Here is a 114417-nt window from a genome sequence, read left to right as displayed (position 1 = left end):
CCGGCCGCTTGTAAATGGCCTTGCGGGGGCAGGCCGCCAAGCACCCCGGATAGGTGCAGTGATTGCAAATCCGCTGGAGATAGAAGAAGAAGGTCTCGTGCTCCGGCAAGCTGCTCCCGGTCATTTTCCACGGCTCATCCCGCGAGAAGCCGGTCTTGTCGATGCCTTCGACCAACGCTCGCATCGAGGTGGCCGTGTCTTCGTAGATGTTGACGAACCGCCACTCCTGGTCCGTCGGAATGTAGCCGATGGCGGCCTGGCCCACTTTGGCCCCGGCATCAAAAATGGTCATCCCTTCAAAGACGCCGTAGGGCGCATGGTGTTTCCGCCCCACCCGAACGTTCCAGACTTGCCCCCCCGGATTCACCTGCTCGATCAACTGCGTGATCTTGACGTCGTAGAACTGGGGATACCCGCCATAGGGCTTGGTTTCCACGTTGTTCCACCACATGTATTCCTGCCCTTTGGAAAAGAGCCAGGTCGACTTATCCGCCATGCTGCAGGTCTGACAGGCTAAACAGCGATTGATGTTGAAGACAAAGGCAAACTGCCACTTCGGATGCCGTTCCTCGTAGGGATACAACATCTTGCGGCCCAGCTGCCAATTATAGACTTCCGGCATCGTGTGCTCCTTTCAGTCGCAACCGTTATTCGTTACGCGTGAATCGTGAACCGTTGGAGACCCACTCCTGCGCTTCACGGTTCACGCCTCACGGTTCACGTCTTCCTCAGACTTTAATCTTGATATGTTCGCCCTTGAGCCACTTGATCATGAACTCGTTTTCTTGCCCCGGCGTGAACCCCGTCCGGACCGGTTCCCACGGCCCACGGGCCCCGATGCCGCCGTCTTCCGCCTTGGTGATCCGGATGAGACATTCCTTCGGCACCGTATTGACCGCGTGGTGATCGATTTCAAACCCCCACTTAAACTTCAGCCCGTTTGCAGATTTACCGGGGAGCGAGTCGGTTTGATGCATCGGCATCAGCCAGCTGCGCGTAAAGGACTGCTGCGCGCCATACCGGAAGTTCGACTGATACCCGGTGTCGATCGCGATCGCGCGCCCATCCGGCCGGGTTTCATGGCCCTTGACGGACTTCGCGGTCGACACATAGGGCGCATGCTTGGCCATCGTGACGTGGTACGGATAGGCCGGATTGTACTTCGCGCGAATCATCAACCGCGCGACCTTGTAGTAGGGATCGCTGGGTTTCCACCCGCGGTAAGGCCGGTCCACCGGATTCCCGTCGATGTAGACATAGTCCCCGTCGTTGATCCCACGATCTTTGGCCGCTTGAGGATTGATATGCACCTGATGTTCGCCGACCCCCGGCGTTCGCTTGTCCATCCGGTACGGATCGCCGAAGTTGGACTCGTAAATCTGCACCCAGTCGTTCACCGACCACTGACTGTGCACGCGATGGCGCGTTTTCGGGGTCACGCAGTAGAACTGGTACCCCTTCTCCCACAAGGGATTGCTGTGGCGTTTGATTTCCTGCCACGCAAGCTTGATGTTCCTAATCATTTTGTCGTCGTGATGTTGGGCCGCAATCGGAATGCCATAGTCGTCCGGCCGAACGTAGGGGTTCGTCGTGAAGATCGCGTTCGGCAAGTAGGGCGTCGCCTCCGGACCTTCCCGATGGGAGATAAAGTTTTCGCCGTACTCGATGGCTTCCGGTTCGATACGATAGCTCTCGATGCGCCCTGATCTGGTCCACATCGGCTTCGACTCGTTGGTCTCCTCCCAGAGTGGATGTCGCGGATAGGTCCTGACCATCACCATCCAGCCCTTTTCCGACTTCAAGAGCACATCGGCACTGTAGCCGTAAAACGTGCTGGATGCGTCAAGGAGGCGTTGTGCATACACGTCCACGCGATTCTCATAGACAAAGTGGAAGACGTCTCTCATTCGTTTCTCGCCCGTGATCTCGGCGAGTTTTGCCGCCACCCCCGCAAACGTATCTGCATCGTTCCGCGTGTCGTACAGCGGCCTGATCCCACCCTTCCAAATCTGCACCCACGGATTCGACACGGTGGCCGTCATTTCCGGATAGGTGAATTCCATCCAGGAGTTCACGGCAAAGGCGATGTCGGCGTGGTTGACGTCGGACGTCATTTCGATGTCCTGGGTGATGAGACATTCGATGTTGGGGTCGACGTTCCGCACCATATCGTAATGGTGCTTGGCGTTGTTCAACAGGTTGACGTTGACGACCCAACGGAACTTGCTCGGCGTCGGCATGTGGGTCTTGCCGGTGAAGACCTTGCGTCCATACTTCGGCGTATTGACAATCAACGCGGTATCCCCGTGATTCCAGTACGCAGGCTCTTCGCCGTAATAGTAGTTCCTGTACTTGATTTCTTTCCCATGGGCATTGGCGTCCAAATTGATGTGCCAGGGATCTTCCGATAAGTGTACGCCGCCACCGACGCCAGACCAGGGCGTCGCATTCCAAATTCCCACCTTGTAATTGCCGGACCAGGTATGGCAACCGGAGCCGAACTTGCCGATATTGCCGGTCAAGGTCAGGACAAGGGCAGCCGCCCGCCCGTTCGCCGTCATATGGAAATAGTGACAGACTCCTTCGCCGTTGTGGATCGCGGCTGGTTTAATGGTGCCCGAGTCGCGCGCCCAGCGGACCAGGAGATCCTTGGGAGAGCGGGTGATCTGATGCGTGGTATCGAGATCGTAGTCTTGGAGGTGGATCAGGTACAGCTGGTAGATGGGCAGCGCGTCGATTTCGCGTCCGTTCAGCAGCTTGACTCGATAGGTACCCGTCAAGGCCGGCTCAATCCCGCTCTTATCGAAATGCCAGCCGACCTGCTCACGATGAAGCGGGACGGCCTGCTTCTTGGCCATGTCCCACACCATGAAACCGCCTAGCCGTTCGATGTATTCCGGCTTCAACGCTTGGATCCGGCCGGAATAACTGTGTGAGAAATCAGGGAATTTATAATCCTGGATCACATCCCGTGGGTCCAGATACTGGAGAGTATCCGTGCGGACCAACAGGGGCATATCCGTGAACTGCTTGAGATAGTCGATGTCCTGCATGTTCTCATCGAGAATGATTTTGCAGGCCCCGAGGAACAACGCCCCGTCCGATTGCGGGCGAAGGGGAATCCAGTAGTCGGCTCGCTGGGCCGTCGGATTGTACTCCGGAGTGATCACCGCGATGCGCGCGCCGCGCTCGATCGATTCGAGCTTCCAGTGCGCTTCCGGCATCTTGTTCTCGACGAAATTCTTGCCCCAGCTCGTGTTGAACTTCGTGAAGCGCATATCGCTCAAGTCAACGTCGCAGTTTTGCGTGCCGTTCCAAAACGGCTGTGAGGGATCTTGGTCCCCATGCCAGGTGTAATTGTTCCAATACCGACCGCCTTGCGCTTGGTCCGGCCCGACCTTGCGTATCCATGTATCCAGCAACGGCAGGACGCTGTTGTTGAAACGGGTGTTGGAGTGTTTGCCGATGAACCCGAGAATGGGCATGCCTGCCCGGTGCTTGAAGCAGCGCACTCCAGCGCCCTTCATCATTTCAATCATCTCCGGCGCATAACCCTGCTCGCGAAGGCGTCGCGCGCCGGCCTCGCCACTATACCGCGTGGCAATCACAATCATGGCCTTGGCGGCATAGGTAAAGGCCGTATCCCAGGAAACGCGAAGCATATCGTCTAAAAAACGACTGTCAAACTTATATTTGCGCTTGGCTTCGGGGGTTAACTCCGGGGATCCGTCGTCGGCCCATTGTTTCCACCCCTTCCGCATCAAAGGCCCCTTCAATCGGTAGGGCCCGTACACTCGCCGGTGGAAGGTGAATCCTTTCAGACACATACGCGGGTTGTGAGCGAACGTGCCCCGGTTTCCATACAGATCTTCATAGGTCTGGTGGTCGTAGTTCTGCTCGACCCGCATGACCACGCCGTTCCGAACGAAGGCTCGAATGCGACAGGCGTGCGTGTCATTCGGGGAGCAGACCCATGTAAAAGACGAATCGTACCGATATTGGTCGTGATACACCCGCTCCCAGGATCGGTCGGGATACTCCCCTAAGGGGTTGCCGACCTCGATGACCGGCTGGAGCGCCGTCAATGCCAAGACTTTATCCGCCACGGCTGCGGCGGCGATGGTCCCCGCAGTGGCTTTCATGAATTGTCTACGCGAGACAAGCATATGGTGAACCTCCCTGTTTCAGTATAGAGATCTGAATTCTCTTCCTTCCTAGACCTAGGCTCATGTCAGTTCCCGTGTGACAGCGGAGACAACTGCCGTGCATTCACGCCGGCAGCCGCTGTCTATATCGCTCAAAGATTTTGGGTTGTCGGGTCGGCTTTTCCCCACGCCATCAAGGCAGAGCGTACGACATATCGACGTGCGGGCATGCATCGGGGACGCATAATAGCGAAGTCAGCATCGGAAGAGAGCGCGGAAGACTACCGGCTGGACCTGTGAAAACTACGTGGTTTTTGCGGAACGGCTACCGTATAGTTCCCAAAGCCGTCATGGTGACGTGACAAGGCCTTGGGCCAAGGCATATTTGACAAGGTCGATGGTCGTGTGGAGATGGAGTTGCTCCATGATCTTGGCTTTGTGAAATTCGACGGTTCGATGTGAAATCTTCAACTGGTGAGCGATTTCTTTCGCGGAGAACCCCTCGGCAACCAGTTGTAGAATTTCGCGCTGCCTGGTCGTCAAGTCGTCCATCGTGGCTGAACGGGATTGCTCCGGTTTAAGGAAGGACGTGACGACATCTCGCGTAATGAGCGGGGTCACGTAAAAATCGCCGTTCATTACCGACTGAACCGCCTGCGCCAATTCCGTGGCGGCCGATTGTTTCAACAAATAGCCTGAGGCCCCTGCTCTGAAGGCCTCGTTGACATACACCGTTTCTGCGTGCATTGTGACGAAGATCAGTTTCACTTCGGGCGACTGCTTCTTGAGCTTCTTCGCCGCCTCGATGCCGTTCAGCCGAGGCATCGAAATGTCCAATATGACGATCTGTGGCTGGAGCTCTACAGCGGCGGCGATGAGGGCGCGACCGTCCTCGACGGCCCCCACCAATTCACAATGTCCTTCCAGCAACTTCTTGAATCCTTCAAGGACGAAGGTATGGTCATCGGCCAAAAGAACTCGCGGCTTCTTCATGTGGCGCTCCTGAGAGTGGAATCTGCACAGTAATATGTGTGCCTTGGCCCGGCTCCGACTGAATGTCGAATCGGCCTCGCACGGATCTGACTCTCTCCTGCATGTTCACAAGACCCAACCCGGGATGACGAGCCTGAATCTCCTTGAGATCGAATCCGACACCGGTATCGTAGATCGACAGCGTAATCTCTTGCTCGTCGCAGGTCAATTCGAGCTCGACACGACTCGCGTGGGCATGTTTCATGACGTTGGCAAGACTTTCCTGTGTCACCCGATAGAGGCAAGAGGCAATGTCGCGTGACAAGGAATCATCAACTATCTCTTGCTGCACGAGCACCATTTTGATTCCCGTCTTGGCCGACCATTCAGTTGCCATGTGTTTGAGCGCCGCGGGCAGACCGAGGTCGTCGAGGATGGAGGAATGAAATTGGTAGGCCATGCGACGGACATCGTCGGAGATTCTCGCCAGCCGTCGAGCCATCGCTTGGATGGCTTCGCTGGTCATCGTCGACGGGTCGGACAACATGGTCCCGATTTCAATGACCGCCAAGGCCAGCCGTTGATTGATGTCGTCGTGGAGCTCCCGGGCGATGCGCCGACGTTCTTCTTCTTGCGCCATCATCAATTGTGCGGTCAACGATTGAAGTTGCTGCTCTTTCCTCAGGCGCTCCGTGATGTCTCGGACGATTACGGTAAAAGTGGATCGCTCGCCCACGCTCAGCCGTGAAATGCTCGCCTCGGCGGGGAACTCACTTCCATCCCGCTTCATGCCGAAGACTTCATGCCGTTGCGCCATGTGAGGAGCGGAATCAAGCACTTGGGCGAGCATATTAATCTGGTCTGTATGATCGATCTGAAATCGTTTGGGAAGCAGCAGGTCGATCGGTTTCCCCAGCACCTCGCCCGGATCATAACCGAACAGTTTCACCGCCCCTTGGTTGAAGAGCGTGATCGAGCGGTCATGTTCGGTGACGATGATGGCGTCCTCGGCGATGTCAAGGATGCCGGCCAGCCGACCTTGTGATAGGCGCAGCGCTTGTTCGGTCTGAATGTGTTCTGTGATCTCCATGACCAAGGTTTGATTGAGGGTGGCGAGTTCCTGGGTTCTCGCCGCGACCTTGCGTTCGAGATCATCGTTTGCCTTCTGCAGGGCCGTCTCGGCCTGTCGCCGTTTCCAGGCAAACCACACGAGAACCCATAAGATGACGATCGTAATCGATCTGTTTCCCATCTGAATCCACGGCGGCAAGTAGGCAAACCATGGAGTCCCCAGCCCTCCCACCAAGGTGAGGATCGTGCCTGCTCCAGCGGCTATGGCCGGCATCCATGAAAAACGCGAGGCCGTAGCGACCAACACGACGATGACATAAAACTCATGGTCGGCGAAGGCGGTGGGCGAATAAATGTCGAAAGAAAAGAGTCCGGCCAGGAGCAGGGCCATGAAGCTGAGCAGGATGTATTCTCTCAATTGAGCATTCATGCGCATGCTGATCGCCGATCAGCCCTTGAACGGTTACCTAAAACGGGGTGTGATCGTGTCTATTGTAAGCGAGAATGGTCGGCTTGCGTCAAATGGGTCTTATCGACAAACGGACAGGTGCGGAGCGGGATGCAGCTGAAGAGTGGAGGCCAGGTCAGTTCCCAAAATGGCGTTGCGATGCCTCGCAATCATGCGCGCGCGGCCGAATGTCGGCTGTGAGTAGTCGGCTTGATTGAGGCGATAAGGTGTGAACCTGTATCAATTCCTCCGCATGCCGTCGCATCAGTTGAAAGGATGTCTCCACCGCAGACCCGGAAACCGCGCGTAGTCGCGGTCTGTCGTAATCCACTCCGCACCGGTCTCAATGGCGAGAGCGGCCAAGTACGCATCGGCGACGAGGTTGCCCTTCGCATTCGCCTCACGACATAAGCGTTGGAAGATTTCCCAATGTCGCTCGCCGGGCGTCAATGTCACCGCGTTGGGATGCTCACGTACCGACACGGCAAATTCCATAGCGACGTTAAGAGGAGTCGGATCGCCGAAGATTCGCGGATGGGTCACAATTCGGAGGAACCCGCTCAGTACCAGATCCGAAATCCCGAAAGCCGCATCCGATCTGAGAATCTGGTTCAGCCAACCTCGGTAATCTGAATGGCGCGCCGAATCGTGCCGGTGGGCATATACGAGAACATTAACGTCGGGCAGTATCAACAGATGACTCCATCACATCGAGCAGGGAGGCGGTATCGTCGATATCCACCCCAGGAAGCGGTCCTTTCTTCCCATATGTCGGCAAAGTTACTCGTCCTGAACGCCGCGAGCGACGGCGCCTTGCCAAGCTCTCACGCAGAGTATCTTCAATGAGACCGGTCACCGTGGAGCGGGATGCCGCCGCCAGTTTCTTGATCTGCGTCATAAGGTCGTCGGGTAGATTAATTGTCGTCCTCATGCATCAAAGCATATCCATTGGTCATATAGATGTCAACGCCCAGTTTCTCCCATGGATAGTCACCGAGTTGCCTCGTCGCTGTGCTGGCTAATCCCCGCAAGAGAGGGCGTTCGCGCAGCGCCGAACAGGACGGGAAAGAAGACTTCGAACAGTCTTGTCCGGCGCTTACATGGGTAGCCGCGGCGCCGCCTAAATGGCCCGTCAACAGGACGGCACCGAGAACCGCAGTCCGTGGAATCAGATAGAGAATGGTATCTGTCAACAGAGCGATTCCCAGAGGGACAATCACGGACTCGGCGTATCTAGCTCCATGGACGCCTTGATAACGATCTCCGGTTTCACCAATGTCATCGCGCCATCCACGAGCAGCCGGAGCGTTAGGTGCTGATACGAAAACTGTACCCGTGACGCTCGAAGCCCAGTGACTCATAGAAAGCGTGCGCGCGCTCACGCTTTAGGTTGGAGGAAAGCGCGGCCCTATAGCAACCCTTTTGGCGTGCCACTTCGAGTGCATAGCGGATCATCATGTTTCCAACGCCGCGATTCTGCCAAGCCGGATCGACCGCCACGTCATCGATGACAGCCGACGGCGTCCCTAAATGGCCCAAATTGTCCATGCTAAGCAGAGCGAACGTGCCCACGATTTGGTCGTCGCAAACCGCTACATAGATCGTGTAGTCGGGGTAGCGCGCCATGCGTTCGAAGATGCGCTCGGCCTCGGATAGAGAAAGCACCTTCCCATCATCTAAATCAGGCTGCGCATAGAGACGAAGTATTTCGGGAAGATCGGCCTTTGACGCTGCACGGCAAGAAATTAAACTGTTCATGTGGCTATTTCTTCCTCGCGAACAATCTATAGAGGACATGGCGCCGAAGCGGATGCCCATCCGGCAGCAACGGGTGGTCAAAATCGTCCGACGCCTTGTGGGCCATCCCGATCCGTTCCATCACGCGACGCGAGCGCACATTTTCCGGCACCGTGAACGATACGACCTCCGTAAGCCCGAGGACCTCGAAGCCGAACGCAAGCACGGCTCGAGCTCCCTCCGTAGCGTACCCCTGCCCCCAATGCTCCGTGCCGAAGCGCCATCCAATCTCCACACAGGGGGTGAAGTGGGATTGGAAATGCGGCACCAAGAGACCGATGAACCCCGCGAAGGATGCGGTCCGACGAATTTCCACGGCCCAAAGACCGAAGCCATGCTCGTCGAAATGGGCCTCTATGCGCGCAACAAAGGCGTCGCTTTCCGCTTGTGAGAGTGGTTTCGGCAGATATTCGGTGACCCTCGGATCGGCATTGAGGGCCGCGAACGGCGCCAGGTCGGCCGGAATCCAGCGACGAAGCCGCAGTCGATCAGTTTTGATTTCACGCGGCATAGTCATAGTGAAGGCAGTTCCGACCTTTGGGGACCTGAGTGCTTGCGTCGCAATCCAACTCTGTGAAGCGCCGGCTATTTTTTACTCGGCGCGGGATGAATGTGGTAATCAAACGGCCGTGAATAGCGCAAGTAAAAGACACATGGCTCCTTGCCGCACTTCACAGCGTGCGGCACACCCCCAGGAAGACTAATGAAAGTCTGTCCACTGAGATCCGCCGCCGTGCCGTCTTCAGCGATATAGGTGAAGTCGCCCTTGATCCAAACAATGAGTTCGTCGCTGATATGACTGTGGTTGGGAAACGTATAGTTGGCCGGCAGTCGCACGACCACTTCCCCGCCTCCGGCTGCCAGACTCCCACGCAACGTTCCGATCTCAGGACCAGGCGGGATGCCCTCGCCCGTGAGCGGTTCCCAGACCACCTTATTGAGATCGATGATGGTTTGATCCTTCCCAAATGACAGGGGTTGCTTGTTGGTAGCCACTTTGTCCTCGGCGCTCCCGTTTACAACGCCGGCAAAAACAAGAAAGAGCACGATGAGTAATACCCGGAAACCTTGTGGGAAAGCTCGACCGTCTTGATCTGAGTAGGACGAGTTGGTTTGCATCTTTCCTCCTTGCTGACTTGACTTCACATCATCTAGGAACTTTTCCAAGTTTTTGCCCTGTACTGAGACAGACGTCCATGCTAGCGAACCTCACAGAGGGAGAGAAGCGGTTCTGTTGGACCGGCATCGAGGAATGACTGCTGGTCGAGTCGTCTCCTAGGACTTTTCTGGAAAATTCAATTGCCAGGACACGCCAAACCGGTCACTGCACCAGCTGAAGCGCCGACTGAAGCCGTAGTTGTCCGGCGGCATGAAGACCTTCCCCCCATCGGCGAGTTTGGCGAACGTCGAATCCAGTTCCTCGGCAGATGTGAAGTCGACGAACAGCGAGATCGACGGCGTGAACGTGAACTCGTGCTTCACGTAGCTGTCGCTGAAGACCAGTCGATGACCGTTCAGGTCGAAATGCGCCACCTTCACGGTGCCTTCAGTGCCCGGCTCCCCCGGCCCGTACCGTTCAATCCGTTCGATGCGCGCGCTTGGAAAAACGGATTCGTAGAGGGCCATCGCTTCCTGCGCGTTGCCTTCTTGGAACATGAGAAACGTCGAGACAGTAGCTGCGGGCTTCTGTTGAGTAAGCGGCATAGTCCGACTCCACTGATGTATGAAGTGAGCTGCAAGGGGACATAGGGGTAGTCCCTTGTCTCTTTTCGAACCTAAGCCATGGACACTATCGTCAGTGAGAGGTCCCGTGTCAAATACCACGTCGAGAACCATGCCCTCCCAAGCCTTGGTTTCATATTGGAGAAAGTCACCCAGAGCAATGCAAACCCATGAACGAAGCCAGCCTTGTGTTCCAAGGCAGGGACTTAGGATCGGCTCTGCATCGCCAACACACACCTGCAGAACGATGCACAGCTCCGTCAGGCGCCGGCCGTGGCTGGGACTAACTCGAGGCGCGCCCTTCCAACGCCAGAAGGGCGCGCTTTTTCGACAAGCCCCCGGCGTAGCCGGTAAGCGAACCGTTCGAGCCGACGATGCGGTGGCAGGGCACAATGATACCGATCGGGTTGCGGCCGGTGGCTGCGCCGGCCGCTCGCGCGCTACCGGGATAACCTGCGCGCTGTGCCAGTTCGGCATACGCGATGGTGTGACCGAACCGGACACCCACAATCGCCTTCCAGACCGCGCGCTGAAATGGTGTGCCTTGCGGCGCGAGTTTGACCGTAAACCGCGTCCGCTTGCCGTCGAAATATTCCGACAGTTCGTGCTTGGCCTGGCGGAGCGGTGCATGCTGATCGGTTCGTTTCCATGTCTCGTCGATGCGGGGGTGATACTTCTGCCCGGTAAAATAGACGCCCGTCAACGCGTGGTCATCCGCAACCAGCAATATGCGTCCACGGGGGCTTTGATAGTAGTCGTAGTACAACATGATCACTCCTTGGTCAGTGAATGCCAGAGCTGCATCACGGCATACGCGCGCCACGGCCGCCAGGCTTCACCGACTTCGAGCACGCGACGTGCATCGTTCTCCTTCAGCGCCTTCATGACGCCGAGATCGGTATGGGGAAATGCATCCGGCCATGCAAGCGCCCGCATGGCGATATACTGCGCCGTCCACTCCCCTACTCCGGGCAGCAAGCGCAGCCGCTCTAATGTCGCATCGAGATCCGTGTGAGGCGTCAGGATCAGGTCGCCGTCCGCTACGGCGCGCGCAAGCGCGACCACCGTGCGTGCGCGCGCCGCCGGCATGCCCAGTCGCGCGATGAGGTCGACCGCCACTCCGGCCACGCGCGCCGCGGAGGGAAATACCGTCGTCAGAGCCTCAAACGGCGTCTCGATCGGATCCCCCAACGCGGCAGCGAAGCGACCCGCAATGGTCCGTGCCCCAGCTACTGTGACTTGTTGCCCAATAATCGCGCGTACCGCGACTTCGAATCCGTCGAACGCGCCGGGAACACGCATGCCGGGACGACGCTGCGCCAACTCGCCCAACACCTTCGCTACCTCGATCGGATTGCAAGAGAGATCCATAAGCGTCTTGATACGTCCAAGCAGAGGAGGTAGAACCAGCGCGAGCGGTGAAGAGGCAACGACATGGAGCGCCTGTTTTGTCGGCGACAATCCGATCTCGATCCATCCCAGATGGTCCTTGCCCTCCGATGTCACACGCACCGTGCGGCGGTAACAAAAGCGATCGAACATCTCGACACCGGCTATCGCCCGCGCGCTGAGAAACGCCCTCATCGCCGGCCAATCGTAGGGCGGACGGAAACTGAGATCGAAGCGCAGGGCATCGGCGACCGGCATCGCCTTATCATTCGCGCGCCGGCGCAACTGTCCAGGCTGCAAGCGATAGCGTTGCCTGAAGAGCGTGTTGAAGCGTCGCAGACTTCCAAAACCGCTCGCAAACGCGACTTCGGTGACCGGCAAATTGGTATCGGTGAGCAGGCGTTTGGCGAGCAGCAGGCGCTGCGTCTGAGCGAACTCGACGGGCGAGACACCGAACTCGGCGGCGAATGTCCGGCGCAAATGTCGGTCGGTGATGCCCAGGCTCGATGCAACGCTTCCCAATCCATCACAATCGAGCGCGCGATCTTCGATCAGGCCCGCGGCGGCCTGTGCCAAGCGCGTGGTCGCATCCACACTCGCATTGCCCGGCGCGAGCTCGGGACGGCAACGCAGACAAGGCCGGTAGCCGGCGACTTCGGCCGCAGCGGCGCTCGGATAGAAACGGCAGTTCTCAAGCCTGGGCGGTTTCACTGTGCAGACCGGGCGGCAATAGATGCGTGTCGACGAGACCGCGACAAAGAAGCGTCCGTCGAAGCGAGCATCGCGCGATCGAAGCGCGCGATAGCAAGTGGTGGGATCGAGCGTCATGGGAAGATTATAACTATCGCCTTCGAGGGCCTGCTCGCCGTTTTCGGACATGACGACCCGAGTCGAAACCTAGGTCTGAACCACACAGATGAGGTTGCCATCGGGGTCTGCTGACACCACGAAATCGTCACCTGGACGATATCGCCATGAACACCGAGTCGCTCCGATCTTGATCAACGGCTCCACTATCATACTCCCGGTCGTTCGTATAGAGATCGAGATGCAATCGACTTCGTTTGCCCGTCAGCTTTTCTGCCACCCAAGCCGATGACACATCTTCCCGAAATTCCCGATTTACCCACTCTTGGTTAATGCCGCTTTCAGCACCTTGAAAATTCGCTCGTCGTCCGACTGGGCTACATTGAAACGTACGAAGCCGTTGGCCGTTCGAGAGAGGCTGAATGCGTTGCCGGGAGCCAAAACAACGCCAGCCGTTAAGGCGCTGCGGGCAATATCCGCCGCATCGACGCCCTTCGGGAGGCTGCACCAGAGAAACATGCCTGCCTGCTGCTCTATCCATGGCGTGATGCCGATCGCCTTCAGGCGGGCGATGGTTTTGCTCATGGCGCGTGAAAGCCGCGCGCGAACCGCATCCATGTGCTTCCGATAGCTGCCGTCCTTCAGAAGCGCCAGCACCAGCTCGGCTGAACACCGTCCGCTGCCGAAGGACGTGGCGATCTTGAGGTCCGTCAATCCTTCGATCCAATCGCGCGGAGCCGCGATGAAGCCGCAACGCACCGACGCCGAAAGCGATTTGGAAAAACTCCCGATATGGACGACCCGCTTGAGACCGTCAAAGGCAGCCAACCTTGGGGCAGGCCTGTGTTCAAAATCGGTAAAAATGTCGTCCTCGATAATGGTCAATCCAGATTGATCTGCGATCTTCAGCAATCGGTGCGCGACGACGGGGGAGAGGATCGCGCCGGTCGGATTGTGAAGGGCGGAATTCGTGATGTACAGGCGCGGCCGATGTTCGGCTAACGCCTGCGCAAAGAGATCGATGTCCGGTCCGGACGGTGTATAGGGGACGCCGATAACCTTGGCCCTATGAACGCGCAGCAACGCATGAAAGTTGAAGTAGCAGGGATCGTCCACCAGCACCGTATCGCCAGGTTGGAGCAGAAAGCGGCACAAAAGATCGATCGCCTGTGTGCCGGATTCCGTCAGCATGATGTGTTCGGGGGACACTTCTATGCCGTGCTCACCCATACGTCGGGCGAGGAGCCGGCGCAGGGGCGGCAATCCGAGCGGCGTTCCATAATCGGTGAGTGTGGCGCCATCCGAACGCGCCAACGTCCGGAGCGCACGGCGCAAGGCTGTCTCAGGCATCCATGATGCCGGCAGCCACCCACAACCGGGTTTCAGAATGTTATGGCCGGCTTCCAACGACTGGCGCGAGATCCAGAGCGGGTCGACCGCGCGGTCGAGTTGAGGGCCGATCTCCGCCAACGACAGTGGAGCGAGCGGCGCCACGACATAGAACCCCGAGCCCGGACGGGAGCGGATCACGCCTTCCGCCGCAAGACGCTCATAGGCTTCGACGATCGTGGATTTCGAAACCTGCATGGTCTTGGCGAAGGCGCGGACTGACGGCAACTGTGCTCCAGGTGTCAAGGTGCGCCGGGCTATTCTCTGCCTGATGATCGCCATGACGTGGCCGATCAACGTGACGCCATCCTCATTCCTTATCGTTTGACTCTCCATCCGTACTGCTCCGATCGCCATGACAGTTTTGCGGAATTGTATCCGACCGTCTCTGGAACCGCCATGCCTTCGGTCCTATACAACACGAACACGAACGGGGGCCATGGATGGACAAAACGGTGAGCGGCTGGGTCAACGGGTTTCTTGGCGTATTGATTTTCAGCGGTTCGCTACCGGCCACGCGGGTAGCGGTGATGGATTTCGATCCTGTCTTCCTGACCGTCGCGCGGGCGGCCATCGCCGGGCTGTTGGGAATTGCGCTCCTGATGACGTTCCGCGAAAAGCGTCCTGCGCGCAGCGACCTGCGCTCGCTGGGCATCGTGGCGTTCGGTGTCGTGGTGGGCTTTCCTCTGCTGTCGGCGCTGGCGCTCACACATATCACCTCCGCTCATTCCATTGTCTTCATCGGTCTCTTGCCGCTCGCAACGGCGATCTTCGGTGTGCTGCGCGGTGGTGAGCGTCCACGCCCGGCCTTTTGGCTGTTCTCGTGCCTGGGCAGCGCACTTGTAGCCGGCTTCATGATGACGCAAGACTTTTCAGCCTCGCCGGTCGGAGATTCCCTAATGCTGACAGCGATTGTCGTCTGCGGGCTGGGCTACGCGGAAGGGGCCAGACTGTCTCGCAAACTTGGGGGCTGGCAGGTGATCTCCTGGGCGCTCGTGTTGTCGTTGCCGATCATGCTGGTGTCGGCGATCATCACCGCGCCGCCTACTTTTATGGAAATAGGCTGGCCCGCGTGGATCGGCCTCGTCTATGTCTCGCTGTTCAGCATGCTGATCGGGTTTGTGTTCTGGTATCGCGGGCTGGCGCAAGGCGGCATCGCCGCCGTAGGACAATTACAACTCTTCCAACCGTTCTTCGGCTTCGGATTGGCGGCTACGCTGCTGCATGAGCAGGTCAGTCCCGTTATGATCGCTGTGACGACCGCTGTCGTCTTGTGCGTCGTCGGCGCGAAGAAATTTGCGAAATAGAAGATAGAAACAAATCGATACTAGCTATTTTCGCAGCGGGCTTGGACCTGCCGTCAAATTCTGGGCATCTTGTCGTCAACGTCCCAGGCACCAGATCTGAGCAGTCCGAAGAGTTTTCTAAACTCTATTTTGCTTCCTTCATATCAACCTTGCCTTCGTTGTCCCAGAGGAGGCGATAAAAGGAGATTCGCTCCTCGTCGCGCTCCATTCACGAAAAAGAGTCCTGTTGTTTCATGAACGCTTCCGCACGTTTCGCCATCTCGTCGGAAGGTACGTCCTCCACATGCGTGGCGAAGTGCCAGTGATGTCCGAAGGGATCTTCCAAGCTGCAGGAACGATCGCCGTAGAACTTGTTCTCAACCGGAGTGATCACCTTCGCGCCGGCCGCGACGGCCTGTTTCACAAACGCGTCTACGTCCTGCACGTACACCATGATGCTTACGGGCGAGCCCCCGAACGATTGAGGGCTCTTGCAATTCATCTCAGGGAATTCATCCGCCAGCATGATGAGCGCCTGTCCGATCTTGATTTCCGCATGGCCCACGGATCCATTGGGACCTGCGATGCGCATGACTTCCATCGCGCCGAACGCCTTCTGATAAAACTCCAGCGCGCGGGCGGCATCCTTGATGATGAGATATGGCGTCGCGCCTTCGTAGCCCGCTGGAATTGCCTTTACCTTACCTGCCATAAATAACCTCCTTATTGAGAGAACGGAACCGCTCCGCGCTGCTGTATCTTCTTCCGAACGTGAACTCGAAAGTCGACCGACTTCAATCACAATGCCCAGCGTGGCAGCCTGGTTGTGTGCGTGATGGATGCCTCTCGATCTCGCCCATCGGCGCACGTCTTCTGCGTCTGGTTGTGCGGCGTTACTCCCCAATGGGACCCGGTTTCGGTGGTCGTTCAGCATACTGCGGTGCATGACCGCCAATTTCATGCCACGGAGCCTTCGACCCGACAAAGATGTGCATGGTGATCCGAACGCCAGGATCTCCATCTACACTACCCAGAGTCACCCCATGGAGCTTCCCATTATAGAGTCCACAGAGCGTCGAGCCACACACTCGACAGAACCCTAGGCCCCACCCTTCAACTGAACGATAATGAGTCACATCGTGTTCGCCGAGTTTCCATGAAAACGAGTCTGCATCCACTTCGGCATATGCAGACGACGCGCTACTAAAGGCCTTACGACAGTCGGGACAGTGACAACATCGTGCGTTTCGTAGCGAGCCGTCAATCTCGTAACGAACCGCCCCGCAACGACATCCCCCTCGAATTGTCATGGGGCTCCTTTCGCTCACACAGGAGTTACAGCAATTGCCCAATTTGACCGAACCCAAACGCGCCGATCACAGCGTCTCTATCGAGTAAACGATTAGCGTCCTGTGCCCGATGTTGCCAAGAGCGATACGCCGATCCCGGATGTTCTGTTGCGCCTTCATAGCCCTTCGGAATCGCATCCACTTTGCGAGACATAGATCATCTCCTTTTTGAGAGAACGGACTTGAGGGAACCCTCTCGGACCGATTCGTTTTAGATCACCAACATTTTAAGACGGTTTCAAGATGAACCTCCGACTGGAGGACCGACGTTTTAGAGCCCATAGATAGAACCTATTGTCCATGGCACGTTTCCCCATAATAAGGCACCAAACACGTTACGGCATCTAAACTTAAGGCCCCACGGACTCATCACCCGAACGTCGTGACCTTGCCACTGTGTAAGTCATAGACAGCGCCGACGACCTTCAGCGTTCCCTTCTTTACCGAACCGGCCAGGATCGGCTCCAGACGCGTGAGCCGCTCCACACCCCGCTCAACGTTGGCTTTGATGGCGTTATCGAGTATGTTGCCCTGCTTATTCTTCACCGATGCCACGGCCGGCCTGATCAGATCGACAAGACCGCCGATGGAACCAGGCAGGGTGTCTTTGGCGTCAATGTGCTTGATGGCAGCCTTGACCGCGCCGCACTGGCTATGACCCAGCACCAGGATCAGCCGTACGTCGAGTTCCGCAACCGCATACTCGATGCTTCCCTTCACGGAATCGCCTGCGCCGGTGATGACGTTTCCGGCCACACGAACCACGAAAAGGTCTCCTATGCCTTGATCGAAGATCAGTTCAGGCGCAACCCGCGAGTCCGCGCAGCAAACGATAACGGTGATGGGAGCCTGACCCTCCGCCAGTGGCACGAAATCCTCCGGCTTCCGGCGCGGATGAGCGAGATCCCCCTCCATGAACCGCTTGTTGCCCTCGAACAATTGAGCCAGCACCGTATCCGCATCCCGTCCGCCCGTCGGTAGATCGGCTGCCCGTCCCATCGTCGAAAGGGCGAGACCGGTCGCGCCGGCCGCTAGTCCGGAAAGCCGCATAAACTCACGCCGAGACACCGGTTTCGGAACTTGCATGACATGCCTCCTTCAAAATCAACAGTCAGGTTCAACACCCTTCTCCTTTGACAGCACCAAGCATTCCGTTTTCCGGGAAAGAACCGATCTCTTTTCCATGGCAAAGCTCACAAACGTTCGCAAATAAGGATTTTCGTTTTCTCCTTTCCAAAAGACTCGTACGGGCAAGAACATGTCCCTAATCGGAACAAATCGAGTGTGATGCGAGGCAATGTTTTGAGATCCAGCGATGGTTAATGCAACCCCTCTTCCTGTCGCCACTAGAATTGGGCAACATTCTCCATCGCCTTTCACGTAAATCTTAGGCCTCCTGCTCATCCCTTTGATCAGACGGGCGACTCTGTCATGCCATTCCTCGACCTCTCCTCGGTGATGAAGAATGATCGTGTCATCCTTCAGGTCGGAAAGCTGAATTTCCTTTCGTGTTGATAGCGGATGTTTTTTGTGAAGAAGAACACCCAAATTTTCTGAATCGACCTCATGGCTTTCGATCTCGGGGTCGGAGATCACTCCTTCCACAAAGCCCACATCAAGACACCCATTCTTTACGAGCTTGACGATTTCTTTACTCGTTTTCTCTCGAAGATCCAGCGTGATTTTTGGGAAACGAACTTGAAACTCGTCAATAACCGCAGGGAAGCGAGCCATAAATGCCGCCCTCGAAAATCCAATCTTAAGGACGCCGGTCGTCTTTTTCCCGACGGCACGGACATCCGATTCAATCCTTGAAATAGCCGACGCAATCTCCCGTGCTTCTCTCAGAAGCAGAACGCCCGCTCCGGTCAACCGAACGCGTCTCGTAGTTCTTTCAAACAACTTGGTGTCCAGTTCATGTTCCAACGAAGCAATAAGTCTCGTAAGTGGCGGCTGAGACATCCCGAGAATCTCGGCACTTCTTCTAAAGTTTAGTTCCTCGGCAACAACGATGAATGCCTTCAACTTGCCAACGTCCATGCTGCATTATTACCTTTTCAGTATCAATAGATCAATGAATGAGGAACGATCGAAGTCAGCGTCCATGCTACTATCGCGACGCGGTAACAATTCGAAGGGATTACATGATGGAACTTCGGGAGGAGCGTGGAACGCCGAGTTTTACGAGATGGGGAAATGTCACAAGAGAACAAAATGGCGAGGGATTTTTTTGATAAACAGGCTTCGGAGACCTATGATCAACGTATCAAACCGATCGCCCCGAGCATCGATAACCTGCATTTCTTGATACGCTTGATCCTGAAAGACCTCCCCTCCGACGCACACATTCTCTGCGTCGGAGTCGGAACCGGAACGGAGATCTTGGAATTAGCGCACACGTTTCCTTCTTGGCGGTTTACCGGGATCGATCCCTCCGCATCGATGCTCGATGTCTGCCGGAAGCGCCTGCAGCAGAGCGGGCTTCTGACTCGTTGTGAGTTGCGTCATGGATATCTGTCGGACCTGCCGATGATCGAACAGTTTGACGCCATTCTCTGTCTGCTCGTGGCTCATTTCATCAAAGATAGCCAAGAACGACAGGCCCTCTTCAATGGAATGGCGGCACGGTTGAAGGTGGCTGGGTATGTGATCCATGCAGAAATTAGCTACGATCTGTCGGGAGATGAATTTCCGGACATCGGTGAAAAATGGAAAGCCCTCCACAGGGCGGCAGGCGCATCGGAAGAACGGGTGGCGAATATTCTAAAAACATTACAAGAGGACGTCGCAGTGTTGCCGCCCGCCTCGACGGAACATCTGTTCCGGAGTAGCGGATTGCCGATGCCGATCCCGTTCTTCCAGTCACTGCTCATCCGGGCTTGGTACGCCCAAAAAATGCAGAACCGTTGATGGCGCTTTTTGCCCTGAGGCAGTCGCAGAATCAACCTGTCGATTTTCAGTTCATCTTATTATGTCACCGGAGGGAGGTTACTCATGAAATATCTATTGCTGGTCCACCACAACGAAGACATGTTTAACAAGATCCCAGAAACCGAACGGAAGGACATGCTCGCGGAATCAATCCGGCTCTGCCACCAGCTCGACGGGAAAGGGCAATACGTTCATGCCTCCCCGCTGCGATCTGAGGCGACAGGAATCGTCGTTCGGGTGCGCAACGGAAAGGCGACGGTCACCGATGGGCCATTCGCCGAGACGAAAGAGCAGCTCGCCGGCTACTTTCTCATCGAAGCCCAGGATCAGGATGACGCCGTTCGTATCGCCAAGCTGGTGCCGGGCGCTCGGATCGGGACAGTCGAAGTGAGGCCACTAAGAGAGATCACCGGTCTGCCGGGCGAAGAGAAGCAACCATGACTTCATGATATCCGGTGCAGTCATCGCCTTTTGATTCTCTCACCAAGCCAACGGCAAGCCCACCGAACAGAGGCCTCCGCAAGCCGGTGGAATGCCCCCTATTGAGCCGCGACAATCCGATGCGTCATACTACGCGGAAACTATGGATCCCACTTTTGCATCGCCGGATGGCGCGCTGACCGAGCGGCACCAGGCGCTCTTGGAGGTCGCGGAAGCGATCTCGGCGCACCGCGATCTACACGAACTTTTTCGAGATCTCGTTCAGCGGCTCTCCCGCGTGATGCAGGTGAATTTCGTGTCTCTCTCCTTGCACGACCCGATGCGCAACCATATCCGCCTCCAGACCATTCAAGCGAATGTGCCGGCTGAGCTCTTGGGCGGCCATGAAGAGCCTGTCGATGAAACTCCCGCCGGCTTGGTCTTCCTCACGCAGCGGCCGGTTCTCGTGTCCGACCTTGCCGCCGAACATCGCTGGCCGCAAGTCCTTCATCGCATGCGGGAGGACGGCGTCAATTCATTTTGCGTCGTTCCCTTGACCACCGCCGTGCGACAACTGGGCGCCATGGGATTTTCGAGCCTGCGGAGAGACGCCTATAGCGAGTCGGACGTGGAGTTTCTCCGGCAGGTCGGGAAGCAAGTCGCAGTGGCGGTCGACAACGTCCTGCACCATCAGGATCTGGTCAGTGATCGGGATCGACTGCGCCTTCTGCTGGAGGTCACGGAATCCATCGCTTTACATCACGACGCGGACCGCTTTTTGCGCGATCTCGCGCAGCGGCTTCCCCGCATCGTGCCCTTCGACTACATCAACATCGTGCTGCACGATCCGGCCAAGAATGTCATGCGGCTCCGGTTGTTGGTCACGTCGATGCCCGCAACGATCAAGCCGGGTCTCGAATTGCCGATCGAGGAGTCCCCCGGCGGTCTCGTCTGGAAAACGCAGCAACCGTTGACCGTGCCCGACATTGCGAGCGAACGTCGCTTCTCCAAATTGATCGCAATGCTGCGGGAGAACGGCGTCCAGTCTTTTTGCGTCGTGCCGCTGACCACCGCGAACCAACGCCTCGGCGCCCTGGGATTCGGCAGCCTGGAGCGCCGAACCTACGACGTATCCGAGATCGAATTCATGCACCAAATCGCGAAACAGGTGGCCATCGCCGTCGAAAATGCGTTGAACTACGAACGAGCGCAGTCCACTCAATCGCAACTCACGCGTGAGCGTGATCATCAGCGGTTGCTGCTTGAAGTGAACAATGCCGTCATCACCCATCTGGATCTCAACGACTTGTTCACGGCCGTCAGTGAGTGCTTGAGAAAAGTGATCCAGCACGACGGCTCCAGCCTGCTGCTCTGCGACGAACGGACCGGCGAGTGGCGTATTCACGTATTGGATTTTCAGAGAAACGAAAGTTTCATCGAGGAAGGAACACTCGAAGAAAGTACGGAGTCCCCGTCCTGCCTCGCGATCAACACGGGCAAAGCCGCGTTGTTCAGAGAACCGGATCTGAAAGAGATGGCAAGCTCTTCGCCTTGCGCGCAGAACCTCCTTGACCGTGGCGTGAAATCGTTCTGCTCTCTCCCGCTCCTTGCGCACAAACGCGCATTAGGCGCATTGAACGTGGGGCGACGAAGAGATGACGGCTTTACGTCGGAGGACGTCGAGTTGCTCGGCCAGGTCGCGCAGCAAGTCGCCATTGCGGTCGAGAACGCCTTGGCTTATAAGCAGATTGCCCAACTGAAGGACAAGTTAACGGAAGAAAAACTGTATCTTGAAGAAGAAATTCAGACCAACTACAACTTTGAAGAAATTGTCGGCGAGAGCCGCGCGCTCAAACAGGTCCTCAAGCAGATCGAGACGGTCGCCCCCACGGACTCTACGGTCTTGATCCTGGGCGAAACGGGCAGCGGGAAAGAGCTCGTCGCTCGCGCGCTCCACAATTTGAGCACCCGGCGGGAGCGCACGTTCGTGAAGCTGAATTGCGCCGCGATTCCGACCGGCTTGCTCGAAAGCGAACTATTCGGGCACGAAAAGGGAGCCTTCACCGGGGCGATTGCGACCAAGGTCGGCCGGTTTGAATTGGCCGACCGAGGAACGCTGTTCCTCGACGAAGTCGGAGAAATTCCCCTGGAACTCCAGGTCAAGCTTCTCCGAGTGCTCCAGGAGCAGGAATTCGAACGGCTGGGTGGCACTCGCACGATTCGTACGAACGTACGGGTCGTCGCGGCCACCAATCGCGACCTCGATCAAATGGTGGATGAACAGAAGTTTCGCAGTGACCTCTACTACCGGCTCAAAGTCTTCCCCGTTACCGTTCCCCCGCTGCGCGAGCGTGTAGAGGACATCTCTGTCCTGGCCCGACACTTTGCCCATAAATTCGCCATGCGGATGAAGAAACGCGTTGAAACGATTCCTGTCGAAGCGATGAAAGCCATGCAGGCCTATCCCTGGCCGGGTAACGTGCGCGAACTGGGAAACTTCATCGAACGGGCAGTGATTTTGTCGACCGGCTCCGATCTGGTCGTGCAACTGTCTGAGCTCAAGTCACCGACGACTGCGTCGCACGATTCGGTCTTGACGCTGGAAGCGGCCGAGCGGAAGCACATTCTGCACGTATTGCGTGATTCGAAGTGGACCCTCGGTGGTCCCGGGGGGGCCGCCGCTAGGCTCGGAATGAAACGGACGACTCTCCATTCCAAGATGCGGAAGCTGGGCATTGTCCGTCCATCGTAGCCTCTACTTCTCTGTCGAGATCCCTGGAATATCCCCGTGTCGATATTTCGTCATCTGACGAATAGACGACGAATGGACTTCGTCACCCTCACCTTATTTCCTTCCACACTCAAGGTAGGGTTCATAACAGTTCATTTTCATATTCATATAGTTGAGAGCGCCGTCTTTGTTCAAACTTTGACTGGAACAGTCATTGCTGTTCCCTCAAAACATAGCATTGATCGGAGGTCTACATGATGCTCGGGTACAAGCACGTTGGAGGTTGTTCTCATGAATCGTCGTAACTGGATCGGAACAGTCTTGCTTCTCGCATTGGTACTCTCCACGGGCATCGGGCTGATCGCCTGGAAGTATGAATCCATTCAAGATTCCGTTGCAGCCTCTGCCAACCAACCGGAGCCGATGGAATCCATCACGGTCGCCGTCGCGCGCGAGATGGATCATCGCCAGACCACCACCTCCATCGGAACGGTTCTGGCCTTACGCTCGGTCATGCTGAAGAACGAACTCGCCGGAACGGTCCGTGAAGTCCGGCTCACGCCGGGCCAGATCGTGGAAGCCGGCACCTTGCTGGTCGCGCTCGATGTTTCCGTCGAAGAAGCCGAACTCAAGGCGCAGGAGGCGCAGGCCGCTCTTACCAGGACGGTGCTCACTCGCCGACAGAACCTCAATCAGGAACTCGCCACGACTCAGGAGGAAGTCGACCGGGCTCGCGCCGATTTGGATATTGCCCGGGCCCAAATCGCCCGCACCAGGGCGATCATCGCCAAGAAGACCCTCCGTGCGCCGTTCCGGGCGCGCGTCGGCATCGCCGATGTTCACCCCGGTCAATATCTGGACGAAGGGACCTTGCTCACGACGTTGCAGGGCGTCGGCGAAGCGGTCCATGTCGATTTCACGGTTGCCCAGCAGGTTGCGGCCGGCTTACGGAGCGGCGAGACGGTCGACGTGCTGGCGCCGGGCGAAGCCCTCGCCATCAAAGCCGCCATCGTCGCGCTCGATGCGCGCGTGGATCCCACGACTCGAAATGCCGTGGTGCGGGCGCGGGTGGAGGATACGCGCCATCTGCTGGCCCCCGGCGCGTCGGTTCGGGTTCAAGTTCCCGTCGGCCTCTCGCGCAAGGCCGTCGCCATCCCGGTCAGCGCGCTGCGCAAAGGGCCAGGGGGCGATCAGGTGTTCGTAATCGCGCCGGACCAGGATCTCAAGACTCGAGCGCATGTGCGGCGAGTGGAAAGCGGCACGATGGTCGGCGATCAAGTCGTGATTCACGCCGGACTCGACGTCGGCGAGACCGTTGCCGCGTCGGGATCGTTCAAGTTGCGCGAAGGCGTGCTCGTCGCGATTGCGCCCGACTCTTCCTCGCAAAAGCAGGCCCAAGCGCGAACGGTCCACAACGACTGAATCGATTCACCCGTCGAAGAAGAAATAGGGATATACCCATGCGATCCTTCACCGATATCTTCGTGAAACATCCGGTCCTGGCCGTGGTCATCAATCTTGTCATCATGCTTGCAGGATGGCGGGCGCTCATGACCCTGCCGGTGCAGCAATATCCGAAGATCGAAAGCTCATCGGTCATCATCACAACCGTCTACTACGGCGCGAGCGCCGAGACCGTGCGCGGGTTCCTCAGCACGCCGATCGAGCGGGTGGTCTCCGCGATCAGCGGCGTCGACTACGTGGAGTCGACGAGTCGAGCCGGTGTCAGTACCGTGACCGTGCATTTGAAGTTGAACCACAGCAGCACGGCGGCCCTCGCCGAAGTCACGGCACGGCTCCAACAGGTGCGCGCCGAATTGCCGCCTCAAGCCGAACCACCCGTCATCGAGGTCCAGAGGGCCGACCGGCCGTATGCCTCGTTCTATCTCAGCTTCACGTCGACGGAACGCCCGGTCCCGGCTCTCACTGATTGGCTCCTGCGCACGTTGCAACCGCAATTCTCGACGCTGTCCGGCGTGCAGAAGGTGACCATCGAGGGAGGCCGTCAGATCGCCATGCGCATCTGGATCGATCCGGACCGTCTTGCCTCGTTCAATCTCTCGCCGGGTGATGTGCAAGGCGCGCTGCTCCGGAACAACTATCTGGCCGCGGTGGGACGGACGAAGGGCAACTTCGCCCAGATCAACCTGCTCGCGAATACCGACCTGCGATCGGCCCAGGAATTCGAGGAGCTCATCGTCGCGGACAGGGGCGGCGCCATCGTCCGGCTAAAAGATATTGCGAAGGTCGAGCGAGAGGCCGAAGAAGCGGACATGGTCGCAAAGTACAACCAGGCTCAGGGTGTGTATCTTGGGATCTGGCCCGTGCCGGGCACGAACGAGATCGATATCGCGCACCGGCTCCGCGACGAGATGGAACGCATCCGGCCGACCCTGCCGAGCGACATCGACATGAAACTCGTGTGGGACGGCACGATGTTCATGCGAAACGCGCTGGCGGAAATCACCAAGACGTTGTCGGAAACGATTCTCATCGTCGCGGTGGTGGTGTTTCTCTTCATGGGATCGGTGCGCACGGCGCTCGTGCCGCTCGTGGCCATGCCGGTGTCGCTGATCGGGGCCGCTATCTTCATGTTCGCGTTCGGCTTCAGTCTCAATCTTCTGACGCTGCTCGCCATCGTCTTGTCGGTCGGGCTGGTCGTGGACGATGCGATCGTCGTCGTTGAAAACGTGGAACGGCATGTGCGTCTGGGGCGATCGCGAATCGAGGCGGCGTTGATCGGCGCGCGCGAGCTCGTCGGCCCGATCATCGCGATGACGATTACCCTCGCGACGGTCTATACCCCCATCGCCTTTCAAGGCGGGCTGACCGGGTCCCTGTTCCTGGAATTTGCCATCACGCTTGCGGTCGCCGTGGTCCTGTCCGGTGTCGTCGCGATCACGCTCTCGCCGGTCATGAGTTCCCGGTTCGTGCATCCTCAAGGAAAAGAAGGCCGGCTGACGGCCTTCGTCAATCGACGCTTCGAAGAGGTGCGGCGTCTGTACGCGAAACTGCTCGACGGGGCGCTCACCATGCGCTGGGGCATCGTCACGGCGGCACTCTTAATCATGGCATCAATCTGGCCGCTGTATCTCTTTTCGCGCCAAGAACTCGCCCCCGTGGAGGATCAGAGCCACATCAGCCTTTTCTTCGAAGCATCGCCTGACTCCACGTTGGCGGCCACGAACCGTGAGCACCTACAGATCGTACGAGCGATCACGGCATTCCCTGAAACGGAATTCACATGGGGGCTCACAACCGCCTGGGGTGGCTTCGGGGGATTGGTCGCGAAGGACTGGCATGAACGGACGCGTTCCACCGAGCAGATGTACGGCGAAGTCTACGGCGCCGTCTCGCAGGTGCCCGGACTGCGCGTGTTTCCCCGATTGGACCCGCCCTTGCCGACGCCCGGTCAGTACGATGTCGAGTTGGTGCTGGAAAGCGACCTGCCGGCTGAGCAATTGCTCGACACGGTCGGCGCCGTGCTCGGGGCCGGCTGGCAAAGCGGCAAGTTCATGTACGTGGACACCGATCTCAAAATCGATCTCCCTGAGGCGCGTGTCATTCTCGACCGCGAGCGTCTGGCCGACTTAGGGTTTGATCTGGCGGGCGTCGGCCGGGAGCTCGGCACCATGCTCGGCGGGGCCTATGTCAACCGGTTCAACTATTTCGATCGCAGTTACAAAGTTATCCCGCAGCTCGGGGACAGCGACCGCGCGACCGTCGGTCCCCTGCTCGATTTGAAGATCAAGACGCCGGGCGGCCAGCTGGTGCCGGTGTCCACGTTCACGCACATCGAGACGAGCACCGCGCCTCGCACCTTGAACCGCTTTCAACAGCGCAACTCCGTTCGGATCTTCGGCGGCGTGAAACCGGGCGTGACGAAGGAAGAAGGATTGCGTGTCCTCGAGACCGCGGCGGCGGCAGGGGGGTCACGCATCGTCCTCGACTATGCCGGCGAATCGCGGCAACTGCGCCAGGAGGGAGCGGCGCTTACCGTGACGCTCGGCTTTGCCGTGGTCCTGATCTATCTGGTGCTGGCCGCCCAATTCAAAAGCTTCCGCGATCCGTTGATCGTTCTGCTGGGATCCGTGCCGCTTGCCATCTCCGGCGCTCTGGTCTTCAGCTTCCTGGACCTGACGACGATCAATATCTATTCGCAGGTGGGATTGATCACGCTGGTCGGATTGATCGCGAAGAACGGCATTCTCATCGTGGAGTTCGCGAATCAACTCCAAGTACGCGGGCTCGCCAAGGCGATGGCGGTGCGCGAAGCCTCGTTGACCAGACTGAGGCCGGTGCTGATGACCTCGGCTGCCACCGTCTTCGGCCATCTCCCGTTGGTGCTGGCGACAGGACCCGGCGCGGCCGCCCGCAACAGCATCGGCATGGTGTTGGTCACCGGCATGACGGTCGGCACGCTCTTCACGCTGTTCGTTGTGCCGGTGTTTTACTCGCTGATCGCGGCCCAGCACCAGCCGGATCTGGAGCCTGAAGAGATCGCGCTCGAGGCCGATGATGCAGAACTGCTCCCGGTTGGAGCACAGAACTGAAGGAAGGTTTGAAAACTTCTTGCCATGCTGAAGATTACCGCGGAGAAGAATCGAAACTCGGTGCGACTCAGACTGGAGGGCAGCCTGACCGGACCGTGGGTCGGTGAACTGGAGCATGAGTGGCGAACCACCCGACCGGCTGATGGACTCCCTCTTGTCGTGGATCTCACGAACGTCACCTTTGTGGGAGAGGACGGCAAGCTCCTCTTGAAGCGGATGTGGAAAGAAGGCGCGCAATTGATTGCCACAGGATGTTGCATCGGTCACCTTGTGAACGAGATCACCCGGTCAGAACCGGATAGGTCTTCCGTCGGATGAGGAAAGAAATGAGTGAGAGCATCATACGCGCGGTCGGTCTGTTCATAGGATCCTGCTTGCTCGTTGCCTGCGCCGTGGGGCCGGACTACCGGCGGCCCCCGACGGAGGTGGAGGACCGGTTTCGCATGGCGGAGGGGCCGGCGGATCTCCCCTCGGTGGCCAACTTGCCCTGGTGGGAGCTTCTGCACGATGCGCAGTTGCAGCAACTCATTCGGTCGGCGCTCGCGGACAACAACGATCTCCGGCGGGCCGTCGCGACCGTCGAGGAATTTCGGGCGCGGGCGCTGATCGCGCGCACCGACTGGTTGCCGCAACTGTCGGTGGCCGCGAACGCGCCGGCCGGGCGCAGCGCGGTGTTTTTGTTTCCCGGCTTTGCCAGTCCGTTTAATTATTACTTGCTCGGCAACCTGTCGTGGGAGGTGGATCTGTGGGGGCGCGTGCGGCGCACGAACGAAGCGGCGCGCGCCGAGCTGTTGTCCAAGGAAGAGAACCGCCGCGCCGTGACGATCCAACTGGTCAGCGCGGTCGCGGAAGCCTACTTCACGGTGCTCCAATTCGATCTTCAGCTCGACATCGCGGAGCGGACGCTCCAGTCGTGGGAAGAGTCGGTGCGGATCGCCCAGGCGCGGTTGCGGCAAGGGATGACCTCCAAGCTGGACGCGGATCAGTTTGAGGCGGAGCGCGCGAATGCCGCGGCCCGCGCGGCGGAACTCCAGCGGCAGATGGTGCAAGCGGAGAACCACCTGAGCCTTTTGCTGGGGCGCACCCCGTTTGCCGTCGCGCGCGGGCGGGCCTTGGACCAGCAAGTGATTCCCCCGGACGTGCCGGCGGGGCTGCCGTCGGAGCTCCTGCAGCGGCGGCCGGATCTGCTGGTCGCGGAGCGCCAGTTGGCGGCCGTCACCGCCCGGATCGGGGTCGCCAAGGCCGAACGCTTCCCCCGCATCACCTTGACCGGGTTGGCGGGGCTCGCGCATCCCGAATTATCGCTGATCTTCACGGAGGCGTCCTCCTTCGGGGTGTTCGGGGCCGGCCTGGCCGCGCCGCTGTTCAACGCGCAAATTCTGGGCTTCCAGCAAGAAGCGATCGAGGCCCAAAGCCAAGAAGCCTTGGCGCAGTACCAACAGACGGTGTTGACCGCCTTTCGCGAAGTCGAGGACTCGCTCATCGCGGTGCGGACGGCCCGCCGCCAGAGCGACGCGCAACAGCAACAAGTGACCGCCTTGCAGTCGGCCCTGAAGCTGGCGGAACTCCGCTACAAGGGCGGGCTGGCGAACTATCTGGACGTGCTCGTGGCCCGACGAAGCCTGTTTGAGGCGGAACTCGCCTGGACCAGCACACGCCGGTTTCTCCTGGCGTCGGTCGTGCAACTGTACAAAGCGCTGGGAGGTGGCTGGTCGCCCGACAATTCCGCTCAACAGCTGCCGACGGCCCAAGTCGTCGAAGCCGGGAAGGGCTAAGGGAACGTCGAAGACATTGCCGACGTAGCGACCTTCCGGCGCGCGACGTGGCGCCCTCGTAATCGTTTGACCCAAGTATGGAAATCACAAAGCGTTTGCGGTGAGGAAGAAATTTGAAGATCGCTGTCGATTTCAGGCCTCCCTGTTCGACTACAGATAACGGATGCACTGGCCAAACCGACAAACGAGACGACATAGGAGGTTGATATGCGAGCCCAAGAAGAACGATCGCGGGCGGAGGCGACCACGAAGAAATAGAGAGGTCTCGCTCAAAGGCCGAGGCCACACGAGCCGGCTGTACAGTCAAACTCATGGTGAGACAAGAAGAAAGGACGATGCTCATGGGATATGTCGATGGATACGTCCTGCCCGTTCCAAGGAAAAACCTGAAAGCGTATCGACGTCTCGCGCAGCAAGCGGCGAAGATCTGGCGCGAGCACGGCGCCCTCGACTACAAAGAGTGCGTCGGCGACGATCTCACAACGAAGATGGGCGTACCGTTTACAAAACACGCCAAGGCCAAAGCCGGCGAGACAGTGATCTTCGCGTACATCCTGTTCACGTCGCGTGCCCACCGCGACCGCGTCAACGCCAAAGTGATGAAAGACCCGCGTATCCATGAGATGTGCGATCCACAGGATATGCCCTTTGATTATAAACGTATGGCCTACGGTGGATTCAAAATCCTCGTCGAGGCCTAGCCGCTTCACGAACGAGCATCATGCTGAGGAACCGGCCGATGCAACCGGCTATCGGTCGTATCGAATGCAGCCTAGCCCATCACCTAACCAAACCAGAAGGAGGCCACCATGCAGGTGAAACGATTGGCGGTAACCACATTGTGCATCATGCTGACTGTCGTGCCGGTTTTCGCAAAAGAGAAAAAGCATGAAAAGGCCATGGACCCGCAGCAGATGATGGAAGTCTGGAAGAAACTGGCTCAACCCGGCGAGCCGCATAAACATTTCGCATCATTGGCCGGCAGCTGGACGACACAGACCAAGGAATGGATGGAGCCGGGCAAGCCACCGACGGAATCCACCGGCACGGCGGAGATGAAGATGCTGCTCGACGGACGATTTCTCTATCAGGAATACAACGCTCAGATGATGGGGCAACCATTCTCCGGCATCGGGATCGATGGCTACGATAATTTGACCAAGAAATACGTGACCGCCTGGATCGATACCATGAGCACCGGCATCTTCTTTATGGAAGGCACGGCAAGCCCGGACGGCAAGACCATTACGCTGCGAGGCTCGCATCCGGAACCGGGGGGCGGGAAGATGACACACCGCGCTGTCTGGAAGATCGCCGATACCGACAACCCCACGTTCGAGATGTACGGCGCCCACGGAAAGGAAAAAGAAATGAAGTTCCTGGAGATCATCTATACCAGAAAACAGTAATCGGGGAAGTTGAGGCGCCCTGTCGATTTTCTTGCGGTCGGACGACTAGCTGCAGAAGCGTTTCTCGCGAAGCTCATTCGTGACGCATATTCTTGATGCGTTCGAGATACGAGCGACGAGGAACGCACAACGGGGAGGCATACTATGAGTAGCGTTCGAGTACTGGTCGGCACCCGCAAGGGTGCGTTCATTCTCACGTCCGACGGAGCTCGCAAGCGGTGGGACGTGCAAGGGCCGCACTTCGGAGGATGGGAGCTGTACCATATCAAAGGCTCACCGGCGGATCCGAACCGGCTGTATGCCTCGCAAACCAGCAGCTGGTTCGGGCAAGTCATTCAACGCTCGGATGACGGCGGGCAAACCTGGAATGCCCCAGGAAACAAACCTGAAGATCTCATGGGGCCCGACGGCACGCCGAAGGGTGAGAGTAATATGTTTGTGTACGACACTTCCGCGGAGACGGGAAAACCGCTCACGACACACCAGCATTATGACGGCTCGCAGCGTCCCTGGGAGTTCAAGCGAGTGTGGCACCTCGAACCGTCGCTGAACGATCCGAACACGGTCTACGCGGGCGTCGAAGACGCGTCGATCTTCAAATCCACGGACGGAGGAAAGACGTGGAAGGAACTGGCGGGGCTGAGAAACGCGAAGGGCCGACTCTGGCAACCGGGGGCGGGCGGGATGTGCCTGCACACGATTTTGTTGGACGATAGCCGTCCGGATCGGATGTACGCGGCCATCTCAGCCGCCGGCGCGTTCCGCAGCGATGACGCAGGCCGGACATGGCACCCTGTAAACAAAGGTCTGAAGTCTCAATACGAGCTCCCCGACCCGGATGCCGAAGTCGGGCATTGTGTCCACTGCATCACGATGCATCCGTCGCGCCCGAACGTTCTGTTCATGCAGAAGCACTGGGATGTGTTGCGGAGCGACGATGCCGGCGAGTCTTGGCACGAGATCAGCGGAAACTTGCCGAGCGATTTCGGATTTCCCATCGCCGTCCACGCCCACGAACCGAACACGATCTATGTCGTGCCGATCAAGAGCGACTCCGAACATTACCCGCCTGAGGGGAAATTACGTGTGTACCGCAGTCGCACCGGAGGCAACGAGTGGGAGCCGCTGACGAAGGGCCTGCCGCAAGAACATTGCTACGTCAACATTCTGCGGGATGCGATGGCGATCGATCAGCTCGATCCCTGCGGCATCTATTTCGGAACGACCGGTGGCCAGGTTTATGGATCAGCCGACGGTGGAGACAGTTGGGAGCCGATCGTACGGGATCTGCCGGCGGTGCTCTCGGTTGAAGTGCAGACACTCTAAAGAAACGTGAAGCGTATCTCGTTAAGCGTGAAGCGTTCAATCCAACGAGATACGAAATACGAACGACGAGATGCGAAATGATCAGAGTAGTGTTGCCGCAACATCTACGAACTCTGGCGCGTGTCAGCGGTGAAGTGACGCTTGAAGTCTCAAGTCCGGTGACGCAACGTGCGGTCCTCGACGCGCTTGAAGCCCGCTATCCAATGTTGCGCGGGACGGTCCGCGATCACGCCACGCTCAAACGGCGTCCCTTCGTCCGGTTCTTTGCCTGCGAGCAGGATCTGTCCCATGAATCGCCGGATGTGCCGCTACCCGACGCCGTCGTAACGGGAAGCGAGCCATTCTTAATCGTGGGAGCCATGGCGGGAGGCTAAGCCACATCAATCATGATAATTCGTCGCATTGCACTGGTTGCCTGGACTTATTGCAGCGACGGAGCATGGGTGCCTCATGGCGGGTGCCAGGGAGTCGGCAGGTGAGACAAATCTTGATGCGGATGTTCGGTCATCCTCATGGCGTACTCGGCAGGCTAGGCGGTGTGATCATGGCGCGTACCAATCAGAAGTGCGCCGCTTGGGTTATCGATCTGTTGGAGGTCCTGCCGAACGATAAGATACTGGAGGTTGGGTTCGGTCCCGGAGTGGGCATCGAGCTTCTGAACCGATCCACACCGGCGGGGTATGTTGCGGGTGTTGATCCATCTAAAGAAATGGTCGAAGCAGCCACGGCTCGGAATGGAAAAGCGATTAAGAGTGGTCATGTCGACCTGCGGATCGGATCTGTAGATCGCTTGCCGTTTGATGACAACACCTTCGATAAGGCTCTGGCAATTAACTCCATGCAGGCCTGGCCGGACGCAGTGGCCGGACTTCGAGAAATACATCGCGTTTTAAAGGCGAATTGCAAGATCGTCCTTGGGTTTACCCCCTACTCAGGACAATCGAAGAACGGGGTGCCTGAAAAGCTTGCGGCGGCAGGCTTCGTGAACATATGCATCGTGGAATCAGATCCGGGATTTTGCGCTCTAGCGAGCAAACCATGACGGATGAATGCCATGCCATCTGACAAACGAGCGGACCAATGATCAACTCGGCAAAGGAGGAACGAATGAGTGCCCAATCCAAATCCAAATCGGCAACAAAACGGAAACCCACAAAAAGCAGGCACACCACCCCGACCATTTGCTGGTTTGAGATCCCTGCGGACGATCCCCAGCGTGCCAAGAAATTTTATGGTTCGTTGTTCGGCTGGAAAATTCAGAAGTTCCCCGGAGCGGAGGACTACTGGCATATCGACACAGGCAGCGGTGACAGAATGCGTGACGGCGGGTTGATGGCGCGCAAGCATCCTGAGCATTCCATCACCAACTACGTGGCCGTGTCGTCGGTGGAGAAATCCGCAGCAAAGGTTGAGAAGCTCGGCGGCACAATCTGCAAGCCCAAGACGGCGATACCACAGATGGGCTATTTCGCGATCTGCCAGGATACGGAAGGCAACGAGTTCGCTTTGTGGGAGATGAATGCTCGCGCGACGTAGAGGCCACTGGGCGCTCGAAACAAATCTAAACGAAATCGTCGCGTCGTCCCGCGATCTCCTCCGACGAGTGCATGGATAGATTCGGCGGTCGATCTGAACCAATCGGGACGACTATTCATATGTCACGGTACACCTCGAAGGAGAAAGAAACCGCCTACGACGTGTATTCCGAAAACCTTCCAACCATAGCAATTGAAAGGAGAACGCAATGAATAAACCGGTCAAGCCGATTCCGGACGGGATGCATACCGTGACCCCGCACTTGGTGTGCGCCGGGGCAGCCAAGGCCATTGAATTTTACAAGAAGGCCTTCAATGCCGTGGAGTTGGGCAAGGTACCAGGGCCGGAAGGAAAGCTCCTCCATGCCTTGATCCGAATCGGCGACTCTCCCGTCATGCTCGTCGATGAATTTCCCGATCACAACTCGCTCGGGCCGAAGTCGCTCAAAGGTTCACCCGTCACCATCCATCTCTATGTCCAGGATGTGGAATCTGTCTTCAACCAAGCCGTGGCAGCCGGCGCGACAATCATGATGCCGGTCGCCGACATGTTCTGGGGGGATCGTTACGGCGTACTCGAAGATCCCTTTGGGCATCAGTGGTCGGTCGCCACACATGTTCGTGACGTGAATCCGGACGAATTACAAAAGGAAGCACGAAAAGCCTGCGGCTGACAGTTCGACCCTCATCTGAATGTACGCATCATTCAAAGAAGGAGGTCACCATGCGTGTCATGTCTCTTACCATTACCACGCGGACGGTTTCTCCAACAGGAATTCACCGGCAACATGATGGGCCGGCCTTATTCGGGCATCGGGGACGACCAGCCATGACAATTTACGCAAGAAATATGTGTCGACCTGGATCGATTCGATGGGCACGGGAATGTTCTTCATGGAAGGGACGTCCGGCCCCGACGGCAAGACCATCACGCTCAAGGGAGGCCATGGCGAACCAGGCGGAGTACATATGACCCATCGGGGGATCCGGAAACTCGTCGACAGCAATACCCAGATCTTCGAGATGTACGGGGCTCACAAGGGCGAGAAGGAAATGAAGGGCATGGAGATCATCTATACCAGGAAAGAATGATCGCGTCCTCATTCAACATATCCATGTGAGAAGAGGAAAGAGAGGCACGATGCCGACCATACAACGAATTACCCCTTGCCTTTGGTTCGATGACAAGGCCGAGGAAGCCGCGAAGTTCTACGTGTCGGTTTTCCAGAATTCGAAAATGGGAGTCATCACACGCTATGGAGAAGCCGGCGCCCAGGTCTCCGGACGACCGAAAGGATCGGTAATGACCGTCACGTTCGAGATCCAAAACCAGGAATTCGTGGCCTTGAACGGCGGTCCCATCTTCAAATTCACCGAAGCCGTCTCGTTCATGGTGAAGTGCAATTCGCAAACGGAAATCGATGAGATGTGGAGTAAGCTCTCCGACGGCGGCGAGGAAGGGCCCTGCGGCTGGCTGAAGGACAAATATGGCCTGTCCTGGCAAATCGTGGTGCCCGCTTGGGATGAGATGTTGAGAGACAAGGACACCGCGAAGGTGGAGCGCGCCATGGCCGCGATCCTTCAAATGAGCAAGCCAGATCTACAACGTGTGCGGCAAGCCTATGAAGGGCAAGAAGGAGGTTGACACATGCGATTCCTGATCATTGCCGCTCCCACTGGCAACGCCAGCCGCATGAACAAGCGCCATATCATGGGCATCAGCCCCGTGGTGCGATTCCACGGACGAACGAGCGAGGTGTTACCTTGAAAAGCCGGCGGCCCTTCTTCAGCGCGTTGTCTTGCAGATCGCGCCGTCGGCGGCCGATATCGCGGGTAATGGCGGGTCGGATCGGATGAGGTGAGTCGAGCTTCTCCAATCGCCCTTCGAAGACTGCGAGATCGTGGTCCGTGCCAAGGAGGTCGGCCACCTTCTCCGCGCGCTCGACAAGTCTCTTCACGCCGTTCGCCTCGTGTACCTTCCATACCGCCATCGCTTGGCCCAGGTATTTCACTTGCTTGCGCCACTCGTGAAGATTTTCGGTCGTGGGATCGGCGCAAGCGATCGCAAGGGCTTCGCGTCCTCGCCGGTAGACCCTTTGCAATCCCCTGCACACCGATGCCCTATCAGACTGATCGAGCCGCCACTTGCGCATGCGCGCGGCAGCGGCAACGAGGCGCGCCACACTTTCCCTGGCGGCATGCATCACGCGCAATTCCGCGCGAGCCTCACGCCGGGCCTGTTCCAGCGCTCGGCGCACTTTCAGGAGCAATTTTCGACGGGCGCCGCGCCCCACCCCGCTGGTCATCGTATCTGCCGTCTCGCGAAGAACCGCAGCGTCGCGCACTCCGCTCAGCGGCCGCGCGGCGTCGCGCAATGCGGCGTTCTCACGGATGTACGCCGCGTTGCCGACTGCGTCCCGCAGTAGACGCAGATTCGCGCGGGCCCGCTTGAGTTCTTTGCGCGCGCGATGGATCTGCTCGTCTGAAGGATCACGCGCGCGGAGCGCCTTGACCGCCGTCTCGACGTGGCGCAGCAATTCCTCGCGCACGGTTGCAGCTTGTACGGTTCCATTCGCAGCCTGTCGCTTCATGCCCCTACCTTGGCGCGCCGGCGGCGATCGCCCGGCGCAGGATGCGCTCCGCTTGCGCGGCGCCGAGGCGGCGCGATGGTTGGAATCGCCGGTTCTGGGCAGCATTATAGGAAATGAAAAAGTGCTCAATCTGCTTGAGCCTGGTTGTTCCGAGCTCCGAAAGCTCCCGCATCGCAGGCTTGTTGGCCATGGTCTGCGGCACACCGACGAGCCGGTCGTTGGAAATCGTGCGCCCCTTCTCGGTCTGGGATGCGACAATGACGCCTATCAGGCGCACCGTGATGAGGCAGCCCGGGAATGCCGGCTCCTCCATGACCACGAGCACGTCGAGCGCGTCGCCGTCTTCACCGCGCGTGCCGGGTATCGAGCCGAAATCGTAAGGAAAGACGTGTCCGGCAGGCAGTATGCGCGACAGCTTGAAACAGCCCAGCTGTTCGTCGAACTTGAACTTGTTACGGCTCCCGCGGGGCGTGTCGATGACGACGTTTACCAGTCCTGTTTTGGGTTCCCGAGGCGGAATGTTCTCAAATGGCGTGGTCATGCAAACTCTCGACGCAAAAACAGGGCCGATTTCTTGGCTCGATCGATGGCCTTCTGGGAACCGGATTGGAGGGCGATCGCCATCATTACTCTCCTTTCTGTTCTTCGGCCAGGCTGCGATTTTTCATTCGCCGGACCAGTTCTTCGTGGGAATCAGCTCGAATGATCCGGTCGAATTGGCTTCGGTAATTTTTTACCAGACTCACCCCATCAATCACGAGATCATAGGCATACCATCTTCCGTCCTTTTTGATCAGACGATAATCGAGAGGATAATTGGTCTTGCTGGAGACCAGTTTGGTCCGAATTTCCGCATAGTCACCTTCCAACCGCTCGCCGAGATATTCGACCTGTTCCCCGCATAGTCACGAATTTTTACCGCATACCGGTCCGAGAGAAACATTTTAAACGAGTCGACGAACTCCGTTCGTTCCGTCTCGGTCAGACGGGCCCAGTGCGAGGCCAGCGTTCGTTTGGACATTTCTCGATAGTCGAACCTGGTCGCCACAATCTCTTCAATGCGCCGCCGTTTCTCCGACTCTCGCAACTTCGGATCGTCCAGTATGGCAAACACGTCGGAAAGCGTCGCCTTGACCACGGCCAGCGCAGACTCCGATCCTTGCTGGAGCGCCGCGACGCTCCATGTGGGCACGCCTACCATCACCAGCAGCGCGAGAACGACCATCCCCGACCGGCTCGCGAGGAGAAATCGCGCCGAGGGCCTGAGGCATCGATATCCGCACATAGGCAATTCTCCCTTTTCTCCTCCGAAGTTATTCAATGATCCAGAGTGCCAAGCCCTTCGCTCCGGCGGCAGAAGAATGGTGTTCGCCACGTCGTCCACAGCCAAAATTCCAGGGAACCAGGCTCTTGCCGAAGCCGACAGGCGCCAACGCCTCGCCGGCACGCTCAAGAAGCGGGTCTAGGCCCATATCGTATTAATCCGTGGTATAGCGCTCGAATTGCTCTGTTTTGGGCTGAGAGGCGCGCTGTTGCACATCGCGTGGAATCACCCCGTCATCGAGCACCGTCTTGATACGCAGCAAATCTTCTTCCAGCAACGTTTTGAAATCGCCTCCAATCAAGCGCGCGATGCCATGGCCGATGATGCCGGCGACAGGATTGTAGGTGATCCTCAGGTGCATGGTCGTGGTGCCGTCTTCGTTGTCATGAAATTTCAAGACTCCGGCATGTTGCACGAGTGAGTCAGGCTCCGTCCGCCAGGCAATTTCCCGATTGGGAACATAGGTTGTGATCACGGCGTTCCAGACCGTCTCGATCCCCGCCGGTCCGATGACTCGCCAGCGCGAACGCCTTTCCCCCTGTTCGAGCACTTCCCGCACATGCGTCGTGTATTGTGGAAACTCCGCATACCGTGCCCAGAATGCAAACACGTTCTCGATCGGAGCCGCGAAACGAATAGTCTTATTCACATCGACAGCTCGATGCCCGGCCCACAGTCCGGTGATCTGTTTCCATGGTCGGTTGACGAAGGCGCGGAGGACGGCACCCGAGCCAAGTCCTGCGAGTACCATGCCGGATATATCCCGCCGCATGATTCCGTGGACAGCCAGCGCGGTGCCGGCCAATCCGACTGACGTCCGCGCAGTCGGTGACCAGTTTTCTTGCCGGAGTTCAAAGCGATCACCGCCTAGAACATGACCGTGATCGCCTTGTAATCCTGGAACGTCACGGAGCTTCTCATGCAGTTCCAGACGGTTTTCAACGTCCTTTACGCCGTTGACACGGCCGACACCATCGAGCAAGCGGTCCACCTCGCCCGAAAGAATCCGGCCTCGCAGCACGACTCGGCCCTGTTCAGCCTCAACCTCGATATATCGAGGATATCGAACCAGACCTCCTAGTTTGGCTCGCACCCGTTCGACAAGAATAGTATCGTCGACCAATCGGCGGTCGAACAACGCTTTGACCTCGGCAAGGAGCCCTTGCCCACGGTTGCGCGCATCACCCCACGTCGTCGCCATTCCATCCTGTATCCGTCGCGCCGATCGCGCAAGCCGAGCTCGAATCAGCGCTCGGCGGCGTGCCCCCGTTCGCGGATCGAACAAGTACATACATGTGGCCCCTGCGCCGGCCGCTGCCAACATCCTCCATTGATGGTGTCGTTGCCGTTCCACATGCCAACTCCTTCCCTCTGCGGTTGGTGTGACACGTTGTCGATTTCGGCGTACTGAGATGCGTGACATGACAATATTACACCTCCATTCCAGTAGCCCAACATCGACGTCTGGATGAACCGTGAGATCCCGACTGATTCCGCGATATCGGCGCTCTTGATTCAAGGGAGCACATAGTGTTCGCATCCTATTTGGGAATCGACGGCGTCCGCGGCAGTCGTGGCTCAGCCGGAGGAATGGGTTCGGCCTTGGGAGGCGGAACCGGAGAAGGGGGCAACGGCTCCGGCCTCGGAGCAGGGACCGGCGACGGTGGAATCGGCTCCGGTTTTGGTAAAGGAGCGGGTGGAATCGGCTGTGGCGGTAAGGGATCAACCACCATGGAGGATTCGACAGGAGTGGCTACCGATGGCCGGAATCCAAAGAGGACGACTAAGCAGATGAGCCATATCATTCTAGCAATGTGCATATCGTGTTGTAGGTTTTAGCACCATCCAAAAGTAGAAGATTTGATCCTCCACCTAGCTTGTGCGCCACGTGAGCTCACTCGGCCTGGCGGCTGTATCGGTCGTTGGAGGCGCCAGGCTTGAATTCTTGAATGTCCGGCTGGTCCGAGAGACCTTTTCTGAACGGGCCTCGTCGCGAAGGACGGCGTCGATTGGCCCGACGCTCTTCGATGGAGAGCCGCATGGCCTTCAGCTTCTTGGATTTGTTCCGTCCGCCTTTCTTCTTACGTTGTTTGTTATTGGGCATATTGTGACTCCTTCCCGGATGTATTCTTTCTCGTGGATTGTCCCATTCGGCAAACCGGTGATGACACTGGTGAAACCTCTGGATTCGATCGGACATTGATAAAAGCAGCAGGCTAGGGAACCCCCGAGAGCAAGGTGCCCAACCTTGGTACGATCCCCCCGGCGCGTCCAGATATGAGGAGTGGGCGACATGAAAATCAAACAGATACCCATTGACTCCGATCCCGACGAGCCGTTTCGGCTTGCCCATGACTGTTCCTTCTCGTAGCTTTGCAACTCGCCTGATACATTGCCTCAAACATTGAATGACCGCCGGTTAGGGGATGTCGATCTTCCGGTCTCTCGTTCGACAATTGAGTAAGAACAGTTTTCATCGTCAATCTCTGGACGAAAAGGAGAAGCGCCGATGTCCACAAACAATACTGTCCGCCTGCATCGGGTCTTGGCCGCCAAGCCGGAAAAGGTCTATCGGGCATTCCTCGATGCCGATGCCATGACCAAGTGGCTGCCACCCAACGGCTTCACGGGCAAGATGCATCAGATGGATGCGCGGGTCGGAGGCAAATTCAAGATGTCGTTCACCAACTTCACCACCGGCAAGGGTCACTCCTTCGGCGGCGAGTATCTCGAACTCGCGCCCCATGCGCGTCTTCGCTACACGGACAAGTTCGACGATCCGAATCTGCCGGGAGAAATGCGGGTTACGGTCACGCTCAAGGAAGTGTCGGTCGGCACGGATCTCAGCGTTGAGCAAGAAGGGATTCCGAAGGTGATACCGCTCGAAGCATGCTATCTGGGTTGGCAGGAATCGCTACGGAACTTGGCGCGACTCGTCGAACCGGACATCAAGGATTAGCTCGAAGGAGTCATCGACAAAGCTCGCTTGCCGAGTGATTCTTCTGGAGGGCGAGCTGCGACTACACGCCGTGGCAGATGGTTGAACAGGTCCGCCGTCGCCCGGCGCGATCGTGGACAACTCCTCATAGGCTAGAGGTTTCGAGAGTTGTATCGATGGCTGGCCGTTGTTTGACTGGAGAGGGCGCAGCGGTGCGGTGCATGAAGTTTTTCAGAGCGGCACTGTCGCCACCAGTGCCGCCGTGACCATCGAACTGAATCCTACGATCAAAACCACGTACTCGGAGGTGAGTGATGGCGCGTCTATATGATCACATCGATCTCCGGGTGCGGAGCCTCACCGAAGCACGACCATTTTATGAAGTGCTCTTGCCCGCGCTCGGTTTTACGCGCTATGCCCCCTTTCCAGACTGGTTGACGTATCAGGCCGATAAGACCGATGGCGCGACGGAATTTTTCGGGGTGACCGAGTCACCGACGCATATGGCCAATGAGTGTCGCGTCGCGTTTTGGGTGGACAGCAAAGAACAAGTCGATCGGCTGGCGGCGATTCTCAGACAAGCGGGCGCACGGAACATTGAAGGTCCCATGTCGTACGACGATGTGAATTACTATGCCGTCTTTTTCGAGGATCCCAGCGGCAATCGCCTGGAAATCTGTCATCGCACGGGCAGGTGAGCCGGCATGAGTTGAACGAAAGGAGAGACCCATGGCGACCAAAGTCAACCCCATCCCCGATGGCTATCGTACCGTGACGCCGGTCCTCATTGTTCAAGAAGCGGGGAAGTTGATCGACTTTTTGAAACAAGCGTTCAATGCCAAAGAAACGTACCGCCTCGATGGTCCGAACGGGACGGTACTGCACGCGGAGATGAAAGTCGGCGATTCCATGGTGATGATCGGTGAAGCCACCGACCAATGGAAGCCGATGCCTGCGACGGTCGCGCTGTATGTGGACGACGCAGATGGCTGGTACCGACGCGCGCTGCGCGCCGGAGCGACCTCGGTCAGAGAACCGAGCGATCAGTTCTATGGAGACCGCAGCGCCGGCGTCAAAGACTTCTCCGGCAATCATTGGTGGATTCACACACATATCGAAGATGTGCCTCACGAAGAAATCAAGAAGCGCGCCGAAGTATGGATGAAGCAACAGAAGGGCTGCTGACAAGGAGCATACAAGCCTACAGTCGAGACTTGATAGCCTAGCTATAAGGAGGCCGCCATGCGTTTCATAGCTCTAGCAATCACCACGTTATGCGTCGTGCTCACCGTCTCGCCTGGCTTCGCGAAAGAGAAGAAGCATGAGAAACCGATGGACCCCCAAGAGATGATGGACGTCTGGAAGAAGCTGGCGACACCGGGTGAGCCGCACAAGCTGTTCGCGACATTGGCCGGCAGCTGGACGACCCAGACCAAGGAATGGATGGAGCCGGGCAAGCCACCGACCGAATCCACCGGCACCGCTGAGATGAAGACGCTGCTCGACGGACGATTTCTCTATCAGGAATACAACGGTCAGATGATGGGGCAGCCCTATTCGGGAGTCGGCATCGACGGGTATGACAACCTGACAAAGAAATATGTCACGGTCTGGATCGATACGATGGGCACCGGCATCTTCTTCATGGACGGCACGGCGAGCCCGGACGGCAAGACCATCACGTTGCGAGGGTCGCACCCGGAGCCTGGCGGAGGACAGATGCGTCATCGCGCCCTGTGGAAAATCATTGACGACAACAGTCAGACATTCGAGATGTACGGTGCCCACGGCAAGGAAAAGGAAATGAAGTTCCTGGAGATCGTCTACACGCGGAAAGAATAGGCCATTTCACAAGGAGTCGATGGTCCGGCGTCAGCGAGGACACCCCGCGAGCCATGACATGTAGTCCACTCAACAGGAGGCATCTCGCGCTGACACCGGATTATCGACGGCCCAGACGCAATGAGGGAAGGAGGCCGGATTCCTTATTATGCGTTACGCGGCAAGGCCACGCGCCGCCTTCACCTGCCGTTCTGCTTCCAGCCAATGCTCCACATCTTTCCCCTGCTGGAACCCGCTTCGCTCATACAGGGCATGGGCGAGTTCGGCGATTCGTTGATGCATAGGCTCCCCTTCCTCCGCCTGATCCTTCGACCTGCCGTTGGGAAATCCGGCTGAAGACGCTTCCGGCCGACCAACTCGGCCGGAGCCAAGTGTCCCACCGGCCTTGACCGCCGATGCGCTGCGCCCATTAGTTTTTGCTGCCCTGTTTTCACCGCTCACCCGACGCGCCATACCCCCTCCTACATCTGTGACAATTTTTCGCATCTCCCTTGCCAAGGGGACGGCCCCCTCGACACCTCTTCGTTCGCATTGTACCCCGATCAGCCCTCCCTACCACCTTCTTCATGGATTTCAGAATCCGTCCTCGGCCCCACAACAGCGGATTGGTCACCGATCGTCTTGACGCGCCGTCTCTTCGCGCTGTTTCACGTTTAGAACGGACGATACATTGCGGGTAGTATCACGTGCGCTCATGTGGTAGCGTAAAACATATCCACACAACTACGGCTGGAATCGGTCGCCCGCCTCTCGCATTCGTCCCGTGACCCATTCCGGTCTACACACAACCCACTTCTCACAGGGAGGTTCCTATGAGACGCGCATTCCTATTTTCTTCATTCTGCGGTTGGAGCGTCATTCTGTTCCTGTCTGCGGCTTGTGTCTCAGCAGGAGATACCAAGAAAGGAGCATCGGCCATGACAGTCTCGCACGGAAAACAAGTCACACTACAATACACACTGAAGCTGGACGATCAATCGGTCGTGGATTCCAACGTGGGCGGAGAGCCGTTGAAATTCACGCAAGGCCGGCACGAGGTGGTTCCTGGACTGGAGAAGGCGCTCGAAGGCATGGCGACAGGAGAGAAAAAGAACGTCACCCTCACGCCGCCCGAAGCCTACGGCACGGTCGACCCTCAAGCGTTTCAGGAGGTGGACAAGAAACTGCTCCCGCCTGACTCTCTGAAGGTGGGGACACAACTCGAAGGAAAAACCGCCAATGGACAAAAAGTCTTTCCGCGGATTTCAGAAGTGAAGAACGAGACAGTGGTGCTCGATTTCAACCACCCGCTCGCCGGCAAGACACTCCACTTCGACGTCAAAGTGCTGGACATCGCGCAAGCCTCGTCGAAGTAATTCTTTAATTCTTATCGACCTGGTGCGGGGCGCTCACCGCTTCGCACCAGCCGTGCACATACCCTGCTGGATATCATCAAGCTCACAGGACCCCGCTCAGCCGTACTTCACGACACAGAGGGCGCCTTCTCATCTCCAACCTTTTTTTCTCTGAACACGTGGGTGATGTAAGATTCAACCTCTTCACCGCTGAGTTCCTCGACTCGAGTCGCGAAGGTCGGATAGGCCTGGATATGGGTGTGGTTGGCGTAGACTCCGCTCAACTGTAGAAAATGCCAGCCTTCGCTCTTGAGTGATTCAGTCATCCGACGGTAGTGTCGCCATCGCTCCCCGTAGCGAAAGAACTCCTCGACAGCGGCACTCAATGCCACGACAAGACTGACGATGAAGGTGAGCGTTTTGATGAGAGATGTAACGTCATCGCCGACGTTCAGGCTGACCAGCGCCGGCACGATCACGCCGCCGATGATCGTCGCCAGGCGTAGCCTCCGATACCACCACACGGACTCCTTCGCCTTCCCATCCATCCAAATGACCAATTCCAACCACCGCGCCCGCATAAACTCCTTGTTCAGCTCCGGCAACTCCAAGGCCGCGATAAGCTTGTCCATCTCGGCCCGCATATGCTCATGGCCGGTTGTCTCATTCATATTGTTCATACGCTCCTCCACTGAGTCGTTCATAACAAGGGAAGGCCATGTGGTTCCTACGGTCTTTGTGTTGAATCGCCGGAAGTACCGACCCAACGGATTGTCGCTCAGCATCTGGATGGGCTGATCGTAGATGAAGCCGATCACATCGACACTGCCCTCAAGCCGACAAGAGATGATCATCCTACTCATGCTCCCGACACCCCGCGAGTCTCTTCACTCAAACCTCACCCTTCATCTCCATCCCCTCAGTAATACCAGCGCCCGCCCAAGCAGAGTGGCCCTATCTCCCTGTAGCAGGTGCAAAGACCTATGAACCGACAGAGCAAGGATCTATGCTGAGAGAAGGAGGGAAGGTGGCGATGAGACCATGTCGCCATAATGAGGCACCACACGAGATACGATCTATATCCGTACAGATACCATAAGTGGGCGCGGTTACGGAACCAGGGCCTACCTGCCTGAGGCCACGATCGTTCTTCGCTGGAACCAATGTTGTCCGTCTTGTTAGAATGATGAATCCTGTATACAATACAGCATCTACATGGCACAGGAGAACCCATGGCTATCCGGCTGAACATCACGATGGACGACGATATCTACGCGAGACTCAAGAAGGAAGTCCCTCCTAAGAAGCTCAGTGCGTTCATTTCCTCCGCTGTTCGAGCAAAACTCCATCCCGATACAAAATCTCTTGATGCAGCCTATCGTGCCGCTCGGAAAGAGAGTTGGCGGACCAAACTGGAGGATGACTGGAAAAGCACGGAGGACGAAGGATGGCCAGAGTGAGAAAGCTGGCCCGTCGAGGTGATGTCTACTGGGTTGTACTGGACCCGACAGTCGGATCTGAAGTCAAAAAGACCAGACCTGCTGTAATCGTCTCGAATAATTCTTGCAATACGTTTGGCTCTCGGGTCGTGGTTGTGCCGCTTACCAGCAACGTGGATTCACTGTATCCAGGTGAGGCTATGGTTGTTGTTGACGGCAAGCCGGCTCGTGTCTTGGGCGATCAGATCCGATCTTTGGATAAATCACGATTGCGGTCGAGGATCGACACGTTAAGCCACGATGAGCTGGCGGCTGTGGAAGATGCGGTTCGCATTACGCTCGCCTTGCGGCCTTGAATAGGATTGTTCTTCCCTCAGCCTGGTTTTCCGGCTCTAACTCGCCCTTCTCACCACCAAAATTCCGTCCCGAATCGTGACCAGTACGGCGGTCACGTGGGAATCGGCTGAGACGGTACGGTTCAGTTCCTGAATCGCGGCGGTCGATTCATCCGGCGGTGGTTGTGTCAACACCTCGCCGCTCCACAATACGTTGTCGATCAAGATCACCCCCCAGGGAGCGAGCAAATCGAGCGAACGGCGGTAATAATTGAGGTAATTGGTTTTGTCCGCATCGATGAAGATGAGATCAAATTGATCAGTCAGGGTCCTCATTGTCTCCAGCGCCGGGCCCATCCGAATGTTGATCTTGTTCCCGAATGGAATCTGCGCAAAATACCGTCGAGCCACCGCCGCTGACTTCTCGTTGATCTCGCAGGTGATCACCGTTCCATCTGCCGGCAAGGCCTCGGCAAAGCAGAGGGCGCTGTAACCGGTGAACATCCCGATTTCGAGCACCCGCTTGGCGCCCACCAGCTGCGTCATCATTTTGAGAAACGCCCCTTCCAAGGGACCGACCAGCATCTGAGGATACTCCATGGTCCGATGGGTCTCTTCGCGAAGCGCGCGACAGACCGACGACTCCGACATGGAATGGGCCTCTGCATAGGCTTCGATTTCGGGTGGAACCAGTCTGTTCATTGGGATTCTCTTGGATGGTTTGAAAAACGCGTCGCCCCTTGCGTACACTGCGCCCGAGGACCGAATCACGGACGCGAATCTTAGCACAGTGAACCGGAGGTTGAATTGAAAACACTCGCCACGTTGGCCCCCCTCACCGCCAAGCTGCTGGAAATTCAGCGCATCAATAGCGCCGCCTCGGTCCTCTCGTGGGATCAGGAAACCTACATGCCGGTCGGCGGAGGGGAAGCGAGAGCTGAACAGATCGCCGTGCTCCAAGGCATCGCCCATCAGAAGCTGGTCTCGCCGGACGTGCAATCGCTCTTGTCGCAATGGGTGGACCCTGGCACTGGGCAAGCGTCGGACCAAGGGAGTGAGACCTGGGATGAACCGTCACGCTCCCTCTTGCGAGAAGTGTGGCGGGATTTCAGCCGAGCCCAAAAGCTGCCATCGGATTTCGTGGTCACGCTGAGCCGTGAATGCTCCCTCGCGCAACAGGTCTGGGCCGAAGCCAAGACGAAGAACATGTTCTCTCTGTTTTTGCCGAATCTCCGAACGATACTCCGGCTCAAGCGCGAAGAAGCCGAATATCTCGGCTATCACGACTCGCCCTATGACGCCCTGCTGGATGTCTATGAACCAGGCGCGACCATTGCCAATCTCCGACCGGTGTTTGCCGCACTCAAGGCCCGCCTGGTGCCGTTGCTCAAAAAGATCACCCAGAGCCGGGTCCAGATCGACGATAGCGTTTTGCACCACTCCTACGATCACGCCCGACAGCTGGAGTTCGGACGGCTGGTCTTGACGGCGATGGGATATGACTTCGAGCGTGGCCGTCTGGACCTGTCGGCCCATCCCTTCACCACATCGTTTCATCCGACTGATGTGCGCGTGACCACCCGTGTTCATGAACATGAATTGCAATCCTGCCTCTTCAGTTGCATCCACGAAGGAGGACACGGGCTGTACGATCAAGGATTGGATCAACGGCATTTCGGCACTCCGTTAGGTGACTCGGTTTCCCTCGGTATTCATGAGAGTCAGTCCCGCCTGTGGGAAAACTGCGTGGGACGTTCGCGGCCGTTTTGGCGCTTCTTCTACCCGGTTTTACAACAGACCTTTCACGACCAGCTGCGCGGCGTGGAGATCGACCGGTTCTATGCCGCGATCAATTGCGTCAAGCCATCGTTGATTCGCGTGGAAGCCGACGAGCTGACCTACAATCTCCACATCATGCTGCGGTTCGAGATCGAGCAAGCCCTCGTGGAAGGCCAGACTCAACCCGAGGACTTGCCGGCGATCTGGAATCAGAAGATGAAGGACTACTTGGGAATCGTTCCGCCTTCCGACGCGGAAGGCGTGCTGCAGGACGTGCACTGGTCATTCGGCGCGTTCGGCTATTTCCCCACCTATACCTTGGGCAACCTCTACTCCGTGCAATTTTTCGAACAGGCGAAGCTGGAGATCCCGCAACTGGAGGATGAGATCGCAGCCGGCCGATTGTTAAGCTTGCGCCGGTGGCTCGAGCAGAAGATTCACCGTTGGGGTCGCACGTTCACGCCGGCCCACCTCGCCCAGCGCGTGACGGGATCGACGGTGAGTCCCGATCCCTTTCTCAACTATGTGGAAAAGAAATACGGCGAGCTCTACCAACTCTGAGCATCGATGACAGGTCGGCTGTCATACCCCATCACGGCATTGAGCTTTGTGACGGTAACCTGAGGCAACGTAAATTCAGCCTGCACCTCGATCCGATGCGGCACGAGCAACGTGGTGTGGAACACGATATCGCGAATGGGAATCTTGAGCTCAGGGTCTTGGGGCGTGCTCAGCTGAACCGACTCGACGGAATTCGTGATCGTGCCGCTATCTTGCGGTCCATAGGCCGCGACGACGGCATCGAGGATGTCTTTGACCTTTTCATTGGCCTCCACCCCGTTGATTGCACGCAGGAGTAAAGGAATCGCTTCCTCCTTGGCCTGATCCGATACCGTGAAATTTTCGATCCGGCCTTTCCGGCGGAGGGAGGTCAGGTCATTATCGAGATCCTTGCTGAACGCGCCGTACGCAAAGCGAAAGAATTCAAAATGGAACGCTTTCAGACCTTTGGCGAAGGTTTGGAGCTCACACAGAAAACAGAGCTGCTGCAGCTTGACATCGCTCAGTTGTCCAAGTGGCTCAACGAGTTGCAGGACATACAGGAGCAGGGCACGATCGACGGCAATCTGGTTGGGCGTTCTCACGGTCTCCTCGCTATGCGTGAAGATTTCACTATAGCCAGCCGGAAACGCAACCGTCAAAGGCGGAGGGATTTTCAGATCGATTTGCAGAAACACTCTTGACCCGCCGCTTCATTTCGTCTTTAATCCCCGCTCCAGGAGGAGCAGCCTCATTACCATGTCCAAACATGTCAAAGAAATGGGTGTCCTGAAGGAACACCTCGGGAAGCACCAGCTGAAGTTCACACGCCAGCGTGAACTGATCCTCGACGCATTCCTCAAGCAAGAGCATATTACGGCCGAGGAGATGTACCACCAACTGGCCCGCAAGGATCCGCACTTGGGTTTGGCAACCATCTACCGCACGCTGAATCTCTTCTGCGAAGCCGGTCTGGCTCAAGCCCGCCACTTCGGGACTCAAACGCAGTACGACAACATCTCGCACAAAGGCCACCACGATCACCTCATTTGCACCGGCTGCGGAAAGATTGTGGAGTTTGAGAACTGCGACATTGAGCGCCTCCAGGAAGAGGTGGCCTCCCGGAACGGCTTTACGATCCAAACCCACCGCCTCGAGCTCTACGGTCTCTGTTCCCGCTGTCGCCAGTGACGCTCCCCGCAGCTTGCTCCGGGGGGGCATCACGCGTTGACCTCTGGGTGGGCTTCTGGTATTCTTGTATTGAGACGGCTTATCAATTTCACCTCACCTTCTTCCCAACATTGAAATAAAAGGTTCAATCATGCGCCTGTTCCAACACCGTTCCTCTCGTGCCACGGCCCTTGCCCGTCGACTGAGGGCCTTCGGCGTTTCAGCCGCCTGTTTTCTGATGCTTTTCGGGCTGATCATGCCGACCGTCACCTCTGCCGCCGACAAGTTGACCGTCTACTCCGGACGGGCTGAACGATTGATCAAGCCGGTCTTGGATGCCTTCACGGCAAAGACCGGGATTCAAATCGAGTTACTCTCCTCCGGTACCACCGAGTTGGTGAACCGGATGAAAGCCGAAGGAGACCGCAGCCCCGCCGATGCCTTCATCACCAATGATGCCGGCAGCTTGGAAATGGCCCGCACGGCGGGACTCTTTCGCCCGTTGAACATGCGGGAAGTCGAACGGGCTATTCCTGCTCAATTTCGCGCGGCGGACAACAGTTGGATCGGCTTGTCAGGACGGTTTTGGATCGTCGTGTACAACACGACACTGGTGAAGCCTGATCAGATTAAGTCGCTGCTGGACTTGGCTGATCCGATGTGGAAAGACAAGATCGCTGTTCCCAACGCCGGCAGCGAATATCTGCAGGCAGGCGTCTCAGTGATCCGAGCCAGCCTCGGCGACGATCACACCAAGAAATTTCTTGAGGGCATTCGGGACAATGCCGGCACGCAGGTCTACCAAAAAAGTTCGCAGATCGTCGACGCTGTCGCCAAGGGTCAGGTCGCCATGGGAATCGTGAATCACTATTACGTCTACCGCCATCTCGCCGCGCAACCGGCTGCCCCCCTGGCGGTTGTCATGCCCGATCAACAGGAAGGGGGCATGGGGGCCATCATGAACGTGGCGGGGATCGGCATCTTGAAACACACACCCCGTGTGGAAAACGCCAAATTGCTCGTGGAATTTCTCGTGGCGCAAGCAGGTCAGAAGATGTTTGCGGACCTCGACAAGGAATACCCGCTCCACCCAGAAGTGAAGGCCGACCCCATACTGGTCGAGCGGAAGAGCTTCCGGGCAGCCTTAGTCCCCTTGACCAAGCTCGCCGAACTCCGAGAGCCGACGTTGCTGCTCATCGAACAAGTCGGGATGCGGTAACGCCGCGAGCGCCTCGTGATTGCCGTACGTCGATCAGCTGTTTCTCCGCTCCAACTCGCCGCCCTGGCCAGCGCGGCGCTTATCCTGCTGCCGCTCGGCTATGTCACGATCCTCGCCTTGTCGGCCGATTTCTCGGTGTGGCATCGGCTCTGGACCACTCGAGTCCCGGAACTGTTGTGGAATACGGTTTCCTTGGCGGGCGCCGTGGCCTTGCTCACGCTCGTGCTCGGTCTATCGACCGCCTGGATGGTGACACGATTTGAATTCCCCGGCCGCCGGCTGTGGGAAGTCGGTCTTGTGTTGCCGCTCGCCATGCCGACCTACGTCTTGGCCTATGTGTACAACTATCTCTTGGGGTTCGGCGGTCCCGTAGAGCATCTCTGGCAGATGGTCGCCGGGCCTCAAGCCAGGATCTTCTCGCCCCAAAGTTTTTGGGGCGTCACCTTGGTGATGGCGCTCGACACGTTCCCCTTCGTCTACTTGCTCACGCGCAGTGCGCTTCTGAGCTTCAACGTATCGTTTGAAGAAGTCGCCCGCACCTGTGGCGCATCACCACTTCGGAGAATGCTGTTCGTCACGCTCCCGTTGCTCCGCCCATCCATCGTCGCCGGCGTCGCCCTCGTCATCCTGTACGTTGTCTCCGACTTCGGCGCCGTCTCTCTGCTGCGTTACCAAACATTGACCTACGCCGTGTTTCAGCAGATGACCGGACGGTCCGACAACCAGGCCGCCAGTATCTTGAGTATCTTATTGGTCGTCTTGGCGCTCCTGTTCTTGTTGACCGAACGATGGTTCCGTCGAAAGAGCCGGTTTTACCAGACCACGGGGCGCTTTCGAGCTCCGCAACGAATCCGATGCGGATGGGTGCACACGACAACACTGACGGCCTGCTTGACCACCGTAATCGGCTTGGCCTTCGGAATCCCTGTCTATCTGCTGGTGACATGGAGCCTGACCCCGGAGGCCCTGGCGATTCTCGACGGCCGGTTCTTCGGCTTCGTCTGGAACAGTGCCTTTCTATCGACTTTGGCCGCCACGGCCGGCGTGTTGGTTGGACTGCCCCTCGCCTACCTCGCCAGCCGAAAACCGACCTGGCTCAATACCGGTTGTCTGCAAGCCGCCTATGCCGGTTATGTCTTGCCGGGTCCGGTCGCTGCGCTGGCGGTGTTGGTCCTCTTTCTCGACGTCATGCCGTTCTTCTATGGGACGGTCATCGTGTTGATCGTCGCCTATGTCCTGCATTATCTTCCGGCCGGCCTCCAATCACTCGAACCCTCGATTCAACAAATCACGCCGAATCTTGAAGAAGTCGCCCGCACCCTCGGTCTGACCGTTCGGGAGACCTGGCGCCGCGTGACGTTGCCGCTCATTCGCAACGGGGTCATCGTGGCATGGGTCTTGATTTTTTTGCAGACGATGAAAGAGCTCCCGGCGACGCTGCTGTTGCGACCGGTGGGGTTTGACACCTTAGCGATCCGTGTGTGGCTGGAAGCAAGTGAAGAGTATTATCAGCTGGCAGCCCCATCCGCTTTATTGATCGTGCTCGTTGGCTTGCCTGCGCTCGTCTTGTTGCTGTCCCGTGATTGGCGGGCCGCCTAAAACGACTATGAACCTACCGTTGCACAGGACACAGGCGGATGCCGACCGGCTCGAAGGGCACGCCGACCTCAATCCACCGGCCTCTTCTATCTTGGAACTCCGTTCTGTGTCTTGTGCCTATGATCCAAGCAGACCCGCGATCCGTGAGATTTCATTTTCCGCGCGAGAAGGCGAAATTCTCTGCTTGCTGGGACCGTCCGGCTGTGGCAAGACGACCGTCCTGCGAGCGATCGCCGGGTTTGAACCGGTCCGGTCCGGACAAATATTTTTATCGGGCCGATTGATTTCCTCTTCCTCGGGAACGATTCCAACGGAAGAGCGTCGTATCGGGATGGTTTTTCAGGAGTACGCCCTTTTCCCACACCTGCGCGTCGCCGATAACATCGCCTTCGGGCTTCATCATCTGTCGCGGGCGGAACGGGCATGTCGCGTCCAAGAAATGCTGCGGCTGACCGGTCTCGAAGGGCTCGACCGACGCTACCCGCATGAGTTGTCGGGAGGGCAGCAACAACGAGTGGCTCTCTCACGGGCGCTGGTGCAAAATCCCGTTTTACTCCTCCTGGATGAGCCGTTCAGCAACCTTGACCCTGATATGGCCGGCCGTATGCGGCAGGAAGTGCACACCCTGTTACGCCGGATGAAAACCACGACTATTCTCGTGACGCATGATCATGACGAAGCCTTCGCCATGGCGGACCGCATCGCCGTCTTGAATCAGGGAGTGCTCGAACAAATGGATTCGCCGGAGGTGATTTATCATCTCCCAGCCACGCGGTTCGTAGCCGATTTTGTGGGCCAGGCCGACTTTGTCACCGGGCAGATTCAACAAGGTCTGGTGCATACCGAGCTGGGAGAGTTCCCCGATACGCTTGGCAGTGTCGAGGGAAGCAGGGTCGTCGTCATGATCCGCCCCGACGACATCCAGCTCATACCCAATAAATCAGCCGAATCCCGGGTCGTGGCCCGCCAGTTCAGGGGCTCTGAAAATCTCTACACGATCCAGCTCCCGTCCGGGCAGATTATCCACAGCAGCGAGAGCTCAACCTGTGTCTACCAGGAGGGCACCGCCGTCCAACTCCGAGTTTCTGCCACCCACACGGTGCTCTTCCCAATCGAACCGCCTTCATCAGATGCATAGGTCTAGGCTGAATGCGTGTACACATTGACAGCTCCCCTTGTGATCTGGCATGGATGGACCGGTACTCCGGTTCCCACCCCACCGGTTTGAGTTGCACCTTCACGATGTAAGGAGTTTCGATGGACGCGTTGAAAGACGCCATTGACTATGGAATCGTCGGCCTGTTACTCGTCCTGAGCGTGTGGTCCGTCGCTGTCGCGATCGAACGATGGCTCTTCTATAAGCGTGTGAATCTCAAGCAATTTTCGAACGCTCAGCTGCTGGAAATCACTCTGACCAAACATCTCGTGATTATCGGCACGGTGGCTGCCAACGCCCCGTATATCGGCCTCCTGGGAACTGTCCTTGGCATCATGTTGACATTCCATACGATGGGAACGTCGGGTACGATGGCCGTGAGTACCATCATGATCGGCTTGAGCCTGGCGTTGAAAGCAACCGCTATCGGTCTCCTGGTCGCCATACCTTGTGTCGTGATGAATAACGTGCTGCGTCGTCGTGTGAGCGAGATCCTCACCGAGTATAAGGCCCAACATGGAACGGAACATTGATCAGATCAACGTGATCCCACTCGTGGATGTGATGCTGGTCTTGCTCGTGATCGTGTTGACCACCGCCACTTTCATCAGCACCGGGCAAATTCCCGTCAACCTCGCCAAAGCCAAGGAGGTGGGCGATCGGAAAGATGTCCCGATCGTGATCTCCTTGACGGCCGATGGAAATCTGTTCTTCAATGACTCTCCGATTCCCGCCGGAGGCCTTCCCTCTGCCCTCAGCTCTCAGCCGCGCGAATCGGCGGTGGTCGTGCGGGCTGACAAGGTGACCTTGCTCGAAAAATTCGTGGCCCTCGTCGACGAGATTCGCGGCTTAGGCTTTCAGCAAGTGAGCCTGGAGGTCATTCGACTGTAACAGAGGAACTCCATGCCGCGTTCAGACGATCAGACCGGCCCCATGACGGCTAGTTGGCTGGTATCCTGCCTGCTACACGGAGGCCTAACCGTGGCAGCCGTCTTGTTCGTCCAGCGTATGCAGCTGGCGCCGCAGGCTGACCCGTTCCAATGGGATGTGGCGATGGTCGCACCTCTCTCATCTTCACCAGGATCCTCATCGCAGTCTGCAACGATGGCACGGCCGACTCCGGCACATCAGCCACAGACTCCTCCAGTGGGGAAACAGGATCGACGAAGGACGATGCCTGGAACTTCAGCGCCGGCGCCCATCGCTGACGTGGGTTCAGAATCCCGTCCGGAACAGTTTCTCCCTGATTCGATATCGTCCACAGCGACTCTCCTCACACCTCAAGTTGCGCGGCAGGACCTGTCGAGTCCATCGGCTGACCTGGTGATGCCTGCTCACGAGAGTTCGACCACTCCCCTTGAATCCCAGGTGGCCAAGGACTCTCCGCTCGACTCCTCGTCTTCCGTGATGGCCTCCTCGGCACAGTCCAACCCACTCAGGCCAACCAAAGCCGACTACGGATGGTTGGCGGAGCTCATGGCACAGTGGATCGAGGATCTCAACAAACGATATCCGGCAACATTACGAACGGAGGGCATTCAGGGGAAAGTGACCCTGGCTGCGATGCTGCATGAAGATGGGCTCTTGAGCGATGTGCGTATCGTGAAGAGCTCAGGCAATCCTGCGCTTGATCAAGTCGCCTTGGACGATGTAAAAAACGGCCCCCCGATCAAGCTCTCTCGCCCACTGGAACGGGATCAACTACCAGTAAAATTTTCGATTAGTTACGATCTCAAGATGGCGCGGTAGTCCTCTCGGCACCTCATGGCGCGTACAGCCGACCACGGAGTCCCGACGAGACAGTGATCTTGCCCTCCTGGTCGATGATGATCGCTTCAACACCCGGCAAGCGCTCCACCAACGCCATCCCCTGTTCCGGTCCTAGCACGAAAATCCCGGTATCCAATCCGTCAGCCGTCGCGCCTTCATTGGCAATCACCGTGACACTCTGACAAGCACCAGCCGGGCGCAGGGTTTGCGGGTCCAAGATGTGATGATAGCGGACTCCGTCCCGCTCGAAGAACCGTTCGTAATCACCCGCTGTCGACACGGCTTCGTCGTTCAGGTCGATCATGGCAATCAACTCTTCCTCCCGGCGTGGATGCTTGATACCAACCGGAAACCCCTTTCGGTCCGGCAGGACACCGAACGCTTTGATGTCGCCTGATAGCGCAACCACCCCACCCATCACTCCCACTCGTTTCATCTCCGTCACGGCCCGATCGGCTGCGTATCCCTTCCCAATCCCACCCACATCGATGCGCATTCCCTTATGGGGCAGATAGATAGTCCGTGCTGCTTTGTTGATTTGAATGCCTGTCCAATCGACGAGAGGCTTCAATTGTTGCAATTCCCTCTCATCGGGAATGCGCTGCCGTTCGCTTACACTCCAGGCTTCGATGGCGGGACCGAGTGCGATATTGAACCCACCGTGGGTGAGCTGGGCCATTTCAATGGATCGGGCCACCAACTCCAACGTCTCTCGGCTCACTTGCACAGGCTGACGGCCGGCTTCTGCATTCACCTGTGATAGTTCACTGTCTTGAAGCCAGGTACTCAGTAACCGTTCAAGCCGCTTGATCTCATCGAATGCAGCCTGCATAGCCCGATCACCTATGTTCTGCTCAGAGGCTACAGTCGTGAGGGTAACCAGAGTACCCATGTGCATCTGAGTACGTTTCGAGACGACGGGCGGAGGAGCCGATCGCATCTCCGCGCACCCAGCCATGAAGGCCGTGATAAGACTGAGCATTATAAGAAAGGCGCGGGCTCGTGACAGTTTCATGGTCACAATTGTCCTTATCACCGATGCCGCCGAAAACACCTTGGATACCGAGGGGAGGGCGGCACTTCATAGAGCCGTGCTTCCGGTGGATAGCGCGGGGACGTTTCACCAGTTAAGACCGTCAAGACTCGCCCCCACAACCAGACTGCCCGCGACCTGACTCGGATCACGGCAATTCAGTCACACAGCCTGACATACACAGAATCGGCGCTCCCGGCAGCCTCGCTGGAACACCCAGAGCTTCTTCATGGGGAAATTATATGGCAAGCCGCATTGGAAATGGCAGACCGCTCGGCGAAAACTAACCGCTTGACAGTGGAGCACTGATCGGGATATTAATAATCGTTCTCAATTTCAATCTATCGATCATCACATATCATGACTATCGCCAAGGCCTCATCGGTGGACTACGATCCGACTCATGAAACGCGCTGTGAGTGCGGCCAGCTGATCGCCAAGGTGTGCGGACAAGGGCTGGAACTGAAGTGCAAGCGCTGCAAGCGCATTGTCGTCATCCCCTTCTCTTCAATCGAAGGCTGGGGAACTGCTTCAACATAATTCCCTGTCAACAAAGGAGGCACATACTTACGTTTGGCGGTTGCACACATTTCGTTGACCCGAAGACCAGAGACCGTTGAGTCCCGAGTCAGACCATCACCTTACTCATGCGGGAGGATACCGATGAAGATGCGGTCAATTCTCTGGGCTCTTTCGATCATTGCGCTGGCGGTCACACCGGTCTTCGCAGAAGAGAGCCTTGAGGAACGAGTGAAGAGACTTGAAGAGGCGTTGCAGAAAGCCCAGGAGCGTGAATCTCGCGAGATTCAGAGGGACGCTTCGTCCTCAAAACAATACCCGATGCCGGCGGGGCCGATGACCGATATTCGAGTGGGACGCAAGGGGGAGGAGACCGTTCCCCTCGGATTTGGATCGACCGGATCGGGAAAATTGCTCTACGCCAAACCCTTCTTAAGCATGCCCAAAGCCATCGTCGGCGGTTATGCCGACGTGATGTACAACATCCTGTCTCGTCAAAACTTGGACAATCCTAGTCGCAATAGTTTCGGCCAGCAGCGATTGGTGCCCTTCATTTTCGCCGATATCACCGATCGCATAAAATTCGCGACCGAAATTGAAATCGAACGCGGAGGGACCAATTCACCCCAAGGGGATGGGACGATTCAAATCGAATTCGCCCAATTGGATTACCTGGTCGATGAGAGAATCAACCTCCGAGGCGGCATTCTTCTGATGCCGGTCGGCAAATTCAACTTGCTCCATGATTCCCCCTTGAACGACCTTGTCGATCGGCCCATGGTCTCGAGAATCATTATCCCGAGCACCTGGTTCGAAGCCGGCGCCGGAATCTATGGCACGTTCTATCCATCGGCTCTCTCCAAAATCGACTATGAACTCTATGCGGTCAACGGCATGACCCAGACCGCCGGCGCCATGACGGATTTGGGCGTCCGCAGCGCACGTGGCAGCGTATCCCGAGACCGTGACGACAGCAAGGCCATCGTCGGCCGCTTGGCCTTTAGTCCGATGTTGGGGATTGAAATCGCCGGGTCGGGTTATCATGGGCAATATAAACCCTCGACGGCCACAGTCGGCTCCGGCAATCTTGATATCTTTGCGGTTGACTGGACGTTGCAACGTGGGCCCTTCGAGTTGATCGGTGAAGCGGCCTGGGTCAGGATCAGCAATAACAATGCGACCGGGGTGGCCGGCAACGGCATCGGCCCTGCCGGCATGTTCGGCTATTATGTCCAGGGGAACTACCACTTCATGCCGGAGATCTTGAAGAGACTGGCGCCCAGCCACTTCTCTGACGCATCCACCTTCACGGCAACGGTACGCTGGGAACAAGTCGACACCGATACGGACAATCGCACCGTCGGCGGGGCAAACACGCTTGGAAATCGGCGAGAGCTCGACCGATTGACGGTGGGTCTCAACTTCAGGCCGATCGAAGATACGGTCTTCAAAATCAACTGGCAGCATAATGCGCAGAACGGCGCGGTGGGATTAACGCCTGCCGGAGATCTGGGCACCGCCAGTAGTCCGATGGATGGAGACGGATTTCTATTTCAGGCAGCGACCTACTTCTAACTGTGCGGCAAGGAGGCTCCCCGCCTGATCGGCGGGGAGCTGATGACATGACAAGGTTTCGACAACTGTTCTTGCGACTCCTCCCACTCCTGCTGACCGGAAGTGTGGGAGGCTGTGCCTTGATGACAAGCGGCATGCAACAACGATTTGCGGTGTGCAGTTATGACCACGCATGGGAAGCGGCGATGGATGCCGTAAAGGATCGATCAGCCGACACGCAGGATAAAGAAGCCGGCTTGATCGTGACCGAATGGCTTGAAATTCCAATGCCTGGACGGCCCTACGGCGTTTTTCGGAGAGATGTCGGCGACAGCAAGGACCGCTCCCGCCTCACGTTGAAAGTGAAGCGGATGGATGATGTCACCAGAATCTCTTTCATCGAAGAGCGACAGAGCTGGGTCTTTCGAGGAGGATCACGTCTCTTTGGCTGGGCTCCGACCGACCCCTCCCAGGAAGTCATGCACGACGTGCAAAACCGTCTCGACGCCAAACTGAAGGAGCACGGATGCACCGTCACGTAAGCGTCATTTCAGGTTTTGTGCTGGGAGCCTCACTGTGTCTGACGCTTTCCGCTTGGGCCGGAACAGAAAAAGTATGGGACAACGACCTCAAGCGTTATCTCACCGAAGATGAATTAAATCATGCCGAGATCTTCATGAGCGAGGAAGCGGCCGTCAAGATCATCCTGGCAAAATCCGAACGAATTCGTAAGGACGTCCTCCAACTCACGCAGGACAGGAAAGACCTGGTGGAACAACGCATCGGGTGGAAGTTCCCCGAACAAGCGTTCGAAGTCTACATCGGCGAAACGGGCGAGAAGATCGACGGATACGCCATGGTTCATAACACCATCGGCAAACACAAGCATATGACCTACATGGTCGGGGTCGACACCAAAGGGGCCTGTTCGGATGTCGAGCTGCTGGTCTTTCGCGAGGCCCGCGGGAGTGAAGTCGGCCGGAAGCGGTTCAACGTACAGTACGAAGGCAAGACCGTATTGGACCCGATTCGCATCAACAAAGATATCATCAATATCACCGGCGCCACGATGTCCGTCCGTTCCATCAGCGCCGGCGTGAAACGGGTACTCGTGTTGATCGACGAGTTCTACCTGAAGCCTGCCGGGCTCGGCAGTGATACGCTGGCCGCGAAAAAAGATAAAGGGTTTTTGTCTTCAATTTTCGGGAACTAGCGAAAGCGGACCCAGCGTCCCGGGCATGCGAAACTTTAATCAAAAATTCAGGCTCCGTGATTCGGATCGCCATATTCGGTTGCTCTACACGTTGTTTTTGCTCTTGATGCTGGCTGGATTTACATTTTCGTTTTTTTGGGCACATAGCATGACGGGATTGTCGCCGCAAGGCATTGCCGAGCACTACCGAGGATCGGATGCGACGTTCGGGGAACCGATGTCGTTCCGCGAGCTGGCGGAAATTACCCATTTTCATCTCTTCACGATGCCGGTCGTGTTCATGATTTTGATCCACGTGATGTATTTGACCAGTGCAAGTCACACCCTCAAGGTCGTCACCACATGGGCCGGCTTCGGCGGCGTGATGCTCGATCTGGTATCGCCATGGCTGATCAGCTACGTGTCTCCTCTATTTGTGATCTCAATGTTGGCCGGCGATACCCTCATGACGATCAGTTTCTTAGTCATGATGGTGGTCCCACTGTATGAAATGTGGATACGTGGACAGCCGTTAATGGGAGGGAAGCGCCCCCAAGGGTCCTAACCTTCTCAGTCGGCGGCACACCCTTTAGCGGCCAGCGGTTATTCGCCCAGAGCCCAGAATCACGCACGTGATTCTGGGCTCTTCGTTTTTACAGGAGGCAGCATCATGCATGTCGACATTGCAGATCGCATCAAGCCAACCGTCTTGCCCATTCAGAGCATGCTCACAAAGATCGATCGGCTTCATCTGCCGTCCGCCTCACGGCGCGATCTCGAGAGCATTCTCGTTCGGCAAGTGGCGAAAGAACTGGATCGGCTTCTACCGTGGCAAGCCGGGCATGGTCAGGGAACAGCGGCGATCGCATTTCAAATCGGACGGGCTGCCCATCTCACCGACGAGGATTTGCATCAGCTCAAGCTGGCGTCCCTGCTTCACGATATCGGCGTTCTCATGCTTCCACCCTGCCTGCAAACCAAACGAGAATGGTTTGAGCCGGACTCCTATGTGGCGATTCAAAACCACCCGCGGCTGGGAGCCACGCTGCTGGAACCGTTTTCATTCCTTCGTGAGGCCACCATCATGATCGCCCATCACCACGAGCGATGGGACGGATCGGGATATCCCTATGGGCTCAGGGGAACGTTCATCCCGTTGGGAGCAAGAATTCTCGCCGTCGCCGATGCATTCGAAGCCATTCAGGTCCCCACGGTTTACGATCGCCCCCTTCGAGATCGCATTGCGCTTCGAATTCTCCGGGTGGCGGCAGGAACTCAATTTGACCCCTCGGTCGTCGATCTCCTGGCCGAACTCATGAGAGAGCCGGAACCTATCTATGTCAGAGAGCCACCTCACCGGTAGCGCCGTCGGCATACGACCTACGCCGGCATCGAAGTGGGAGCCCCACCTCTCCCACTTGGCAAGCATGGACCCTCACCTCCCGAGGGCCCGTGCCTGCCCTACATAACGATAGACGACCGTTGATCTTGGATGAGGGCTTGCCAGGAAGGGTCACACTGATTTTGTTGAAAGGAACCATGACTGTCATGAATCCGACCTTGCGTACACATCAATCAAAGATTGCTCGTATCTTCGCCTCTTCGCTTCTCTTCCTCACCGGACTCGTCGCCTGTTCAGGAAATGAGAACACGCCACCGCCTCTCGCCGCTACTGGTACGCCAGGGGCTGAAGAGGCCGTCGGCGAACGACTGTTTCTTGAAACACGATTCACCCAAGCGTTCAAAGTGTCTCTGGACAACGGCGGCGATATCAATGATCCGAATATCAATGACCGCGCAGTCGATATCGTTGAAACCTTGGGCGCGCCGATCGACCCGGGGCCGTTCAAGGGCCTCTCCATGAATTGCCGGGCTTGTCATTTGGTCGACGATGTTCTGGATGCGCCGAGAGGCGGCATGCGGGCCTATGCTGACTTTGCGCGCCGTAGCCCCATCCCGGCCCGAGCGGACGGCAAAACCGTTGCCGTCCGCAATTCACCCCCTCTCGTCAATGCTGCGCTCGATCGACCAGGCGGCGTCTTGTTCCACGTCGACGCCGAGTTTAATTCCATGGAAGACCTGATCGCGGCCACCTTCACAGGCAGAAACTTCGGCTGGCTGCCTGGAGAACGAACTCAGGCCATCGCGCATATCGCGCGCGTGGTCCGGTCCGACAACGGCGCCGGAGATCTGGCGAAGGAGTTCGATGGAACCCCCTTCAGAGTGCTTTTCGGCGGGACCGACGCCTCCATACCGGAGGAATTCCGGCTCACCTCGGAATTCCGCAAGACGATCGACTCCGCGACCGACCAGGAGGTGTTCGATGCCGTCGTCAAAGTCGTCACCGCCTACGTCAACGGTCTCCTTTTTTCTCAAAACGAAGACAGCGGGGCGCCGATCCGCTCTCCGTTTGATGTGTTCCTGGAGACCAACGGGCTCCCGCAAGCGCTCAATCCCAACGAATCTCCGATCGATTACAGCAGACGTCTTCTGCAACTCGTGAAATCACGTGAGTCGGCCGGAACACTTCAGTTTGTCACCTCGAACCCCAACAGAACAGACGGCCGGTTCCAATTTCATGCTCAGCCCTTCTCCTTTGGGACGCGGGAATTGGCTGGATTGAAGATGTTCTTGACGGAACCGACGGCGCTCCCCGCCACACCGGCCGAACTAACGGCCGGAAAACTCGGCAATTGTGTCGCCTGTCATGCCGCGCCGAACTTCACCGACTTCAAGGCCCATAATACCGGGACGACACAGAAGGAATATGATGAGATTCCTGGCCATGGTGATGGGGCTTTCAGGAATTTGGCCATTCCCACGCTCGCGACACGAACCACCGATGACCTGCCGGCCACCGAACAACACCCGGTGGCCAGTGAGCGGTTCCGATCCGTTCCGGCTGCCGGGACCACGTTGACTGACCTGGGCCTGTGGAACGTTTTCGCCAACCCCGACATGCCTGCGCCGCAAGCCAAGATCCGAAACATCCTCTGCGATGATGAGCAACCCTGTTCCGCCTCTCAAGGCGAACTCTTGAATCGTGCGACCGCTCGATTCAAGACACCCGGTCTTCGCGACCTCGGACATTCGGAGCCCTTCATGCACAACGGTCAATTCGACACCTTGGATGACGTGATCGATTTCTATGTCGACGTCTCAGACCAAGCCCGCGCGGGGACACTCCGGAATGGTGCGCCCCAGCTACAAGGCATCGTCCTTAAACCCGGTGACATTGCCCCACTTGTGGCATTTTTGAAATCGCTGAACGAGGACTACCAGTAAACAGTGCCCGTTATGGACCATGACTCGCACACATCCTTGAAATAGGTGAACGCTATGAACCCGCATTCCCCTTCCTGTTCATTCATCATGACCTGCCGGCGCTGTCACGAACCGATCGGCCATCGCAATCCGCAGCTCTGGTGCATCAAATGCCGACACGTCCAACGTCAACAGGGGCAAGCCAGGGGGCTGGCACAATCGCTCAAGACACGGCGGCTGAAAGCGTGGCTCAAGACTTTTTCCTGCTCGTGAGTGAGTCCTGTTGCATCGTGCATTGAACGCGCGAGAAGCGCGATTTTTTGAAGATGGAACCTGGGATGAGACCTACGGGAACGCAAGGGCAGCAGTCATCGAGAGTGCCGGCCAGGACAACGGGAGCAGAATGCTGAAAGTCTTGCCGGACCAATCTGTCTTGACCGTGGGACAGGGAAAACAGACGGCCAACGTGAGACAAGACTCAACGACAATAGTGTGGCCCTTATCGATTTCGGTGGCCCAACGCGCCCTTTTCGGACTCGCCCAATCCCTGATCTGAAGCATACAGTCCCGTGGGCGCGAAAGGCATGACCGTCTCGGAAGCAGTCCAACGAACAATGCCGACGCCCAAGTCGTCCTTTCCCCCACGCTTTGGGAAAAGACTTCAGCTACAAGACCGACGGGGGCTAGGAGACACTGCCGTTTCTATACGGAATCACCCTTCGCCTACTTCTTAATCTGCTCCGATAGGAACCGGTCAAGACCAACCTGATCGATGGTTCTCAAGCGAACCTCAAACCAATCAACATGTTCCTCGGAATCTTCGATCATATGCTCCAGTAAGTGACGCGTTGTGAAATCTCCCACCTTGGCGCAATGGGCGATGGCTTTTCGAAGCAATTCGACATCGTCGCGTTCGAAATCCAGATCGGCTCGGAACAGCGTTCCTACGTCCTCCCCCCGCACGATCGGATCAAGCTGTCCCACCTCCGGCGTACCGTTTAGGTACAAGATATGGTCGATCAGACCGGCAGAGTGTTGCACTTCTTCATTCGCCAAGTGACTGTAGTGCTCCTGCAGCCGCTCGTATCCCCAATTCTTACACAGAGCCGCGTGCAACAAGTATTGGTGAACGGCCGTCAACTCGGACCGGAGCACCTGATTCAGAAACTCAAGGACGCCTTCTTTAGCTTTCATGGACTCCCTCAGGATTCTTTCTTGATCTGTTCAGCCAGATAGTTCTCCAGGCCGACTTGTTTGATAGTTTCCTGCTGAGTTTCGATCCAATCGATATGAGCATCAACATCCTTCGCCATATCTTCAAGCATGTGCCGGGTCGTAAAATCGGTGACCTTCGTGCAATGCACGACTCCTTCGTTCAACAAGGCCAGCATCTCCTGTTCCGCCTTCAAGTCCAACTTCAACTGTTCAGCTACCGTCTCGCCGACCTGAACGGCGTTCATTCGTTGGACATTCGGGACGCCTTCCAGATAGAGAATATGGCCGATGAGTTCATCGGCATCTTTCATCTCATCGATGCTCCGCTCACGCACCTTATGATGAAGCCGATCATAGCCCCAATTACTGCACATCTTGGCATGGACAAAATACTGATTGATGGCGGTCAAGTCCGCCGTCAGGATTTTATTGAGGATGGCAACGACCCCTTCTTTTGCTTTCATCTCTGGCCTCCTTCCGAAAAAATCATTACCCTTCGGCTCATTATCATCACGTATCACGCTCGTCGTCAACTCGATAAATAGATGCATTCTGATTTCATCTCTCAAATTCGGTGAAATAGATTCTCAATATTACGCGGGCCGCACCTGCGCGCGAGGCGGCGTTTTCTCAATGCGGATGCGACACGCATGGTTCGAGCACTTGAAACAGCAGTCCGCAGGGTGGTATATTCGTCAAAATATAGGCTGCCTAGGAAATTCATTTGGCGGATGATGTCATGATTATGCATGCACTGCGAATAAGCCTTCCCCTCCTGGTCCTCGTAGCCGTAGTCGGCCCTAGCACCGCCGCTGCACATGGAAATGTGGCGATTGAAGAGGACATCTGTGTGCGCAGAATCGGTGGGAATATGGTGCATTTTAGCGCATACCAGCCCCAGATTGAGCCGAAGGCTCAGTACTGCACAGAAATCCCTGATGTGGGGGAAACGTTCCTCGTGGTGGACCTTGTCGACCCGAGTCTGCGCAATACACCCATAGGGGTCAAGATCATTCAAGGAGTCAATGAAAACGAGCAGGACGAGGCCAAGACCGTGGCGTATTGGAAGCCGGTTTCTCACCCAGATGGGGTCGTGAGGGGTGAAGCCACGCTGGAAAAAGGTCTCTACAAATTGATCATCACAGCGGAGGGGCTCAGCCCTTCCACCTACCTGCTGCGAGTGCAGCAGGCTGACTATTCAAAGATTGGACGCGCAGCTCTTGGACCCTTGGCATTACTGCTGGTACTTGGGGTCGTCGGGTATGAGCTCTCGAAATCGGGTCGAGTGCGAGGATGGTTTGCATCACGCCGTCGCTCATGAGCAACCAGACGACGCATGTCCGTATCTGAGCATTCTCTTCACCATCGCAAAAAAGAGGACACATTCATGAAGCCTTTCGCATTCCTGAAACTGACGGTTGGATGTGCCGTAGTTGTTCTGAGTGCTCTCTTGTCTTCGCAAGTCCATGCTCACGGTGGACTCTCCATGGCCGAGGACATGTGCAAGCTCACGATCGGCCCCTATACGATGCACTTCAGTGGTTACCAGCCTGAAAACACTCAACAAAAGCAGTTCTGTGAGGATATCCCAGCGACCGGCCAAACGATCGTCGTGCTGGATTACATCGAGCAAGAGCTTCGCACCCTCCCCGCCGAAGTTCGGATCATCAAAGACACCGGCACAGAAAGCAATCTGGAGACAGACACCGTGTTTAACTTGCCGGCCAAAGTGTATCCCAATGGTTCGATCGACTTTGCCTACACCTTTGACAAGCCCGGGAAATTTGTCGGCATCGTCACTGTGGGCGACAAGAAAGAGCATGTCTCTAAGTTTCCATTTTCGGTGGGAGAGCCGAAGTTCTATACCAAGTTCTTAAATATCTACATGTTTCCTGTGGCTGCGGTGCTCATTGTCCTAGGCATTGTGTTTTTCATGAGAGACCGCAAGCCGTCGCAAACCGTAGCTTCCTAATGGTTTAGACCATCGCGAAACCGTTATGAATGCTGAGCATTAGAGAAACCGAGGGGGGAACATGTCCGGTCATCTTCTCATCCGTGCTTGGGTGTGTTGTGTATTTCTGCTGGTTGTCGCGCCTTTTTCGGCGATGGCCCAACATGGGCATGAATTGGCTGCAGATACGTGCGTCCTCCACGCAGGACCCTATAAGATGCTTTTTGCAAGCTATCTACCTGACATGTACTACGATCGGAAATTCTGCCAAGAGCTTCCGGCGATGGGGAACACCGTTTTGGTTCTAGATTATGTCGAACAGGAGCTCCGTTCTATCCCGGTAGAAGTAAGGATCATCAAAGATACCGGCTCGGAGGATAATCTTGAAGCAGCAACAATCGCACACCTCCCGGCCAAGGTCTATCCCACTGGATCTATCGACGTAAAATACAACTTCGATAAGCCTGGAAAGTTCGTCGGGTTGGTTTCAATAGGTCAAAGTCGCGAACATGTCGCGCGGTTTTCTTTTTCGGTCGGTGAACAAGGCGTCATCTCCCATCTCTCGCACTACATGATGGTCATTGTGCCGGTCTTCGTAGGCATTGTCGTTGCCGTGTTCTTCGCCTTCCGAGATCGTCGCAAGCCGTCACAGGTCCGGGTATCGTAAGAAGCGACTTCTCAAGGGAGCGCCAGACTAGACCGCCCGATGCATCACCGGAGTGAGCAATCGGGCGCAGGGGGAACTCATGGTCGGCTCAGCAGGCATGCATAGGTTCACGCGCTTCATCTTGATCATCGTGTTCATCTTGGCAGCACCTGTGACCTCGGCTTTGGCGCATTCCATGTTAGTCAAGGCCGAGCCTCCGCGACGAGCCGTGCTGACCAAGTCGCCGACACAAGTGCGACTCTGGTTCAACGAGAAGATCGAGGGAGACTACGCCTCGCTCGTGGTCCTCGATGCCCAAAAACAGCCGATCACCGACGCCAAGCCCACCCTTGCACCGGATGACCAAAAATCGATCGTGTTGCCTCTTCCCGATCTGGCTCCCGGTAAATACTCCGTTAAGTTCCGTGTCCTCTCGGTCGACGGCCATGTGGTTGATTCGACCTTCGACTTCACCGTAAAGGGCGACACTCAAAGGAAATGATCGAGGCCGCCGGTGCGCTGTTTCGCTGTCTGCAATTAGCGTCCAACATGATGCTGATCGGAGGTTGCGTCTTCTTAGCAATCGCCGAACAGAAGAGCCTCGAATCAGGGCATTCCTGGCCGGCTCGTCTGAAAAGGACGTTCCCTTGGTTGGCCACCCTCCTGCTGATCGGCCTAGTCGGTCTCTTGGCCACGACGACCGCGCAGGCTACCGGATCTCCTGAAAATGCCTGGAGTCCGCAAGCCTGGTTGGACTTTTTACAAAAGACTCGTATCGGGTTTATCTGGGCTCTGCGCGCTGCCGGTGCCCTTGCTGTCCTTGGGGTCGTTCTGTCCATTCAGCTTTCTCCCGCAGCGCAATGGCGCTACATCGTAGGGGCGGCAGCGGCAGCGCTGACACTGACGTTCGGTTCTCTCGCTAGCCATTCGGCCGCCGAAGAACAAGCGCTGTTGGCCACCGCGATCTATGCCCTGCATCTCATCGCAGCCAGCGTCTGGTTCGGCGGCCTCCCGGGCGTGATCCTTGTCGCCTCCACCACGACCGACTCAACGGACGAAAGATCACGTATCGGTGACGTGCTGGCTCGTTTCTCGGGATTGGCTCCAGCCACAATGATCGTGATCGTCATATCAGGCGTTGTCGTGGCCAATCGCATGTTTGAGACCAATTACGCCGGACTAGTCGCGACTGCCTATGGTTGGCTGCTCATCACGAAGCTCACGTTACTGGCCGTGATTCTTTCTATCGCCTCTCGAGCGAAGTCTCAGTGGATACCAGCGCTTCGGCAAAGCTCCGAGCAAGCAGCCGTAGGTGGTCGAAAACTTCGGACATGGATACCAGTCGAGTTCGGCCTCGCCATCCTCCTGGTCATCGTCGCCACCTTGCTGGCCAACGCGGTCCCGGCTAAACATGACGTCATCGATAACTGGCCCTACCCGTTCCGCTTCTCCATCGACGCCACATGGGACGACTGGCTGGTAAGAGCCATTGTGCTAACCGGCCTTGTGCTCCTGATCATAGGCGGAACGACAATCATGCTCGGTCGCAAGAAACAGTGGGCGACCTCATGGCGAATCGCTGTTCCAACCCTGCTGGGGATCATGGGCCTCAGCGCGACACTCTATCCCATCGCCGTACAATCCTACCCGGAAACCTACCGGAAGACCCCGGTTCCATTCGATGCCATCTCAATTGCCAATGGCGTCGAGCTGTTCACGGCGAATTGCATTCCGTGCCATGGCCCACAGGCTAAAGGGAATGGGATATTGGCCAAGACATTGCCGAAACAACCAGTCGACCTTCTGACGGAGCCGCATACCGCCATGCACACGGCCGGTGACTTCTTCCATTGGCTGACCTACGGACGATTCAACGGGGTTATGCCGGCCTTCGGTGAGAAATTCTCAGAAGAAGAGCGTTGGGATCTCCTTAACTTTCTCCACGCCAACTCCCGAGGATATCAATCGAGGATTATCACGCCTCGCATTCTGCCTGAGCAACCGTTCATGGCTACCCCAAACTTTTCGTATACGGCGCACGATGGCTCAAGCGGCACATTGAAAGACTTCCGCGGAAAACAAGATCTGCTGCTTGTGCTGTTCTCTTGGCCGGAGTCGCGTGCTCGGCTTGATCAACTCCGTACGGCTTCGACCACGATTACCGCAACTGGCGCGGCTATCCTGGCAGTTCCCATGACCGACCTTTCTCCGGATGAGCTGACCTCGATAATCTCACAGGGAATGCCGTTCCCCGTCGTTACCCAAGGTGGACGAGAAATCTCCCGGAGCTATGCGCTGTTCCGCCGAACTCTTTCCATTCCTGACTTGTTCGGCGAGGGAACTCGCCCGAAGCACATGGAATTTCTCTTCGACCGATTCGGATACCTACGAGCTCGATGGATTCCGCAAGGAGACGGACCGGGTTGGACAGACATAAGCCTTTTGACACAACAGATCTCCCAGCTCAATCAAGAGCGAGAGATCTTGCCTCCTCCCGGTGACCACGTCCACTGAAGCATGCCTATGCGATAGAGTTCATCGAGAGAATTCTTCTGGACAAACTGCACATCGCGTGTCCAGGCAGGACAGACAAACGCCATGGTGCAGACCTGCTGATCTTGACTTCAATCATCCGCAAGAGTATAGGTGAGGTCGCACCGACCACGCTTGCCATTTAGGCTGTATATGAGGGGTTTGCTAGCCTAAGCCATAATATTTCCCTTGACTCATCTCAGATTTTTGTCGGATACTTGCTCACATTTTAACAGGTCCATCCACTTGAGCAAATGAGACGTAGTTGTGGGGGATCATTCACTGAAACGTTGTATTCCGTAGGTTCACTATTTCATCCAAACAGAAGGAGGTAGGGAGTATGGCTGCAGACAGTTCGGGGCGAGGGTATGACATCTCGCAGTGGTACGATTCGAAGCCGGTGAAGATCGGCTGGTTGGCGATGCTGGGGATCGGCGTGTTTTGGGTGCTGTACCAGCGGACGTTTGGGTACTCGCACGGGCTGGACTCCATGACGCCGGAGTTCGACTCGGTGTGGATGGGGTTGTGGCGGTTCAACATCCTGGCGAACGCCGCGTTCTTTGCCGTGTCGATCGGCTGGATCTGGGTGACGCGGGACCGGAACCTGACGAACCTGGACCCGAAGCTCGAACTGAAGCGGTACTTTTACTGGATGGGGTGGTTGGTGTGCTACATCTGGGGCGTGTACTACGCGGGCAGCTACACGTTGGAGCAGGATGCGGCGTGGCACCAAGTGATCATCCGGGACACGAGCTTCACGGCGAGCCACATTGTGGCGTTCTACGGGACGTTCCCGTTGTACATCACGTGCGGTGTGTCGAGCTATCTGTATGCGCAGACGCGGTTGCCGCTGTACAGCCAAGCGACGTCGTTCCCGTTGGTGGCGGCGGTGGTGGGGCCGATGTTCATTCTACCGAACGTGGGGTTGAACGAGTGGGGCCATGCGTTCTGGTTTGTGGATGAGCTGTTTGCGGCGCCGTTGCACTGGGGCTTCGTGACGTTGGGCTGGTGCGGGTTGTTCGGGGCGGCGGGCGGGGTCGCGGCGCAGATCGTGAGCCGGATGTCGAATCTGGCGGACGTGATCTGGAACAACGCGCCGAAGACGATTCTGGATCCGTTCCCCAGCCAGGTGAACCCCAACGCCAAAGCCGGATACTAAGGGGTAATGGGCTGAGCACAGATTCATATGAACCATAGGTCGGCATCTGCGGTTGGCCAGGCGCTCCATGGAGCGGAGCGTCTGGTTGGCCACGGTCGACCGAAATGACGGAGGATGTCAGTTATGTTTAGAACCGATGAGATTATCAAGGCCGCGAAGTTACCCCCTGAAGGGGTGGCCATGTCTAGGAAGATTGACTATATCTATTTCATTCCCATTTTGTTCGTTACTATCGTCGGAACCTTCCATATGCACACAGCGCTGCTGTGTGGAGACTGGGATTTCTGGCTCGATTGGAAAGACCGTCAGTGGTGGCCGATCGTGACGCCGGTTACCTTGATCACTTTCTGCGCCGCTCTCCAGTACTATAACTGGGTGAACTACCGACAGCCGTTCGGCGCAACGCTCTGCATTCTGGCGCTTGGCGCCGGCAAATGGATTGCCGTCTACACTTCGTGGTGGTGGTGGTCCAATTATCCACCCAACTTCGTCATGCCGGCTACAGCGATCCCCGGTGCCTTGGTTCTCGACATCGTGCTGTTGTTGACAAGGAACTGGACGCTGACGGCGGTGATCGGAGCGTGGATGTTCGCGGCACTGTTCTATCCGAGCAACTGGCCTATATTTGCCTATAGCCATACGCCTCTCGTTGTCGATGGCGCATTGCTCTCATGGGCGGACTACATGGGCTTCATGTATGTTCGTACCGGAACTCCTGAGTACATCCGGATGATCGAAGTAGGGTCGCTGCGCACGTTCGGTGGTCACAGCACCATGATCTCCGCGTTCTTCTCTGCGTTCGCGTCTTCCTTGACGTACATCGTGTGGTGGCAGTTCGGAAAATTCTTCTGCACGTCGTACTTTTACATCACTGACGACAGACAGCGGACCACGAAGGTGTACGATGTATTTGCATATGCCACCTTGGGGCCACAAGGCGACAAAGCTAAACTTTCTGGGGGAAAAGCATGAATGCCAAACACGTCTTCAAACTGTGGATGATTCGACTCTGCGGGGTGGCGACACTGGCGGTCACGCCGGCTCTCGATATTACCCCCGCATTCGCTCACGGAGAGCGATCGCAGGAGCCGTTCCTGCGGATGCGTACTGTGAATTGGTATGATACCGAATGGGTTGGAAAGTCGACCAAAATTAACGATGTGACAGAGCTGAAGGGCAAGTTCCATTTGTCCGAGGATTGGCCTCGTGCGGTGGTGAAACCCACCCGTACCTTCATCAATGTCGGATCCCCTAGTTCCGTCTTCGTGCGTCTGAGCTCGAAGGTAAATGGAACGCCGATGTTCGTCTCTGGGCCAATGGAAATCGGTCGTGACTATGAGTATGTGGTCACACTGAAGGCCAGACTCCCTGGCCACCATCACATCCACCCCATGTTTGCCGTCAAGGAAGCCGGTCCAATCGCGGGACCAGGCGGTTGGATGGACATCACGGGTAACTATGCGGATTTCACCAATCCGATCAAAACACTGACTGGTGAAACATTCGACTCGGAGACAATGGGGAGCGCCACCGGAATTATGTGGCATATCTGGTGGATCGCCCTTGGCATCTTCTGGGTCGGGTTCTTTGCCATCAGACCCATGTACCTCATTCGCGCTCGAGTCCTTGCGGCCTATGGGGACGAGATCCTGCTTGACCCCATCGATCGCAAAGTTGGAGTTGCGGTGTTGGTCCTCACATTGGTTGTTGTGGTCGTCGGGTACATGGCTGCAGAAGCACGGCACCCGATCAGCGTCCCTCTTCAGGCTGGTGAGGCGAAGATCAAGCCTATGCCAATCAAGCCTAATCCAATGGTGGTTGAGGTGACCCATGCAGAGTACGATGTTCCGGGCCGCGCATTGCGCATGACCATTCATGCGACCAATAACGGCACACAACCGGTAACCATCGGCGAGTTCACCACAGCAGGCATCAGGTTTACCAACAAGTTTGGCGCAGCCAAGGTTGATCCAAACTATCCGGCCGAACTGGTCGCAGCGGCTGGTCTGACGATGGATAACGAGGCTGCGATCCAGCCTGGCCAAACAGTTGATATCCATATCGAGTCGAAGGATGTCCTCTGGGAAGTGCAACGGTTGGTGGACATTCTCCACGATCCGGATCAGCGCTTCGCAGGATTACTGATGTCTTGGACGGATTCTGGTGAGCGACTCATCAATCCGGTCTGGGCTCCAGTCCTTCCGGTCTTCACACGGCTGGGAGCATAAGGTAGTCCTGGTTTAATGAAACGCCGGTTCGTCCCCATCGTATGATGGAATGACGAACCGGCGTTTTTCTTTGTTCCCCTTCTCGCTCAATTCTCCCCCATTTATATTTTATATCCCTCATTTTCTCGTTGACATGTTCACTTCTTTATCCAACGAGAGTGTCTTACATCCGCACATCCCACGATGTATGAGTTAACGGCGCGATAACAGATGTCAGGAAACCGGCAAGAAGCGATTCATGACCTGGTTTGAGCTTGCCCGTTCCGCAGGGGTCCTGTATGATTCCAACGGTGTGTGGTACTGCAGATTGAACGATCGTGGGTGTAATACTGAACGCCTGCCGAAACTATTTTGCTCTCAATTACGTTTGATGTATGGAAGCTCCGACAAGCACTTCTGCTCGCTGGCCCTGGCTCGTTAGAGTCACCCAGACTGCCCTCCGACATTTTCCGAACAGCAATGCAGCCAGCACGCATCGAATGCGCGATTATGCTATTGCTGCGTTTACATTCCTGAGCGTTGCCGTGAGTTCTTTGTTTGAAATCAGTGCCAGTATCGAGCGACAACAGGCGTTAGGAGCCTTGGCCTGGGTCTTTCTCGGGACCTTATTGCTCGGCGAAAATCGGGAAACACGGGTGCAGGTCCTGATTGCGGTCATCTTTGCAACAGTGGGAGAGCATTTCGCCTCCATCTATATGGGAGGCTACACCTATCGATTCGAGAATGTACCGGCTTACGTCCCACCAGGCCATGGCATGGTCTACTTGACTGCAGTCGCCTTGGCACGATCTGGCCTCTTTGTACGCCATCCCAGACTAATTGCGCTATTTGTCATAGGCGTCTGGGGCACTTGGGCCATCTGGGGCGTCACCGGGTATGCTGAGCGTGGAGATGCGGTCGGTGCGTTGCTGTTTTGCATATTCTTAATCTGGCTGGTGACAGGCCGCTCACCGATGGTCTACCTCGCTGCATTTTTCATTACGACGTGGCTGGAATTGATCGGTACAACGGTCGGCGCGTGGCACTGGGCAGCTATAGACCCACTCCTGGGATGGCCACAAGGTAATCCGCCCAGCGGCGCCAGCGCTTGGTATTGCCTGGTCGATGCGGTTGCCATTGGAGGAGCAGGGCCGACGTTGCGTGGGGTCAAACGTCTCCACGCCTGGTACCGGTCGAGCGCGGTCTTGAATCGAACGGGGATCTCCTAACACTGATGCGCATGCACTCCTTAATACTGCCCATTTCCTATGGGTACATACACCCCTCAACTTGGCTCGCATCGCGACTGATCAGCAAGAATCATCGGCATCTGTTTCGGCCATCACAGGCACACAGTGTTTCGTGTGAATCACCCAAATGGTCAACGTGGATCGCTGAGTATGAGTAAAGGACCTTTCTTGAGAAAACCGGTGGCTGCAACAATCATCTCTTTGCAAGTCGGGCAACCACGGACCCTGGGGAACAGCGGATCACCAGACCCCTTTGATGAGGTTTGGACGACCGGTTTCTTTAAACAGCCAACGTCCGAATCACTGTGGCTTGGCACAGTCAACTTGGCTGGTGATGGCCAAGCAGATCTAGACAACCACGGGGGACCTGAAAAGGCCGTCAATGTCTACCCGGGAGAGCACTACCCCTATTGGTTGGAGACATTACCGGTACCGGATCTCCACCCAGGAGCATTCGGGGAAAATTTTACGACTACAGGGTTGCTGGAGAGCGATGTGTGCATCGGAGATGTATTTATGATTGGTGACGCCCTTGTCCAGATCTCGCAACCGCGACAGCCCTGCTGGAAGCTGGCTCGTCGATGGCGAGTCAAGGATCTTGCGGTTCGTGTCCAAAATACCGGACGTACCGGCTGGTATTTCAGAGTCCTTCGTGAAGGCCATGTGCAGGTCGGGAACGACCTGGTATTAGTTGAACGCCACTGCCCCGACTGGACGGTGTCTCTCGCAAATACCGTGATGCACCATCGCCCACACGATAGAGAGGCAGCCAGCCAATTGGCAGATTGCACGGATCTTTCGTTGAGATGGCGGACAAAACTCAAACGACGGGCTGCTACAGGAGAGGCGGAGAATACCTCCTCAAGACTGGCGGGACCTCACACGAGTAAGAGCTAATAGATTAGAACTGAGCCGAAGATAAAACACTTAGGCGAGTTGAGCAGGGCCGTACCTCACATTGTGGAGTACGGCCCTGCTGTTAACAGCATCCGAAGAATTTCTGACGACGGCTAGTCCTTTTCATCCTCATCGTCGTCGGCCTTCTTCTTCACTTCCTTGATTACGGCCTTCCCTTGCGCAAGGCTGGCATTGAGGTCATGCTCAGGGACCTTTTTATGCACAAGGTTCTGGTGGCAATCGATGCAAGTCGCCCCTTCGCTTTGCATCTTGGCATGGGCCGCTTTGGCTGAAGCTCCCGGCGGCTTAGTATTCTTGTGACAAGCCCTACAGGTGAGACTGTCCCATTCCTTGAGCTTCATTCGAGCACGAAACGCTGCTTCCGGCCGATGCTCATTGAACTTTTCAATGGTTGAGTAGTCCGTCGTGAACTCCTTTATGAGGAACGGCACACCATCCACCACGTGAGTCCAGACCGCTTTGTGAAAGTTCGATAATCCCTGAGGCACATGGCAATCTTTACAGCCAGGGTCCATACCAAGGGCACCCCAGTGTGAAGATTTTTTCAGCTCCTCATAGGGATAGATCTCCGAATGACAACTGATGCAGAACTCAGTCCTTGAGATGGCGGCCTCACCGCCAAACACGACGGTAATGAGCCCTATTCCAAGAACTGCCCCAGCCGCTAATGTCCCCAACTTTGGCATGGCTATTCGTCCCCAGCCTTGTCGGCCTTCACCGGCGGTTTGGCTGCCTTCTGGAATTCCTCATGGAACTTCGGCATTGGCGGCCCGGTGAAGGTGCCGGCAAGTTTAAAATGCTCATGCATGGCTTTGTCATTTCTTACCGACTTTTCAAAATCAAAGGCATACTTCTTGTCGACGGTTGGTGTGAACGGCGTATAGGGCTTCTTCACTCCCTTCCAAGGTGATCCTTCGTAATTCAAGTGACAGGCATTGCATTTCTCTTGAAACTCAAAGTCCTGACCCGCTTCGACGAGATTGGTCCGCTCCATGGTCTTCTGAGACTTTTCAAACGCTTCACCGGCTTTTCTATGGATCTTTCGATAGTCACTACCGGCTCCATGGCAAGACTCGCAACCGACACCCGTCAAGAACTTTTCCGGTTCTTCGATGACATAGCCGCCTTCCTTACCGAACCCATCGACATGGCATCCAACGCAATCCTTATCCTTTGTATAATCTTTCTTTGGATCAAGCTTAGCCTTCAGCTTAGCTTCTTTCCTCGTGTTGGGTTTGAGGGATTCCATGGCCTTGCCATGGAGTGATTTTTCCCAGGATTCCCCTTCACCTTTATGGCAGTTGAAGCATTTCTTCCTGCCTTCGAAAGTCCCTTCAGCAAAGGCCGTTCCGGCCACTGCTAGAAATACCGCCGCAGCGGCGAATGAATACAGAATGCGGTGATTCACGGCATCTCCTTTCCGATAGAGATATGAGTAAGAACGTAAGGACTTGTCATAAAGCCGTAGTGGAGAATTTGATAGCCTTTTCCCCTGACTGCTTCCAGGCGCTTCAGTTTACCATGGGCGATTCTGGACTGCTACCCCGTTCTTCAAGGACTGTGCAGCAGCGTAACTTTCAATTGCCCGGAATCTTATACACCCAATAGCCACCATGCTTATGGACAAGCTGCATCGCTTGCAAATCAACCGGAGTCGAATTCATGAGTGGAAGCATTTGGGACAGCAAAATCTTTCCCTTTTTCCCTTCGTTCAAAAAATAAGCTCGTACGAGTTTTTCAGACAACGACTGGAGGGTATAGGTATCGTATCCGTACTCTTTCATCCATGCTTTAACTTGGTTCGCAAGCCCATGAACGTTTCCGGTCAAGGGAAAGTCCTTAAAGGCAATATCCACGCGATCAGGCCGCATGAGTCCCAACTTATAAAGGTCCGAGGGATGGACGACTATATACGCCTCGCGAGCACCAACTAATTCCCGAAGCAGGGCCGGCCCTGTATTGGTTTCAGAGGACAGGGCATCCACAAATTGTTGGAATTTTCGTTCCTCTTCAGACGACCCTGATGCGCCCCAAAATTGACGTTCATATTCCGCAATGACATCAGCACGATCCTTCCAGTACGATGGCGCAATACGGGGTTGCCCAAGATGGGACGTAAACAACGTGTCCCGCTCGGACAGAAGACCAATCTGTTGAGAGGTATCCCACCAGGCCAAGATGACAGCTCCCTTTGGAACATGTTTCGTGATATCGGTCGCAATCGTGGCAAGTTCAGATAAATCGCTGCCCATCGAGCCGACAGGCTCAGACACCAAATTTTCCCAGTGTAGCAGAACGGATCTCCCGTTCCCTTTACTAGCCCGATACGCGATAGCAATCGGTTTGTCTACGGATGGAACATGGACTTCGTATTTAGCGATGGTCAAATCAGGCCAAGCTTGGACTGGTAGACTGTCAAACTTCGTGACATTGCCCTCGTCAACCAGCTGATAGTTGTAGGGAGCAGGGGCAGGTTTAAACCAAAGGTAGGCAAACCATCCGCTCAGAAACAGACCTCCCGTCACCAGGAGGAACCCGAGTGACGGGAGGATCTTAGTCCCTGACGGACGTGATACCGATTCGCTCAGGGACGGCGTCGCGCTCACTGCTACTTCTTGTTACGCCGCCACCCTGCGAGGGCAAGGGTCCCGGCGAGCATCATGCCGCCGCCGATCCCGCCCAGCGAGATCTTGCCGGTCTCCGTATCGAGATCCAGCAGACTATGCTTCATCTGGCCTTCGAGCTTGGCCACCCGCGCTTGAAGATCCAGCTTTTCCTTAAGGCGCGTATCATCGTCCATGATTTCCACATAGGCCCGATTCATCGCCGCCCAACCCACCGTATAGGTATAGCCCCAATACTGGTGCGCCAAGCTGACGTGTAATTGCACCAAGTGGTCTTCCGCCATTTCGAACAGTTTCAATTCATTGGCCGCTGGATTGTTTCCCTTCGACCAATAGATCTGGAAGAACTTTTCAAAGCCATCCGTCTCCGGCGCCGGTGGTGCCGGACGGTTCGTCTTCTGACCGGTCAACAGCCCGGACTTATACTGCTCCTCGACGACATGATGGGCTTCGTCGTACTTATCGATACCTGAGAAGGTTCCGTTATCCATGAACTCCAACCACGCGCGGGCATAGGTCTCGGAGTGACACTGGGTACAGGTTTTCACCCAGGCATCGTTCCGCTTGTCGGCCCATTCGGTCTTGATGTTCTCCCGAATGCCCGGCACGAACGGATAGTTCGCCCAACGGACCTTCCGCACGATGTTGTGGGCAATCTTGCCCTGATATTCCATGTGGCAGTACTGACACGTTGGGGCCGTTTCGGCGCCCTTCGCGATGGCTTCCTTGATGGGGATATTGAAGTTCCAGTGATCTTTATCGCGCTGATACTTCAACCCATGCTTGGAGAGGGAATAGGCTTCCCAGTTGTTGTTGTCGGCCCCGCTATGGCACTGCGCACAGACTTCCGGCTTGCGTGATTCCGCCACCGAGAATTCATGCCGCGCATGGCAGGTATCGCACTTATTTTGATTGACGTGGCAACCCGTGCAGCCATCGGCGATTTCTCGCTGCGGCATCCCGGCATAGACTTCCACTTCCACATTGGCCCTATAGTCCAACGCGTGGGACGGACGTCCCTTGGGCCACTGATCCTTCGGCCACGTAATCGTATCCCGCTCGGATTCGCGCTCGGCAAACTCTTGCAGGTGGCAGGTCCCGCAGGTATCGGCGGTGGCCAGCTTGATATCCTTCCGGTGATCGGCCTTGTTCTTGGTATTGATGTCGAAGTGACAATCAATACAGCCGACTTCCTTCAGGTTCTCCCCCTTGCCCAGCTTCCCGATCGAGCGGAGGTTGGCTTCAACCGCTTCCAGCTTCGCCTTCTTATAGAAGGTCTCATCTTTCGGGGTCAGCTTACGGATCTTGTCCAGATTCGCATGGGTGCTCTTCTTCCAGGCCGCCACCCATCCGGGTGATTCATCCGTGTGGCACTTCACGCACTGCTCACGACTGGCGACTTCTTTCACCGCCTGGGGTGGCTTATAGAAGGTATGGGGATCGAAATACTTACTGAAGGAGACCGGCTGCCAATAGTCGCCGTATTTCCCTTTTCCCACGCCCTGCTGCGCCGGATCCATATACCGCTTGACCAACGCTTCATACAGTTCCTTCGGCGAGGCTGAGCGATCAATCTTCAAGGCCTCGTAGGTTTCCTTCGGAACGGTGGGGAAATCCGCCTGAGCCTGCGCAGCCAGTAAGACGCCGCAGACTACCAGCGCATACTTCACCATGTTCTTTACCATCACAGTTCGACTCCTTCCGTTGATGGACACTGCACACTGTCCTTCACAAGAATATTTAATGACACACTAGCTTGTTTATATGCTGGTTGTTTTGCACAAGTTCTTCATAATAAAGATGGCGGCGAAATATAACTGAGCCCTGCTAGACTGTCAAGATATTTCCTTCGCGCATGAGCAACCACATCGCTCATATCTTACAAGAGACACATGATCTGATGGCCACTACGGTCTCTCCCGATCGATGACAACGGTGATGTTTTCCGCGCCCGGCTTAATCGGTTGGCTCATCCCCTCCAGATCACCACTTTCAGCCATGGCTTTTCCGGATTTCGACAGGCGCGCGACGATGACAACCGTATCGATATCCGACAATTTCCTCGACGGCATAGGGCTCGTTGAATCATCCAGCCGGAAGGTGAAGGGCAAATCTTTTCTCGATGCTCGGACGATCGACACGGGCATCGGCGGCCCGGCCACATCCTTTGCAAATACGAACAACGTATCTGGAAGCGCTTTGCCTGCCATGTTCGGCCCTAATACCACCTTACCCGTAATTGCACGTGGCTGCCCGGATTGGGCCGACGGCTTGGCGGGCTTTGCCTGTTCCATCGGTGGATTGGCCACCATCATCCCCATGCTGGGACCACCGCCGAGACGTCGTTTGGCTTCGGCAATGCTCGCTTTCAGTTGATCCGCCGACTCTTGGTCATCAGGCGGAAGATACGCGTGGGCATCTTCCCATTCTTTGGCGGCGCGCGAAAAATCTTTTCGGTTGTAGGCAAGGGTCCCGGACAGCATCAACGCCTTGACATTGTGGGGGTCGACCTTCAAAGCTTTTTGGATCAAGGCCTCAGGCCTTCCTTCCAACTTGCGCCCCTGGTGGACGCCGAGTGCATCCGCGTAGTCGGCGAGGAGACTTGCATTATCGGGATCGAGCTTGGTGGCCTTCTCGAAAATGGGGACGGCATCGGCATACCGTTCCATGGCCATATAGGATCGGGCCAAGAGTCCCCATCCGACCCCATCATTGGGATTCTGCTCTAATTTCTTCCGCAACTGCTCGATCAGCTGATTGAGGCTGTCGGCCATCTGAGGATCATCGCCGGGTCCGCCTTGCGAGGACGACGCTGCTACGGCCGGGTGCGTCATTGCGGCAGGATTTCCCAATGTCCAATAGAGCACGCCACTGGCTGCCGGAATGACCAGGACCAGCGACAGTGCGACAAGCCGAAGATTCACGAGCCCTCCGGACATCATCGACGATGTGTCGGTGGAACCAGTCTCCTCCAACACCCGGCGCTCCAGCTCATGTCGAGCCGTCTGATACTGGTCATCCGTCAGCAGCCCGTTGGTGAGATCTTGCTCCAGCTCCGAGAATTGCTGCCGATACACCGGCAACGTCTTTTCCTGTTCACTTGTCAGCTGCGCCGGACGCTTCAACAACGGGCGCACTAAGAGGCCCAAGACGGCTACGGTCATGGCGGACACGATCGCCCAGAATGTCACGGTCATGATCGCTTCTCTCCTTCTGCCAAGAGTTGTTCAACCCGTCGATGCTCTTCATCCGTCACCGGAATCTCAACCATCGTACGCGCTCGACGCCGCAACGTAACGACCAACGCCGTCGCCCCGATCGCCATTAAAGCAAATGGTCCCACCCACAGCAGCGTGGTCGTGGCCTTGAGCGGCGGTCGATACAGGACGAAGTCCCCATAGCGGGCCACAAGAAACTCGATGATCTCCTGGTCGCTCATATTCTTGGCGATCATCTCTCGAACTTCTCGACGCAGGTCCTCCGCCAGCGGAGCGTTCGAGTCGGCCAAGGTTTGATTTTGACAGACCAGACATCGAAGCTCGACGGCGAGATGCTTGAGCCGCGCCTCGGCGGCCGGATCATCGGCCAACGGCCTGGCCTCTCCGGCCCAGACCGTCCCGCACGACAACACTATGATGAGCATCACCCAAGTCATTGCGATTCAAGCTGCTTTACAAGAGGAAGAATCGTCTTGGCGACCGTGTCGGAATCCAATGGCCCGATCTGCTTATAACGGATGACGCCCTGCTTGTCGATGACGTACGTTTCGGGAACTCCGTAAACTCCGTAATTGATGCCGACCCGTCCGGCATCATCCACCCCGACAATCGGATAGGGATTGCCCCATCGCCTCAACCAGGTCATCGCTTCGTCCTGCTGATCCTTATAATCCATGCCATAGATCGGCACTTCACCGGACTTGGCCAGCTCCATCAGCACCGGATGCTCGGTCTTACACCCGCTGCACCACGAGGCCCAAAAGTTGAGCAGCCACACCTTCCCTTTGAGGTCTGCAGGAGAAAACACTTTCTCGCGATCATAGAGCTGCGGCTGGGAAAAATCCGGCGCGGCCTTCCCGACCAAGGGAGACGGAATCTCCCGCGGGTTGAGCTTGAGGCCCACGCCAAGAAATCCCACGACGACGATAAATATGGAGAGCGGCAGAAGGAACCGATTCATGCCACTTTTCGCCTAGCTGCTCGTGGGGGTGCAGGCACAGCCGGTTCTTGCCGACGCCATGCCAGTCGATACCGGCGATCACTGATGGCCAGCACACCGCCCAGCGCCATGATAAAACACCCGCCCCAGATCCAATCCACAAACGGCTTATGGTAAAGCCGCACGCTCCAGGCCCCCTCGTCGAGCGGCTCTCCCAACGACACATAGAGATCGCGCAATAGTCCCGGATCGATGGCGGCTTCGGTCATGACTTGATTCTGAACGGCATACCGTCGTTTTTCCGGGTACAGAACCGTCGTTTCACGGCCGTCATAACTCACTCGGAACGTCCCACGGGCTGCCGTATAGTTTGGTCCGACCACATCCTGAGCCCCGTCGAATCGAAACGTATAGTCGCCGATCGTCGCCGTCTCGCCCACGCTCATCCGCACATCCTTTTCGGATTCGAAGCCTTTCACCATCGTCACCCCGACGATAAAGACCGCAATCCCGCAGTGCGCCACGAGCATCCCCCAATAGGATCTGGGCACCGAAGCCAGGCGTTCGACAAGACTATTTCCATTCAGATGAGCCAACCGTTCGCGCAATGTCACCACCGCGGTCGTCACGATCCAAATGGCCAAGAGGAGGCCGAGGCTCAACAGAGGTGTCCAGCTCCCCAGGACAAACGGCAGCGTCAGCGCGGACACAAGACTGACCCCGAATGCCCACTTCAACCGCTTCGCCAAATCAGGCAGACTCGCCTTTTTCCATTGGGCCAGCGGGCCGATTCCCATCAAGAAAATCGCAGGGACCATCAACGGCACGAAGACGGAGTCAAAATACGGAGGCCCCACGGAAATTTTCCCGAGGTCCAGGGCGTCTAAAAACAAGGGGTACAGCGTGCCTAACAGCACCGAGCCCATCGCGGCCACCAACAACACGTTGTTGGCCAACAGCATGCCCTCTCTCGACAACATCGCGAAGCTGCCGCCCAGCCCAACCTTGGGAGCGCGCCAAGCATACAAGGCCAACGACCCACCGATGACGATCGCCAAAAAGGCAAGGATGAAGAGACCCCGCTTCGGATCGGTGGCAAAGGCATGCACGGAGGTTAAGACACCGGACCGCACGAGAAACGTCCCCAGGAGGCTCAATGAAAATGCCATGATGGCGAGTAAAACCGTCCACACCTTGAACCCGCCCCGCTTGTCGGTCACGGCCAATGAATGCACCAACGCGGTCCCGGCCAACCACGGCATGAATGAGGCGTTTTCAACCGGATCCCAAAACCACCAGCCGCCCCACCCGAGCTCGTAGTAGGCCCAGCCGCTTCCCATCGCAATACCGACCGTCAGAAAACACCAGGCCACCGTCGTCCATGGCCGAGACCAACGGGCCCAGGCCGCATCAAGGTTTCCCCCCAACAATGCGGCGATGGCAAAGGCGAAGGCGACCGAGAAACCGACATAGCCCATATAGAGCATCGGCGGATGGATCACCATGCCGGGGTCCTGCAAGAGCGGATTGAGATCACGCCCGTCGAGAGCCGCAGGAATCAGCCGTTCGAACGGATTGGACACCGTCAACATGAACAGAAGGAACCCCACGCTTACCAAACCCATGACTCCGAGAATCCGGGAACGTGTGGCTTCCGGGAGATGGGAGGAGAAGAGCGTGACCGCAAACATCCACAGGGTCAAGATGAAGGTCCACAAAAGCAGAGAGCCTTCATGCGCGCCCCAAATTGCCGCCAAGCGATAATGCAACGGGAGTTGTGAATTCGATGTTGCCGCCACATACAGCACGGAAAAATCTTTGTCGGCGAACGCGTATCCCAGGCAGCAAAACGCAATCAGCACCAAGAAGAACTGCCCGCGCGCCGCCGGCTTGGCCACCGCCATCAGCGCCGAGTTTCCGACCGCGGCGCCGTAGATGGGAAAGAGTCCCTGCACCACCGCGACGCAGAGCGCGAGAATCAAGGCAAAATGACCGATTTCTGGAATCATAGTGAATCTTTCGTACCTTGAGGAACAACGAGTGACTTGCTTTGCTGCGCCCCGGAGGCCTTCGCCTTCGCCAGCGCTTCCGCCGCTTCCGGAGGCATGTAATTTTCATCGTGCTTTGCGAGGACTTCGCTGGCGACAAACGTCCCATCGACGCTCAACTGCCCCTGGGCCACGGCCCCCTTTCCCTCCTTGAACAAGTCGGGAAGAATCCCTTTATACGTCACCGGCACGCGCTTCGCGGTATCGGTCACGATGAAATGGACGGTCAGACCATCATTTTCACGAACCAGACTGCCGTCTTCGACCATCCCACCGATCCGGAAGCTACGCCCTTGCGGGGCTTCTCCACCGGCGACTTGAGTGGGCGTAAAAAAGAACACCAGATTGCTCTGGAAGGCGTTTAAGATCAGCACGGTCGCCACACCCAAGACAAGCAATCCCAGACCAATAAAGGCAAAACGTTTATGCCGTGGTTTCATCGGTGTCTCCTAACAACGCGGCACGCTGTTCGGCGCGTGCCGCGGCTCGTCGGCGCCACAAAGCCAGTACTTCCCACCCCATACAGAGCGCCGTGGCGATAAACGAGGTCCACACATACAGCCCGTACCCGCCCATCGCAAAAAATTCCGACGCGCTCCCCCACTGCATCAGCGAGCCTCCACCACGTCCCGAATCGCCGCCGGTTTCTCATCCCAGACCGGTAGCGAGTCCCGCTCGACGACGATGCATCGCACGCGGGCGAGAATGACGGCGATGCTATAGAGCCAGAAAGCCACCGTCATGAGCAACATGGCGGTCAACATCGTCGCCGCCATCTTTGATCCCGTCGACATGCTGACGGAGGCGCCTTGATGCAAGGTGTTCCACCATTGCACGGAAAAATAGATGATAGGCACATTGACCACACCGACCAATGAAAAGACCGCACTCGAGCGGTCGGCGCGACGCATGTCGTCGATCGACGTCCGCAAGAGCATGACCCCCGCATACTGAAATAAGAGGATGAGCTCCGAGGTCAGCCTGGCATCCCAGACCCACCACGCACCCCATGTCGGTTTTCCCCACATCGCTCCGGTCAGCAACGCCAGGAACGTAAACATGGCCCCGGTGGGCGCGATCGCCTGAGCCATCATGAAGGAAAGGCGCGCGTTGAGTCCCATTCCGACGCCGGCCCAGATCGCCATGACCACATAGAGAAACATCGACATCCAGGCGGCGGGAACATGAACAAAGATAATCCGATACGAGTCCCCTTGCTGAAAATCGGTCGGCGCGACGAAGAACCCGATATAGAGGCCGATAGCCATCAGCGCAACCGCCGCAACGGCGAACCATGGAATGAGGCGTCCTGCCAGGGGATAAAAGGCTTGTGGCGCCGAATACTTCGACCAATTCACGTTGATGAGATCCTTCTATTCCAACGCAATGCGTATCGCCGCTGCAGTAGCCCAGGGCGCCAGAAAGAGCGAGAGCACGAGACAGGCCCCAAGCAGCGACAGATTTGCTTCGCCGCCGACTCCAGCCATACTGCCGGTGACGGCGCCGGCCCCAAAGATCAACACTGGAACATAGAGTGGAAGCACCAGGAGGGCAACCAGTAGACCACTCCCCCGCACGCCAAGGACCAACGCGGCGCCGATCGCACCAATCATACTCAACGTCGGCGTCCCAAGCAAGAGCGACAACACCAACACCCCCAGGGGTTCTCCACCCAAGCCGAATTGAAGGCCGAGGAGCGGCGAGAGCAGCACCACGGGTAATCCGGAGATCACCCAATGCGCGAAAACCTTCCCAGCCACCAGGACCGCCAAGGGCTGGGGAATCAACACCATCTGCTCGAGGGCCCCATCCAGATAATCCGCCGTAAACACGCGTGAAAGCGACAATAAACAGGCCAACAAGGCCGCGACCCACAACACGCCGGGCCCGATGACCTTCAACACCGCCGGCTCCGGACCGACGCCCAGGGGAAAGAGACTGACCACAATGACGAGAAAGAAGACCGACATCGCCGCGTCTGAACGACGCCGCATCGCGAGCAAGAGATCCCGCTTGACGATGCCGCTGACGGCCTCCCGCATGCTGGAGCGGTTCATCCAGCCAGCCTCAGGCGTTGCAGCCGCTCCGCGGGCAGCGCGACCTCCTGGTGCGTGACCACGACCGCCAGTCCTCCACGTTGCACATGAGCAAGCAGCCGCTGCGTCACCACATTCGTGGACGCCGCGTCGAGAGACGTGAACGGTTCATCCAACAGCCACAGGGGACGCGTAGAGAGCCAGAGCCGCGCCAGCGTGACACGGCGCTTTTGGCCTTGCGAGAGCACCTTGGACGGCAACTGATGAATGGGACGCTTCAGTCCGATCGCTTCCAAGGCTTCCTTCGCCCCGTTGTTGGAACAAGGTTCCCCGGCCAGAGACGCGGCGCTCATCAGGTTTTCCAAGGGGGTCAGGTCATCCTTGATCCCGTTCAGATGCCCGAGATACGTCAGCTGCCCGGCATAGAGTTCCTTGAGTTGATGGATATCCTGACCATCCCAGAGTACCGAACCGTCTTCCGGCGGCAACAAGCTGGAGAAAATCCGGAGCAAGCTGGTTTTCCCGCTGCCGTTCTCACCCACCACGGCCAACAGAGTTCCCGGCTCAACCTTTACCGTGAGGTCCGAAAACAGCCGACGCTCGCCTCGACGGCAACTGAGTCCGACAGCTTGCAACATAAACGCTACTCAACAGGAAAAGGTCGAGAGTAAGGGAACAGCGCGTGGAAAAACAAGGGGCAGGAAGCCCTGCTTGCACTCAACGTGATCGTCCTATTAACCTGGTGCGACTGGCGGGTTAGGGAAAACTCGCGCTGGCTTCTGTCGCCGTCACCGGCATCAAGGATCACGGCGACCATGAGTAGCCGTGCGGGATGCGCACAACGGCTGCCCGCAAGGCCGCAGCCAGCGAGGAGGCGACTCGCAGCGGTCTTTTCCCGCATCCTGCTGGATTGGCATCTATATCGTGAAGGAGATGAATCATGAGCGAACTGGTCTGTATTGCCTTTAAGGATTCCAGCACGGCCGATCGAGTGCTGAACGAGCTGCGGGCTATGGAAAAGAACTATGTGCTCGATTTGGAGGATGCGGTCATCGTCGTGCGCGACATGGACGGCAAGGTCCACCTCAAACAGTGCGTCGACGTCTTCGGCGGGGCGACGACTCATGGGGTGTCGCTCGGCGTGTTGTGGGGAGGACTGATGGGCTTGCTCTTTATGAACCCCCTGGCCGGCCTGATCGGCAGCCTCGCCGGCGGGGCGGGGGCCGGAGCCGTGACCACCGCGGCCAGTGAGTTTGGGTTATTGAGCGACTATGGGATTCCGGATAATTTCATCAAGCAATTGGGAAGTACGATCAAGCAAGGCACCTCCGCAATCTTCTTGCTGATCCGGAGCGTCGATCAAGACAAGTTACTCGCCGGCTTCCCGCCGCACGAGGGAACGATTCTCCAGACGTCCCTGAGTAAAGAGCAGGAAGCGAAGCTGCGAACCGCCCTCGCGCACGAACACAAACAAAAGACAGCCACAACATAGCAGGGCTTCCCGGAACGACGTTCGTCCTGAGCCAGTCGAAGGCGAACGTCGTTCCGGCGAGAGCTTTCCGCACGCAACATGGCGTTCAGCCCCTCTGCTTCCCATCCAACAGGCAACTCACGTTCATATCTCCCATAACATTGATCGCGGTGCGACAGCGATCGAGGAACCAGTCCACCGTCAGCAAGACAGGAATGTACTGCACGGGGAGCCCAACGGCCGTAAAGACCATGGTCATCGTCACCAAGCCCGCTTCGGGAATGCCGGCGGCGCCGACGGAGGCGATGATGCTCGTCAGCACGACCATCAGTTGCTGCTGGAAACTCAGATCCATCCCGATCATCTGCGCGATGAAGAGTGCCGCCATCGCCTCGTACAAGGCCGTGCCGTCGTTGTTAAAATTCGCCCCAACCAGCGCCCCCATGCTCGCGGACCGCTCACGCAGGCCCACGCGATCCTTGAGCGAGGCGTAGGTCACCGGCATCGTGGCCGTTGAGCTGGCCGTAGAGAACGCCATCACCAGCGCATCGCGGCCGCCGCGGAGCAACTCACCAGGACGCACCCACGAACCGAATCGAATGCGGACCATGTAATACCCCGCCTGGATCGCGAGCGCGAGCAGCACGCTCAGCACGAAAATTCCAAGCGCCTTGAACGGAGCGAAGCCCTCCGTCCCCACGATGCTCGCGACAATGCCGAAGACCGCCAACGGCACGACCGCAATGATCCAGTGCAAAATCTTGATGAGCGACTCCAGGAAGAGCTCGACGAGCTGTCCTATTGTTCCTAGCGGCCGTTCTCGTTCCTTGCGGAGGGCCATCCCAAAGGCCACGGCCACGAAGATGACTCCGATGACCTTTCCATCATCACTCAGCGGTCCCAGCAAACTCTTCGGCACATTTTCAAGAAAGAGGGCGAGCGGATTGGCGGATGTTGCCGTTTCGTCGCGCGGAGACGGGGGCGTGAGTCCCGCCCCTTGTCCCGGCTGAATCACATTGGCGACCGTCAAACCGACTGTGATCGCGACCACCGTGTTCAGCAACAACAGCCGCGGCAGTCGTGCCGCAAGCGGCCCGCCGAGCTGCGTCGTCATGAACGTGTGCACGATCGCCGCAAGGATCAACGCCGGCGCGAGGGCCCCGAGAAGGCGCAACACGAGCTTGCCCGGCACCGCCAACATAGCCGCCTGGCCGCCCAGCAGCAACCCCACCATGACGCCGAGCACCAGGGCAATCACAATGCGCCCATAAAGCGGCATGCTCTGCCATCGCACGATCAGGCCGGTCTCCGACGGAGTACTTATTGTTTCTTCCGAGGAGCGGTCGTCCACCAGTTGAAACTCCTATAACTTCATTACCCGTCTTGGATGAGAAGGATCACGAATGTACCACGAAGCAGGCTACCGATGAGTCAGATGATCGGGGCGAGGGGAAACGGCACGCTTATGCGGTTTAGTCGAAGTGATCAAGGATGCGGATGTGCGCATAGCCGGCAGTGTCGCACGTGGAGTGAGAACTCAAGGGTGATACCTGCATTCCTAGCATCCCTAGGGATAAGCCTAGGCCTCCCGCTTTCTTTCCCAGTGTACATGATAGATCGCTCGAAGAAGAGTCTAGGGGACATCCTGGGGGGAACATCTGAAGGGTATATATCGAGGCTGTAGTACGTGCACCTGAAACAATACATTAGAGATCTCGTGAAAACCGATTCATCGCCAGCTGAGCTGGAGTAGCGCAGTAGCAATAGGAGGTGCACGATGCGCGTTCAAACAATAGGCTTTATTGTGCTCGGTCTTGCCGGCCTATTATCTTGCAGCGCGGAACAAACAGCGGAGACAAACATCCCGCCCGGGACCCCACCCAGCGGCCCTGCCGTTTCCGGGAATGTCTTCAGCCGCATGTTTCCAGAGTTGCCGCCTTTTGCGCCTCCGACCGATGCAGCCCGGGAACAGGCGAACCAGCTCGGCGCGAGAGGAGGCCTCCTCGATGCACGGGACGGTCAGGCCAACGCGATCAATCCAGATAATCCAAATATGACGGCGGGAGTCACGTTCTTCGGTCAGTTTGTAGGTCACGATGTTGTACGTCTCCAAAAGGAGTCACTCCTCGAGCAAACCGATGCCCGGCAGACGACGAATTTTCGCACCGCCGCGTTGGACCTCGATAGTCTGTATGGTGAGGGTCCTGACAGATCGCCTGACCTGTACGAGACCACCTCGGGAGACATCAAATTCCGTGTCGAAGTCATTCCAGGATCCGAGCAAGTCTCCAGAAAAGGCGCGGTGCGATTCGACCTCCCGCGCGATCCCAACAAGAGGGCCATCATCGCAGACAGCCGCAACGACGAGAATGTCATCATCAGTCAGTTCCACTTGGCCATGCTGAAGTTTCACAACGCCGTGGTCGATCGATTGCGCGCCGATCCCGCCCACGCCGGTCGTTCGGGCAGGGAGCGTTTCAACGAGGCGCGCCGTCTGGTGACATGGCACTACCAACGAATCATTCTTCACGAATTTTTGCCGCTGACGATCGGGCAGGATCGGGTGGATGAGATCGTGCGGAACGGCCCGCGTTTTTACAGGGTCGACGACCCGACTCAAGATTCCCTGTTCCGCAATTCGAAAGGCGATCCGCTGATCCCCGTGGAGTTTGCGGCGGCTGCATACCGGCACGGCCATTCACAAGTTCGTCCGAGTTATCGGATAAATTTTGGACCGGATGGCGGGCCGTCGGTCGCTCTATCGATCTTCAACGCTTCAGCCGATCCCAACGATCCCGATCCCAACGACTTGCGCGGCGGCAAACGCGCGCCACGTCGGTTCGTCGACTGGCAGAATTTCTTCACATTCGACACTAACAACGTCCTCCGTAACAAGCGCATCGACACGAAACTGTCGAGCCGGCTCATGCAGCTCCCTGGGCCATCGGCGCCCGGGATGCCCTCGGACGGAATTCAGTCGCTGGCCGCGCGCAATCTCATGCGGCATGTCAGCTTCGGGATTCCGTCAGGGCAAGCGATTGCCCGAGTGATGGGCGTTCCGGTGCTGACGGCTGAACAACTTTCCGAACTGGCACCGTTCAACATGGACCGAAACACCCCGCTCTGGTACTACATCCTGAAGGAGGCCGAAGTACTCGAGAACGGCTTGCGCCTGGGGCCGGTTGGAGGTCGGATCGTCGGAGAGGTGTTGATCGGCTTATTGAAGGCCGATAAGGACCCCTGCCCGGTCGTCGAGAAGAACTGCAAACCGACCTTGCCGTCGGCTAACCCTGGAGACTTCGAGATCACCGATTTGCTGAACGTTGCCGGTGTCGTTCCTCCACTGAATTAGATGCCGGATCGCTTTCTTTGTCACATGACCAATGGGCAAGCTGTAGCGCCTCGCTGTCACGAACAACATGGCACTGCATCCATACCACGCCTCACTGATAGTCAGCGGAGGCGGTTCGTTCGTCTATGATCCTCCCGTTTTCGTTGTTCGCCATGCCATTGCAGCAGCGCTGAGAAGCATGAACGAGGCCAGAATAAACGGCGCGCCGGGGAATTCCCCGGAAGTGCTGAGCGCGGAGTCGGACCGAATGGAGAAGGCAAAGGTCTGCGTAAAGAGAGTCGGCCCGATCAAGCCGGTGACACCGTTGATGCTGGCGATGGCACCCTGCAGCTGGCCCTGCTCCGCGCTGTTGACCCGACGTGTCATGAGCGATTGGTTCGCGGGACCGGCGAGTCCCCAGAAGGCCATCACGGGTATGCCGAGGCAGAAGATCCAGCCCTCCGGCGCGAGGCCATAGACGAAAAAACCGACTGCCCCACAAAGCAACCCAATCAGTAACGTGCTACGTTCGCCGATCCCGGCAGTGATCGGGCGGATCAGTCCGCCCTGGACAATCATCGCCGCCACGCCGACGCCCGCCATCATCAGCCCGACGCCGGCCGGTCCCCATCCATAGCGATAGCCCATGTACAGGACCGAGACGCTCGGCAGCACCGCATGGGCGAGGTAGCCGAAGAACGCGACAGTCGCAAGGCCGAAGAGCTCACGATGCGAGCGCAAGAGCACGAGCGAGCCGACCGGATTGGCCCGCGCCCAGGCAAAGGGCATCCGTTTGTCGGGCGGCAGGGATTCGGGGAGCACGAAGAATCCGTAACAGGCATTCAGGAGACTGAGCGCCGCCGCCCCCCAGAACGGCAGTCTGGGATCGATCGCGCCGAGCCAGCCGCCCAAGGCGGGACCGAAGATGAAGCCGAGCCCGAAGACCATGCCGATCTTGCCGAATGCCGCCGCGCGCTGTTCCGGCGGCGTCACGTCGGCGATGTAGGCGCCGGCGGTGCTGAAACTGGAGGAGGCCATTCCGGAGATGACGCGGCCCGCCACGAGCCAGGCGACGTTCGGAGCAAGCGCCATCACGATGTAGTCCAAGCCCAATCCGAAGTTGGACAGCAGCACGACCGGCCGACGGCCGAATCGGTCGGACAGGGCACCCTGGATCGGCGAGCAGAAGAACTGCATGAAGGCCCAAGCGGTCCCCATCAGCCCGTAGAGCACGGCCGCCTGTGCCGTATCGCCGGAGAAAAATTCCTCGACGAGTTTCGGCAGCACCGGAATGATGATGCCGAACGACAACATGTCGAGCAGGACGGTGACGAGAATGAAGAGCACCGCGGCCGGGCGCGGCACGGCCGTGGCGGGTGGATGACGTATCACCGCCGCATCCTAACAGACTTTGCCCCACGCAGCGTTTCATCGCATGACGCACCTGCCCGCTCATGCCTTCCGGATTCGAATCCGATTGATCTCGATCCAATAGGCCGATGGTTCGTCGCTACGTCAGCTCAAAGATTTACAGATGTTGGTGCAGGCCTTTTCAGCACTTCGAACTGTCCATTCGGCAGGCTTCGGCGCGGCTTTCGAATCCCGAATTCCTGAGACTGTCGATCACCCATTGCTGCCGTTCCATCTCCTGATCGTAAGGCGTTTTCGCGCCACCGCCCGAATCGTACCCGCCGCCGCCCCTTCGCGGCTGCCTGGCATACATGACTTTGTTCACTTCCGTTTCATAGTATCCCTGCGTCCGGGGATCGGAATCTTTCTGGTAACAGGCATTTAAAAACTGCCGTCCCTCCTGGTCGTGGCCGAGAGCATAGTGTGCCAAACCGAGGTTGCAGTAGGCGTTTGGCGTGTCGGGGGCGAGTTTCAGGACGATTTTTGAATCCTCCAGCGCCTGTTGGAATTGATCGAAGTGGCTATAGACTTGAGCGCGATAGAGATGGGCGCCGACATGGTCGGCATCGAGCTTGATGGCCTCGGTGAAATCGTTCAGCGCGTCGCGGTGTTTCGCGCCTCGGAACTCCCGCAGATAGGTGAGTCCTCTTCCATAATAGGCATCGGCGGTGGGATGGAGGGCGATCGCGGCACTGTAGTCTTGAAGAGCCTGCGGAATTCGGCCGAGCATCTTCAGGGACTTGCCGCGGAAGAGATGTGCCTCGGCCTGTTTCGGTTCGCGTCGAAGGACTTCGCTCGCATCCTGCACGGCCTGGGCATAGTTCCCAAGGAAGTAGAAACAGCGAGCTCGGGCGAGGAGGGCCGGAGTGCTCTCCGGGTTCTTGCTGATCAGGGCGTTGAGGGACTGAAGCGCTTGCGGATTCCCGGCGGCATTGGCTTCGCAATGGGCGGCGCTGAAGGATTCGCCGCAGGCCGCGACGAAACTCACCCCAATCAATACGATGGCCGGGCCTGCAACTCGACCGAAACTCGTCATGCGCCCTCCCACGACCGGCGCATTATCCGCCGCACGGAAACCTGGGTCAAGAATGAGGGTGGGAAGTGTGGGAGACAGACGATTGAAACAAGGAAAAGAGCCTCCTTATACTTTATGCTTTTTAAAAGAGTTTCGCCGAGACTCCGATAAACGGCAGCAGGTAATTGATCCCACGATTCGGACTATCAGTATCTGCGTTGGAGATGTGGCTGAACCGGATTCCGGCGTTCAGCGCCCACCGTACCGTCAAATCATAGCTCGCGCCGGCGCTACCCCAGACCAGAAAATTGAAATCCGATCCTTGTTCGGGAATGCGGCCGTCGAAATTTGTCCAGAGCGGACCCCCACCGCCTTCGACATAGGGTCTAAGAGCTCCGAACGAGGTGAACGTATACATCAGTTTTGGCGTGACACCAATCCCATAGGCACTAGTCGGTTCTGTGATCCCTAAAAACGCCGCTTCAACTCCCAGCGCAACCGAGCCACGCCACCACCCGTCACCTATCGGGTCAGTCAGCCTGATCTGCCATGAGGGATGCACTGCCACCCCGTTCAACTTGGATGACTGCCCCTCCATCACCCGCACCGGCAGCATTCCTCCGATCACTATTCCCATCGACTGTCTCTCACTCATCCGTGAAGAAACCTCTTGAGCCGATGCGAGAGGGGGCCAAGCCAAAGCTACACACAACAACACCGCCATTGCGCCAACCCGATGAACGAACATCAGCCTCCATACCTCCATTCGTATGAATCTCCTCTCAGAACACCGCACACCATTCCATCCAAAGGAACCAGAACCATCGTACCTTATAACATGGACCCAAGTCCGACAAGCATCGGCTGCGTTTCAGTTCACCCATCTCGACGAGATGTCACGGGATCGAACCGTCATCGCATGAAGCCGCAATGAACTCGTCTACCTCATCGGAGATTATGTGAAGAAGGAGCGGTGATGAACGGACTGCGAGGGGGTGAACGGCGAGATCCAGGAATCATTACCCCGCTTCGCGGTAGCCGCAGTCTTGGTTGCGGCATTGGACGCTCCGGCCATCCTGCTTGCTGACCTTTTCCACCAGGAACGGAGCCTGGCACGTCGGACAGGCTTTCGGCACGGGACGATCCCAGAGAGCGTACTCACACTTGGGATAGTTGCTACAGGCAAAGAAGGATCGTCCCTTCTTGGTCCGTTTCTGCACGAGATCGCCGCCACAGTCGGGCTGAGGGCACTTCACACCCAAGGCCAGAGGCTTGGTCGTCTTGCACTGGGGATAGGCGGAGCACGCAATGAACTTCCCGAAACGTCCGGTCTTCACCACCATCGGACTGCCGCACTTGTCACATACCTGATCGGTGGTGATTTCCTCTTTGGGCACGATCTTGATCGTGCCGTCCGGCAGCTTTTCAAAGTTCTGTGTGTTCTTGCAGGGCGGGTCATCCTTATATGCCGGGCAGGCGAGAAACTTCCCATTCCGGCCCCACTTGATTTCCAACATCCGACCGCACTTCTCGCACGGAACGTTGGTCGGTGGCTCGACGATGTCTTTCGGGCCAGGAATCGTCTTCGCCCGTTCCATCTCCCTGGTAAACGGCGTGTAAAAATCGCGCACCGCCTCCACCCACTGTTTGTTCCCCTCTTCCACCTCATCCAGCTGTTCTTCGAGTTGGGAGGTGAAATCCACATTGATGAGTTCGGGGAACCCCTTCATCAAGAAGTCGTTGACGGTTTTCCCCGTTTCCGTCGGCACCAACCGCCCTTCAGTCTTTTCCACATACTTGCGGTCCTGAATCGTGGAAATAATGGCGGCGTAGGTTGACGGACGCCCGATGCCTTTTTCCTCCAACTCCTTGATCAACAGCGCTTCGTTATACCGTGGCGGCGGTTGCGTGAAGTGTTGTTTCGACAGCAGGCCCGCTACCGTCTGGCCGTCCTGTTCAACCAAACGCAACCGCTCCCCTTCCGACAACGCCGGGAGCTGGCGCTCCTCGTCGTCCGCCTCTTGATCGGCCTTCGGTCTCTGCGACGGCGCTTCTTTATCGACGCCCTCCATATAGACGATCGTATGGCCGGGAAACTTCACGACCGTTCCGGTAGAACGGAACTTGTACGTCTCCTTGGTGCTGACCGGCGCCGAATCGATACGAGTGACATCCAAGATCGCCGGCACCATCTGCGAGGCAATGAACCGATTCCAGATCAACTTGTAGAGATTGTATTGGTCATGGTCCAAGTACTGGCGGATCGATTCGGGGTCGCGTCCCGCCGACGTCGGCCTGATCGCTTCGTGAGCTTCCTGGGCGGCTTTCGATGTCTTGTACACATTCGGGGTCGCCGGGAGGTATTGCGCTCCGAATCGCGACTGAATCACGTCGCGCGCGTCGGCCGTGGCTTCGTTGGAAATACGAGGCGAGTCGGTTCTCATATAGGTAATGAGCCCTGTCGCGCCTTCCGCCCCGATTTCGATCCCCTCGTAGAGTTGCTGCGCGAGTGTCATGGTTTTTTTCGGCGAGAAATGCAGCTTCCGCGCTGCTTCCTGCTGTAAACGGCTGGTAATGAACGGCGCAACGGGATTCCGTTTCTTTTCCCGACGCTCAATGGATTCGACGACGAAGGCCTTGCCTTGGATCTCGCCGACGATGCGGCCGGCTTGCTCGGCATTTTCAATCGAAGCCTCTTCGCCGTTGATGCTGTGAAGTTTCGCCTCGAACGGCGGCGGATTAGCTCCCCTCAGCAGCGCGGTGATCGACCAATATTCTTCGGTTCGGAAAGCCTCCCGCTCCGCTTCCCGCTCGCAAATCAGCCGCATGGCGACCGACTGCACCCGCCCCATGCTGAGCCCGCGCCGGACCTTATTCCAGAGCAACTGGCTGCCTTGATACCCCACGATGCGATCCAGCACGCGGCGGGCCTGCTGGGCGTTCACCAACTTCATATCGATCTCGCCCGGCGACTGCAGCGCGCGCTTGATGGCCGATTCCGTGATTTCGTTGAAGAGAACCCGGAAGATCTTTCCGTCTTTCTTTTTCTTCTTCGATTTTCCGAGCAGCTCTTGTTCAAGATGCCAGGCGATCGCCTCCCCTTCTCGATCGGGGTCCGGCGCCAGAAACACCTTGTCGGCCTCCTCCGCCTTCTTCTTGATCTCGGCCAACACCTTCGACTTGCCTTTGATGGTGACATACTGCGGTTCGAAATCATTCTCGAGATCCACGCCCAACTTGCTGGTCGGAAGATCCTTGATATGGCCCACCGATGCCATGACGGTATAGCCGCGTCCCAAATATTTCGTAATCGTCCTCGCCTTCGTCGGCGACTCAACAATGATCAAGGATTTTCCCATGACAACTCCATCTACCCTTCGTCCGCCCTCAAGAATTGTATCATCCGTACCAAATATCGAAGATTCGTGCAACTAGAATGGCAGACGGCAACAATCTGCGGGATGTGAGAGACCATAGATGAAGAGAAGAACGTGCGAGGGCCGATCGCCGATTCTCACGCGATCGACGGTTGACACAGTGTCTTGCTGGTACTGCAGGCTGGCTTTTTCGACAGCCTGCTAAAGGCGGATGTATTGTTGCCCCGGCAACTGGCGAATCCGTCCGTTCAATTCCAACGACAGCAACACCGCCGACACCTCCGCTGCACTCAGTCCTGTGCCCTCGATCACGGCATCGATGGATTTGGCCTCATAGGACAATGCATCGTACACCACTGCCTCTTCTTTCCCCAGCGACGCGGGCACTTCCGGCACGGCACGATCGAGATGCAGCGTGGCCCGCTGCCGGGCATCGACTTGCGGAAGAATCTCGTCGAGAATGTCCTGGGCTCCTTCGATCAATTTCGCCCCTTCTTTGATCAGGCGATTCGACCCTCGACAGGCTTCTTCCTTGACGGAACCGGGTACGGCGAACACCTCTCGACCTTGCTCCAACGCCAGTTTGGCGGTGATCAACGAACCGCTGGCGGTCGCGGCTTCACCCACCAGCACGCCCAACGAAAGCCCGCTGATGATCCGATTTCTTCGAGGGAAGTGATGACTTTGAGGAGCGGCGCCGATCGGCAGTTCCGAGATGACGGCGCCGTGCGATTCGATGTTCCGCCGCAGCGTTTGATGTTCTGATGGATACGTCCGATCGATGCCGCACCCCAGGACCGCAATCGTGCGGCCCTTCCCCGTCAGCGCACCTCGGTGTGCCGCGGCATCGATTCCACGAGCGAGACCGCTCACGATCGTCACTCCCCATCCGGCCAAGTCCTTCGCAATCTCCTCGGTGATGAGTCTGCCGGATTGCGTCGCCCGTCGTCCGCCCACGATCGCGACCGCGACCTCGTCCTTGGGCAATAAACTTCCGCTCACATACAACAACGGCGGCGGATCGGGAATGGCTTTGAGTCGGGCCGGATAGGATCGATCAAACAGGGTGATGGTCTGAATCTTGAGGCGTTCAACGATCTTCACTTGGCCATCGATCTGCCGCCGCCTACTCGTCTCAGGTCCCCGACGCACGGATTCAGCCAGTTCCACACTGCACCCGGCGCCGATCAAATCGGCCGCCGTTGCGCCGAGCACCGCATCGGGAGCTCCAAACGCATGGATCAGCTTGAGAAGGGTGCGATCGCCGACGCCATCAATGGCTTGGAGCGTGAGCCAGGAGGTCAACGAGGCTTCATCCATGATCGGCCTTGAGCATCAGTCGGAAGTTCGCTTCAACAGCTGGAGGGTCCGGCAGGCGGAAAATCTCTCCGGCAAAGATCAACGCTGCACAATGCTATAAGATTGTCGCAACAGTTCACAGGATGTTCAAAAAGGCCTTCTAGCAAGGCCGCGGCGAGGTCCGCGACGCGAAGAATGGTGAGCGTCACGTTTGTGCGCGCCGGTGAGCGCCCAGTGTCCTTGAGGCGAGGCGTCACCCATTTTCACCCGCCCACCCACCGCCTGTCGAAACAGGCGGTGTCCCGGTGGTACGTTGAGCCTCTGAGCCCGCATCGCCGACTTTGCGAGGCGTGCGAAGCGAGAACGAAGCTAGAGGACTTTTTCAACATCCTGCTACAGCACGACCAGATCGTACTGCTCCAGATGCAACTGGCTGTCCGGTGTCACGATGATTTTCGCAGAACAGTCTCGCTCCAATACTTCCACGCCGTGTCGTTCTTCGTCTTGCAGCAATTCCGCCACCGTGGGATGGGCCCCCACGATAATCCGTTGTTGATCGGCCGACGGTTCAATCCGTCTGATCTCACGGAAAATTTCGTACGCCACGGTCGTCGGAGACTTCGTGTATCCACGGCCCTCGCAGTAGCGGCACGGCTCCGACAGCGAACGCAACAGGTCCTCTCGCACCCGTTCACGCGAGATCTCGATCAAGCCGAGGTCGGAAATCCTGGAGATCCTCGTTCTCGCCTTGTCCGACGCCATGGCGTCCACCAACGCATGATAGACCTTATCCCGATTCTTCTCACGCTCCATATCGATGAAATCGACAATGATGATGCCGCCGATTCCCCGCAACTTCAATTGATAGGCGACCTCTTTGGCCGCTTCGAGATTGTTGCGAAGGATCGTCTCTTCTTGATCCCGTTTCCCCACAAAACGTCCCGTGTTGACGTCGATCACCGTCATCGCTTCGGTATGATCGATCACGAGATAGCCTCCCGACTTGAGCCAGACTTTCCGGCTCATGGCGCGGGCAATTTCTTGTTCCACCCCGAGGTGCTCGAACAAGGGCTCATCCTTCTCGTAGAAATGAATTCGCGAGGTCTGTTCAGGAGAAAAACGCTGCACAAAGCCCCGAAGGGCTTCGTATTCCGCGCGTGAATCGATCCATAATCGATCCACCTTTTTGCCGAACAAGTCCCTCACCACGCGGAAACTCAAGCTGAGATCGGAATGCAGCAAGGCGGGAGCGGGCAATTGTTCCCGCTTCGTCAAAATGTCCTGCCAGAGGACGTGCAGAAAGTCGACGTCGGATTTCAATTCGTCTTCCTTGACGCCTTCGCTGACCGTCCGCACGATATAGCCGAAGCCGGAGCGCCTGACCCGACGCATGATCTCCTTCAATCTCGCTCGTTCTTCATCCCGCGGAATTCGCCGAGACACGCCGATGTGGTCGACATTCGGCATAAAGACGAGATAGCGCCCCGGAAGCGAGACATACGTCGTCACGCGCGATCCCTTGGTGCCGATCGGGCCCTTGGAAATCTGGACCATCACCTCCTGCCCTTCACTGAGCAGCTGTTCGATCGGTTTCGCGCTCTGGCGCTTCGGCCGGAGCATGTCCGAGTCTTTATCGTCTTCCTCGGCTTCGACCAACATGTCGCCCGGCTCGGCGTCTACCAGCAGATCCGAGACATGCATAAACGCCGCTTTGTCCAAGCCGATATCCACAAACGCGGCTTGCATCCCAGGCAACACCTTGGCTACTTTTCCCTTATAGATATTTCCGACAAAATCCTTATGCTTCGCGCGGTCCCCGAACAAATCGGTGACGACTCCACCATCCAGCACGGCCACGCGGGTTTCTTCCCGCGCGACGGTGATTGCAATTTCACTTCCCATAGTGACTCCTTTGGTCTGCAAGCCGCGGAATCCGGCTGAGAGCGCTGAACGCGGGCTCGGCCCAGGTCCAGCAACCAACTCCCTAATGCCGGCGCTTCCCAGCTTTCGATAATATCTTCTTCCGAATGACGAAATCTGAAGATTCCGCCTGTTCGCTCATCGCTCAATAAAACAGGCTCAACCGCTTCCGCTTGACGTTCAATAACAAGCCCAATGCCGCCATGGTCATAATCGTGGCGCTTCCGCCATAGCTCACCAGCGGCAAGGGAATGCCGACGATCGGAAACATCCCCGCCGTCATGCCGATATTGACTACGACACAGAAACACAACATCGCCACGATCCCCACGGCAAGCAGCGCGCCAAGCTGATCCTTCGCCTTGGACGCAATTTCCAGCGAGAGCCAAATCAATGCCACAAACAACGCCAACAGCACCAACACGCCGAGAAATCCCCATTCTTCCGCAAAGACGGCGAATACAAAATCGGTATGGCCTTCCGGCAAAAACTTCAGCTGACTTTGAGTGCCGCCGTAGAGCCCTTTCCCGAGCAGCTCCCCCGATCCGATCGCGATCTTCGATTGCAGAGCATGGTACCCCTTTCCTCCTAGGTCGTAATCGGAATCGACGAACGCCATAATGCGCTGTCGCTGGTAATCATGCAAGGACCCCCACACGCCCTCCCAGGCGAACGGGAACAACATGATCGAGAACAATAGAATAAATCCTAAGGCTTGCGAACGAACGCCCACCATGAGCAACATGGCGGCATACACCGCGACAAAGCTGAGCCCGCTTCCCAAATCGGGCTGTTTCAAGATCAAGATGAGGCCGGGCAGCACCAAAAGCCCCGGGACGATGACCCGCTGCAGCCATCCCACGCGTGGGGCCTTCGAGTAGTAATGGGCCAGCACCAAGATGAGGATAAGCTTGGCGAATTCAGACGGTTGAAAACTGAACGGGCCCAGCGCGATCCACCGCTGCGCTCCCTTGCTCGTGCGCCCTTCGAATAACACAAACACCAGCATCAACAAGATAAAGGCGTAGGCTGGATAGGCAAACCGCGCAAGATGATGGTAGTCCGATGCCCACATGACCAGGAAGGCCGCCGCGCCCAAACCTATCCAGATCAACTGCTTGAGATAATACGGCGCCCTCCCGCCCTGCTGCCCCTGCGTGACGCTGTATATGGACAATACGCCGATCCCCAGAATAGCGAGGATCAAGCCGACATAGCGGATATCGAAACTGTCGAGTCCTCGATGTTCGGTCAATCGATCGATCATGAGTCTTTCGCGGGCCGCTCCGGCCCATTCGCGCCGGATAGACTCGATGTGACGGCCGGCACCTGCGGAGCAAGCTTCATATACGTTTCGATCACTTCCTTCGCAAGGGGAGCGGCGGCGGCCCCCCCATGCCCCATATGTTCGGCGAGCACGGCGACGGCGATCTTCGGTGATTCCACGGGCGCAAACGCGACGAACCACGCGTGGTCTCTGAACTTTTTGGGAATATTTTCCTCCGGTCCGGTCCGGAGCGCCGCCACCTGAGCCGTGCCCGTCTTTCCACCGATCGTCACCATGGAGGATTTCGCCCTCGTCGCCGTTCCCTTTGTGACGACATCGGCGAGCGCGTCCTTGATGATGCGGAAGGTCTCCGGTTTCGCATTGATTTTTCCACGCGGAACGGCCGGCAACTCTTGAAGGTTTCCCGACGTTCGATCCATGACCGCCTGCACCAGACGAGGACGGTAGCTCACGCCGTTGTTCGCGACCGTGCCGACGAGACTCGCCATCTGCAATGGTGTCACGGTCACATAGCCCTGTCCGATGGCGGCTGAAATCGTTTCGCCGGGCAACCACTGTTCATGCTTGGCCTTCTGTTTCCAGGCGGTTGATGGCATGATACCGGATCGTTCCGACGGCAATTCCACGCCCGTGGCCTTCCCAAGCCCGAAATCCTTCCCAAACTCGGCCATCACATCGATCCCCATCCGTTGACCGATCGTATAAAAGTACACGTCACAGGAATGGACGAGCGCATTGTGCAGATCGACGTACCCATGCCCGCTGGCTTTCCAGTCATGATACACGCGCTTGCCGAACTGGTATCCCCCGTTACAGAACACCGTGCTGGAGGGTGACATGGTTTTGGTCTCCAACGCGGCGACGGCCATGGGAATCTTGAAGGTGGATCCGGGTGGATACTGCCCCTGTGAGGCGCGGTTGTTCAACGGACGCCCTTCGTCCTGCACGATTTCGACCCATTGCTTGGCGGTCAGTTCCCGTGAGAGCACGTTTGGGTCGAAGCCTGGACGGCTGGCCATCGCCAGAATATCACCGCTGCTCGGATCAAGTGCGACGATGGCGCCGTACTCTTGGCCCAGTAAATCCTCAGCCACTTTCTGGAGCCGCGCATCGATCGTGAGATAGAGATCGTTCCCCGCTTGCGGCCTCTCGACCACCACCGCCTTTTTCTCGTGGCCGAGCGCATCGACTTCGACGTTCTTCTGTCCGGCCATTCCCCGCATGTGTCGATCATAGGACTTTTCCACACCATACTGCCCCACGATGCTGCCTTGGTGGAGATCGATAAACTCCGGTTTTTCCAATTGATCCGCTGAAATTTCTCCGACGTAGCCCAGGAGATGGGCCGCCGTCACACCGCCCGGATAGTTGCGCTGCGACTCCACCTGGATCATGACCCCGGGCATGTCGAGACGGTGAGATTCCACCAGCGTGGCATCGCGCAAGGTCATGCGGTCTTTGATCTTGCGCGGAAGCAGCTTGCTGCCCTTCGCCGTCATTTTTTTCCGAACGAGGGCCGGATCGAGACCGAGCAAGTCGGTCAGCTGTTGAATCAAGGCTTCGCGATCCTTCACGTCTTCCAGCGTGACGTAGAGGCTGAAGCTCGGGACGTTGTTCGCCAAGAGGACACCGTGCCGATCATAGATGAGGCCACGCGCCGGCTCGAGCAGCACCAGTCTGGTGCGATTGTTTTCCGACAAGTCTCGATAGTACGGTCCTTCACGAATTTGAAGGTGCCAAAGGCGAAGGCCGAGGAGCGCCACCACCAGCAAGAGCCCCACACGGAGGATGAAGAGCCGCCGATGGAGATCGCCAAATTCTGTTTCCGGATAATGCACCGTCGTCACCCTAAACGCCTACATGCGAGACTCGGACATCAACTGCTCAATATTCAAACGACTCCACATGAGCCAATAGATCGCTCCTCCAATTACCGCATCAAGGCAGGCTTGCGGCAATACCACCGTCCAAACAGCCCACCACAGATCTTGCTGCGGGCTGAGTTGCAGGGCGAGTGGAGTGAACAGCCCGACCACGCACGACACGACGAGCAACCCGATGACGAGCACAACAGGGCTCAGATAGACCACCTGTCGGCCTGCAAGACCCGCGAGATACCCTACGGCTCCCTTGATGACAGCGCCTGAAACCAGGTCCTGCGCGGAGAACAGACTCATCGCCCATCCGAGTGCGAGCCCGACCAACAAGCCATCAAGCTCTCCCGCCAAAAAACCGATCAAGCACACCGCCACGAAACCGAGGTCCGGCCTCACCCCCCACACGCTGAAATGCGGCAGGAGAACGGACTGAACCGGCACAAGGCCGACGATCACCGTGAAATAGATGAGCGCTTTCATGGCTTGGACTTTGGAACGCCAAGTCTCTCCCCTTCGGTCGGGATCGGGGAGGATCGAATGACCAACACGTCTTCGACCCGATTCGGATCCACCTCCGGAGAAAGTTCCGCAGATTGGAACAGCGCTTCTTCCTCTTTATCGATTCGTATGATCGTGCCGATCGGGATACCGCGCGGGAACCCCCCGACCAGTCCCGACGTGACGACATGATCGCCCGGCCGCGCATTGGACAACAGCGGAATGTACTTGAGTCGAGCCTGTCCCTGCGTCGTCCCTTCGACGATTCCCTCATCTCTCGTGCGTTGGATCAGTCCGGCGATCGCATTATTGGGATCCGTCACGACCAAGACGACGGCGGTGGAGGCCGTGGTCTTGACGACACGACCGACCACACCTGCCGGAGTAATCACGCCCTGGTCCGATTGAATTCCGTCGGAGGCCCCCTTGTTCAAAATGATGGTCTTATACCAATTACCGGTATCGCGCCCGATCACTTGGGCGGCCACGGATGTGGGAAGGGCTTGCTTCTTAAACTCCAGCAGCGCCGACAGCCGCTCCGTCGCCACCGAGGCTTCTCGCAGTTGCCCGTTTTGTTCCTTGAGCAGATCCAGCTCTCGCTTCAACTGCTGATTTTCTTCCTCGACCTCTTGAAGTGCCACGTATCGTCCCCAAACGTCGGCGATCCGATCATGGATCCCGGCCACGGCCTGGAGAGGCCAGCTGATCACCCATCCAAGGGGACTACCCATCTGCTGAAAGACGCTTTGGAGCTGTCCTGGTAGAAGGAGAGAGCCGAGCACGAGAATGACGGCGAGAACGAGAGCGACACGCCGAGTGCTGTACGATACGCGTAAATTGACCATCCGCATGAGGGATGGAACCTTACCGGAGGTTGTTCGCTTGAGACATGACCGATACCTTTCGGAGGAGATCCAGCTCATCCAGAATCTTGCCGACCCCCAGCACCACGGAAGTCAGCGGATCGTCCACCGTAATGATCGGTAAGTTCGTTTCTTCTCGGAATCGCGTGTCCATCCCTTTCAGGAGGGACCCCCCCCCTGTCAACACGATCCCACGATCGATAATATCCCCGGCCAGCTCAGGCGGGGTGTTTTCCAATGCGATCTTGATCGCATTCACGATCGTTCCAATGGGCTCTTGCAACGCTTCACGCACCTCGGCGTCATCGATGACCAACGTGCGCGGAATGCCGGAAATCAAATCCCGCCCCTTGATCATCATGGTTTTCCGTTCCTCGAACGGATAGGCGGACCCGATTTCAAACTTGATCCGCTCCGCCATGTGTTCGCCGATGAGCAGATTGTACTTCTTTTTGATGTAATTCATGATCGCTTCGTCCATCCGATCGCCGGCGACCTTGACGGATTCGCTGTACACGATCCCGCCCAGCGAAATGACGGCAATGTCCGTCGTCCCGCCTCCCACATCGACGACCATGTTGCCGGACGGCTCCGTGATCGGCAATCCGGACCCGATTGCGGCAGCAACCGGCTCTTCGATCAAATAGACTTCTCGGGCCCCGGCCAATTCCGCCGAATCACGCACCGCCCGCTGCTCCACCTGCGTGATACGGGAGGGCACACCGATGATGATGCGCGGCCGCACGAACGCGCTGCGATTGTGGGCTTTGCGGATGAAATGTTTCAACATTTGCTCGGCCATCTCGAAATCGGCGATCACGCCTTCTTTCATCGGCCGAACGGCGACAATGTTCCCGGGCGTGCGGCCGAGCATTTTCTTCGCCTCGGCGCCGACGGCCAGCACTTTTTCACTTTTCTTTTCAACCGCGACCACGGAAGGCTCATTCAGCACGATCCCCTTCCCGTGAACATACACGAGCGTGGTGGCGGTGCCTAAATCAATCGCCAGGTCGTCGGAGAACCACCCAAACATGTTTCCCGGAAACCCCACGGCGTCTCTCCCTTCATCATGAAGCCGAGCGATCCAACGCTCGGTCTGTGTCCTTCGTGTACGACGTACCTAATCCGGGATCGAAAGTTGACCGGCGTCCAACACGTGAGTCCTTGCGACTTCATCGCCAAGCCGACGACCCTGCTCATTCCCAATGATCAAAAAACTTTCAAACGCTAAAATGGCGAGCGCGACAAGCCATCCGATGTACGGAACCGCATACGCGATCTGTGCGCCACCCAGCGGAAGGTTTCGGATGATCGACTCTCGGAAACTAGCCGTATCCGGACCATCCAATCGCATGGTTTGCAAACCAACCAACCGTTTGCCGATACTTTTTCCACCCGCGAACCCATCGGCAATCAGAATGTAAGCCAATCCGGAAAGAAAGCCGACCGGAGGAGCGATTTCGCCGGCAGCGACGACAATGAACAAATCGATTAGCTTCGCAATGAACCGATTCAGGACATGGGCCTTCGGATAGACTCTTGCCTGCAGCGCCGTCGAGGTTAGCCCCTCCCCTGCCAAGGGATCTCCTTCTAATTAGTGGCAAAGTATAACAAAATGCGTCAACTTGCACAAACAAAGTACAATCTTTTTTAGAGAGTTGTTTTCGGAGCCACTCTGAATCGTCTCAGGACATTCCTGAAAAAAGATGCGATGCTCTGTGCACTCCCATACCCGGCTATTGATTCCATATCCGAACATCTACGCTGGAAACGACTCTTGCCTTCCGCTTCACCCATAAGTACACTGTTGGCTTCACAAAAGGAAGAGGCTTCAGATGATCAAGACAATGCGCGATGCCGCTCACAACTATCCTTGGCTTCTTAAGTCCATCATGGGACTCTTGGCGGTTGCATTCGTGATTACGATGGGCTGGTGGGGATTCGGCGAACAGGCCGGCGGACCCGTCGCCAAGGTTGGGGATCAATCGGTCTCTCTTGACGAATTTAAGCGCACCTACGAAAACATGCACCGCATCTACAAAGACAACGTCAAGACCGATTTCAAAGAAGAAGAGTTCAAGGAATTCGTCGTCGGACAACTGGTTGATAGTCGTATCTGGATCATTGCGGCTGAAGAAATGGGCGTGCGGGTCTCTGATGCCGATTTACGTGAGCTGATCATGCAAACGCCGGTCTTTCAGAAAAACGGCGCCTTCGACCCGGAGCTTTACAAGCGCATCCTCGCCGCGAATCACCTTACCCCAGCCTCGTTTGAGGCGATCCAGCACCAAGAGGTTTTGGCGAATAAGGCTCGGATGATCGTCCGGGATTCCGTCGCGCTGACCCCTGCGGAGATTGCCGAAGGGCAGTCCCTCATGACCAGACCACAAGATTCTGATCAGGCTAAGGCGGCAGAAGCCAAGCAGCGAGTGTTGGATGACATGCTGTTGCAGAAACAACAACGCGCGCTCGTTTCATTCCAGCAATCCATGAAAGCCAAACTGCCGATCACCATCCGCAGAGAATTGCTGTAAAGCGTTGTAAAAGACGAGTTCCTGCCCCGGATCTACTATTTTATTTCAGGCAGTACCGTTCAGCTTTCAGCGCTGGCATAACGTTGTTGACACGACAACTAGAAACCGCAGACTCGGTTAGCCGCTAATCTCTCAAGGTTCTCGACGGACGAGTGCGAGAAGATCTCATGATCCATAGGCAATGCGAAGAATGAACACTGCGTCGTCTTGGACGAGGTAGACAATGCGGTAATTTCGGAAGATCACTTCTCGAGGTCTGGACGATCGAACTCCGGAACGATGCGTCCAATTGGGGTGTTTTGAGTAGCGTTTCGGTGGATTCGACGATGCGTTCAACGAACGTGATCGCATGAAGAATGGAATCGCGTGCAATAAAGTCTTCGATCTCCTGAAGATCGTCCCCAGCGGTCAGCGACCAGCGGACTTGCGCCACTGAACGATTCTTTCCATCAAACTCTATTTGAGTTAGGACGCGTCCCTCAGCCACATCTTGAAGGCCTTTTCCACCTGCTGCTTAAAAAAACAGCTCCTCCATGATCCCGCTAGTGGTCACATCATCAGGCAGTTTCCTGATCAATTCTAATGCCTCGGCTTTGACCTTTGCCATACAGGCCTCCTTCTCTACTAATACTTTCGATTAGGGCATGCCTTAGAAGCTGAAAAATCAAGCTGAGCATAGGCTCAGCTTGACTGTCCTGCAGAGAGATGTAGGCGTGGTACTCCCGCCCAATGATAAGTCAACACTCATGCCTGACATCGCTCGCAGATTCATCCCGGCATAATCAGGCAGGGATGCAGAAGAGAAGGAAGAAGAAGAAGAGAGTCAACGGACTGGTAAAATTTACAGGATCAGCATCGCGTCGCCGTAGCTGTAGAAACGATACCGCTCCTTGACCACCTCCTCATACGCCTTGCGCATCGGCTCTATTCCGGCGAACGCCGACACCAGCATCAACAAGGTGGTCCGCGGAAGGTGAAAGTTCGTCATGACGGCATCGACGACCTTGAACTGAAACCCTGGGGTAATAAAGAGCCGGCTCTCGCCGGACATCGGAACGATCTCTCTCTTCTCTTTCGCAACCGTTTCAAGCGTACGAACAACCGTTGTGCCGACAGCCACCACCCTACCACCGGCTTGTTTGGTCTTCTGGATCGCTCTCGCAGTACCTTCGCTGATTGTGAACGCTTCAGCTCCCATCTGATGATCTTCAATCCGCTCGGTCGTTACCGGCTTGAATGTGCCAGGACCAACATGGAGAGTCACCGCCGCGATTTTGATACCCGACACGTTCAGTCGTTGAAACAGGTCTTCAGTAAAGTGGAGCCCGGCAGTCGGTGCGGCAATCGCGCCCTCGTGTTTGGCAAAGACCGTCTGATACCACCGGCGATCCTCGTGGATCGGCGTACGCTTGATGTACGGCGGAAGCGGCATGACTCCTCGTTCTTGAAGCAGTCTGGTGACCGGCGCCGGGCTCTCCACGATCACCTCGGTACCCGTCGCATCACGTTTCACAATGGTTGCGCGGGACTGTTGATCAAATTCGATGACCTGGCCGATCCGGAATGAGCCTTTGACCATGATTTCCCACCGCCCTTCGCTGAGCTCCCTCACGAACAGAATCTCGACCGGTGTTCCAATCGGTTTCTTGATTCCCGGCACTCGCGCGGCCATCACCTTTGTATCGTTGACGACCAGAAGATCACCCGGCTTCAATATTAGCGGGAGATCGGCAATATGCCGGTGGGTTAGTCGTTCGGTTGCTCGATCTACAACCAACAATCGCGCGCGGTCACGAGGACTAACCGGCTGCAACGCGATCAAAGATGGATCGAAGGGAAAGTCGAACTCGGAGAGGTGCATCAGCCCACAGTATTCATGATGGTTCGTGACGAAACCGCCAAGACGCCAAGCGAGACGGGCATGCGGAGTCCTGAGGTAGCCGAGGCATACTTGAAACTGTATGTCGAGGCTACGAAGGGCGAGCCTGCCCACTGGCCGCGCGAAGTTGGCGGCCAAGATGGTCGTAGCGGCGTATCGGCGGTTGCAGTAGAAGCACTCATGAATAGTGTGGGCTAGGATGGAGAGGCCGCAGGGGTCGGAAGCACAGAAGGTGCATGAGTCAATGACGCATCCTGAAGCTCCGTCCCAGGATAGTAGTAGCCAAGAATGCTCGAAAACGAATATCCCAGCTCCGCCAGCTCCTTCGCGCCCCACTGGCAAAGACCGACCGCATGACCGGCTCCGTAGCCTGAGAAAACGACGTCCTGCCCGACCGACTCAACTACAAATTGCGTACTGGGCACCACCGTATACCCCACGGCTTTGCGCAGATCTTCGCCCCGTAGTGTCAATTCCCCGCTTGAGTGCGCAATCCGCAGGGTCGCCACTCGTCCGGCGCGGCTATAGGCGAGCGGTGTGATAGCCGAGATGGTTCCCACCATAAATCCTTGTTGCCGCAAATTCTTCTCCAAGGAGTCGATCTTGACGGAAGCCTTCCACTGATAATACGGGGACTCGAGATCGAACGGGCACTCCACGCCCTTCAAATATGGAAGATCCTTCGACCACACGATCATGGCGTCTTCCGTAATCCCGGCGGCGGTCGAAGAGAACGCGGCATAGATCGGGGCACCCTCATGGGTCACCACCAAGCCTCTCGTCGATTCTACGGCCTGGATCACCCGCTCATCGATACCGTGACGGCCACGATAGACCTGATCTTGGATACCGGCAACGACATCGTAATCCCGTCTGGCACTGAGCATATGTTGATACAGCGCATAGGTCCGGGTAGCGATGGCCTGCACCTTCAACATTTCAGGATGCCAGGCAGAATTGACCTCCGCCGGCACGACCCCTTTGACATACTCTTCCACATCGACGTGATTGACCAGGAGCCGTCCCTTCCCCCGCCGGAGAAGCTGGATCACTCCGCTGATTTGCAGGCTGCCCTTGTCATCACCGGCATGAAGCACGGTCCTCCTGCCGTTCCCATTCAGCCGGAGCTTGAGGTCGTGATTCCCGGCCCGTAACGTCAACTGATCGCTGACCACCGGTTTGCCGTTGAGGATCAACGCATGGCCGCTCACCTTAATCCGTAGCACAGGTCGATAGGACCACGCCTGATCATGTTCATCCGTCACCCAAATGGTCTGATCGGTATGGACTTCCAGCTGCTGAACATCCGACGCCAACAGCACGCGAATCGATTGCGCAGCCCAGGCCTCCGGCGTCATGATCGAGCCGAGGCAGAACCCCAATCCCGCTGCGCCGGCCCGGAGCCGCGCGGCTATCATCGGCGAAAGAGCCATCCTACAAGATAGAATAGCAGACTCAGAAGGATACTGAGGACAATACTTGTCGCGATGGGAAAATAGAAGCTGAAATTGTCACGCTTGATGGAAATGTCGCCCGGGAGCTTGCCGAGCCAACTGAAGACGTTCGCGAAGCCAGGAATCCGCTCCACAACGACCAACAGAACCCCGAGCGCAACGATTCCAAGCCCTATTCCGATTAAGACCTTGCCAAGCGTAGTCCATTCCGGCATCGACGTTCATCCCAATGAGCGGCGCATGCAAGCAGTCTGGCGATACCGCGCGCAGCGCTAGCCATTCACCAGACATTCCGCGATCTGAATGGCATTCAGAGCGGCTCCTTTGCGAAGATTGTCGGAGACCACCCACAGATTGAGGCCGTTCGCAATCGATTCATCCTCCCGCACGCGACCGATATAGACTTCATCCTTTCCGGTCGCATCCAACGGCATCGGGTATAGTTTCTTGACTGGATCGTCGTAGACAATCACACCGGGCATGGCCGCGAGCACAGCCCGCGCTTCGTTTGCCTTCAAGGGACGCTCCAATTCCACATTGATCGCCTCAGAATGGCAGCGCAGCACGGGAACTCGTACCGTCGTGGCGGTGACCCGAAGGGCCGGCGCATTGAGAATCTTTCGAGTTTCTTTGGCAATCTTCACCTCTTCCGAACAGTCCCCCCCCTCGTTAAACGAGCCGATGTGCGGCAACAGATTGAAAGCGATCTGGTACGGATAGACTTCCGTTTTGATGTCCTGAAACGCTAAGAGATCTTTCGTTTGCTCCATCAGCTCATCCATCGCCGCCGTGCCTGTTCCCGAAACGGACTGAAAGGTCGTGACCACCACACGCTTGACCCCCACCGCGTCATGAAGGGGCTTGAGCGCCATCACCAACGGAGTAGTCGTGCAGTTTGGAATGGCCACGATTCCTCGAGGCATCAGGCCTAACGCGGCGGCATTCACTTCGGGGACCACCAAGGGAACCTGATCATCCATGCGGAACACGGCGCTATCGTCGATGACGACGATTCCCGCCGCCCCCAATCGCTGGCCGTACTCTTTGCTGATGGCATCAGTGGCCGAGATAAACGCAAGATCTACTCCGGCAAAGGAAGACGATTCCGTCAACTCTTCGATTATCCACTCCTTGTCCTGGCAGGTCATGACTTCGCCGGCCGACCGCTTGGACGCGAAGAGCCGGAGGCCGGCGAGCGGAAATTTGCGCTCTTCTAAAATCTCCAGCGTTTCTTGCCCAACCGCTCCGGTCGCGCCTAGAACCGCCACCGTATACCCTGATTTCTTCTTCATCATGAAGCGCTCACTCCGATACCAATACGCGAATACGATGATTAAACGTGTCGGCCACCAGCAACGCTCCGTCGCGATCCGCAACGATGCCGAATGGGTAACACAGACTTGCTTTTCGTGCGACACCGCCGTCACCGGAATAGCCGGGAACTCCTTGCCCCGCCACGCAGACGGCCACACTCGATTCCCAATCCCACCGCCGGATGACGTGATTGTCTGAATCGGTCAGAAAGAGATGCCCCTGATGATCCAAGGCGATTCCGGTCGGGCGTGAAAGACTGGCTGACGGCGCATCCGACGGCGACTCATACCGATAGACTCCGTCGTCGCCGGCCACCGTGGTCATCAACCCTGACGAAAGCTCGACGCATCGCACTCGGCCGTTGAACGTATCGGCGACGTAGAGTCGGTCCGCCGTCAGGGCCAATCCACTGGGGCCTGACAGTGCCGTGTTTGCGGCAGGCTTCCCATCGCCGTCGTACACCGCGGCGCCGGTTCCCGCAATCGTCTGAATCACACCGGTCTTGAGATCTACCATCCTTACACGATGGTTGCTTTGATCGGCGATATAGAGTCGGCCCGCATCGTCAATGACCAGCGCCGCCGGTTCGTTGAGCGCAGCCTGGTCGGCGGGACCGCCGTCACCGGAGAATGTGGCCTGACCGGTTCCGGCCACGGTCGAAATAATCCCGGTGCCGGCATCGACCACCCGCACACGATGGTTCATGGTATCCGCGATATACAGATTCCCCTCCCGATCCACCGCGACTGCCGTAGGAAAGTTAAGCAGCGCGCTCACCGCGATCCCGCCATCTCCGCCATGCCGCCTGGGAGATGAGGCTGCTTGATTCGTCCAATACCGGACTGTGCCGCTCACATCCGCTTGCTGCGTAAATTTGGCGTGACTGAGTTTGTCGGTATCATCGGCCAAAGGATCTTCATCCGCGAGCTGTGTGGGTGCGCTCCGTTGCACAGCCGAACTCATCCGGCCCTCGCCGGACATGCCGGCTACCGTTGAGATAATACCGGTCGCGCGATCGACCTTCCGAACGACATGGTTTTCCGAATCGGCCACATAGACATTGCCATGGCAATCGATCGCCACGCCTTTTGGCTCGTTCAAACGGGCTTGTATCGAAGGTCCCCCGTCTCCCGCATAACCAGATTCGCCGGTGCCGGCGAAGGTTCTGATCATGAGGGTGGAAAGAATGGCGGTCATGGTTTAGAGCCAATGATTAGGCGTTTGAAAAACTCTTTGCCCGCAGGTTGTTCAAAAAGGCTGTTGTTCTCACCCGCCCGACCCCGGCGTGCCAAGACGCGCCTCGCCACAGGCATGGCCGCAGCGTCTGTCCGCTTCACGAGATACGCTCGCCTCGCTGAGCGAGCGAAGCGGGCTTCACACGCTTCCAAGCGAGGCGGGACGCCGGCGGCGGACTTTTTGAACATCCTGCTCTAATTCAAGTTTCGGACAATCGCCTCGCCCATCTCCACGGTACCGACAATCTTCGCTCCGGGACTCTGAATATCTTTGGTCCGATAGCCAAGATCGAGCGTCTTCACGATGGCCTGTTCGATGGCTTCCGCTTCTTTGTCGAGTTGAAAAGCGTACGACAGCATCATGGCAGTCGATGAAATCGTGGCGATTGGGTTCGCAATATTTTTCCCCGCGATGTCCGGAGCGCTCCCATGAATCGGCTCAAACAAGCCGACCTTGGCCCCGATGCTCGCCGACGGCAACATGCCGATTGAACCGGTCAGCATCGCCGCTTCATCGCTCAGAATGTCTCCGAACATGTTGTTGCACAGCAGCACGTCGAATTGCCGTGGGTTCCGCACCAACTGCATCGCAGCGTTATCCACGTAGATATGTCCGAGTTCGACATCCGGATAGGATGCATGGATGTCAATGACCACCTTGCGCCACAGCTCGGACGATTCCAACACATTGGCTTTATCGACTGAGGTGACCTTCTTGCGCCTTTTCCGCGCCGCCTCGAACGCAACCTTGGCGATCCGCCGAATCTCTTCCGTCGTATAGACTTCCGTATTGACCCCCCGCTCTTCCCCATTCGGCAACTTTTCGATGCCCTTCGGCTTGCCGAAATAGATTCCGCCCGTGAGCTCGCGAATCACGAGGATATCGATGCCCTCGACCACCTCGCGCTTCAACGTGGAGGCATCCACGAGATTCGAATAGAGCTTGGCCGGCCGCAAGTTGGCATAGAGCCCTAAGGCTTCCCTGATTCCAAGCAGCGCGCGTTCCGGCCGCAGGCTGTACTCCAAGCCCTCCCATCGCGGCCCCCCGACGGCGCCCAGCAAGACGGCATCACTTTGTTTGGCGAGCGCCAAGGTGTCCTGTGGCAGCGGCACACCCACTTTATCGATCGCCTGACCGCCGATATCGGCTGCGACAAACTCGAATGAGTGCCCATACTTCTCGGCGATTATTTTCAATACCTTCACGGCTTCGGGAACGATCTCTCGCCCGACCCCGTCTCCCGCCAGCACTGCAATCTTGGCCTTCACTATGGCTCCTTTCGATGACTAGCAGGATGTTGAAAAAGTCCTCCAGCGTCGTTCTCGCATCGCACGCCTCGCAAAGTCGGCGATGCGGGCTCAGAAACTCAACGGAACAAAGTACGCTTCGCCTCTTCGCTCGCTGCGGCCTTGCTGAAAGGCCTTTTTGAACATCCTGCGAGCAATTCTTATTTAGAAAGAACTTCGTTAGAACCTGCTATTCCAATATCGTTTCATCTTCTATTCGCCAGGCCGGGTCAACGAGACACAAAAACTCGAGATCGATTTCCCCGGTATTTTCGACGAACTGATTCCCCCCTGGCGGCACATAGATAGTCGTTCCGGGCTCGATCAGCGTGGCATGGTCGTCGATCGTGAAGCGGCCGCTCCCTGAGATGAAGTAGTAGACTTCCGACGAGGCCAAAACATGACGCTTTGAGCGCCGACCAGGCGGTAATGTCCCATGAACAAGACTATATTTCAGTTTGAGCTGATGCTTGGCAGGATGAAAAATCTCCCGCAAGCGAGTATCGTCCCCCGCCAGAAATTCGGGGCGATCCGCCAGCGCCACCTTGAACACGGACAAGCTCCCTCATTCCCACAGACCTTCTCACGACAGCTGAAACTGTACCGTGGAGTTCCGCGTCAAATCAAGTTCACCTTCTGCTCGCCTTGGGCCTGTTTTGTCGCCAGGTAGGCCAGTTTGTTCAAGGCGCTGATATAGGCCCGAGCAGACGCGGTGATGATATCGGTGTCGGCGCCATGGCCGGTCACGGTCCGCCCATCTTCTTGCACCCGCACCGACACTTCACCCTGTGCGTCCGTCCCCCCGGTGATGGCCTTCACGACATACATCAGCAATTGGCTCTTCGTCTGTGTCATGGCGGCAATCGTGCGGTACACGGCATCCACCGGCCCATCGCCGGTCCCGGTTTGAACGATGGAGGTGCCGTCGATTTCCAGTTCGACCGTGGCCGTCGGGACCTGATCCGTTCCACTCGATACTTGTAGTCCCTTCAACCCAATGCGCTCGGCCATCTTCGATAACTCTTCGGAGACAATGACTTCGAGGTCTTCCTCGAAGATCTCTCTCTTTTGATCGGCAAGTTTCTTAAACCGCTCGAAGGCGTGGTTGACTTCTACCTCGCCGAGCTTGTAGCCCAATTCTTCCAAACGTTGCCTGAAGGCATGACGCCCGGACAACTTTCCCATCACCATCTGGCTTTCGACCAACCCAATCGATTCCGGACGCATGATTTCATAGGTCGTCTTTTCCTTGAGCAAGCCATCCTGATGGATGCCCGATGTATGGGCAAAGGCATTCGCCCCCACGATCGCCTTGTTGGGTTGCACCACCATCCCGGTGATCTTGCTGACCAGACGGCTGGTCTTTGCAATCTCCTCGGTTCGAATCCCGGTGTCCGCCTGATAGAAATCCGTTCTGGTGCGAAGTCCCATCACAATCTCTTCCAAGGATGTGTTACCGGCGCGCTCCCCGATCCCATTGATCGTACATTCCACCTGGCCAGCTCCGTTCATGATCGCCGCCAAACTGTTCGCCACCGCAACACCCAGATCGTTGTGGCAATGGACGGAAATGACGGCTCGTGCGGCATTGGGGACCTTATCGCATATCCCCTTGATCAATTGGCCAAATTCTTGTGGCACGGCATACCCTACCGTGTCGGGAATGTTCACGGTGCCTGCGCCGGCGGCGATGACCGCCTCGATCACCTCATAGAGGAACGAGGGGTCGGATCGACTCGCATCCATCGGAGAGAATTCGACATCCTCGACATAACCCCGCGCACGCTGGACCATCTCCACGGCGCGCTGCTTGGCCTGCTCGCGCGTCATCCGAAACTGATGTTTCAGGTGAATATCGGACGTTGAAAGAAACGTATGGATGCGGACCTTCGGGGCGCCTTTCAAGGCCTCCCAAGCCCGATCGATATCCTCCGGACGAGCCCTCGCTAAGCTGCAGATCGTCGGTCC

General features: G+C 57.0%; 119 protein-coding genes and 1 pseudogene (2 of these 120 running past the window's edge). 53 read left to right on the top strand and 67 right to left on the bottom strand.

Translation table 11 applies throughout. The features are described 5' to 3' along the window. The 14 genes from COMA2_RS16525 to COMA2_RS16460 all read right to left on the bottom strand — a co-directional run. Positions 1 to 622: part of a 4Fe-4S dicluster domain-containing protein coding region (locus COMA2_RS16525; protein WP_090900834.1), annotated on the bottom strand (this coding region is incomplete at its 3' end). 668 nt of the annotated region lie to the left of the window's left edge; the window shows 622 of its 1290 annotated nt. A gap of 106 nt (positions 623 to 728) precedes the next feature. Next, positions 729 to 4166, bottom strand: a complete 3438-nt coding sequence (locus COMA2_RS16520) for a molybdopterin-dependent oxidoreductase (protein ID WP_090900831.1) — start codon at positions 4164 to 4166, stop codon at positions 729 to 731. Between the two features lie 327 nt (positions 4167 to 4493). Continuing rightward, entirely contained in the window at positions 4494 to 5138 is a 645-nt protein-coding gene (locus COMA2_RS16515) for a response regulator (protein WP_090900828.1), read from the bottom strand. Next, complete coding sequence (locus COMA2_RS16510; protein ID WP_175304675.1) at positions 5107 to 6618, bottom strand: PAS domain S-box protein; 1512 nt, start codon at positions 6616 to 6618, stop codon at positions 5107 to 5109. Before COMA2_RS16510 ends, COMA2_RS16515 begins: the two co-directional genes overlap by 32 nt. A 282-nt stretch (positions 6619 to 6900) precedes the next feature. Beyond that, positions 6901 to 7329, bottom strand: a complete 429-nt coding sequence (locus COMA2_RS16505) for a type II toxin-antitoxin system VapC family toxin (RefSeq protein ID WP_090900823.1) — start codon at positions 7327 to 7329, stop codon at positions 6901 to 6903. Further along, positions 7310 to 7534 (bottom strand): DUF2191 domain-containing protein, encoded by a 225-nt coding sequence (locus COMA2_RS21170; RefSeq protein WP_342672625.1) that lies wholly within the window; start codon positions 7532 to 7534, stop codon positions 7310 to 7312. The genes COMA2_RS16505 and COMA2_RS21170 overlap by 20 nt, the downstream gene beginning before the upstream one ends. A 16-nt stretch (positions 7535 to 7550) precedes the next feature. Next, positions 7551 to 7829 (bottom strand): DoxX family protein, encoded by a 279-nt coding sequence (locus COMA2_RS20570; protein ID WP_217490796.1) that lies wholly within the window; start codon positions 7827 to 7829, stop codon positions 7551 to 7553. A 115-nt stretch (positions 7830 to 7944) separates the two neighbouring features. Next, positions 7945 to 8394 carry a GNAT family N-acetyltransferase gene (locus COMA2_RS16490; protein WP_090900814.1) on the bottom strand — a complete coding sequence of 150 codons (450 nt, stop codon included), beginning with the start codon at positions 8392 to 8394 and terminating at the stop codon, positions 7945 to 7947. A 4-nt stretch (positions 8395 to 8398) separates the two neighbouring features. After that, positions 8399 to 8950, bottom strand: coding sequence for a GNAT family N-acetyltransferase (locus COMA2_RS16485; protein WP_090900811.1), 552 nt, complete (start codon positions 8948 to 8950; stop codon positions 8399 to 8401). Between the two features lie 68 nt (positions 8951 to 9018). Beyond that, the gene (locus tag COMA2_RS16480) at positions 9019 to 9552 is read right to left on the bottom strand and encodes a cupin domain-containing protein (protein WP_217490795.1); all 534 of its coding nucleotides are present in this window, start codon (positions 9550 to 9552) and stop codon (positions 9019 to 9021) included. A 156-nt stretch (positions 9553 to 9708) separates the two neighbouring features. Further along, positions 9709 to 10137, bottom strand: coding sequence for a VOC family protein (locus COMA2_RS16475; RefSeq protein ID WP_217490794.1), 429 nt, complete (start codon positions 10135 to 10137; stop codon positions 9709 to 9711). Between the two features lie 301 nt (positions 10138 to 10438). Continuing rightward, positions 10439 to 10924: a methylated-DNA--[protein]-cysteine S-methyltransferase gene (locus tag COMA2_RS16470; protein ID WP_090900808.1), complete on the bottom strand. Its 486-nt coding sequence runs from the start codon at positions 10922 to 10924 to the stop codon at positions 10439 to 10441. A gap of 2 nt (positions 10925 to 10926) precedes the next feature. Beyond that, the gene (locus tag COMA2_RS16465; protein ID WP_245631069.1) at positions 10927 to 12423 is read right to left on the bottom strand and encodes a DNA-3-methyladenine glycosylase 2 family protein; all 1497 of its coding nucleotides are present in this window, start codon (positions 12421 to 12423) and stop codon (positions 10927 to 10929) included. A gap of 243 nt (positions 12424 to 12666) precedes the next feature. Continuing rightward, positions 12667 to 14076 carry an aminotransferase-like domain-containing protein gene (locus tag COMA2_RS16460; protein WP_090900805.1) on the bottom strand — a complete coding sequence of 470 codons (1410 nt, stop codon included), beginning with the start codon at positions 14074 to 14076 and terminating at the stop codon, positions 12667 to 12669. Between the two features lie 107 nt (positions 14077 to 14183). On the opposite strand from COMA2_RS16460, the gene COMA2_RS16455 reads away from it, so the two are divergent. After that, positions 14184 to 15047 carry a DMT family transporter gene (locus COMA2_RS16455; protein ID WP_090900803.1) on the top strand — a complete coding sequence of 288 codons (864 nt, stop codon included), beginning with the start codon at positions 14184 to 14186 and terminating at the stop codon, positions 15045 to 15047. A 208-nt stretch (positions 15048 to 15255) separates the two neighbouring features. On the opposite strand, the gene COMA2_RS16450 is transcribed toward COMA2_RS16455, so the two are convergent. From COMA2_RS16450 to COMA2_RS16435, 5 genes are all read right to left on the bottom strand, one after another. Then, the gene (locus COMA2_RS16450) at positions 15256 to 15738 is read right to left on the bottom strand and encodes a VOC family protein (RefSeq protein ID WP_090900800.1); all 483 of its coding nucleotides are present in this window, start codon (positions 15736 to 15738) and stop codon (positions 15256 to 15258) included. A gap of 181 nt (positions 15739 to 15919) precedes the next feature. Next, the gene (locus COMA2_RS21165; protein WP_090900797.1) at positions 15920 to 16336 is read right to left on the bottom strand and encodes a GFA family protein; all 417 of its coding nucleotides are present in this window, start codon (positions 16334 to 16336) and stop codon (positions 15920 to 15922) included. Between the two features lie 25 nt (positions 16337 to 16361). After that, positions 16362 to 16529, bottom strand: coding sequence for a hypothetical protein (locus COMA2_RS20320; protein WP_175304674.1), 168 nt, complete (start codon positions 16527 to 16529; stop codon positions 16362 to 16364). Between the two features lie 215 nt (positions 16530 to 16744). Further along, positions 16745 to 17461: a carbonic anhydrase gene (locus COMA2_RS16440; protein ID WP_090900794.1), complete on the bottom strand. Its 717-nt coding sequence runs from the start codon at positions 17459 to 17461 to the stop codon at positions 16745 to 16747. A gap of 18 nt (positions 17462 to 17479) precedes the next feature. Next, complete coding sequence (locus COMA2_RS16435) at positions 17480 to 18415, bottom strand: LysR family transcriptional regulator (RefSeq protein WP_090900790.1); 936 nt, start codon at positions 18413 to 18415, stop codon at positions 17480 to 17482. Between the two features lie 156 nt (positions 18416 to 18571). Between COMA2_RS16435 and COMA2_RS16430 the strand changes: the two genes are divergently transcribed. From COMA2_RS16430 to COMA2_RS16355, 16 genes are all read left to right on the top strand, one after another. Next, positions 18572 to 19285: a class I SAM-dependent methyltransferase gene (locus tag COMA2_RS16430; protein ID WP_217490793.1), complete on the top strand. Its 714-nt coding sequence runs from the start codon at positions 18572 to 18574 to the stop codon at positions 19283 to 19285. An 84-nt stretch (positions 19286 to 19369) separates the two neighbouring features. After that, entirely contained in the window at positions 19370 to 19747 is a 378-nt protein-coding gene (locus COMA2_RS16425; protein ID WP_090900787.1) for a YciI family protein, read from the top strand. A 142-nt stretch (positions 19748 to 19889) separates the two neighbouring features. Beyond that, positions 19890 to 22478, top strand: a complete 2589-nt coding sequence (locus tag COMA2_RS16420) for a sigma 54-interacting transcriptional regulator (protein WP_090900784.1) — start codon at positions 19890 to 19892, stop codon at positions 22476 to 22478. Between the two features lie 270 nt (positions 22479 to 22748). Beyond that, the gene (locus COMA2_RS16415; RefSeq protein ID WP_090900781.1) at positions 22749 to 23879 is read left to right on the top strand and encodes an efflux RND transporter periplasmic adaptor subunit; all 1131 of its coding nucleotides are present in this window, start codon (positions 22749 to 22751) and stop codon (positions 23877 to 23879) included. A 38-nt stretch (positions 23880 to 23917) separates the two neighbouring features. Further along, on the top strand, positions 23918 to 27010 hold the full coding sequence (locus COMA2_RS16410; protein ID WP_090900778.1) for an efflux RND transporter permease subunit: 3093 nt from the start codon (positions 23918 to 23920) through the stop codon (positions 27008 to 27010). Between the two features lie 24 nt (positions 27011 to 27034). After that, positions 27035 to 27328 carry a hypothetical protein gene (locus tag COMA2_RS16405; RefSeq protein WP_090900775.1) on the top strand — a complete coding sequence of 98 codons (294 nt, stop codon included), beginning with the start codon at positions 27035 to 27037 and terminating at the stop codon, positions 27326 to 27328. 8 nt (positions 27329 to 27336) lie between these two features. Then, complete coding sequence (locus tag COMA2_RS16400; protein WP_090900772.1) at positions 27337 to 28785, top strand: efflux transporter outer membrane subunit; 1449 nt, start codon at positions 27337 to 27339, stop codon at positions 28783 to 28785. 341 nt (positions 28786 to 29126) lie between these two features. Further along, on the top strand, positions 29127 to 29486 hold the full coding sequence (locus COMA2_RS16395) for a DUF1428 domain-containing protein (protein ID WP_090900880.1): 360 nt from the start codon (positions 29127 to 29129) through the stop codon (positions 29484 to 29486). Between the two features lie 108 nt (positions 29487 to 29594). Beyond that, positions 29595 to 30194, top strand: coding sequence for a DUF1579 domain-containing protein (locus tag COMA2_RS16390; protein ID WP_090900769.1), 600 nt, complete (start codon positions 29595 to 29597; stop codon positions 30192 to 30194). Between the two features lie 144 nt (positions 30195 to 30338). Then, positions 30339 to 31520 (top strand): WD40/YVTN/BNR-like repeat-containing protein, encoded by a 1182-nt coding sequence (locus COMA2_RS16385; RefSeq protein WP_090900767.1) that lies wholly within the window; start codon positions 30339 to 30341, stop codon positions 31518 to 31520. 77 nt (positions 31521 to 31597) lie between these two features. Next, complete coding sequence (locus COMA2_RS16380) at positions 31598 to 31894, top strand: MoaD/ThiS family protein (protein ID WP_090900764.1); 297 nt, start codon at positions 31598 to 31600, stop codon at positions 31892 to 31894. Between the two features lie 101 nt (positions 31895 to 31995). After that, positions 31996 to 32562, top strand: a complete 567-nt coding sequence (locus COMA2_RS16375; protein ID WP_217490792.1) for a class I SAM-dependent methyltransferase — start codon at positions 31996 to 31998, stop codon at positions 32560 to 32562. A 38-nt stretch (positions 32563 to 32600) separates the two neighbouring features. Then, positions 32601 to 33056 (top strand): VOC family protein, encoded by a 456-nt coding sequence (locus COMA2_RS16370; protein ID WP_245631068.1) that lies wholly within the window; start codon positions 32601 to 32603, stop codon positions 33054 to 33056. 208 nt (positions 33057 to 33264) lie between these two features. After that, positions 33265 to 33729, top strand: a complete 465-nt coding sequence (locus COMA2_RS16365) for a VOC family protein (RefSeq protein ID WP_090900760.1) — start codon at positions 33265 to 33267, stop codon at positions 33727 to 33729. Between the two features lie 178 nt (positions 33730 to 33907). Then, positions 33908 to 34147: a DUF1579 family protein gene (locus COMA2_RS16360; protein ID WP_217490791.1), complete on the top strand. Its 240-nt coding sequence runs from the start codon at positions 33908 to 33910 to the stop codon at positions 34145 to 34147. 49 nt (positions 34148 to 34196) lie between these two features. After that, complete coding sequence (locus COMA2_RS16355) at positions 34197 to 34700, top strand: VOC family protein (RefSeq protein WP_175304671.1); 504 nt, start codon at positions 34197 to 34199, stop codon at positions 34698 to 34700. Positions 34701 to 34773: 73 nt separating this feature from the next. Here the strand turns inward: COMA2_RS16355 and COMA2_RS16350 are convergent, their stop codons facing one another. The 6 genes and pseudogenes from COMA2_RS16350 to COMA2_RS19910 all read right to left on the bottom strand — a co-directional run bounded on the left by COMA2_RS16350 (position 34774) and on the right by COMA2_RS19910 (position 39074). Then, on the bottom strand, positions 34774 to 35646 hold the full coding sequence (locus COMA2_RS16350) for a CHAD domain-containing protein (RefSeq protein WP_175304670.1): 873 nt from the start codon (positions 35644 to 35646) through the stop codon (positions 34774 to 34776). Between the two features lie 4 nt (positions 35647 to 35650). Further along, complete coding sequence (locus COMA2_RS16345) at positions 35651 to 36187, bottom strand: inorganic diphosphatase (RefSeq protein ID WP_090900754.1); 537 nt, start codon at positions 36185 to 36187, stop codon at positions 35651 to 35653. Between the two features lie 85 nt (positions 36188 to 36272). Continuing rightward, positions 36273 to 36847 (bottom strand): annotated as a pseudogene (locus COMA2_RS16335) (MlaC/ttg2D family ABC transporter substrate-binding protein). 112 nt (positions 36848 to 36959) lie between these two features. Then, a complete protein-coding gene (locus COMA2_RS20315) occupies positions 36960 to 37118 on the bottom strand; it encodes a hypothetical protein (protein WP_175304669.1) in 159 nt (52 codons plus the stop codon). A 6-nt stretch (positions 37119 to 37124) separates the two neighbouring features. Continuing rightward, positions 37125 to 38324: an SRPBCC family protein gene (locus tag COMA2_RS16330; protein ID WP_175304668.1), complete on the bottom strand. Its 1200-nt coding sequence runs from the start codon at positions 38322 to 38324 to the stop codon at positions 37125 to 37127. A gap of 540 nt (positions 38325 to 38864) precedes the next feature. After that, positions 38865 to 39074, bottom strand: coding sequence for a hypothetical protein (locus COMA2_RS19910; protein WP_139077431.1), 210 nt, complete (start codon positions 39072 to 39074; stop codon positions 38865 to 38867). Positions 39075 to 39479: 405 nt separating this feature from the next. On the opposite strand from COMA2_RS19910, the gene COMA2_RS16315 reads away from it, so the two are divergent. From COMA2_RS16315 to COMA2_RS16300, 4 genes are all read left to right on the top strand, one after another. Beyond that, on the top strand, positions 39480 to 39929 hold the full coding sequence (locus COMA2_RS16315; protein WP_090900735.1) for an SRPBCC family protein: 450 nt from the start codon (positions 39480 to 39482) through the stop codon (positions 39927 to 39929). Positions 39930 to 40222: 293 nt separating this feature from the next. Beyond that, positions 40223 to 40606: a VOC family protein gene (locus COMA2_RS16310; protein ID WP_090900732.1), complete on the top strand. Its 384-nt coding sequence runs from the start codon at positions 40223 to 40225 to the stop codon at positions 40604 to 40606. A 31-nt stretch (positions 40607 to 40637) separates the two neighbouring features. Then, on the top strand, positions 40638 to 41093 hold the full coding sequence (locus COMA2_RS16305) for a VOC family protein (RefSeq protein WP_090900729.1): 456 nt from the start codon (positions 40638 to 40640) through the stop codon (positions 41091 to 41093). 57 nt (positions 41094 to 41150) lie between these two features. After that, on the top strand, positions 41151 to 41750 hold the full coding sequence (locus tag COMA2_RS16300; RefSeq protein WP_090900727.1) for a DUF1579 domain-containing protein: 600 nt from the start codon (positions 41151 to 41153) through the stop codon (positions 41748 to 41750). Between the two features lie 153 nt (positions 41751 to 41903). On the opposite strand, the gene COMA2_RS20565 is transcribed toward COMA2_RS16300, so the two are convergent. Beyond that, entirely contained in the window at positions 41904 to 42203 is a 300-nt protein-coding gene (locus COMA2_RS20565) for a DUF2934 domain-containing protein (RefSeq protein ID WP_217490790.1), read from the bottom strand. A 464-nt stretch (positions 42204 to 42667) separates the two neighbouring features. Here COMA2_RS20565 and COMA2_RS16290 point away from each other — a divergent pair, with 464 nt between their 5' ends. Next, positions 42668 to 43105: an FKBP-type peptidyl-prolyl cis-trans isomerase gene (locus COMA2_RS16290; RefSeq protein ID WP_175304667.1), complete on the top strand. Its 438-nt coding sequence runs from the start codon at positions 42668 to 42670 to the stop codon at positions 43103 to 43105. Positions 43106 to 43212: 107 nt separating this feature from the next. Here COMA2_RS16290 and COMA2_RS16285 read toward each other — a convergent pair whose 3' ends face one another. Beyond that, entirely contained in the window at positions 43213 to 43947 is a 735-nt protein-coding gene (locus COMA2_RS16285; RefSeq protein ID WP_217490789.1) for a DUF4231 domain-containing protein, read from the bottom strand. 369 nt (positions 43948 to 44316) lie between these two features. On the opposite strand from COMA2_RS16285, the gene COMA2_RS16280 reads away from it, so the two are divergent. Beyond that, positions 44317 to 44544 carry a hypothetical protein gene (locus tag COMA2_RS16280; RefSeq protein ID WP_090900719.1) on the top strand — a complete coding sequence of 76 codons (228 nt, stop codon included), beginning with the start codon at positions 44317 to 44319 and terminating at the stop codon, positions 44542 to 44544. After that, positions 44532 to 44879, top strand: coding sequence for a type II toxin-antitoxin system PemK/MazF family toxin (locus COMA2_RS16275; protein ID WP_090900717.1), 348 nt, complete (start codon positions 44532 to 44534; stop codon positions 44877 to 44879). The genes COMA2_RS16280 and COMA2_RS16275 overlap by 13 nt, the downstream gene beginning before the upstream one ends. Positions 44880 to 44915: 36 nt before the next feature. Here the strand turns inward: COMA2_RS16275 and COMA2_RS16270 are convergent, their stop codons facing one another. Beyond that, positions 44916 to 45560 carry an O-methyltransferase gene (locus COMA2_RS16270; RefSeq protein ID WP_175304666.1) on the bottom strand — a complete coding sequence of 215 codons (645 nt, stop codon included), beginning with the start codon at positions 45558 to 45560 and terminating at the stop codon, positions 44916 to 44918. A gap of 105 nt (positions 45561 to 45665) precedes the next feature. On the opposite strand from COMA2_RS16270, the gene COMA2_RS16265 reads away from it, so the two are divergent. After that, positions 45666 to 47198: a carboxypeptidase M32 gene (locus tag COMA2_RS16265; RefSeq protein ID WP_090900715.1), complete on the top strand. Its 1533-nt coding sequence runs from the start codon at positions 45666 to 45668 to the stop codon at positions 47196 to 47198. Here the strand turns inward: COMA2_RS16265 and COMA2_RS16260 are convergent. Beyond that, entirely contained in the window at positions 47186 to 47782 is a 597-nt protein-coding gene (locus COMA2_RS16260) for a hypothetical protein (RefSeq protein ID WP_090900863.1), read from the bottom strand. The two genes, COMA2_RS16265 and COMA2_RS16260, sit on opposite strands and share 13 nt — an antisense overlap. 154 nt (positions 47783 to 47936) lie before the next feature. Between COMA2_RS16260 and COMA2_RS16255 the strand changes: the two genes are divergently transcribed. From COMA2_RS16255 to COMA2_RS16225, 7 genes are all read left to right on the top strand, one after another. Then, complete coding sequence (locus COMA2_RS16255) at positions 47937 to 48368, top strand: Fur family transcriptional regulator (protein ID WP_090900712.1); 432 nt, start codon at positions 47937 to 47939, stop codon at positions 48366 to 48368. A gap of 130 nt (positions 48369 to 48498) precedes the next feature. Continuing rightward, the gene (locus COMA2_RS16250) at positions 48499 to 49566 is read left to right on the top strand and encodes an extracellular solute-binding protein (RefSeq protein ID WP_245631066.1); all 1068 of its coding nucleotides are present in this window, start codon (positions 48499 to 48501) and stop codon (positions 49564 to 49566) included. 15 nt (positions 49567 to 49581) lie between these two features. Next, positions 49582 to 51165, top strand: coding sequence for an ABC transporter permease (locus COMA2_RS16245; protein ID WP_090900709.1), 1584 nt, complete (start codon positions 49582 to 49584; stop codon positions 51163 to 51165). An 88-nt stretch (positions 51166 to 51253) separates the two neighbouring features. Next, complete coding sequence (locus tag COMA2_RS16240) at positions 51254 to 52303, top strand: ABC transporter ATP-binding protein (protein ID WP_407919020.1); 1050 nt, start codon at positions 51254 to 51256, stop codon at positions 52301 to 52303. 119 nt (positions 52304 to 52422) lie between these two features. Next, positions 52423 to 52854, top strand: coding sequence for a TonB-system energizer ExbB (gene exbB / locus COMA2_RS16235; RefSeq protein WP_090900703.1), 432 nt, complete (start codon positions 52423 to 52425; stop codon positions 52852 to 52854). After that, the gene (locus COMA2_RS16230; protein ID WP_090900700.1) at positions 52838 to 53212 is read left to right on the top strand and encodes an ExbD/TolR family protein; all 375 of its coding nucleotides are present in this window, start codon (positions 52838 to 52840) and stop codon (positions 53210 to 53212) included. Before exbB ends, COMA2_RS16230 begins: the two co-directional genes overlap by 17 nt. A gap of 12 nt (positions 53213 to 53224) precedes the next feature. Further along, the gene (locus tag COMA2_RS16225) at positions 53225 to 54070 is read left to right on the top strand and encodes an energy transducer TonB (RefSeq protein ID WP_090900697.1); all 846 of its coding nucleotides are present in this window, start codon (positions 53225 to 53227) and stop codon (positions 54068 to 54070) included. Between the two features lie 13 nt (positions 54071 to 54083). On the opposite strand, the gene COMA2_RS16220 is transcribed toward COMA2_RS16225, so the two are convergent. Next, positions 54084 to 55106 carry an FAD:protein FMN transferase gene (locus COMA2_RS16220; protein WP_090900694.1) on the bottom strand — a complete coding sequence of 341 codons (1023 nt, stop codon included), beginning with the start codon at positions 55104 to 55106 and terminating at the stop codon, positions 54084 to 54086. A 378-nt stretch (positions 55107 to 55484) separates the two neighbouring features. On the opposite strand from COMA2_RS16220, the gene COMA2_RS16215 reads away from it, so the two are divergent. The 8 genes from COMA2_RS16215 to COMA2_RS16180 all read left to right on the top strand — a co-directional run bounded on the left by COMA2_RS16215 (position 55485) and on the right by COMA2_RS16180 (position 62209). Continuing rightward, complete coding sequence (locus tag COMA2_RS16215) at positions 55485 to 55664, top strand: hypothetical protein (protein WP_090900691.1); 180 nt, start codon at positions 55485 to 55487, stop codon at positions 55662 to 55664. 123 nt (positions 55665 to 55787) lie between these two features. Continuing rightward, the gene (locus COMA2_RS16210; RefSeq protein WP_090900688.1) at positions 55788 to 57218 is read left to right on the top strand and encodes a hypothetical protein; all 1431 of its coding nucleotides are present in this window, start codon (positions 55788 to 55790) and stop codon (positions 57216 to 57218) included. 47 nt (positions 57219 to 57265) lie between these two features. Next, entirely contained in the window at positions 57266 to 57739 is a 474-nt protein-coding gene (locus COMA2_RS16205) for a hypothetical protein (protein ID WP_090900685.1), read from the top strand. Next, the gene (locus tag COMA2_RS16200) at positions 57724 to 58410 is read left to right on the top strand and encodes an FMN-binding protein (protein ID WP_090900682.1); all 687 of its coding nucleotides are present in this window, start codon (positions 57724 to 57726) and stop codon (positions 58408 to 58410) included. The genes COMA2_RS16205 and COMA2_RS16200 overlap by 16 nt, the downstream gene beginning before the upstream one ends. A gap of 25 nt (positions 58411 to 58435) precedes the next feature. Then, positions 58436 to 58954, top strand: a complete 519-nt coding sequence (locus tag COMA2_RS16195; RefSeq protein ID WP_090900679.1) for a hypothetical protein — start codon at positions 58436 to 58438, stop codon at positions 58952 to 58954. 105 nt (positions 58955 to 59059) lie between these two features. Then, positions 59060 to 59752 (top strand): HD-GYP domain-containing protein, encoded by a 693-nt coding sequence (locus COMA2_RS16190; protein WP_090900676.1) that lies wholly within the window; start codon positions 59060 to 59062, stop codon positions 59750 to 59752. A 176-nt stretch (positions 59753 to 59928) separates the two neighbouring features. Next, the gene (locus tag COMA2_RS16185; RefSeq protein WP_139077429.1) at positions 59929 to 61674 is read left to right on the top strand and encodes a hypothetical protein; all 1746 of its coding nucleotides are present in this window, start codon (positions 59929 to 59931) and stop codon (positions 61672 to 61674) included. A 262-nt stretch (positions 61675 to 61936) separates the two neighbouring features. Next, positions 61937 to 62209: a hypothetical protein gene (locus tag COMA2_RS16180; RefSeq protein ID WP_090900670.1), complete on the top strand. Its 273-nt coding sequence runs from the start codon at positions 61937 to 61939 to the stop codon at positions 62207 to 62209. A 167-nt stretch (positions 62210 to 62376) separates the two neighbouring features. Here the strand turns inward: COMA2_RS16180 and bfr (COMA2_RS16175) are convergent, their stop codons facing one another. Then, the gene (gene bfr, locus COMA2_RS16175) at positions 62377 to 62847 is read right to left on the bottom strand and encodes a bacterioferritin (RefSeq protein WP_090900668.1); all 471 of its coding nucleotides are present in this window, start codon (positions 62845 to 62847) and stop codon (positions 62377 to 62379) included. 8 nt (positions 62848 to 62855) lie between these two features. After that, positions 62856 to 63332, bottom strand: coding sequence for a bacterioferritin (gene bfr, locus COMA2_RS16170; protein WP_090900665.1), 477 nt, complete (start codon positions 63330 to 63332; stop codon positions 62856 to 62858). Positions 63333 to 63607: 275 nt separating this feature from the next. Between bfr (COMA2_RS16170) and COMA2_RS16165 the strand changes: the two genes are divergently transcribed. From COMA2_RS16165 to COMA2_RS16120, 10 genes are all read left to right on the top strand, one after another. Next, on the top strand, positions 63608 to 64189 hold the full coding sequence (locus tag COMA2_RS16165) for a hypothetical protein (RefSeq protein ID WP_090900661.1): 582 nt from the start codon (positions 63608 to 63610) through the stop codon (positions 64187 to 64189). A gap of 165 nt (positions 64190 to 64354) precedes the next feature. Further along, entirely contained in the window at positions 64355 to 64840 is a 486-nt protein-coding gene (locus tag COMA2_RS16160) for a hypothetical protein (protein ID WP_217490788.1), read from the top strand. A 61-nt stretch (positions 64841 to 64901) separates the two neighbouring features. Continuing rightward, on the top strand, positions 64902 to 65486 hold the full coding sequence (locus COMA2_RS16155; RefSeq protein ID WP_090900658.1) for a hypothetical protein: 585 nt from the start codon (positions 64902 to 64904) through the stop codon (positions 65484 to 65486). 79 nt (positions 65487 to 65565) lie between these two features. Beyond that, complete coding sequence (locus tag COMA2_RS16150) at positions 65566 to 65967, top strand: copper resistance CopC family protein (protein ID WP_217490787.1); 402 nt, start codon at positions 65566 to 65568, stop codon at positions 65965 to 65967. Further along, positions 65964 to 67979, top strand: a complete 2016-nt coding sequence (locus tag COMA2_RS16145; RefSeq protein WP_090900655.1) for a CopD family protein — start codon at positions 65964 to 65966, stop codon at positions 67977 to 67979. The genes COMA2_RS16150 and COMA2_RS16145 overlap by 4 nt, the downstream gene beginning before the upstream one ends. A gap of 358 nt (positions 67980 to 68337) precedes the next feature. Next, positions 68338 to 69156 carry a bacterial ammonia monooxygenase, subunit AmoC gene (amoC, locus tag COMA2_RS16140; protein WP_090900652.1) on the top strand — a complete coding sequence of 273 codons (819 nt, stop codon included), beginning with the start codon at positions 68338 to 68340 and terminating at the stop codon, positions 69154 to 69156. 123 nt (positions 69157 to 69279) lie between these two features. After that, positions 69280 to 70128, top strand: a complete 849-nt coding sequence (locus COMA2_RS16135) for a methane monooxygenase/ammonia monooxygenase subunit A (RefSeq protein WP_090900649.1) — start codon at positions 69280 to 69282, stop codon at positions 70126 to 70128. After that, positions 70125 to 71384 carry a methane monooxygenase/ammonia monooxygenase subunit B gene (locus COMA2_RS16130; RefSeq protein WP_090900646.1) on the top strand — a complete coding sequence of 420 codons (1260 nt, stop codon included), beginning with the start codon at positions 70125 to 70127 and terminating at the stop codon, positions 71382 to 71384. Before COMA2_RS16135 ends, COMA2_RS16130 begins: the two co-directional genes overlap by 4 nt. A 479-nt stretch (positions 71385 to 71863) precedes the next feature. Next, the gene (locus COMA2_RS16125) at positions 71864 to 72592 is read left to right on the top strand and encodes a hypothetical protein (RefSeq protein ID WP_090900644.1); all 729 of its coding nucleotides are present in this window, start codon (positions 71864 to 71866) and stop codon (positions 72590 to 72592) included. Positions 72593 to 72763: 171 nt separating this feature from the next. After that, positions 72764 to 73510 carry an MOSC domain-containing protein gene (locus COMA2_RS16120; protein WP_090900641.1) on the top strand — a complete coding sequence of 249 codons (747 nt, stop codon included), beginning with the start codon at positions 72764 to 72766 and terminating at the stop codon, positions 73508 to 73510. Between the two features lie 113 nt (positions 73511 to 73623). Here COMA2_RS16120 and COMA2_RS16115 read toward each other — a convergent pair whose 3' ends face one another. The 13 genes from COMA2_RS16115 to ccmA form a co-directional block, all read right to left on the bottom strand. Then, positions 73624 to 74217: a NapC/NirT family cytochrome c gene (locus COMA2_RS16115; RefSeq protein WP_090900638.1), complete on the bottom strand. Its 594-nt coding sequence runs from the start codon at positions 74215 to 74217 to the stop codon at positions 73624 to 73626. A gap of 2 nt (positions 74218 to 74219) precedes the next feature. Beyond that, the gene (cycA, locus tag COMA2_RS16110) at positions 74220 to 74939 is read right to left on the bottom strand and encodes a cytochrome c-550 CycA (protein ID WP_090900635.1); all 720 of its coding nucleotides are present in this window, start codon (positions 74937 to 74939) and stop codon (positions 74220 to 74222) included. Between the two features lie 169 nt (positions 74940 to 75108). Next, positions 75109 to 76137: a hydroxylamine oxidation protein HaoB gene (gene haoB / locus COMA2_RS16105; protein ID WP_090900632.1), complete on the bottom strand. Its 1029-nt coding sequence runs from the start codon at positions 76135 to 76137 to the stop codon at positions 75109 to 75111. A gap of 2 nt (positions 76138 to 76139) precedes the next feature. Next, on the bottom strand, positions 76140 to 77840 hold the full coding sequence (locus COMA2_RS16100; RefSeq protein ID WP_090900629.1) for a multiheme c-type cytochrome: 1701 nt from the start codon (positions 77838 to 77840) through the stop codon (positions 76140 to 76142). A gap of 222 nt (positions 77841 to 78062) precedes the next feature. Beyond that, complete coding sequence (gene ccmI, locus COMA2_RS16095; protein ID WP_090900626.1) at positions 78063 to 79352, bottom strand: c-type cytochrome biogenesis protein CcmI; 1290 nt, start codon at positions 79350 to 79352, stop codon at positions 78063 to 78065. Beyond that, on the bottom strand, positions 79349 to 79798 hold the full coding sequence (locus COMA2_RS16090) for a cytochrome c-type biogenesis protein (RefSeq protein ID WP_217490785.1): 450 nt from the start codon (positions 79796 to 79798) through the stop codon (positions 79349 to 79351). Before COMA2_RS16090 ends, ccmI begins: the two co-directional genes overlap by 4 nt. Positions 79799 to 79806: 8 nt before the next feature. After that, positions 79807 to 80334 (bottom strand): DsbE family thiol:disulfide interchange protein, encoded by a 528-nt coding sequence (locus COMA2_RS16085; RefSeq protein ID WP_090900620.1) that lies wholly within the window; start codon positions 80332 to 80334, stop codon positions 79807 to 79809. Continuing rightward, positions 80331 to 82322 carry a heme lyase CcmF/NrfE family subunit gene (locus COMA2_RS16080; RefSeq protein WP_090900617.1) on the bottom strand — a complete coding sequence of 664 codons (1992 nt, stop codon included), beginning with the start codon at positions 82320 to 82322 and terminating at the stop codon, positions 80331 to 80333. The genes COMA2_RS16085 and COMA2_RS16080 overlap by 4 nt, the downstream gene beginning before the upstream one ends. Beyond that, complete coding sequence (ccmE, locus tag COMA2_RS16075) at positions 82319 to 82801, bottom strand: cytochrome c maturation protein CcmE (RefSeq protein WP_090900614.1); 483 nt, start codon at positions 82799 to 82801, stop codon at positions 82319 to 82321. The genes COMA2_RS16080 and ccmE overlap by 4 nt, the downstream gene beginning before the upstream one ends. Beyond that, complete coding sequence (ccmD, locus tag COMA2_RS16070; protein WP_090900611.1) at positions 82785 to 82970, bottom strand: heme exporter protein CcmD; 186 nt, start codon at positions 82968 to 82970, stop codon at positions 82785 to 82787. The genes ccmE and ccmD overlap by 17 nt, the downstream gene beginning before the upstream one ends. Continuing rightward, positions 82970 to 83725 (bottom strand): heme ABC transporter permease CcmC, encoded by a 756-nt coding sequence (gene ccmC / locus COMA2_RS16065; protein ID WP_090900608.1) that lies wholly within the window; start codon positions 83723 to 83725, stop codon positions 82970 to 82972. Before ccmC ends, ccmD begins: the two co-directional genes overlap by 1 nt. A gap of 9 nt (positions 83726 to 83734) precedes the next feature. Then, complete coding sequence (gene ccmB / locus COMA2_RS16060) at positions 83735 to 84418, bottom strand: heme exporter protein CcmB (RefSeq protein ID WP_217490783.1); 684 nt, start codon at positions 84416 to 84418, stop codon at positions 83735 to 83737. Beyond that, on the bottom strand, positions 84415 to 85035 hold the full coding sequence (ccmA, locus tag COMA2_RS16055; RefSeq protein WP_090900602.1) for a cytochrome c biogenesis heme-transporting ATPase CcmA: 621 nt from the start codon (positions 85033 to 85035) through the stop codon (positions 84415 to 84417). Before ccmA ends, ccmB begins: the two co-directional genes overlap by 4 nt. 302 nt (positions 85036 to 85337) lie before the next feature. Between ccmA and COMA2_RS16050 the strand changes: the two genes are divergently transcribed. Further along, on the top strand, positions 85338 to 85889 hold the full coding sequence (locus tag COMA2_RS16050; protein ID WP_090900600.1) for a DUF1269 domain-containing protein: 552 nt from the start codon (positions 85338 to 85340) through the stop codon (positions 85887 to 85889). 85 nt (positions 85890 to 85974) lie between these two features. Here the strand turns inward: COMA2_RS16050 and COMA2_RS16045 are convergent, their stop codons facing one another. Continuing rightward, the gene (locus tag COMA2_RS16045; protein WP_217490782.1) at positions 85975 to 87219 is read right to left on the bottom strand and encodes a dicarboxylate/amino acid:cation symporter; all 1245 of its coding nucleotides are present in this window, start codon (positions 87217 to 87219) and stop codon (positions 85975 to 85977) included. Positions 87220 to 87645: 426 nt separating this feature from the next. On the opposite strand from COMA2_RS16045, the gene COMA2_RS16040 reads away from it, so the two are divergent. Beyond that, the gene (locus COMA2_RS16040; RefSeq protein ID WP_090900597.1) at positions 87646 to 89220 is read left to right on the top strand and encodes a peroxidase family protein; all 1575 of its coding nucleotides are present in this window, start codon (positions 87646 to 87648) and stop codon (positions 89218 to 89220) included. A gap of 123 nt (positions 89221 to 89343) precedes the next feature. Here the strand turns inward: COMA2_RS16040 and COMA2_RS16035 are convergent, their stop codons facing one another. The 12 genes from COMA2_RS16035 to COMA2_RS15980 all read right to left on the bottom strand — a co-directional run bounded on the left by COMA2_RS16035 (position 89344) and on the right by COMA2_RS15980 (position 104325). After that, the gene (locus COMA2_RS16035; RefSeq protein ID WP_090900849.1) at positions 89344 to 90588 is read right to left on the bottom strand and encodes an MFS transporter; all 1245 of its coding nucleotides are present in this window, start codon (positions 90586 to 90588) and stop codon (positions 89344 to 89346) included. Between the two features lie 163 nt (positions 90589 to 90751). Next, on the bottom strand, positions 90752 to 91645 hold the full coding sequence (locus COMA2_RS16030; RefSeq protein WP_090900594.1) for a tetratricopeptide repeat protein: 894 nt from the start codon (positions 91643 to 91645) through the stop codon (positions 90752 to 90754). 121 nt (positions 91646 to 91766) lie between these two features. Next, entirely contained in the window at positions 91767 to 92261 is a 495-nt protein-coding gene (locus COMA2_RS16025; RefSeq protein WP_175304665.1) for an acyloxyacyl hydrolase, read from the bottom strand. A gap of 382 nt (positions 92262 to 92643) precedes the next feature. Next, positions 92644 to 94983, bottom strand: a complete 2340-nt coding sequence (gene topA, locus COMA2_RS16020) for a type I DNA topoisomerase (protein WP_090900588.1) — start codon at positions 94981 to 94983, stop codon at positions 92644 to 92646. A gap of 219 nt (positions 94984 to 95202) precedes the next feature. After that, a complete protein-coding gene (dprA, locus tag COMA2_RS16015; RefSeq protein ID WP_090900585.1) occupies positions 95203 to 96321 on the bottom strand; it encodes a DNA-processing protein DprA in 1119 nt (372 codons plus the stop codon). A 372-nt stretch (positions 96322 to 96693) separates the two neighbouring features. Beyond that, positions 96694 to 98202 carry an Rne/Rng family ribonuclease gene (locus tag COMA2_RS16010; protein WP_090900582.1) on the bottom strand — a complete coding sequence of 503 codons (1509 nt, stop codon included), beginning with the start codon at positions 98200 to 98202 and terminating at the stop codon, positions 96694 to 96696. A gap of 163 nt (positions 98203 to 98365) precedes the next feature. Next, positions 98366 to 99487 (bottom strand): rod shape-determining protein RodA, encoded by a 1122-nt coding sequence (rodA, locus tag COMA2_RS16005; RefSeq protein WP_090900579.1) that lies wholly within the window; start codon positions 99485 to 99487, stop codon positions 98366 to 98368. After that, a complete protein-coding gene (gene mrdA / locus COMA2_RS16000; RefSeq protein ID WP_090900576.1) occupies positions 99484 to 101355 on the bottom strand; it encodes a penicillin-binding protein 2 in 1872 nt (623 codons plus the stop codon). The genes rodA and mrdA overlap by 4 nt, the downstream gene beginning before the upstream one ends. Positions 101356 to 101364: 9 nt before the next feature. Next, the gene (locus tag COMA2_RS15995) at positions 101365 to 101865 is read right to left on the bottom strand and encodes a hypothetical protein (RefSeq protein WP_090900573.1); all 501 of its coding nucleotides are present in this window, start codon (positions 101863 to 101865) and stop codon (positions 101365 to 101367) included. Further along, on the bottom strand, positions 101862 to 102734 hold the full coding sequence (gene mreC, locus COMA2_RS15990; protein WP_175304664.1) for a rod shape-determining protein MreC: 873 nt from the start codon (positions 102732 to 102734) through the stop codon (positions 101862 to 101864). Before mreC ends, COMA2_RS15995 begins: the two co-directional genes overlap by 4 nt. 13 nt (positions 102735 to 102747) lie before the next feature. Beyond that, complete coding sequence (locus COMA2_RS15985; RefSeq protein ID WP_090900846.1) at positions 102748 to 103779, bottom strand: rod shape-determining protein MreB; 1032 nt, start codon at positions 103777 to 103779, stop codon at positions 102748 to 102750. A gap of 87 nt (positions 103780 to 103866) precedes the next feature. Continuing rightward, entirely contained in the window at positions 103867 to 104325 is a 459-nt protein-coding gene (locus COMA2_RS15980) for an RDD family protein (RefSeq protein WP_090900566.1), read from the bottom strand. Between the two features lie 256 nt (positions 104326 to 104581). Here COMA2_RS15980 and COMA2_RS15975 point away from each other — a divergent pair, with 256 nt between their 5' ends. Next, a complete protein-coding gene (locus COMA2_RS15975; RefSeq protein WP_090900563.1) occupies positions 104582 to 105280 on the top strand; it encodes a SurA N-terminal domain-containing protein in 699 nt (232 codons plus the stop codon). A gap of 124 nt (positions 105281 to 105404) precedes the next feature. Here the strand turns inward: COMA2_RS15975 and COMA2_RS21410 are convergent, their stop codons facing one another. The 9 genes from COMA2_RS21410 to COMA2_RS15920 all read right to left on the bottom strand — a co-directional run. Further along, positions 105405 to 105713, bottom strand: coding sequence for a type II toxin-antitoxin system RelE/ParE family toxin (locus COMA2_RS21410; protein WP_175304663.1), 309 nt, complete (start codon positions 105711 to 105713; stop codon positions 105405 to 105407). 408 nt (positions 105714 to 106121) lie between these two features. Then, positions 106122 to 107141: a tRNA preQ1(34) S-adenosylmethionine ribosyltransferase-isomerase QueA gene (gene queA / locus COMA2_RS15965; protein ID WP_090900557.1), complete on the bottom strand. Its 1020-nt coding sequence runs from the start codon at positions 107139 to 107141 to the stop codon at positions 106122 to 106124. A 212-nt stretch (positions 107142 to 107353) separates the two neighbouring features. Beyond that, positions 107354 to 108577, bottom strand: coding sequence for a SpoIID/LytB domain-containing protein (locus COMA2_RS15955; RefSeq protein ID WP_175304662.1), 1224 nt, complete (start codon positions 108575 to 108577; stop codon positions 107354 to 107356). Then, positions 108574 to 108828, bottom strand: a complete 255-nt coding sequence (locus COMA2_RS15950) for a DUF2905 domain-containing protein (RefSeq protein WP_090900548.1) — start codon at positions 108826 to 108828, stop codon at positions 108574 to 108576. Before COMA2_RS15950 ends, COMA2_RS15955 begins: the two co-directional genes overlap by 4 nt. Before the next feature lie 57 nt (positions 108829 to 108885). Then, entirely contained in the window at positions 108886 to 109908 is a 1023-nt protein-coding gene (locus tag COMA2_RS15945; RefSeq protein ID WP_090900545.1) for an aspartate-semialdehyde dehydrogenase, read from the bottom strand. A gap of 7 nt (positions 109909 to 109915) precedes the next feature. Further along, positions 109916 to 111124: an NHL domain-containing protein gene (locus COMA2_RS15940; RefSeq protein ID WP_090900542.1), complete on the bottom strand. Its 1209-nt coding sequence runs from the start codon at positions 111122 to 111124 to the stop codon at positions 109916 to 109918. A 233-nt stretch (positions 111125 to 111357) separates the two neighbouring features. Continuing rightward, complete coding sequence (leuB, locus tag COMA2_RS15930) at positions 111358 to 112431, bottom strand: 3-isopropylmalate dehydrogenase (protein ID WP_090900537.1); 1074 nt, start codon at positions 112429 to 112431, stop codon at positions 111358 to 111360. 208 nt (positions 112432 to 112639) lie between these two features. Continuing rightward, on the bottom strand, positions 112640 to 113002 hold the full coding sequence (locus COMA2_RS15925) for a cupin domain-containing protein (RefSeq protein WP_217490798.1): 363 nt from the start codon (positions 113000 to 113002) through the stop codon (positions 112640 to 112642). Between the two features lie 65 nt (positions 113003 to 113067). Continuing rightward, a protein-coding gene (locus COMA2_RS15920; RefSeq protein WP_090900531.1) for a 2-isopropylmalate synthase crosses the window boundary here: on the bottom strand, positions 113068 to 114417 show its 3' portion. Its footprint extends 198 nt past the window's final position; 1350 of the gene's 1548 nt are visible here — the last part of the coding sequence; its start codon lies beyond the right edge, outside the window — the gene reads right to left on this strand; it ends in the stop codon at positions 113068 to 113070.

Source organism: Candidatus Nitrospira nitrificans (genome assembly GCF_001458775.1).
GTDB lineage: Bacteria > Nitrospirota > Nitrospiria > Nitrospirales > Nitrospiraceae > Nitrospira_D > Nitrospira_D nitrificans.
The sequence above is the reverse complement of the archived record's forward strand: the minus strand, read 5'-3'. Positions and strand labels throughout refer to the sequence as shown.

Bases quoted from the DNA above. Each gene is read 5' to 3' on its own strand.
- COMA2_RS16520 (WP_090900831.1), bottom strand. From the start codon at position 4,166: ATGCTTGTCTCGCGTAGACAATTCATGAAAGCCACTGCGGGGACCATC.
- COMA2_RS16515 (WP_090900828.1), bottom strand. From the start codon at position 5,138: ATGAAGAAGCCGCGAGTTCTTTTGGCCGATGACCATACCTTCGTCCTT.
- COMA2_RS16510 (WP_175304675.1), bottom strand. From the start codon at position 6,618: ATGAATGCTCAATTGAGAGAATACATCCTGCTCAGCTTCATGGCCCTG.
- COMA2_RS21170 (WP_342672625.1), bottom strand. From the start codon at position 7,534: ATGACGCAGATCAAGAAACTGGCGGCGGCATCCCGCTCCACGGTGACC.
- COMA2_RS16490 (WP_090900814.1), bottom strand. From the start codon at position 8,394: ATGAACAGTTTAATTTCTTGCCGTGCAGCGTCAAAGGCCGATCTTCCC.
- COMA2_RS16485 (WP_090900811.1), bottom strand. From the start codon at position 8,950: ATGACTATGCCGCGTGAAATCAAAACTGATCGACTGCGGCTTCGTCGC.
- COMA2_RS16480 (WP_217490795.1), bottom strand. From the start codon at position 9,552: ATGCAAACCAACTCGTCCTACTCAGATCAAGACGGTCGAGCTTTCCCA.
- COMA2_RS16475 (WP_217490794.1), bottom strand. From the start codon at position 10,137: ATGCCGCTTACTCAACAGAAGCCCGCAGCTACTGTCTCGACGTTTCTC.
- COMA2_RS16470 (WP_090900808.1), bottom strand. From the start codon at position 10,924: ATGTTGTACTACGACTACTATCAAAGCCCCCGTGGACGCATATTGCTG.
- COMA2_RS16465 (WP_245631069.1), bottom strand. From the start codon at position 12,423: ATGTCCGAAAACGGCGAGCAGGCCCTCGAAGGCGATAGTTATAATCTT.
- COMA2_RS16460 (WP_090900805.1), bottom strand. From the start codon at position 14,076: ATGGAGAGTCAAACGATAAGGAATGAGGATGGCGTCACGTTGATCGGC.
- COMA2_RS16455 (WP_090900803.1), top strand. From the start codon at position 14,184: ATGGACAAAACGGTGAGCGGCTGGGTCAACGGGTTTCTTGGCGTATTG.
- COMA2_RS16450 (WP_090900800.1), bottom strand. From the start codon at position 15,738: ATGGCAGGTAAGGTAAAGGCAATTCCAGCGGGCTACGAAGGCGCGACG.
- COMA2_RS21165 (WP_090900797.1), bottom strand. From the start codon at position 16,336: ATGACAATTCGAGGGGGATGTCGTTGCGGGGCGGTTCGTTACGAGATT.
- COMA2_RS20320 (WP_175304674.1), bottom strand. From the start codon at position 16,529: ATGTCTCGCAAAGTGGATGCGATTCCGAAGGGCTATGAAGGCGCAACA.
- COMA2_RS16440 (WP_090900794.1), bottom strand. From the start codon at position 17,461: ATGCAAGTTCCGAAACCGGTGTCTCGGCGTGAGTTTATGCGGCTTTCC.
- COMA2_RS16435 (WP_090900790.1), bottom strand. From the start codon at position 18,415: ATGGACGTTGGCAAGTTGAAGGCATTCATCGTTGTTGCCGAGGAACTA.
- COMA2_RS16430 (WP_217490793.1), top strand. From the start codon at position 18,572: ATGTCACAAGAGAACAAAATGGCGAGGGATTTTTTTGATAAACAGGCT.
- COMA2_RS16425 (WP_090900787.1), top strand. From the start codon at position 19,370: ATGAAATATCTATTGCTGGTCCACCACAACGAAGACATGTTTAACAAG.
- COMA2_RS16420 (WP_090900784.1), top strand. From the start codon at position 19,890: ATGGATCCCACTTTTGCATCGCCGGATGGCGCGCTGACCGAGCGGCAC.
- COMA2_RS16415 (WP_090900781.1), top strand. From the start codon at position 22,749: ATGAATCGTCGTAACTGGATCGGAACAGTCTTGCTTCTCGCATTGGTA.
- COMA2_RS16410 (WP_090900778.1), top strand. From the start codon at position 23,918: ATGCGATCCTTCACCGATATCTTCGTGAAACATCCGGTCCTGGCCGTG.
- COMA2_RS16405 (WP_090900775.1), top strand. From the start codon at position 27,035: ATGCTGAAGATTACCGCGGAGAAGAATCGAAACTCGGTGCGACTCAGA.
- COMA2_RS16400 (WP_090900772.1), top strand. From the start codon at position 27,337: ATGAGTGAGAGCATCATACGCGCGGTCGGTCTGTTCATAGGATCCTGC.
- COMA2_RS16395 (WP_090900880.1), top strand. From the start codon at position 29,127: ATGGGATATGTCGATGGATACGTCCTGCCCGTTCCAAGGAAAAACCTG.
- COMA2_RS16390 (WP_090900769.1), top strand. From the start codon at position 29,595: ATGCAGGTGAAACGATTGGCGGTAACCACATTGTGCATCATGCTGACT.
- COMA2_RS16385 (WP_090900767.1), top strand. From the start codon at position 30,339: ATGAGTAGCGTTCGAGTACTGGTCGGCACCCGCAAGGGTGCGTTCATT.
- COMA2_RS16380 (WP_090900764.1), top strand. From the start codon at position 31,598: ATGATCAGAGTAGTGTTGCCGCAACATCTACGAACTCTGGCGCGTGTC.
- COMA2_RS16370 (WP_245631068.1), top strand. From the start codon at position 32,601: ATGATCAACTCGGCAAAGGAGGAACGAATGAGTGCCCAATCCAAATCC.
- COMA2_RS16365 (WP_090900760.1), top strand. From the start codon at position 33,265: ATGAATAAACCGGTCAAGCCGATTCCGGACGGGATGCATACCGTGACC.
- COMA2_RS16355 (WP_175304671.1), top strand. From the start codon at position 34,197: ATGCCGACCATACAACGAATTACCCCTTGCCTTTGGTTCGATGACAAG.
- COMA2_RS16350 (WP_175304670.1), bottom strand. From the start codon at position 35,646: ATGAAGCGACAGGCTGCGAATGGAACCGTACAAGCTGCAACCGTGCGC.
- COMA2_RS16345 (WP_090900754.1), bottom strand. From the start codon at position 36,187: ATGACCACGCCATTTGAGAACATTCCGCCTCGGGAACCCAAAACAGGA.
- COMA2_RS20315 (WP_175304669.1), bottom strand. From the start codon at position 37,118: ATGGGCCTAGACCCGCTTCTTGAGCGTGCCGGCGAGGCGTTGGCGCCT.
- COMA2_RS19910 (WP_139077431.1), bottom strand. From the start codon at position 39,074: ATGCCCAATAACAAACAACGTAAGAAGAAAGGCGGACGGAACAAATCC.
- COMA2_RS16315 (WP_090900735.1), top strand. From the start codon at position 39,480: ATGTCCACAAACAATACTGTCCGCCTGCATCGGGTCTTGGCCGCCAAG.
- COMA2_RS16310 (WP_090900732.1), top strand. From the start codon at position 40,223: ATGGCGCGTCTATATGATCACATCGATCTCCGGGTGCGGAGCCTCACC.
- COMA2_RS16305 (WP_090900729.1), top strand. From the start codon at position 40,638: ATGGCGACCAAAGTCAACCCCATCCCCGATGGCTATCGTACCGTGACG.
- COMA2_RS16300 (WP_090900727.1), top strand. From the start codon at position 41,151: ATGCGTTTCATAGCTCTAGCAATCACCACGTTATGCGTCGTGCTCACC.
- COMA2_RS20565 (WP_217490790.1), bottom strand. From the start codon at position 42,203: ATGGCGCGTCGGGTGAGCGGTGAAAACAGGGCAGCAAAAACTAATGGG.
- COMA2_RS16290 (WP_175304667.1), top strand. From the start codon at position 42,668: ATGACAGTCTCGCACGGAAAACAAGTCACACTACAATACACACTGAAG.
- COMA2_RS16285 (WP_217490789.1), bottom strand. From the start codon at position 43,947: ATGAGTAGGATGATCATCTCTTGTCGGCTTGAGGGCAGTGTCGATGTG.
- COMA2_RS16280 (WP_090900719.1), top strand. From the start codon at position 44,317: ATGGCTATCCGGCTGAACATCACGATGGACGACGATATCTACGCGAGA.
- COMA2_RS16275 (WP_090900717.1), top strand. From the start codon at position 44,532: ATGGCCAGAGTGAGAAAGCTGGCCCGTCGAGGTGATGTCTACTGGGTT.
- COMA2_RS16270 (WP_175304666.1), bottom strand. From the start codon at position 45,560: ATGAACAGACTGGTTCCACCCGAAATCGAAGCCTATGCAGAGGCCCAT.
- COMA2_RS16255 (WP_090900712.1), top strand. From the start codon at position 47,937: ATGTCCAAACATGTCAAAGAAATGGGTGTCCTGAAGGAACACCTCGGG.
- COMA2_RS16250 (WP_245631066.1), top strand. From the start codon at position 48,499: ATGCGCCTGTTCCAACACCGTTCCTCTCGTGCCACGGCCCTTGCCCGT.
- exbB (WP_090900703.1), top strand. From the start codon at position 52,423: ATGGACGCGTTGAAAGACGCCATTGACTATGGAATCGTCGGCCTGTTA.
- COMA2_RS16230 (WP_090900700.1), top strand. From the start codon at position 52,838: ATGGAACGGAACATTGATCAGATCAACGTGATCCCACTCGTGGATGTG.
- COMA2_RS16225 (WP_090900697.1), top strand. From the start codon at position 53,225: ATGCCGCGTTCAGACGATCAGACCGGCCCCATGACGGCTAGTTGGCTG.
- COMA2_RS16220 (WP_090900694.1), bottom strand. From the start codon at position 55,106: ATGAAACTGTCACGAGCCCGCGCCTTTCTTATAATGCTCAGTCTTATC.
- COMA2_RS16215 (WP_090900691.1), top strand. From the start codon at position 55,485: ATGACTATCGCCAAGGCCTCATCGGTGGACTACGATCCGACTCATGAA.
- COMA2_RS16210 (WP_090900688.1), top strand. From the start codon at position 55,788: ATGAAGATGCGGTCAATTCTCTGGGCTCTTTCGATCATTGCGCTGGCG.
- COMA2_RS16205 (WP_090900685.1), top strand. From the start codon at position 57,266: ATGACAAGGTTTCGACAACTGTTCTTGCGACTCCTCCCACTCCTGCTG.
- COMA2_RS16200 (WP_090900682.1), top strand. From the start codon at position 57,724: ATGCACCGTCACGTAAGCGTCATTTCAGGTTTTGTGCTGGGAGCCTCA.
- COMA2_RS16195 (WP_090900679.1), top strand. From the start codon at position 58,436: ATGCGAAACTTTAATCAAAAATTCAGGCTCCGTGATTCGGATCGCCAT.
- COMA2_RS16190 (WP_090900676.1), top strand. From the start codon at position 59,060: ATGCATGTCGACATTGCAGATCGCATCAAGCCAACCGTCTTGCCCATT.
- COMA2_RS16185 (WP_139077429.1), top strand. From the start codon at position 59,929: ATGACTGTCATGAATCCGACCTTGCGTACACATCAATCAAAGATTGCT.
- bfr (WP_090900668.1), bottom strand. From the start codon at position 62,847: ATGAAAGCTAAAGAAGGCGTCCTTGAGTTTCTGAATCAGGTGCTCCGG.
- bfr (WP_090900665.1), bottom strand. From the start codon at position 63,332: ATGAAAGCAAAAGAAGGGGTCGTTGCCATCCTCAATAAAATCCTGACG.
- COMA2_RS16165 (WP_090900661.1), top strand. From the start codon at position 63,608: ATGATTATGCATGCACTGCGAATAAGCCTTCCCCTCCTGGTCCTCGTA.
- COMA2_RS16160 (WP_217490788.1), top strand. From the start codon at position 64,355: ATGGCCGAGGACATGTGCAAGCTCACGATCGGCCCCTATACGATGCAC.
- COMA2_RS16155 (WP_090900658.1), top strand. From the start codon at position 64,902: ATGTCCGGTCATCTTCTCATCCGTGCTTGGGTGTGTTGTGTATTTCTG.
- COMA2_RS16150 (WP_217490787.1), top strand. From the start codon at position 65,566: ATGGTCGGCTCAGCAGGCATGCATAGGTTCACGCGCTTCATCTTGATC.
- COMA2_RS16145 (WP_090900655.1), top strand. From the start codon at position 65,964: ATGATCGAGGCCGCCGGTGCGCTGTTTCGCTGTCTGCAATTAGCGTCC.
- amoC (WP_090900652.1), top strand. From the start codon at position 68,338: ATGGCTGCAGACAGTTCGGGGCGAGGGTATGACATCTCGCAGTGGTAC.
- COMA2_RS16135 (WP_090900649.1), top strand. From the start codon at position 69,280: ATGTTTAGAACCGATGAGATTATCAAGGCCGCGAAGTTACCCCCTGAA.
- COMA2_RS16130 (WP_090900646.1), top strand. From the start codon at position 70,125: ATGAATGCCAAACACGTCTTCAAACTGTGGATGATTCGACTCTGCGGG.
- COMA2_RS16125 (WP_090900644.1), top strand. From the start codon at position 71,864: ATGCGCGATTATGCTATTGCTGCGTTTACATTCCTGAGCGTTGCCGTG.
- COMA2_RS16120 (WP_090900641.1), top strand. From the start codon at position 72,764: ATGAGTAAAGGACCTTTCTTGAGAAAACCGGTGGCTGCAACAATCATC.
- COMA2_RS16115 (WP_090900638.1), bottom strand. From the start codon at position 74,217: ATGCCAAAGTTGGGGACATTAGCGGCTGGGGCAGTTCTTGGAATAGGG.
- COMA2_RS16100 (WP_090900629.1), bottom strand. From the start codon at position 77,840: ATGGTAAAGAACATGGTGAAGTATGCGCTGGTAGTCTGCGGCGTCTTA.
- ccmI (WP_090900626.1), bottom strand. From the start codon at position 79,352: ATGACCGTGACATTCTGGGCGATCGTGTCCGCCATGACCGTAGCCGTC.
- COMA2_RS16090 (WP_217490785.1), bottom strand. From the start codon at position 79,798: ATGCTCATCATAGTGTTGTCGTGCGGGACGGTCTGGGCCGGAGAGGCC.
- COMA2_RS16085 (WP_090900620.1), bottom strand. From the start codon at position 80,334: ATGAATCGGTTCCTTCTGCCGCTCTCCATATTTATCGTCGTCGTGGGA.
- COMA2_RS16080 (WP_090900617.1), bottom strand. From the start codon at position 82,322: ATGATTCCAGAAATCGGTCATTTTGCCTTGATTCTCGCGCTCTGCGTC.
- ccmE (WP_090900614.1), bottom strand. From the start codon at position 82,801: ATGAAACCACGGCATAAACGTTTTGCCTTTATTGGTCTGGGATTGCTT.
- ccmD (WP_090900611.1), bottom strand. From the start codon at position 82,970: ATGCAGTGGGGGAGCGCGTCGGAATTTTTTGCGATGGGCGGGTACGGG.
- ccmB (WP_217490783.1), bottom strand. From the start codon at position 84,418: ATGAACCGCTCCAGCATGCGGGAGGCCGTCAGCGGCATCGTCAAGCGG.
- ccmA (WP_090900602.1), bottom strand. From the start codon at position 85,035: ATGTTGCAAGCTGTCGGACTCAGTTGCCGTCGAGGCGAGCGTCGGCTG.
- COMA2_RS16050 (WP_090900600.1), top strand. From the start codon at position 85,338: ATGAGCGAACTGGTCTGTATTGCCTTTAAGGATTCCAGCACGGCCGAT.
- COMA2_RS16040 (WP_090900597.1), top strand. From the start codon at position 87,646: ATGCGCGTTCAAACAATAGGCTTTATTGTGCTCGGTCTTGCCGGCCTA.
- COMA2_RS16030 (WP_090900594.1), bottom strand. From the start codon at position 91,645: ATGACGAGTTTCGGTCGAGTTGCAGGCCCGGCCATCGTATTGATTGGG.
- COMA2_RS16025 (WP_175304665.1), bottom strand. From the start codon at position 92,261: ATGGGAATAGTGATCGGAGGAATGCTGCCGGTGCGGGTGATGGAGGGG.
- topA (WP_090900588.1), bottom strand. From the start codon at position 94,983: ATGGGAAAATCCTTGATCATTGTTGAGTCGCCGACGAAGGCGAGGACG.
- dprA (WP_090900585.1), bottom strand. From the start codon at position 96,321: ATGGATGAAGCCTCGTTGACCTCCTGGCTCACGCTCCAAGCCATTGAT.
- COMA2_RS16010 (WP_090900582.1), bottom strand. From the start codon at position 98,202: ATGGGAAGTGAAATTGCAATCACCGTCGCGCGGGAAGAAACCCGCGTG.
- rodA (WP_090900579.1), bottom strand. From the start codon at position 99,487: ATGATCGATCGATTGACCGAACATCGAGGACTCGACAGTTTCGATATC.
- COMA2_RS15995 (WP_090900573.1), bottom strand. From the start codon at position 101,865: ATGAAAGCGCTCATCTATTTCACGGTGATCGTCGGCCTTGTGCCGGTT.
- mreC (WP_175304664.1), bottom strand. From the start codon at position 102,734: ATGCGGATGGTCAATTTACGCGTATCGTACAGCACTCGGCGTGTCGCT.
- COMA2_RS15985 (WP_090900846.1), bottom strand. From the start codon at position 103,779: ATGTTTGGGTGGTTCTCCGACGACCTGGCGATTGATTTAGGCACCGCC.
- COMA2_RS15975 (WP_090900563.1), top strand. From the start codon at position 104,582: ATGATCAAGACAATGCGCGATGCCGCTCACAACTATCCTTGGCTTCTT.
- queA (WP_090900557.1), bottom strand. From the start codon at position 107,141: ATGCACCTCTCCGAGTTCGACTTTCCCTTCGATCCATCTTTGATCGCG.
- COMA2_RS15955 (WP_175304662.1), bottom strand. From the start codon at position 108,577: ATGATAGCCGCGCGGCTCCGGGCCGGCGCAGCGGGATTGGGGTTCTGC.
- COMA2_RS15950 (WP_090900548.1), bottom strand. From the start codon at position 108,828: ATGCCGGAATGGACTACGCTTGGCAAGGTCTTAATCGGAATAGGGCTT.
- COMA2_RS15945 (WP_090900545.1), bottom strand. From the start codon at position 109,908: ATGATGAAGAAGAAATCAGGGTATACGGTGGCGGTTCTAGGCGCGACC.
- COMA2_RS15940 (WP_090900542.1), bottom strand. From the start codon at position 111,124: ATGACCGCCATTCTTTCCACCCTCATGATCAGAACCTTCGCCGGCACC.